Annotated in this window: 107 protein-coding genes, 1 tRNA gene, 1 pseudogene and 1 riboswitch (1 of these 110 cut by a window edge); of the genes and pseudogenes, 87 read left to right on the top strand and 22 right to left on the bottom strand. The window is 72.6% G+C overall.

The window, feature by feature from the left end:
* A pseudogene (locus tag B085_RS47945) lies at positions 1-243 on the top strand (carbohydrate ABC transporter permease); its annotated part reaches 487 nt to the left of the window's first position; the annotation flags it as partial.
* A gap of 498 nt (positions 244-741) precedes the next feature.
* Positions 742-1,476 (top strand): HAD family hydrolase, encoded by a 735-nt coding sequence (locus tag B085_RS46335; RefSeq protein ID WP_063741138.1) that lies wholly within the window; start codon positions 742-744, stop codon positions 1,474-1,476.
* A gap of 261 nt (positions 1,477-1,737) precedes the next feature.
* Here the strand turns inward: B085_RS46335 and B085_RS0140085 are convergent, their stop codons facing one another.
* Complete coding sequence (locus tag B085_RS0140085; protein WP_234018756.1) at positions 1,738-4,098, bottom strand: SCO7613 C-terminal domain-containing membrane protein; 2,361 nt, start codon at positions 4,096-4,098, stop codon at positions 1,738-1,740.
* Between the two features lie 80 nt (positions 4,099-4,178).
* On the opposite strand from B085_RS0140085, the gene B085_RS0140080 reads away from it, so the two are divergent.
* Both B085_RS0140080 and B085_RS0140075 read left to right on the top strand, forming a co-directional pair.
* The gene (locus tag B085_RS0140080; RefSeq protein WP_018564233.1) at positions 4,179-4,652 is read left to right on the top strand and encodes an SRPBCC family protein; all 474 of its coding nucleotides are present in this window, start codon (positions 4,179-4,181) and stop codon (positions 4,650-4,652) included.
* 38 nt (positions 4,653-4,690) lie between these two features.
* Positions 4,691-4,762: transfer RNA gene (locus B085_RS0140075), tRNA-Val, on the top strand.
* Between the two features lie 46 nt (positions 4,763-4,808).
* Here the strand turns inward: B085_RS0140075 and B085_RS0140070 are convergent.
* Positions 4,809-5,549, bottom strand: a complete 741-nt coding sequence (locus tag B085_RS0140070) for an exonuclease domain-containing protein (protein WP_018564232.1) — start codon at positions 5,547-5,549, stop codon at positions 4,809-4,811.
* Between the two features lie 172 nt (positions 5,550-5,721).
* Between B085_RS0140070 and B085_RS0140065 the strand changes: the two genes are divergently transcribed.
* From B085_RS0140065 to thrS, 3 genes are all read left to right on the top strand, one after another.
* Positions 5,722-6,288 (top strand): DUF4365 domain-containing protein, encoded by a 567-nt coding sequence (locus B085_RS0140065; protein ID WP_018564231.1) that lies wholly within the window; start codon positions 5,722-5,724, stop codon positions 6,286-6,288.
* Positions 6,288-7,475 (top strand): hypothetical protein, encoded by a 1,188-nt coding sequence (locus B085_RS0140060; protein WP_018564230.1) that lies wholly within the window; start codon positions 6,288-6,290, stop codon positions 7,473-7,475. The genes B085_RS0140065 and B085_RS0140060 overlap by 1 nt, the downstream gene beginning before the upstream one ends.
* A gap of 131 nt (positions 7,476-7,606) precedes the next feature.
* Entirely contained in the window at positions 7,607-9,589 is a 1,983-nt protein-coding gene (gene thrS / locus B085_RS0140055; protein WP_018564229.1) for a threonine--tRNA ligase, read from the top strand.
* Between the two features lie 37 nt (positions 9,590-9,626).
* Here the strand turns inward: thrS and B085_RS0140050 are convergent, their stop codons facing one another.
* Positions 9,627-10,301, bottom strand: a complete 675-nt coding sequence (locus B085_RS0140050) for a potassium channel family protein (protein ID WP_018564228.1) — start codon at positions 10,299-10,301, stop codon at positions 9,627-9,629.
* 66 nt (positions 10,302-10,367) lie between these two features.
* Between B085_RS0140050 and B085_RS0140045 the strand changes: the two genes are divergently transcribed.
* Positions 10,368-10,928 (top strand): HIT family protein, encoded by a 561-nt coding sequence (locus B085_RS0140045; protein ID WP_018564227.1) that lies wholly within the window; start codon positions 10,368-10,370, stop codon positions 10,926-10,928.
* An 89-nt stretch (positions 10,929-11,017) separates the two neighbouring features.
* Here the strand turns inward: B085_RS0140045 and B085_RS0140040 are convergent, their stop codons facing one another.
* Positions 11,018-12,661, bottom strand: coding sequence for a hypothetical protein (locus B085_RS0140040; RefSeq protein WP_018564226.1), 1,644 nt, complete (start codon positions 12,659-12,661; stop codon positions 11,018-11,020).
* 179 nt (positions 12,662-12,840) lie between these two features.
* A complete protein-coding gene (locus tag B085_RS0140035) occupies positions 12,841-15,045 on the bottom strand; it encodes an elongation factor G-like protein EF-G2 (RefSeq protein ID WP_026251929.1) in 2,205 nt (734 codons plus the stop codon).
* A gap of 249 nt (positions 15,046-15,294) precedes the next feature.
* Between B085_RS0140035 and pgsA the strand changes: the two genes are divergently transcribed.
* The 15 genes from pgsA (at position 15,295) to B085_RS0139960 (ending at position 30,662) form a co-directional block, all read left to right on the top strand.
* Entirely contained in the window at positions 15,295-15,954 is a 660-nt protein-coding gene (pgsA, locus tag B085_RS0140030; RefSeq protein ID WP_018564224.1) for a phosphatidylinositol phosphate synthase, read from the top strand.
* A complete protein-coding gene (locus tag B085_RS0140025) occupies positions 15,951-16,934 on the top strand; it encodes a phosphatidylinositol mannoside acyltransferase (protein ID WP_018564223.1) in 984 nt (327 codons plus the stop codon). Before pgsA ends, B085_RS0140025 begins: the two co-directional genes overlap by 4 nt.
* A complete protein-coding gene (locus B085_RS0140020; RefSeq protein ID WP_018564222.1) occupies positions 16,931-18,118 on the top strand; it encodes a glycosyltransferase family 4 protein in 1,188 nt (395 codons plus the stop codon). Before B085_RS0140025 ends, B085_RS0140020 begins: the two co-directional genes overlap by 4 nt.
* 157 nt (positions 18,119-18,275) lie before the next feature.
* Positions 18,276-18,833 (top strand): hypothetical protein, encoded by a 558-nt coding sequence (locus B085_RS0140015; RefSeq protein WP_051102285.1) that lies wholly within the window; start codon positions 18,276-18,278, stop codon positions 18,831-18,833.
* 148 nt (positions 18,834-18,981) lie between these two features.
* Positions 18,982-19,896 carry a pyridoxal 5'-phosphate synthase lyase subunit PdxS gene (gene pdxS, locus B085_RS0140010; RefSeq protein WP_018564220.1) on the top strand — a complete coding sequence of 305 codons (915 nt, stop codon included), beginning with the start codon at positions 18,982-18,984 and terminating at the stop codon, positions 19,894-19,896.
* A gap of 86 nt (positions 19,897-19,982) precedes the next feature.
* The gene (gene pdxT / locus B085_RS0140005; protein WP_018564219.1) at positions 19,983-20,582 is read left to right on the top strand and encodes a pyridoxal 5'-phosphate synthase glutaminase subunit PdxT; all 600 of its coding nucleotides are present in this window, start codon (positions 19,983-19,985) and stop codon (positions 20,580-20,582) included.
* A 61-nt stretch (positions 20,583-20,643) separates the two neighbouring features.
* On the top strand, positions 20,644-21,396 hold the full coding sequence (locus B085_RS0140000; protein ID WP_026251928.1) for a YebC/PmpR family DNA-binding transcriptional regulator: 753 nt from the start codon (positions 20,644-20,646) through the stop codon (positions 21,394-21,396).
* A gap of 134 nt (positions 21,397-21,530) precedes the next feature.
* Positions 21,531-22,061, top strand: a complete 531-nt coding sequence (gene ruvC, locus B085_RS0139995; RefSeq protein ID WP_018564217.1) for a crossover junction endodeoxyribonuclease RuvC — start codon at positions 21,531-21,533, stop codon at positions 22,059-22,061.
* Positions 22,058-22,672, top strand: coding sequence for a Holliday junction branch migration protein RuvA (gene ruvA / locus B085_RS0139990; RefSeq protein ID WP_018564216.1), 615 nt, complete (start codon positions 22,058-22,060; stop codon positions 22,670-22,672). Before ruvC ends, ruvA begins: the two co-directional genes overlap by 4 nt.
* 31 nt (positions 22,673-22,703) lie before the next feature.
* Positions 22,704-23,768, top strand: a complete 1,065-nt coding sequence (gene ruvB, locus B085_RS0139985; RefSeq protein ID WP_018564215.1) for a Holliday junction branch migration DNA helicase RuvB — start codon at positions 22,704-22,706, stop codon at positions 23,766-23,768.
* Positions 23,769-23,929: 161 nt separating this feature from the next.
* Positions 23,930-24,355, top strand: a complete 426-nt coding sequence (gene yajC / locus B085_RS0139980; RefSeq protein WP_026251927.1) for a preprotein translocase subunit YajC — start codon at positions 23,930-23,932, stop codon at positions 24,353-24,355.
* 104 nt (positions 24,356-24,459) lie between these two features.
* Positions 24,460-26,220 (top strand): protein translocase subunit SecD, encoded by a 1,761-nt coding sequence (gene secD / locus B085_RS0139975; protein WP_078620274.1) that lies wholly within the window; start codon positions 24,460-24,462, stop codon positions 26,218-26,220.
* Positions 26,220-27,362 carry a protein translocase subunit SecF gene (gene secF, locus B085_RS0139970; RefSeq protein ID WP_018564212.1) on the top strand — a complete coding sequence of 381 codons (1,143 nt, stop codon included), beginning with the start codon at positions 26,220-26,222 and terminating at the stop codon, positions 27,360-27,362. Before secD ends, secF begins: the two co-directional genes overlap by 1 nt.
* A 55-nt stretch (positions 27,363-27,417) precedes the next feature.
* Positions 27,418-27,978 (top strand): adenine phosphoribosyltransferase, encoded by a 561-nt coding sequence (locus B085_RS0139965; RefSeq protein ID WP_018564211.1) that lies wholly within the window; start codon positions 27,418-27,420, stop codon positions 27,976-27,978.
* A 212-nt stretch (positions 27,979-28,190) separates the two neighbouring features.
* Positions 28,191-30,662 carry a RelA/SpoT family protein gene (locus B085_RS0139960; RefSeq protein WP_018564210.1) on the top strand — a complete coding sequence of 824 codons (2,472 nt, stop codon included), beginning with the start codon at positions 28,191-28,193 and terminating at the stop codon, positions 30,660-30,662.
* Between the two features lie 79 nt (positions 30,663-30,741).
* Here B085_RS0139960 and B085_RS0139955 read toward each other — a convergent pair whose 3' ends face one another.
* A complete protein-coding gene (locus tag B085_RS0139955; RefSeq protein WP_018564209.1) occupies positions 30,742-31,971 on the bottom strand; it encodes a DUF349 domain-containing protein in 1,230 nt (409 codons plus the stop codon).
* Positions 31,972-32,191: 220 nt separating this feature from the next.
* The gene (locus B085_RS0139950) at positions 32,192-33,016 is read right to left on the bottom strand and encodes a peptidylprolyl isomerase (protein ID WP_018564208.1); all 825 of its coding nucleotides are present in this window, start codon (positions 33,014-33,016) and stop codon (positions 32,192-32,194) included.
* A 189-nt stretch (positions 33,017-33,205) separates the two neighbouring features.
* Between B085_RS0139950 and B085_RS0139945 the strand changes: the two genes are divergently transcribed.
* Together B085_RS0139945 and hisS are read left to right on the top strand one after the other, a co-directional pair.
* Positions 33,206-33,922, top strand: a complete 717-nt coding sequence (locus B085_RS0139945; protein WP_018564207.1) for an MBL fold metallo-hydrolase — start codon at positions 33,206-33,208, stop codon at positions 33,920-33,922.
* A gap of 14 nt (positions 33,923-33,936) precedes the next feature.
* A complete protein-coding gene (gene hisS, locus B085_RS0139940; RefSeq protein WP_018564206.1) occupies positions 33,937-35,199 on the top strand; it encodes a histidine--tRNA ligase in 1,263 nt (420 codons plus the stop codon).
* Between the two features lie 76 nt (positions 35,200-35,275).
* Here hisS and B085_RS0139935 read toward each other — a convergent pair whose 3' ends face one another.
* Positions 35,276-37,381, bottom strand: coding sequence for a putative bifunctional diguanylate cyclase/phosphodiesterase (locus B085_RS0139935; protein ID WP_018564205.1), 2,106 nt, complete (start codon positions 37,379-37,381; stop codon positions 35,276-35,278).
* A complete protein-coding gene (locus tag B085_RS0139930; protein ID WP_026251925.1) occupies positions 37,378-38,187 on the bottom strand; it encodes an SAM-dependent methyltransferase in 810 nt (269 codons plus the stop codon). The genes B085_RS0139935 and B085_RS0139930 overlap by 4 nt, the downstream gene beginning before the upstream one ends.
* Before the next feature lie 280 nt (positions 38,188-38,467).
* On the opposite strand from B085_RS0139930, the gene B085_RS0139925 reads away from it, so the two are divergent.
* Positions 38,468-39,112, top strand: a complete 645-nt coding sequence (locus tag B085_RS0139925; protein WP_018564203.1) for a vitamin K epoxide reductase family protein — start codon at positions 38,468-38,470, stop codon at positions 39,110-39,112.
* A gap of 44 nt (positions 39,113-39,156) precedes the next feature.
* Positions 39,157-40,506 (top strand): replication-associated recombination protein A, encoded by a 1,350-nt coding sequence (locus B085_RS0139920; RefSeq protein ID WP_018564202.1) that lies wholly within the window; start codon positions 39,157-39,159, stop codon positions 40,504-40,506.
* 20 nt (positions 40,507-40,526) lie between these two features.
* Here B085_RS0139920 and B085_RS0139915 read toward each other — a convergent pair whose 3' ends face one another.
* The gene (locus tag B085_RS0139915; protein ID WP_026251924.1) at positions 40,527-41,240 is read right to left on the bottom strand and encodes a DUF2470 domain-containing protein; all 714 of its coding nucleotides are present in this window, start codon (positions 41,238-41,240) and stop codon (positions 40,527-40,529) included.
* A 199-nt stretch (positions 41,241-41,439) separates the two neighbouring features.
* Here B085_RS0139915 and rpsD point away from each other — a divergent pair, with 199 nt between their 5' ends.
* A complete protein-coding gene (gene rpsD, locus B085_RS0139910) occupies positions 41,440-42,051 on the top strand; it encodes a 30S ribosomal protein S4 (RefSeq protein ID WP_018564200.1) in 612 nt (203 codons plus the stop codon).
* 91 nt (positions 42,052-42,142) lie between these two features.
* On the opposite strand, the gene B085_RS45260 is transcribed toward rpsD, so the two are convergent.
* On the bottom strand, positions 42,143-44,290 hold the full coding sequence (locus B085_RS45260) for an ATP-binding protein (protein WP_018564199.1): 2,148 nt from the start codon (positions 44,288-44,290) through the stop codon (positions 42,143-42,145).
* A gap of 173 nt (positions 44,291-44,463) precedes the next feature.
* On the opposite strand from B085_RS45260, the gene B085_RS0139900 reads away from it, so the two are divergent.
* From B085_RS0139900 to nusB, 13 genes are all read left to right on the top strand, one after another.
* Positions 44,464-44,886: a DUF948 domain-containing protein gene (locus B085_RS0139900; protein WP_018564198.1), complete on the top strand. Its 423-nt coding sequence runs from the start codon at positions 44,464-44,466 to the stop codon at positions 44,884-44,886.
* A 5-nt stretch (positions 44,887-44,891) separates the two neighbouring features.
* A complete protein-coding gene (locus tag B085_RS0139895) occupies positions 44,892-45,182 on the top strand; it encodes a DUF6167 family protein (RefSeq protein WP_018564197.1) in 291 nt (96 codons plus the stop codon).
* Complete coding sequence (alaS, locus tag B085_RS0139890; RefSeq protein ID WP_018564196.1) at positions 45,182-47,851, top strand: alanine--tRNA ligase; 2,670 nt, start codon at positions 45,182-45,184, stop codon at positions 47,849-47,851. Before B085_RS0139895 ends, alaS begins: the two co-directional genes overlap by 1 nt.
* A gap of 7 nt (positions 47,852-47,858) precedes the next feature.
* Entirely contained in the window at positions 47,859-48,323 is a 465-nt protein-coding gene (gene ruvX / locus B085_RS0139885) for a Holliday junction resolvase RuvX (protein WP_018564195.1), read from the top strand.
* A gap of 134 nt (positions 48,324-48,457) precedes the next feature.
* Positions 48,458-50,197: an endolytic transglycosylase MltG gene (mltG, locus tag B085_RS0139880; protein WP_018564194.1), complete on the top strand. Its 1,740-nt coding sequence runs from the start codon at positions 48,458-48,460 to the stop codon at positions 50,195-50,197.
* Between the two features lie 188 nt (positions 50,198-50,385).
* Complete coding sequence (locus B085_RS0139875) at positions 50,386-51,219, top strand: shikimate dehydrogenase (RefSeq protein ID WP_026251923.1); 834 nt, start codon at positions 50,386-50,388, stop codon at positions 51,217-51,219.
* 173 nt (positions 51,220-51,392) lie between these two features.
* Positions 51,393-52,577, top strand: coding sequence for a chorismate synthase (aroC, locus tag B085_RS0139870; RefSeq protein ID WP_026251922.1), 1,185 nt, complete (start codon positions 51,393-51,395; stop codon positions 52,575-52,577).
* Complete coding sequence (locus B085_RS0139865) at positions 52,574-53,089, top strand: shikimate kinase (RefSeq protein ID WP_018564191.1); 516 nt, start codon at positions 52,574-52,576, stop codon at positions 53,087-53,089. Before aroC ends, B085_RS0139865 begins: the two co-directional genes overlap by 4 nt.
* Positions 53,086-54,189 (top strand): 3-dehydroquinate synthase, encoded by a 1,104-nt coding sequence (gene aroB / locus B085_RS0139860; protein WP_018564190.1) that lies wholly within the window; start codon positions 53,086-53,088, stop codon positions 54,187-54,189. Before B085_RS0139865 ends, aroB begins: the two co-directional genes overlap by 4 nt.
* A 135-nt stretch (positions 54,190-54,324) precedes the next feature.
* Positions 54,325-55,074: an AAA family ATPase gene (locus B085_RS0139855; protein WP_018564189.1), complete on the top strand. Its 750-nt coding sequence runs from the start codon at positions 54,325-54,327 to the stop codon at positions 55,072-55,074.
* A 57-nt stretch (positions 55,075-55,131) separates the two neighbouring features.
* Positions 55,132-56,241: a M24 family metallopeptidase gene (locus tag B085_RS0139850; RefSeq protein WP_018564188.1), complete on the top strand. Its 1,110-nt coding sequence runs from the start codon at positions 55,132-55,134 to the stop codon at positions 56,239-56,241.
* Positions 56,242-56,296: 55 nt separating this feature from the next.
* Positions 56,297-56,863 carry an elongation factor P gene (efp, locus tag B085_RS0139845; protein ID WP_018564187.1) on the top strand — a complete coding sequence of 189 codons (567 nt, stop codon included), beginning with the start codon at positions 56,297-56,299 and terminating at the stop codon, positions 56,861-56,863.
* A 2-nt stretch (positions 56,864-56,865) separates the two neighbouring features.
* Entirely contained in the window at positions 56,866-57,294 is a 429-nt protein-coding gene (gene nusB, locus B085_RS0139840) for a transcription antitermination factor NusB (RefSeq protein WP_018564186.1), read from the top strand.
* A gap of 182 nt (positions 57,295-57,476) precedes the next feature.
* On the opposite strand, the gene B085_RS0139835 is transcribed toward nusB, so the two are convergent.
* Entirely contained in the window at positions 57,477-57,977 is a 501-nt protein-coding gene (locus B085_RS0139835) for a transcriptional regulator (RefSeq protein WP_018564185.1), read from the bottom strand.
* Positions 57,978-58,275: 298 nt separating this feature from the next.
* Between B085_RS0139835 and pyrR the strand changes: the two genes are divergently transcribed.
* From pyrR to B085_RS0139760, 15 genes are all read left to right on the top strand, one after another.
* Entirely contained in the window at positions 58,276-58,848 is a 573-nt protein-coding gene (pyrR, locus tag B085_RS0139830) for a bifunctional pyr operon transcriptional regulator/uracil phosphoribosyltransferase PyrR (protein ID WP_018564184.1), read from the top strand.
* Between the two features lie 122 nt (positions 58,849-58,970).
* Positions 58,971-59,954, top strand: a complete 984-nt coding sequence (locus B085_RS0139825; protein ID WP_018564183.1) for an aspartate carbamoyltransferase catalytic subunit — start codon at positions 58,971-58,973, stop codon at positions 59,952-59,954.
* A complete protein-coding gene (locus tag B085_RS0139820) occupies positions 59,951-61,249 on the top strand; it encodes a dihydroorotase (RefSeq protein WP_018564182.1) in 1,299 nt (432 codons plus the stop codon). Before B085_RS0139825 ends, B085_RS0139820 begins: the two co-directional genes overlap by 4 nt.
* On the top strand, positions 61,246-61,818 hold the full coding sequence (locus B085_RS0139815; RefSeq protein ID WP_018564181.1) for a hypothetical protein: 573 nt from the start codon (positions 61,246-61,248) through the stop codon (positions 61,816-61,818). The genes B085_RS0139820 and B085_RS0139815 overlap by 4 nt, the downstream gene beginning before the upstream one ends.
* Positions 61,815-62,954 (top strand): glutamine-hydrolyzing carbamoyl-phosphate synthase small subunit, encoded by a 1,140-nt coding sequence (gene carA, locus B085_RS0139810; RefSeq protein ID WP_018564180.1) that lies wholly within the window; start codon positions 61,815-61,817, stop codon positions 62,952-62,954. The genes B085_RS0139815 and carA overlap by 4 nt, the downstream gene beginning before the upstream one ends.
* Positions 62,947-66,258 carry a carbamoyl-phosphate synthase large subunit gene (gene carB, locus B085_RS0139805; RefSeq protein WP_018564179.1) on the top strand — a complete coding sequence of 1,104 codons (3,312 nt, stop codon included), beginning with the start codon at positions 62,947-62,949 and terminating at the stop codon, positions 66,256-66,258. The genes carA and carB overlap by 8 nt, the downstream gene beginning before the upstream one ends.
* Before the next feature lie 76 nt (positions 66,259-66,334).
* A complete protein-coding gene (locus B085_RS0139800; protein ID WP_018564178.1) occupies positions 66,335-67,450 on the top strand; it encodes a quinone-dependent dihydroorotate dehydrogenase in 1,116 nt (371 codons plus the stop codon).
* Complete coding sequence (gene pyrF / locus B085_RS0139795; protein WP_018564177.1) at positions 67,447-68,280, top strand: orotidine-5'-phosphate decarboxylase; 834 nt, start codon at positions 67,447-67,449, stop codon at positions 68,278-68,280. Before B085_RS0139800 ends, pyrF begins: the two co-directional genes overlap by 4 nt.
* Before the next feature lie 224 nt (positions 68,281-68,504).
* Positions 68,505-68,828: an integration host factor gene (locus B085_RS0139790; protein ID WP_018564176.1), complete on the top strand. Its 324-nt coding sequence runs from the start codon at positions 68,505-68,507 to the stop codon at positions 68,826-68,828.
* 38 nt (positions 68,829-68,866) lie between these two features.
* Entirely contained in the window at positions 68,867-69,424 is a 558-nt protein-coding gene (gene gmk / locus B085_RS0139785; RefSeq protein ID WP_018564175.1) for a guanylate kinase, read from the top strand.
* 29 nt (positions 69,425-69,453) lie between these two features.
* Positions 69,454-69,726 carry a DNA-directed RNA polymerase subunit omega gene (rpoZ, locus tag B085_RS0139780; protein ID WP_018564174.1) on the top strand — a complete coding sequence of 91 codons (273 nt, stop codon included), beginning with the start codon at positions 69,454-69,456 and terminating at the stop codon, positions 69,724-69,726.
* Between the two features lie 103 nt (positions 69,727-69,829).
* Complete coding sequence (gene coaBC, locus B085_RS0139775; protein ID WP_018564173.1) at positions 69,830-71,038, top strand: bifunctional phosphopantothenoylcysteine decarboxylase/phosphopantothenate--cysteine ligase CoaBC; 1,209 nt, start codon at positions 69,830-69,832, stop codon at positions 71,036-71,038.
* 204 nt (positions 71,039-71,242) lie between these two features.
* Complete coding sequence (gene metK, locus B085_RS0139770; RefSeq protein ID WP_018564172.1) at positions 71,243-72,451, top strand: methionine adenosyltransferase; 1,209 nt, start codon at positions 71,243-71,245, stop codon at positions 72,449-72,451.
* Between the two features lie 362 nt (positions 72,452-72,813).
* On the top strand, positions 72,814-74,961 hold the full coding sequence (locus B085_RS0139765) for a primosomal protein N' (protein ID WP_018564171.1): 2,148 nt from the start codon (positions 72,814-72,816) through the stop codon (positions 74,959-74,961).
* 86 nt (positions 74,962-75,047) lie between these two features.
* Entirely contained in the window at positions 75,048-75,551 is a 504-nt protein-coding gene (locus B085_RS0139760) for a GNAT family N-acetyltransferase (protein WP_018564170.1), read from the top strand.
* A gap of 93 nt (positions 75,552-75,644) precedes the next feature.
* On the opposite strand, the gene B085_RS0139755 is transcribed toward B085_RS0139760, so the two are convergent.
* Positions 75,645-76,151 (bottom strand): hypothetical protein, encoded by a 507-nt coding sequence (locus B085_RS0139755; RefSeq protein ID WP_026251921.1) that lies wholly within the window; start codon positions 76,149-76,151, stop codon positions 75,645-75,647.
* A 187-nt stretch (positions 76,152-76,338) separates the two neighbouring features.
* On the opposite strand from B085_RS0139755, the gene def reads away from it, so the two are divergent.
* From def to B085_RS0139740, 3 genes are all read left to right on the top strand, one after another.
* The gene (gene def / locus B085_RS0139750; protein ID WP_018564168.1) at positions 76,339-76,884 is read left to right on the top strand and encodes a peptide deformylase; all 546 of its coding nucleotides are present in this window, start codon (positions 76,339-76,341) and stop codon (positions 76,882-76,884) included.
* Between the two features lie 32 nt (positions 76,885-76,916).
* Complete coding sequence (gene fmt, locus B085_RS0139745) at positions 76,917-77,849, top strand: methionyl-tRNA formyltransferase (RefSeq protein WP_018564167.1); 933 nt, start codon at positions 76,917-76,919, stop codon at positions 77,847-77,849.
* A gap of 77 nt (positions 77,850-77,926) precedes the next feature.
* Positions 77,927-79,423 carry a transcription antitermination factor NusB gene (locus B085_RS0139740; RefSeq protein ID WP_078620272.1) on the top strand — a complete coding sequence of 499 codons (1,497 nt, stop codon included), beginning with the start codon at positions 77,927-77,929 and terminating at the stop codon, positions 79,421-79,423.
* A 59-nt stretch (positions 79,424-79,482) separates the two neighbouring features.
* On the opposite strand, the gene B085_RS0139735 is transcribed toward B085_RS0139740, so the two are convergent.
* Positions 79,483-80,634: a chitinase gene (locus B085_RS0139735; protein WP_078620271.1), complete on the bottom strand. Its 1,152-nt coding sequence runs from the start codon at positions 80,632-80,634 to the stop codon at positions 79,483-79,485.
* Between the two features lie 391 nt (positions 80,635-81,025).
* Between B085_RS0139735 and B085_RS0139730 the strand changes: the two genes are divergently transcribed.
* The 10 genes from B085_RS0139730 (at position 81,026) to B085_RS0139685 (ending at position 90,245) form a co-directional block, all read left to right on the top strand.
* On the top strand, positions 81,026-82,285 hold the full coding sequence (locus B085_RS0139730) for an FAD-binding protein (RefSeq protein WP_018564165.1): 1,260 nt from the start codon (positions 81,026-81,028) through the stop codon (positions 82,283-82,285).
* A gap of 107 nt (positions 82,286-82,392) precedes the next feature.
* Positions 82,393-82,467 (top strand): 50S ribosomal protein bL37, encoded by a 75-nt coding sequence (locus B085_RS52075; RefSeq protein ID WP_373297613.1) that lies wholly within the window; start codon positions 82,393-82,395, stop codon positions 82,465-82,467.
* Positions 82,468-82,806: 339 nt separating this feature from the next.
* Positions 82,807-83,472 (top strand): ribulose-phosphate 3-epimerase, encoded by a 666-nt coding sequence (gene rpe, locus B085_RS0139720; RefSeq protein WP_018564163.1) that lies wholly within the window; start codon positions 82,807-82,809, stop codon positions 83,470-83,472.
* 66 nt (positions 83,473-83,538) lie between these two features.
* On the top strand, positions 83,539-84,582 hold the full coding sequence (locus B085_RS0139715) for a sugar-binding transcriptional regulator (protein WP_037733358.1): 1,044 nt from the start codon (positions 83,539-83,541) through the stop codon (positions 84,580-84,582).
* A 78-nt stretch (positions 84,583-84,660) separates the two neighbouring features.
* Positions 84,661-85,047, top strand: coding sequence for a ribonuclease domain-containing protein (locus tag B085_RS0139710; RefSeq protein ID WP_018564161.1), 387 nt, complete (start codon positions 84,661-84,663; stop codon positions 85,045-85,047).
* The gene (locus tag B085_RS45255; protein WP_078620270.1) at positions 85,044-85,361 is read left to right on the top strand and encodes a barstar family protein; all 318 of its coding nucleotides are present in this window, start codon (positions 85,044-85,046) and stop codon (positions 85,359-85,361) included. Before B085_RS0139710 ends, B085_RS45255 begins: the two co-directional genes overlap by 4 nt.
* 46 nt (positions 85,362-85,407) lie before the next feature.
* Positions 85,408-86,856 (top strand): GuaB1 family IMP dehydrogenase-related protein, encoded by a 1,449-nt coding sequence (locus tag B085_RS0139700; protein ID WP_018564159.1) that lies wholly within the window; start codon positions 85,408-85,410, stop codon positions 86,854-86,856.
* Between the two features lie 195 nt (positions 86,857-87,051).
* Complete coding sequence (locus B085_RS0139695) at positions 87,052-87,516, top strand: Lrp/AsnC family transcriptional regulator (RefSeq protein ID WP_018564158.1); 465 nt, start codon at positions 87,052-87,054, stop codon at positions 87,514-87,516.
* A gap of 166 nt (positions 87,517-87,682) precedes the next feature.
* Positions 87,683-88,483 (top strand): carbon-nitrogen hydrolase family protein, encoded by an 801-nt coding sequence (locus B085_RS0139690; RefSeq protein WP_018564157.1) that lies wholly within the window; start codon positions 87,683-87,685, stop codon positions 88,481-88,483.
* A 55-nt stretch (positions 88,484-88,538) separates the two neighbouring features.
* The gene (locus B085_RS0139685) at positions 88,539-90,245 is read left to right on the top strand and encodes a flavin monoamine oxidase family protein (RefSeq protein WP_018564156.1); all 1,707 of its coding nucleotides are present in this window, start codon (positions 88,539-88,541) and stop codon (positions 90,243-90,245) included.
* An 11-nt stretch (positions 90,246-90,256) separates the two neighbouring features.
* On the opposite strand, the gene B085_RS0139680 is transcribed toward B085_RS0139685, so the two are convergent.
* Complete coding sequence (locus tag B085_RS0139680) at positions 90,257-90,946, bottom strand: DUF5995 family protein (protein WP_037733356.1); 690 nt, start codon at positions 90,944-90,946, stop codon at positions 90,257-90,259.
* Between the two features lie 475 nt (positions 90,947-91,421).
* On the opposite strand from B085_RS0139680, the gene B085_RS45250 reads away from it, so the two are divergent.
* A complete protein-coding gene (locus B085_RS45250; RefSeq protein WP_158689917.1) occupies positions 91,422-92,162 on the top strand; it encodes an MBL fold metallo-hydrolase in 741 nt (246 codons plus the stop codon).
* Between the two features lie 155 nt (positions 92,163-92,317).
* Here B085_RS45250 and B085_RS0139665 read toward each other — a convergent pair whose 3' ends face one another.
* Together B085_RS0139665 and B085_RS45245 are read right to left on the bottom strand one after the other, a co-directional pair.
* Positions 92,318-92,863 (bottom strand): GNAT family N-acetyltransferase, encoded by a 546-nt coding sequence (locus tag B085_RS0139665; RefSeq protein WP_018564153.1) that lies wholly within the window; start codon positions 92,861-92,863, stop codon positions 92,318-92,320.
* Between the two features lie 10 nt (positions 92,864-92,873).
* Complete coding sequence (locus tag B085_RS45245; RefSeq protein ID WP_018564152.1) at positions 92,874-94,091, bottom strand: MFS transporter; 1,218 nt, start codon at positions 94,089-94,091, stop codon at positions 92,874-92,876.
* Positions 94,092-94,245: 154 nt separating this feature from the next.
* On the opposite strand from B085_RS45245, the gene B085_RS0139655 reads away from it, so the two are divergent.
* The 11 genes from B085_RS0139655 to B085_RS0139605 all read left to right on the top strand — a co-directional run bounded on the left by B085_RS0139655 (position 94,246) and on the right by B085_RS0139605 (position 104,580).
* Positions 94,246-95,451, top strand: a complete 1,206-nt coding sequence (locus B085_RS0139655; RefSeq protein ID WP_018564151.1) for an ROK family transcriptional regulator — start codon at positions 94,246-94,248, stop codon at positions 95,449-95,451.
* 269 nt (positions 95,452-95,720) lie between these two features.
* Positions 95,721-95,851: riboswitch (FMN riboswitch) on the top strand.
* Positions 95,852-96,021: 170 nt separating this feature from the next.
* Positions 96,022-97,113, top strand: coding sequence for a bifunctional diaminohydroxyphosphoribosylaminopyrimidine deaminase/5-amino-6-(5-phosphoribosylamino)uracil reductase RibD (gene ribD, locus B085_RS0139650; RefSeq protein WP_026251915.1), 1,092 nt, complete (start codon positions 96,022-96,024; stop codon positions 97,111-97,113).
* 1 nt (position 97,114) lies between these two features.
* On the top strand, positions 97,115-97,735 hold the full coding sequence (locus B085_RS0139645; protein ID WP_018564149.1) for a riboflavin synthase: 621 nt from the start codon (positions 97,115-97,117) through the stop codon (positions 97,733-97,735).
* A complete protein-coding gene (locus B085_RS0139640) occupies positions 97,732-98,385 on the top strand; it encodes a nicotinamide mononucleotide transporter family protein (protein ID WP_018564148.1) in 654 nt (217 codons plus the stop codon). The genes B085_RS0139645 and B085_RS0139640 overlap by 4 nt, the downstream gene beginning before the upstream one ends.
* Positions 98,382-99,671, top strand: a complete 1,290-nt coding sequence (locus B085_RS0139635) for a bifunctional 3,4-dihydroxy-2-butanone-4-phosphate synthase/GTP cyclohydrolase II (RefSeq protein WP_018564147.1) — start codon at positions 98,382-98,384, stop codon at positions 99,669-99,671. Before B085_RS0139640 ends, B085_RS0139635 begins: the two co-directional genes overlap by 4 nt.
* Before the next feature lie 97 nt (positions 99,672-99,768).
* Complete coding sequence (gene ribH, locus B085_RS0139630; RefSeq protein ID WP_018564146.1) at positions 99,769-100,254, top strand: 6,7-dimethyl-8-ribityllumazine synthase; 486 nt, start codon at positions 99,769-99,771, stop codon at positions 100,252-100,254.
* Between the two features lie 34 nt (positions 100,255-100,288).
* Positions 100,289-100,561 carry a phosphoribosyl-ATP diphosphatase gene (locus tag B085_RS0139625; RefSeq protein WP_018564145.1) on the top strand — a complete coding sequence of 91 codons (273 nt, stop codon included), beginning with the start codon at positions 100,289-100,291 and terminating at the stop codon, positions 100,559-100,561.
* A gap of 84 nt (positions 100,562-100,645) precedes the next feature.
* Complete coding sequence (gene hisG, locus B085_RS0139620) at positions 100,646-101,506, top strand: ATP phosphoribosyltransferase (protein WP_018564144.1); 861 nt, start codon at positions 100,646-100,648, stop codon at positions 101,504-101,506.
* The gene (locus B085_RS0139615) at positions 101,503-102,000 is read left to right on the top strand and encodes a PH domain-containing protein (protein ID WP_018564143.1); all 498 of its coding nucleotides are present in this window, start codon (positions 101,503-101,505) and stop codon (positions 101,998-102,000) included. Before hisG ends, B085_RS0139615 begins: the two co-directional genes overlap by 4 nt.
* A gap of 130 nt (positions 102,001-102,130) precedes the next feature.
* On the top strand, positions 102,131-103,471 hold the full coding sequence (locus B085_RS0139610) for a hemolysin family protein (RefSeq protein ID WP_018564142.1): 1,341 nt from the start codon (positions 102,131-102,133) through the stop codon (positions 103,469-103,471).
* On the top strand, positions 103,468-104,580 hold the full coding sequence (locus B085_RS0139605; RefSeq protein WP_018564141.1) for a hemolysin family protein: 1,113 nt from the start codon (positions 103,468-103,470) through the stop codon (positions 104,578-104,580). Before B085_RS0139610 ends, B085_RS0139605 begins: the two co-directional genes overlap by 4 nt.
* Before the next feature lie 58 nt (positions 104,581-104,638).
* On the opposite strand, the gene B085_RS0139600 is transcribed toward B085_RS0139605, so the two are convergent.
* Both B085_RS0139600 and B085_RS0139595 read right to left on the bottom strand, forming a co-directional pair.
* Entirely contained in the window at positions 104,639-106,543 is a 1,905-nt protein-coding gene (locus tag B085_RS0139600) for an AAA family ATPase (protein WP_018564140.1), read from the bottom strand.
* A 394-nt stretch (positions 106,544-106,937) separates the two neighbouring features.
* Entirely contained in the window at positions 106,938-107,558 is a 621-nt protein-coding gene (locus B085_RS0139595) for a uridine kinase family protein (RefSeq protein WP_018564139.1), read from the bottom strand.
* A 71-nt stretch (positions 107,559-107,629) separates the two neighbouring features.
* Between B085_RS0139595 and B085_RS0139590 the strand changes: the two genes are divergently transcribed.
* Both B085_RS0139590 and B085_RS0139585 read left to right on the top strand, forming a co-directional pair.
* Positions 107,630-108,754 carry a M24 family metallopeptidase gene (locus tag B085_RS0139590; RefSeq protein ID WP_018564138.1) on the top strand — a complete coding sequence of 375 codons (1,125 nt, stop codon included), beginning with the start codon at positions 107,630-107,632 and terminating at the stop codon, positions 108,752-108,754.
* A gap of 129 nt (positions 108,755-108,883) precedes the next feature.
* On the top strand, positions 108,884-109,276 hold the full coding sequence (locus B085_RS0139585) for an STAS domain-containing protein (protein WP_018564137.1): 393 nt from the start codon (positions 108,884-108,886) through the stop codon (positions 109,274-109,276).
* 2 nt (positions 109,277-109,278) lie between these two features.
* Here B085_RS0139585 and B085_RS0139580 read toward each other — a convergent pair whose 3' ends face one another.
* Positions 109,279-110,259, bottom strand: coding sequence for a DUF3048 domain-containing protein (locus B085_RS0139580; protein ID WP_018564136.1), 981 nt, complete (start codon positions 110,257-110,259; stop codon positions 109,279-109,281).
* Positions 110,260-110,380: 121 nt separating this feature from the next.
* Here B085_RS0139580 and B085_RS0139575 point away from each other — a divergent pair, with 121 nt between their 5' ends.
* Positions 110,381-110,998: a transglutaminase-like domain-containing protein gene (locus tag B085_RS0139575; protein ID WP_018564135.1), complete on the top strand. Its 618-nt coding sequence runs from the start codon at positions 110,381-110,383 to the stop codon at positions 110,996-110,998.
* A gap of 32 nt (positions 110,999-111,030) precedes the next feature.
* Here B085_RS0139575 and B085_RS0139570 read toward each other — a convergent pair whose 3' ends face one another.
* Together B085_RS0139570 and B085_RS0139565 are read right to left on the bottom strand one after the other, a co-directional pair.
* On the bottom strand, positions 111,031-111,771 hold the full coding sequence (locus B085_RS0139570; RefSeq protein WP_018564134.1) for a lysophospholipid acyltransferase family protein: 741 nt from the start codon (positions 111,769-111,771) through the stop codon (positions 111,031-111,033).
* A gap of 140 nt (positions 111,772-111,911) precedes the next feature.
* Positions 111,912-112,328 (bottom strand): DUF4395 domain-containing protein, encoded by a 417-nt coding sequence (locus tag B085_RS0139565; RefSeq protein WP_026251912.1) that lies wholly within the window; start codon positions 112,326-112,328, stop codon positions 111,912-111,914.
* Between the two features lie 89 nt (positions 112,329-112,417).
* On the opposite strand from B085_RS0139565, the gene B085_RS0139560 reads away from it, so the two are divergent.
* The 3 genes from B085_RS0139560 to B085_RS0139550 all read left to right on the top strand — a co-directional run.
* On the top strand, positions 112,418-112,831 hold the full coding sequence (locus tag B085_RS0139560; RefSeq protein WP_018564132.1) for a TlpA family protein disulfide reductase: 414 nt from the start codon (positions 112,418-112,420) through the stop codon (positions 112,829-112,831).
* A gap of 214 nt (positions 112,832-113,045) precedes the next feature.
* Positions 113,046-113,636: a flavin reductase family protein gene (locus tag B085_RS0139555; RefSeq protein ID WP_018564131.1), complete on the top strand. Its 591-nt coding sequence runs from the start codon at positions 113,046-113,048 to the stop codon at positions 113,634-113,636.
* Positions 113,637-113,838: 202 nt separating this feature from the next.
* Positions 113,839-114,289, top strand: a 451-nt coding sequence (locus B085_RS0139550) for a hypothetical protein (RefSeq protein WP_018560928.1), incomplete at its 3' end; no start/stop codon positions are given.

Raw genomic sequence — 114,289 nt, 5'->3', positions numbered from 1 at the left:
CGTGCTCCCTTTGTGCGGCCCGCACGCATCACCAGCGCCATCCTCACGTTCATATGGTCCTGGAACGATTTCCGCGGGCCCCTGCTGCACCTGAACGAGCCCGACAGCTACACCGTCCCGCTCGGGCTGAAGATGTTCATCGACCAGGACAGCGTGGCCGACTACGGCGGCATGGTCGCCATGTCGCTGGTCGCCCCGCTGCCCGTCCTCATCCTCTTCTTCCTCGCCTTCCAGCGGCACCTCGGGGCTGAAGGGATGACGCCCCTGGCCGCGGCCGGGGGTGCACGTCGCCGCTCCGCGGCCCGGGTCGCGCTGTTCGCCGAGTGCCTGCTGACCGGTGTGGCGGGTGGTGGCGGCGCTGCCGCTCGTCACCGCGCCGCCGGCGTTCGCCGCCGCCTGCGGACCCCTGCGTCGGCATCTGCACGGGAAGCGGTCCACCTGGCACGACTTCGCGGCGGCCGGGGGCCGGACGCTGGTGCGGTGGGGCGGCCTCGCGCTGCTCGGGCCCGACCTGGCCGTCGCCCGCTCCGGGGTCAGCGTGCTTGCCGCTGTCGCCCTCGTGGTGACGGGGCTTCGCACTGCCGTGCTCTGGCCGTCCGGGGCGGGCGGCCGGGGTGGTCGCGCAGCGGCGTGCGGGTGGGATGTGGCTGCGGTCCGTATCGTTCGGCGACCGACGCCCGGAGGGGAGTGATGGGGGGAGTGCCCTTCCGTCGCGCGAAGCGGCACCGGTATACCGGCGAGGTGACACAACTTCCGCCCGGTCGGCACTCGCCCACCTTCAAGGCCGCCCTTCTCGACTGGGTCGGAACGCTCATCGTCCCCAAGTGGGGGCCGGACCAGGCCGGTCCCAAGGGCGGGGCGTGGATCGAGTGGGCCTTGCGGCGCCTTGGCCGGGACGCCTCGCTGTCCGAGGCGAGCCGGATCAGCGGGGCTCTCAACGCGGCGATCGGGCAGCCGGACGTGGCGCAGGCGATGAGGGGTGCGGACGCGTCCGTGGAGTCGTACCGTGCGGGGTTCGCCCGGTGGGTCTCGGCCGCCGGCATCGACGAGGCGCTGAGGGACGCCCTGTACGACGAACTGGCCCAGCCGGATGTCGATCTCTTCGCGGTGGACGTGGAGCGGACACTCGCGACGCTGAAGGCCGCCGGGGTACGGGTGGCCGTTGTCAGTGACGTCCACTTCGACATCCGCCCCTGGTTCGTGAAGGCGGGCCTCGACGGTTACGTCGATCGGTTCGTGCTCTCCTTCGAGCACGGTGTCTGCAAGCCCGACCCCGCCATCTTCCGCCTGGCGCTGGACGGGCTCAAGGTGGGCCCGGGCGAGGCGCTTATGGTGGGCGACCGTTCCGCCTATGACGGTGCGGCGGTCGAGGCGGGCATCGCGACACTGCTGCTCCCGCCACTCGCCCAGGCCACCGTGGAACGACTGCACCTCGTGCTCGCCTCCTGCGGACTGCGTGACCACGTACGCCCTTGAGACTGCCTCTCGTCGTTGCCGGGCGACAGAGCGGGCCGGAGACGGGTGGACGCTGACCTGCGTTCGTGGGGCGCGTGACGGCTGTGGGGGCGCAGTAGGGCACGTGCGGCCCCTCCGGACCGCCTCCTCACCCCCACCGGCGGCGGGGGAGGTGGGGGCACCCCTGGCCGAAGGCTGGGGGCAGGGCGGGGGATGCCCGCCGCGGGCGCAGACAACCCGCACACGACAACGCGCCGCAACCACAACCCACCCGCACAGGAACTACCGCAGGCGCCCCAGCGCCTCCCGCACGCGCCGCACATCCCGCAGGCGGCGCTCGTACGTCGCCCCCACCCCCAGCAGAAGGGCCCCGGCCAGGGCGAGCGGCACCCAGCGGGGGACCGTGCCGAGGGCCTGGGCGATGTAGGGGGCCAACTCGTGCAGCGCGTCGAGCGCGAGCACGCCCGCCCCCAGCAGGAGCGGCGCCGCCAGGCGGTGGTGGGCGCCGAGGAGCATGACGGCCAGGGAGGCCGCGCCCAGGCACAGGGGGCGGACCCAGCCGGGGTCGCCCCAGGCCGCGGTGAGGCTCGGCAGGAGGGTCGCGGCGAGCCCGGGGGCGTAGGCGGCCCAGGAGGAGAACGCGGGGTCGCGGCGCCGCCGCAGCGCACCGACGGCCAGGGCGGCGACCGTGACGGGGAGCGTGTACGCCTCCGGTGTGTCGACGCCGGACGCCGCGAGGCGCACCCAACTGGCCGCGATCATCAGGCAGGTCGCGACGTACCCGAGGCGGCGCCGGTCGGTGCGCAGCGCGGCGACGGCCGCGGCGAGGACACCGGCGAGGGCCAGTGCCAGGGCGAGCAGCGCCGGGTCGTCGGCCGCGAGGCCGATCCCGAGGAGGGCGGCGGCGTGGCCGGGGTGCTCGAAGGGGCGTCCCGGGGCGCGGAGCGCGGCGGCCTGGGCGGCCGCGGCGATCGCGAGGAGGGTGAACGCCGCCGCGTGGGCGGGCAGTCCGGTCCAGGCGAGGCCCGCAGCGCAGGCGACGACGGCGGAGGCGGTCACCGGGCGGGTGCGCGACGCGGCGGCGTACAGCGCGCCGAAGCAGGCCAGCAGCACGGCGAGCACGGTGAGCGTCGTCGTGCGCTCCGGGTGGGCCCAGGCGACGGCGGTCGCGGCGAGCCCGCACGCGCTCACCAGGGCGGTCCAGGTGAGCGCCCTGGCCGACAGCGCGAGCAGGGCGGCCACGGCGACGAGCCGTACGGGCAGCGGACCGGGGGCGCAGACGGCGACCGCGGCCGACACCAGGGCGCCGGAGGCGGCGGGCGGGGCGTACGGGGTGCCGCGGTGCAGCCGTGCCGCCGCGGCCAGTTCGGCGGCGAGCAGGCCGGCCACCGCGACTGCGCTGTACGGGCCCTCCCACGCGTCGGGCGTGACCACGCCCACGGCCAGCGGGGGCAGCGCCCACAGCAGTGCCAGGGCGTGCACCGCGGCCGCGCCGGCCGCGAGACCGGCGGCCACCGGGCGCAGCCGGCTCGGGACGGCGAAGGCCGCGGTGCCCAGCACGACGACCGCGCACACCAGGTACCCCGGCACGATCCAGTCGACGCTCACGCCGGTCCGGACGACCCCGCCCGCGGCGCCCACGGCCGCGAGCGCCGCGACCCCGGCCAGGATCCCGGACACCGCGGCGGGCACCGGCCGCCGCAGTGCGACGGCGAGGGCCACCGCCGCGGCGCCCAGCAGCAGCGCGCCGGCGCGCAGTGCCGCGCCGCCGTCGCCCGCCGAGACGGAGAGCCCGCCCGCGGTGAGCAGCCCGGCCGCCCCGACGGCCGTGCCGGCGACGGCGGCGGTGACACGCGTCCCGCGCCCGCCGGTGAGGAGGGCGGCCGCCGCGTCCAGTGAGGCGGTGGCGAGCAGGGCGGCCGCGATGCCGTACGCCGATTCCTCCGCCGACGCCCACAGCACCAGGGGGAGTTGACCGATCGCCACGGCGAAGGGCACCGGCAGCACGAGCGGCCCGAATGCCTTCCCGTACCCGGCCCAGAGCGCGGCGACGGCGGCCAGCGACAGGGCCGCGTAGCGCAGCCCGTCGGCTTCGGCGAAGGCCACGCGGTGCAGCGCGTACGCGTCGAGCAGCAGCAGGACGAGGCCGAGGCAGGCGACCACCTCGGCCGTCGCCTTCAGCGTGCGCCGCAGCAGCAGCACGGGGACGCCCGTCGCGGCGAGCGTCAGGACGCCCAGGACGGCGGCCCGGCCGCCGATGCCGAGCCTCCCCCAGCTGATGACGGTGAACGCGATCGCGGCGACAGCCAACAGCACGCCGCCCAGGGCGAGCAGCAGGTTCTGCACCGCGCGCGGCGACGTCTCGCGCCGCGGCGGGGCGCCCCACGGCGTGCCCGGGGCCGCGCCCCACGGCGCCCGCGGGTACGGCGGCCGCAATTGCGCCAGCAACTGCCCCCGGCGCACGAGGAGGCGGCCGCGCTCGGCGTCCAGCCGCAGGAGCGCGCGGTCGGTCTCGCGCAGTTCCACGGCGACCGGCCCGACCAGGGGCAGCGCGCAACGCGGGCACGCGGCCGGCGGCGGCGCCGCGGGCAGAGGGGTGCCGCATGCGGGGCAGCGGTCGTGCGGCGGGGGCATCGTCTCCATGGCTCGGAGTGTGGCGCGGCCCACGTGCCCGGGCATGCGCTCCGGTACTCAGATCCCCGCTGAGTACGCACACTGGCCTCATGGACTGGAGCCGTTACCGCTTCCGCAGTCTGTGGCGGATCGCCGCCCCGCCCGAGGCCGTGTACGGCCTGCTGGAGCGTCCGCACGAGTACCCGGCCTGGTGGCCCCAGGTCCGCGAGGTGCGGCGGACCGGCGAGACGGCCGGCACCCTGCGCTTCCGTTCGGTCCTGCCGTACGACCTGCTCGTCACCGCGCACGAGACCCGCCGCGACCCGCTGGCGCGGGTCCTGGAAGTGGCGATGTACGGAGATCTGGAGGGGTGGGTGCGGTGGACGGCCGGTGCGGACGGCGGCGGCGGCACCCGGCTCCTCTTCGAGGAGGACGTGATCGTCAACAAGCCGCTGATGCGGCGGCTGGCCGTGCCGTGCCGGCCGCTGTTCCGGGCGAACCACGCCCTGATGATGCGGCAGGGGAGGCGCGGCCTCGAGGCCCGGCTGCGCGCGCGGGACGCACCCGGCGGGGAAGCCGTTTGAACGCAGCCGCCCGTGCCCTGTATTGTTCAGCTCGTCCCGGGCGATTAGCTCAGCGGGAGAGCACTTCGTTCACACCGAAGGGGTCACTGGTTCGATCCCAGTATCGCCCACCCTCACGAAGGGCCGGTCCATACGGACCGGCCCTTCGTCGTGCGGCTAGGCCGCCGGCTCCTCGGGGGCCCGCAGCGGCGACGGCCGCAGCGGCCAGGCGGGGTCGACCCGGTCGTCCGTGCCGCTGCGGGCGAACCACACCTGCAGGCCGCGGGCCTGGGCGGCGTGCCAGAGGGCCTGCCGGGCGTGCAGTTCGGCGGGCGGCACCCCGCCGATCCGCGCGGTGAAGCGGTGCCCCAGCACTCGTACGAGGGTGAGCGCGGCGAGGGCGTCCGCCGCGGCGTCATGGGCGTCGCTCAGCACGACGCCGTAGTGCGCGCACAGGTCGGTCAGGGTGCGGCGGCCCTTGCGGTAGCGGTCGAGGTGCTTGTCCAGGACCCGGGGGTCCAGGACGCGCAGCGGACCGCGGATCAGGTAGGTGTCGAGGGCCATGCCGCGGTGGCGCCTCAACTCCCGGTCGAGCAGCGTCAGGTCGAAGGGCGCGTTCATCACCACCAGCGGCACGCCGGCCGCGGCCTGGTCCGCCAGCGCGCGTGCCAGTTCCTCCACCACCGGTCCGGGACGGCGTCCGTTGGCGCGGAGGTAGTCGTCGTCCAGCCCGTGTACCGCGCGGGCCCCTTCGGGCACCGGGACCCCCGGGTCCACCAGCCAGCGTGTCGTCCTGGCGGGTATGCCGGGGGCGTCTTCGACCACCAACGCGGCCGAGACGACCCGGTCGTGCTCCACGTCGACCCCCGTGGTCTCCGTGTCGAAGGCGGCCAGCGGGCCGTCGTACCAGTGCGGCATGGCGCACCTCCCGTGCGGATCGCAGGTAGTGGGCGGCCGTGCGCCGCCCTTACGGTACGTACCCGTGACCGCACGTCACCGAACCGCAACGGTTTGCGACTTGTCGCTGGTGGGGATGATGACGACAACGGGGATCGCCAGGATTCCCGGGCCCGGAAAGGCACGGAGAGCGATGGCGCTCGAGCAGCCCGGCCCGGGTGGGCTGCTGTCCGAGCGGAACACTTCGCTGCGCGGCGGACTCGCCACCACCAGCTGCATGGAAACCCTCCAAGTGGGATATCTGCACGCGGTGGCGGCCGCCGCCGGCTGTTCGCTCGCCCAGCCCTTCCCGGACAACGGCATCGACTGGCACATAAGCCACAGTTCGCACGGCCACAGCGTGGACGACGAGGTCACGATCAAGGTGCAGCTCAAGTGCACCTACCAGGTGGCCCCGAGGCCTCCCGGTCCCACCTTCGCCTTCACGCTCGAGAACGAGCACCTGGTGAAGCTGGCCCGGAACCCGGTCTCGGTGCACAAGATCCTGGTGGTGATGCTCGTGCCCCGCACCCAGGAGGAGTGGCTGCGCGCCAGCCACGACCGGCTGGAGCTGCGGCACTGCTGCTACTGGACGAACCTGGCCGGCCACGCGGTGACCGGCAGGCGCAAGACCACCGTGCGGATACCCACCGCGCGGATCTTCGACGACCGGGCCCTGTGCGAGATCATGACGCGGGTCGGGGCGGGAGGGAGGCCCTGATGAGCCGCACGGCCGAGGACGCACTCGTCCCGCCCGACCCCGAGCGGGTCGACCCCGGCGTCCTCGTCGCGCTGCTCGCCCGCCACGGCTGGCGGCGGCGCGGCGGCGCCCCGGGCCGCTACACACGCTGGACGCCCCCCGGCGAGCCGGAGTCCGCCGCCCGGACCAGCCTCCTGGTGCCCGAGCGGCGTACCGCGGGTGCCCGCTACGCAGACCACACCGAGCTGCTGGGCGAGGCCCTGGACGCTCTCGCCCGCTGCGGCGAGCCATCGGCGCGTGAGGTGCTGACCGCGCTCGCCGTCCCGGGCGACGAGATCCGCTGGCACCGCGAGCGGCCGCCGGCCGCGGGCGCGGCCGTGCCGTGGACGGCGGCGGAGCAACTGCGCGGCGCCGCCCGCGCCATGCTCATGTCCGCCGCCCGCGCCGAGCGCGACCGCTTCGGCTACTTCGGCGCGCGCCACACCGGGCACGCCGACGCCTTCCTGGAGCAGGTGCTGGTCGGTCACGCGCCGGGGCACCAGCTCACCGCGTACGTGCCGGTCCCGGAGGGCCGCCGTACCGTGACCACGCTGCTGCGCGCTCTGCAGGCCACCCGGGACGCCGTGGACTACCAGCGGACCACCGGGGGCATGGAAGCCTTCGACGCGGCCGTGGGCCTCGGCGTCTGCCACGAACTGGCCGATTCCCTGATCCGGATGGTGCGCGGCACCGAGGGCGTGGTGGTCGCCCTCGCCTGGGCGCCGGCGGCCGGGCCACCCGCCGGGTTCGCGACCGTGCCGGAGCCGGTGGAGTTCTCCCCTGGCGACCTCCCCGCGCTGGAGGCCGCCAGCGACCGTTACGTGCGCGAGGAACCGTCGGTGGACGTGCGCGTCACGGGCACCGTCACCCGGCTGCGCCGGCCGCGTCCCTCGGGAGGCGGCACCATCCGGCTGCGCGTCCTGGCCGGCGCGGACGTCCGCCACGTACGTGTCCGCCTGCCCGAGGAGGGGTACCGCATCGCCGCCCAGGCGCACCTGGTGGGCCTGCCCGTACGCCTTTCCGGGCGCCTGGAGCGGCGAACCGGGTTCCGGCATCTGACCCACCCGTCCGCGCCGGCCCCCGTCCACGTCGACGAGGCCGACCGCGACCGGCTGATGAAGGCCCTGCACGGCGGCGTCGACACCTTCGAGGACTCCTTCGGGGGCTGACCGGGTACCCGCCGCCCGGCGGCCGCGCCGCCCGGCACTATCGCTTCGCGGCGCACCGGCGCGGCTCGGTAGGATTCAGCGGTGCAGCATTCCGCTGCCGGACCCAGTGGGACATACGTCAGGAGAGACCGGTGTCAGACGTCCGTGTGATCATCAAACGCGATTCCGAGGAGCAGGAAGAGCGGCTGGTCACCACGGGCACGACGGCGGCCGAGCTCTTCGACGGCGACCGCACCGTCGTTGCCGCGCGTGTCGGTGGACAGCTGAAGGACCTCGCGTACGAGGTCTCCGACGGCGACGAGGTCGAGCCCGTAGGGATCGCCAGCGAGGACGGCCTCAACATCCTGCGCCACTCCACGGCGCACGTGATGGCCCAGGCCGTGCAGGAGCTCTTCCCCGAGGCCAAGCTCGGCATCGGTCCGCCGATCAAGGACGGCTTCTACTACGACTTCGACGTCGAGAAGCCCTTCCACCCCGACGACCTCAAGCGCATCGAGAAGAAGATGCAGGAGATCGTCAAGCGCGGCCAGCGCTTCTCGCGCCGTGCCGTCAGCGACGACGCCGCCCGCGAGGAACTCGCGGACGAGCCCTACAAGCTCGAGCTGATCGGCCTCAAGGGCTCCGCCGCCGAGGCCGCCGAGGGCGCCTCCGCTGAGGTCGGCGCGGGCGAGCTGACCATCTACGACAACCTGGACCCCAAGACCGGCGAGCTGTGCTGGAAGGACCTCTGCCGCGGTCCCCACCTGCCCTCCACCCGGATCGTCCCGGCGTTCAAGCTGATGCGTTCGGCCGCCGCCTACTGGCGCGGCAGCGAGAAGAACAAGCAGCTGCAGCGCATCTACGGCACCGCCTGGCCGTCCAGGGACGAGCTCAAGGAGTACCTGGACTTCCTCGTCGAGGCCGAGAAGCGCGACCACCGCAAGCTCGGCGCCGAACTCGACCTGTTCTCCATCCCGGAGCAGATCGGCTCGGGCCTGGCGGTCTTCCACCCCAAGGGCGGCATCGTCCGCCGGGTCATGGAGGACTACTCGCGCCGCCGGCACGAGGAGGAGGGCTACGAGTTCGTCTACACCCCGCACGCCACCAAGGGGAAGCTCTTCGAGACCTCGGGCCACCTGGACTGGTACGCCGACGGCATGTACCCGCCCATGCAGCTCGACGAGGGCGTGGACTACTACCTCAAGCCCATGAACTGCCCGATGCACAACCTGATCTTCGACGCGCGCGGCCGCTCCTACCGCGAACTGCCCCTGCGCCTGTTCGAGTTCGGCACCGTGTACCGGTACGAGAAGTCGGGTGTCGTGCACGGACTCACCCGTGCCCGCGGCTTCACGCAGGACGACGCGCACATCTACTGCACCAAGGAGCAGATGGCGGACGAGCTCGACAAGACGCTCACCTTCGTCCTCAACCTGCTGCGCGACTACGGTCTGACCGACTTCTACCTGGAGCTGTCCACCAAGGACCCGGAGAAGTTCGTCGGCTCCGACGAGATCTGGGAGGAGGCCACCGAGACGCTGCGGCAGGTGGCCGAGAAGCAGGGCCTCCCGCTCGTTCCCGACCCGGGCGGCGCCGCGTTCTACGGCCCGAAGATCTCCGTCCAGGCCAAGGACGCCATCGGCCGCACCTGGCAGATGTCGACCGTGCAGCTCGACTTCAACCTGCCCGAGCGCTTCGACCTGGAGTACACGGCTGCCGACGGCACCAAGCAGCGCCCCGTCATGATCCACCGGGCGCTCTTCGGTTCCATCGAGCGCTTCTTCGCGGTGCTGCTGGAGCACTACGCGGGCGTCTTCCCGGCGTGGCTGGCCCCCGTCCAGGCGGTCGGCATCCCGATCGGCGACGCGCACGTGTCCTACCTGCAGGAGTTCGCCGCCGAGGCGAGGAAGAAGGGCCTGCGGGTCGAGGTGGACGCCTCCGCCGACCGGATGCAGAAGAAGATCCGCAACGCGCAGCGGAGCAAGGTGCCGTTCATGGTCATCGTCGGCGACGAGGACATGGCGGCGGGCTCGGTCTCCTTCCGCTACCGGGACGGCTCGCAGAAGAACGGCATCCCGCGCGACGAGGCGCTCGCCGAGATCGCCAAGGCCGTCGAGGACCGCGTCCAGGTCTGAGCCGCCGGCACGACGTACGGCGACGGGCCCCCGGAGGTCAGCCCTCCGGGGGCCCGCCCGCGTCCGGCCGCTCGTCGGCGCGGCGGAAGCTCTGCGTGAGCCAGGCCGAGAACGACCCGACGACCGCGCCGATCAGGACGACGCCCAGGAACATCACGCCCACCGCGATGACCCGCCCGCGCGCCGTCACCGGCACCAGGTCGCCGTAGCCGGTCGTGGTGATCGTGGAGCACAGCCACCACACCGACTCGCCGTAGGTGCGGATCTGCCCGCCGGGGGCGTCGTGCTCGTCCGCGTACACCTGCAGGCTCGCCGCGAAGCCGAGGAGCATCGCGCTGAGTCCCGCGTACGCCATCACCCGGGCCTCCAGGGACAGCCGGGGCTGCTTGTGGCGGTTCTGCATCTTCCCGTAGAGCTGCAGCAGGCGCAGCGGGCGCAGCAGCGGCAGGATCACCACGACCAGGTCGAGCCAGCGCCGGCGCACGTACGTCCAGCGGTGCGGTGCGACGGCCACCCGGACCAGGTAGTCCACCACGAAGATCCCCCAGGTCACGACGGTGATCGTGAACAGCAGGTCGGACCAGTCGGGTGGCAGGTCGGGGGCGAGCACGCGCACCGCGTACGTGACGAGGAACACCAGGGACGCGATGGACAGCGGCACGCTGCCTCGCCGTTCCCACTCGTGCAGCCGCCGCTCGTCATCCTTGGGCATGGGGCCAGCATCGTGCCCCACGGCCGGGAGCGCCCCCGGCGACACGCAGGGCCGGGACGACGCCATATGCTGCAAGGCATGACGAGTGAGCCGGAACTGCAGAACGGAGTGGGGACGCAGGACGCGTTCCAGCGCCTGTGGACGCCGCACCGCATGGCGTACATCCAGGGCGAGAACAAGCCGACCGGCCCCGGGGCCGGGGACGGCTGCCCCTTCTGCGTGATTCCGGAGATGAGCGACGAGGACGGGCTGGTCATCGCGCGCGGCGACGCCGTGTACGCGGTCCTCAACCTCTACCCGTACAACGGCGGCCACCTGATGGTGGTGCCCTACCGTCATGTCGCGGACTACACCGACCTCGACGCGGCGGAGACCACCGAGCTGGCCGAGTTCACCAAGCGCGCCATGATCGCGCTGCGTTCGGCCTCGGGCGCGCACGGCTTCAACATCGGCATGAACCAGGGCACCGTGGCGGGCGCCGGGATCGCCGCGCACCTGCACCAGCACGTGGTGCCGCGCTGGGGCGGGGACACCAACTTCATGCCGGTGGTCGGCCACACCAAGGTGCTGCCGCAGCTCCTCGCCGACACCCGCAAGATGCTCGCCGACGCCTGGCCGGCCGCCTGATCCGGCCCGCTTCCGCCGACCGCCCTCTGCCGGTTTCCGCTTCCCGGACCGGACCGGACCGGCGAGGACGCCGTGCGGACCGGGGCCCGTCAGTAGACGTCGGCCTCGGTGGGCGAGGCGTCCTGCACCACGTTGCTGAGTATGTCCGAGCGGTTCTTGAACTTCGAGACGTCCACCCCGTTCTCCTCCATGACCGATATGGCCGCAGCGTGCACCGCGCGCAGCACCGGGGTGGCGGCGCGCAGCGCGTCGTCGGCCATGAACCGGTGCGTCCACGGCGTCGAGACCCAGGTGTGCCGGAGACCGAAGGGCTCGGGCAGGGCGATCTTTCCGCCGAGGTGGTCGAGTATCTGGGGGAAGCGGGTCAGGGGGGCGCGGGCGGCCAGCCGGACCACCTCGTCGCTCGCGACGAGCGGCAGCTGCACCTTCCTGGTCTCCCAGAACTTGTAGGGGTGGACCACCTCCTTCTCCTTGGCCTCCGGAGCCGTGGTGAACAGGGAGTGCACGGGTCCGAGGACGTGACCGGTCACCTCGACGCGCAGGGTGCTCGCCAGCACGGTCACGGTGACCATCATGGTGATCACCAACTGGCCGTCCCAGACCACGAACTGCACGCCCAGGTAGTGCCGGTCGCCCTTGTCGAACTGCTGCTCGTTGCAGATGCGCTGGACCTCGAAGTCCCGGACGGTGTAGCCGTCGACGTTCGCGCCCGTGGGTCGGGCGATCTTCTTGGCGCCCGCGCCGACGTGGGAGACGACCCAGTGCTGCACCAGGGGTTTGGGGAAGCCGCCGGTGTGCAGCGGGCCGCGTTGCAGGTCGCGGAGCTTGCCCTGGATCACCTTGATCACGTCCCAGCTGCGGAACGGGTGGATCTCGCTCAGGCCCTCGCGCGGGACGAGCTCCTCGGCCATCCGCCACGCGCCCCAGCGGGCCCCCATGCCGAGCACGCCCTTGGGGCCGGCGTAGAACACCACGTTGCTCCGCTGTTCGGCGGAGAGCTTGGCGAGGTTCTGGCGCAGGGTCTCGGCGCGGGTCTGGTTGGGGTTGCGCGGCACGGCCTCGGGGATCTTGGCGCCTACGCCGCTGCCGGAGACCAGGCCCGCCCACCGGTCGCGGAGGTCCTTGGCGGTCTGCTCGCAGATCCGCTTCGCCCAGAACCAGCCGAGGATCGGCGCCACCATCATCACCCGCAGATACTGCGACCAGAAGCCGGTGAGCGGCGGGTTGAGGACGAACAGGACGGCGAAGAAGCCGACCACGACCAGCACCACCGAGCCGAGCAGTCCCGCCCGGGATCCCTCGGACTTCCTCACGACGGCGCGGAGTTGAAAGGCGCCCAGCCAGATCAGCATGCCGGGCAGGAAGAGCAGGCCGAACACGGCCATGACCGCCGTCAGTTTGTTGTCGCGCTCCTGGCGGATCCGGTTGGCGGCCAGGCAGTGCTCGACGACGGTCTGCGGCTCCGCGCCGAAGGACTGCACCAGCTCGTTGCGCCCGGCGCCGAGCATCCGGTTCTGCACGGCGCGGGCGAAGGCCTCGCCCAGGTTCGCCCGCAGCAGCTTGACCTTGGGCTCCTTGACCGACGACATACCCTCGTCGGCCGCCGACAGGGCCTCCAGGGCGCTGTCCCGGTACGCGGCCGACGCGAGCGCCTGGGTGGCGCCGGTCTGGCCGTCGACACCGCTCAGCGGTATCTGTGCGCCCGGGCTCAGGAAGTCGAAACCGTCGGTCACTGCCGCCCCCTTCTGGTCCCCGCCCGCGCGGAAGTGAACCCGCCCGGCCCTTTCCCCGGCCGCGGCACCGGCACACCTGCGACGCCGCCCACCCAGCGTATACGGGGCATGTGACATGCGTCATCGGCCCGGCGGAAGAAGATCGTTCCGCCGGGCCGCCGACCTCCCTCGTGAGGGGGTTACCTGCCGGACTCCTGGGCGTGCTGCTCCCTCAGCTTCTGCGCCAGCTGAGGCGGCATCGGCTCGTGCCGGGCGTAACTGCGGCCGTACCGTCCGGTGCCGTGCGACAGCGACCGCAGATCGACCGCGTAGCGCCCGATCTCGATCTCCGGTACCTCGGCCCGCACCAATGTGCGTCCCAGGCCGACCGGTTCGGTGCCCAGCACCCGGCCGCGGCGCCCGGACAGATCGCTCATGACCGGCCCGACGTACTCGTCGGGCACCATCACCCGGATCTCGCTGACCGGTTCCAGCAGGTGGATCCGGCACTGCGACGCGGCCTCGCGCAGGGCGAGCGCCCCCGCGGTCTGGAAGGCGGCGTCGGAGGAGTCCACCGAGTGCGCCTTGCCGTCGACCAGGACGATGCGGATGTCCTCGACCGGGAAGCCGAGGGCCACGCCCTTGGCGGCCTGGGCGCGCACGCCCTTCTCCACCGAGGGGATGAACTGCCGCGGTACCGCGCCGCCGACGACCTTGTCGACGAACTCGATGCCGGAGCCGACCGGCAGCGGTTCGACCTCGATGTCGCAGATGGCGTACTGGCCGTGCCCGCCGGACTGCTTGACGTGCCGTCCGCGCGCCGTCGACCTCTCGCCGAAGGTCTCGCGCAGCGCCACCTTGTGCGGCACCGCGTCGACCTGCACGCCGTAGCGCGTGCGCAGCCGCTCCAGCGCCACGTCCATGTGGGCCTCACCCAGGCACCACAGCACGACCTGCCGGGTGTCGGGGTTCTGCTCCAGCCGCATCGTGGGGTCCTCGGCGACGAGCCGGGACAGGCCGACGGACAGCTTGTCCTCGTCGGCCTTGCTGTGCGCCTGGATCGCGACCGGCAGCAAGGGGTCCGGCATCAGCCAGGGCTCCATGAGCAGCGGGTCGTCCTTGGCGGAGAGGGTGTCCCCGGTCTCCGCGCGGGTGAGCTTGGCGACGCAGGCGAGGTCGCCGGCGATGCAGTGCGGCACCGTCCGCTGGTGCTTGCCGAACGGCGAGGACAGCGCGCCGACGCGTTCGTCGACGTCGTGGTCCTCGTGGCCGCGGTCCTCCAGGCCGTGCCCGGAGACGTGGACCGTCTCGTCGGGGCGCAGGGTGCCGGAGAAGACCCGTACGAGGCTGATCCGCCCCACGTACGGGTCGGAGGAGGTCTTCACGACCTCGGCGGCCAGCGGCCCGCCGGGATCGCAGGTGAGCTGCGCGTGCGAGGTGCCCTGGGGCGTGGTGACCTGCGGGACCTCGCGCTCCAGCGGCGTCGGGAAGCCGCCGGTGATCAGTTCCAGCAGTTCCACCGTGCCGATGCCCTGCTTGCAGCCCTCGGCGGCCGGCGCGGCGGCCAGCACGGGGTGGAAGGAGCCGCGCGCCACGGCGCGCTCCAGGTCCTGGATCAGCGTCTTGAGGTCGAGTTCCTCGCCGCCCAGGTAGCGGTCCATGAGGGTCTCGTCCTCGCTCTCGGCGATGATGCCCTCGATGAGCCGGGCGCGCGCGTCGTCCAGCTCCGGCAACTGCCCCTCGTCCGGCGGGCGTTCCTCGCGCTTGCCGGAGGAGTAGTCGTAGACCCGCTGCGACAGCAGGCCGATGAGCCCGGTCACGGGAGCGTGGCCGTCCGCGGTCGCCTCGCCGTGCAGCGGGAGGTACAGCGGCAGCACCGTGTCGGGGGAGTCGCCCCCGAAGGCCTCACGGCAGGTCTCGGTCATCTCGTCGAAGTCGGCCCGTGCCGCCTCCAGGTGCGTGACGACGACCGCGCGCGGCATGCCGACCGCCGCGCACTCCTCCCAGACCATCCGGGTCGCGCCGTCGACGCCGTCGGCCGCCGAGACGACGAAGAGGGCCGCGTCCGCCGCTCGCAGACCGGCCCTGAGTTCCCCCACGAAGTCGGCGTACCCGGGGGTGTCCAGCAGATTGACCTTGATCCCGTCCCACTCCACCGGTACGAGCGAGAGCTGTACCGAGCGTTGCTGACGGTGCTCGATCTCGTCGTGGTCGGAGACGGTCCCGCCGTCGGCCACGTGCCCGGCGCGGTTCACCGCCCCTGTCGCCAGGGCGAGAGCCTCGACCAGTGTCGTCTTTCCGGAGCCACTGTGGCCGACCAGCACCACGTTGCGCACGTCCTCGGGCCGGCCGGCCGCCAATGCCCTTCCGGCGGCTCCCGGACCTGCATCTCTCCTGTCGCCCATGTGCCTCGCCTCCCGGTCCGTCACGGCATGGGGACTGGCGCCACGGGAGACCACCCGCCCAGGCGGTCTGCAGTGACGCCCGCGGTAATTCGACCTTCCCACGCCCGTCACGGTGCGTCCATACGTCGTACGTGCTGCGACAGGACGGGAGCCACGGACCTGCCCCGGAACGCGCCTGGCTACGATGGGCCAGCCGGGCGGCCGAAAGGGGCCGCGCCGGGGCACCCACACCGAACCTCCGGGAAGGCCATGCTGAACAAGTACGCGCGTGCTTTCTTCACGCGTGTCCTCACACCGTTCGCCGCGTTCCTGCTGCGCCGGGGCGTCAGCCCCGACACGGTCACGCTGATCGGCACGGGAGGCGTGGTCGCGGGAGCGCTGGTCTTCTACCCCAGGGGCGAGTTCTTCTGGGGCACGGTCGTCATCACCCTGTTCGTCTTCTCCGACCTCGTCGACGGGAACATGGCCCGCCAGGCGGGCGTCTCCAGCCGCTGGGGCGCCTTCCTGGACTCCACCCTGGACCGGGTCGCCGACGCGGCGATCTTCGGCGGGCTGGCGCTCTGGTACGCCGGGGGCGGGAACGACCTGGCGCTGTGCGCGGTGACGATCTTCTGCCTCGCCAGCGGCCAGGTGGTCTCGTACACCAAGGCGCGCGGTGAGAGCATCGGGCTGCCGGTCGCGGTGAACGGCCTGGTCGAGCGGGCCGAGCGACTGGTGATCTCGCTGGTGGCCTGCGGTTTCGCCGGGCTCCACAAGTTCGGCGTCCCCGGGATCCAGTGGCTGCTGCCGATCGCCCTGTGGATCGTGGCCGTCGGCAGCCTGGTGACGCTGGTGCAGCGGGTGATCACCGTGCGCCGCGAGGCCTTCGAGGCCGACGCGGCGGCGCACGACGGGAGCGGGCGGGCGTGAAGGACGGGCTGACCGACGCGCTCTACGGACTGGGCTGGAGCGCGGTCAAACGGCTGCCGGAACCCGTCGCGGCACGGCTCGGCCGGTCCGTCGCCGACCTGGCCTGGAACCGCCGCGGCAAGGGCGTGCGGCGCCTGGAGGCCAATCTGGCCAGGGTGGTGCCCGACGCCGGCGAGGCGCGGCTGCGCGAGCTGTCGAAGGCCGGCATGCGCTCGTACCTGCGCTACTGGATGGAGTCCTTCCGGCTGCCGGCCTGGAGCAAGGAACGCATCCGCTCCTCGTTCGACTGCAGGGACCTGCACCACCTCGAGGAGGGCCTGGCCTCCGGCCGCGGCGTCGTCCTCGCCCTGCCGCACATGGCCAACTGGGACCTCGCGGGCGCCTGGGTCACCACCAGGCTCGGGGTGCCCTTCGCCACCGTCGCCGAGCGGCTGAAGCCCGAGACCCTGTACGACCGCTTCGTCGCCTACCGCGAGGGTCTGGGCATGGAGGTGCTGCCGCACACCGGTGGCGCCGCCTTCGGCGCGCTGGCCCGGCGGCTGCGCGGCGGCGGCCTGGTGTGCCTGGTCGCCGACCGGGACCTGTCCTCCTCCGGCGTGCGGGTCGACTTCTTCGGCGAGGCCACCCGCATGCCCGCGGGTCCGGCCCTCCTCGCCCAGCAGACCGGGGCGCTGCTGCTGCCGGTCACCCTCTGGTACGACCAGTCGCCCAACCTCCAGGGCCAGGTGCACGCCCCGATCGAGGTGCCGGAGGGAGGCACGCGGGCGGAGCGGACCGCGGTCATGACGCAGCGCCTGGCGGATGTCTTCGCCGCCGGCATCGCCGAGCACCCCGAGGACTGGCACATGCTGCAGCGCCTGTGGCTCGCCGACCTCGAACCCCGGGAGGACGCGCCGGCCGGGCAACCCGCAGGGGGCGGCGCGGCGTCCTCCCCGGTGTCCGGCGACCCCACCGAACGCTCCGGAACGGAGAAGCCTTGAGGATCGGGATCGTCAGCCCGTACTCGTGGGACGTCCCAGGCGGCGTCCAGTTCCACATCCGCGACCTCGCCGAGCACCTCATCGCGCTCGGCCACGAGGTCTCCGTCCTGGCGCCGGCCGACGACGACACCCCGCTGCCCCCGTACGTCGTCTCCTCCGGGCGCGCCGTGCCCGTGCCGTACAACGGCTCGGTCGCGCGACTGAACTTCGGGTTCCTGTCGGCCGCGCGGGTGCGTCGCTGGCTCCACGAGGGGGCCTTCGACGTCATCCACGTCCACGAGCCCTCCTCGCCCTCGCTCGGCCTGCTGACCTGCTGGGCGGCGCAGGGGCCGATCGTGGCCACCTTCCACACGTCCAACCCGCGCTCCCGGGCGATGATCGCCGCCTACCCGATCCTGCAGGCGGCGCTGGAGAAGATCAGCGCCCGGATCGCGGTCAGCGAGTACGCCCGGCGCACCCTGGTCGAGCACCTGGGCGGGGACGCCGTGGTCATCCCCAACGGCGTCGACGTGCGCTTCTTCGCCGACGCCGAGCCCAAGTCGGAGTGGCAGGGCGCGGGTCGCGCCGGCGAGGAGCGGGGGCAGACCATCGGCTTCATCGGGCGGATCGACGAACCCCGCAAGGGCCTGCCCGTGCTGATGAAGGCCCTGCCGAAGATCCTCGCCGAGCGGCCGGGCACACGGCTGCTGGTCGCCGGGCGCGGCGACGAGGCCGAGGCCGTGGAGGATCTGCCCAAGGAGATGCGCGAGCGGGTCGAGTTCCTCGGCATGGTCAGCGACGAGGACAAGGCGCGGCTGCTGCGCAGTGTCGACCTCTACGTGGCGCCCAACACCGGCGGGGAGAGCTTCGGGATCATCCTCGTCGAGGCCATGTCGGCCGGGGCGCCGGTGCTCGCCAGCGACCTGGACGCCTTCCGCCAGGTGCTCGACGGGGGCGCGGCCGGCGAGCTGTTCCCCAACGAGGACCCGGACGCGCTGGCGGCCTCCGCGCTGCGGCTGCTGGGCGACGCCGAGCGGCGCGCGCAACTGCGCGAGCTCGGTTCGCGCCACGTGCGGCGCTTCGACTGGTCGGTCGTGGCCGCCGACATCCTCGCGGTGTACGAGACGGTCACCGCGGGCGCCGCGTCGGTCGCCGCCGACGAGCGGGTGGGCCTGCGCGCCCGCTTCGGCTTCGCGCGCGACTGACACCCGCGACCGGCACCCCCGACCGAAATCCCTGTCCGGCACCCCCGACCGAAATCCCTGTCCGGCACCCCCGACCGGCACCCGCCACCCCGCCCGGGCCCGGGACGGGGGCCCGGGACCGGCGGCCCGCCGGCCCGTACCGGGCGCACCGGTAGCCTTGCGGCCCGTGACCACCTTCATCTGGGTCGCCGTGGCGCTGGTCGCCGTCGGCCTCTACCTGAGCTGGACCGCGGGGCGGCTGGACCGCCTGCACGCCCGTATCGACGCCGCCCGGGCCGCGCTGGACGCGCAGCTGCTGCGCAGGGCCTCCGTGGCGCAGGAGCTGGCCACCGCGGGGGTGCTGGACCCGGCGGCGAGCATCGTGCTCTACGAGGCGGCGCACTCCGCCCGGCAGGCCGAGGACGAGCAGCGCGAGGTGGCCGAGAGCGAACTGAGCCAGGCGCTTCGGGCCGTCTTCGCCGAGGCCGACGCCGTCGACGCCGTACGGGCCGCCCCAGGCGGCGACGAGGCCGCCCACGAGCTCATCCAGGCGGTGCGCCGGGTGCCGATGGCGCGGCGCTTCCACAACGACGCCGTGCGCGCCGCCAGGGCGCTGCGCGCGCACCGCAAGGTGCGCTGGTTCCGCCTCGCCGGGCACGCGCCGCGGCCGGTGACCTTCGAGATGGACGACGAGCCCCCGGTCGTCCTGACCGTGGAGGGCGTGGCAGGCCACTGAGGAGCGATTGGCCCTTTTGTGGTCCACTTCGTGCGGTCCACGATGAGACACAGAGCAACCATCGGTGTTCCGCCGGACGACCCTGACCGGGCCGGCAGGCGCCGGGGGCTGCCACCACCCTGCAGTTGAGTCCCCGAGTGAGGTCCCCGTGTCCACCACGCTTCCCAGCACCCCCGAGTCCCCCGAGACCGGCACCGCCCGCGTCAAGCGCGGCATGGCCGAGCAGCTCAAGGGCGGCGTGATCATGGACGTCGTCACCCCCGAGCAGGCCAAGATCGCCGAGGACGCGGGCGCCGTCGCCGTCATGGCGCTGGAGCGGGTCCCGGCCGACATCCGCAAGGACGGCGGCGTGGCCCGCATGTCCGACCCGGACATGATCGAGGGCATCATCGGCGCCGTCTCGATCCCGGTCATGGCCAAGTCCCGCATCGGCCACTTCGTCGAGGCCCAGGTCCTGCAGTCGCTCGGCGTCGACTACATCGACGAGTCCGAGGTCCTCACCCCGGCCGACGAGGTCAACCACTCCGACAAGTGGTCCTTCACCACCCCCTTCGTCTGCGGCGCCACCAACCTGGGCGAGGCCCTGCGCCGCATCGCCGAGGGCGCGGCCATGATCCGCTCCAAGGGCGAGGCCGGCACCGGCAACGTGGTCGAGGCCGTCCGCCACCTGCGCCAGATCAAGAACGAGATCGCCCGTCTGCGCGGCTACGACAACCACGAGCTGTACGCCGCCGCCAAGGAGCTGCGCGCCCCGTACGAGCTGGTCAAGGAGGTCGCCGAGCTCGGCAAGCTGCCGGTCGTGCTCTTCTCCGCAGGCGGTGTGGCCACCCCGGCCGACGCCGCGCTGATGCGCCAGCTCGGCGCCGAGGGCGTCTTCGTCGGCTCCGGCATCTTCAAGTCCGGCGACCCGGCCAAGCGCGCCGCCGCCATCGTGAAGGCCACCACCTTCTACGACGACCCCAAGATCATCGCGGACGCCTCCCGCAACCTGGGCGAGGCCATGGTCGGCATCAACTGCGACACCCTTCCCGAGGCCGAGCGCTACGCCAACCGCGGCTGGTAGGCGCCCCAGCGCCCCGCGACGGGCAGGCCGGCGGCGGCCTGCCCATCGTCCTTGCCCCACCCCACGTCCCGGAAGGTCCCGCCCCCGTGTCCAGCAGCCCCCCGACCATCGGAGTCCTCGCCCTGCAGGGCGACGTCCGCGAGCACCTGGTCGCGCTCGCCGAGGCCGACGCCCTGGCGCGTCCCGTGCGGCGGCCGGAGGAACTGGCCGAGGTGGACGGCCTGGTGCTCCCGGGCGGCGAGTCGACCACGATCTCCAAGCTCGCGACGCTCTTCGGCGTGATGGAGCCGCTGCGCGACCGCATCCGGGACGGGCTCCCCGTCTACGGCACCTGCGCCGGCATGATCATGCTCGCCGACAAGATCCTGGACGGCAGGGACGACCAGGACACCTTCGGCGGGATCGACATGATCGTGCGCCGCAACGCCTTCGGCCGGCAGAACGAGTCCTTCGAGACCGCGGTCGAGGTCGAGGGCGTGGAAGGCGGTCCGGTCGAGGGCGTCTTCATCCGTGCTCCCTGGGTCGAGTCCACCGGCAGCGGCGTCGCCACGCTGGCGCGACTCGACGACGGCACGGTCGTCGCCGTCCGCCAGGGCAACCTGCTGGCCACCTCGTTCCACCCCGAACTGACCGGGGACCACCGGGTGCACCGGTACTTCGTCGACATGGTGCGCGCCGCCGGGTGACGCGATCCCGGTAGGATCGCAATGTTCGTGAAGCAATCGGTGACGTGAAGGAGACAGGCTGATGTCCGGCCACTCTAAATGGGCTACGACGAAGCACAAGAAGGCCGTGATTGACGCCAAGCGCGGCAAGCTCTTCGCGAAGCTGATCAAGAACATCGAGGTCGCCGCCCGTGCGGGCGGTGCCGACGTGTCCGGCAACCCGACCCTCTTCGACGCCATCCAGAAGGCCAAGAAGAGCTCGGTGCCCAACAAGAACATCGACAGCGCGGTCAAGCGCGGTGCCGGTCTCGAGGCGGGCGGCGCCGACTACGAGACGATCATGTACGAGGGCTACGGCCCCAACGGTGTCGCGGTGCTCATCGAGTGCCTCACCGACAACCGCAACCGCGCCGCCTCCGATGTGCGCGTCGCCATGACCCGCAACGGCGGCTCCATGGCGGACCCGGGCTCGGTCTCCTACCTGTTCAACCGCAAGGGCGTCGTGATCGTCCCCAAGGGCGAGCTGGCCGAGGACGACGTGCTCGGCGCGGTGCTGGACGCCGGCGCGGAGGAGGTCAACGACCTCGGCGAGTCCTTCGAGGTGCTCAGCGAGGCCACCGACCTCGTCGCGGTGCGCTCGGCGCTGCAGGACGCCGGCATCGACTACGACTCCGCGGAGGCCAACTTCGTCCCCACCATGCAGGTGGAGCTCGACGAGGAGGGCGCCCGCAAGATCTTCAAGCTCATCGACGCGCTCGAGGACAGCGACGACGTGCAGAACGTCTTCGCCAACTTCGACGTCTCCGACGAGGTCATGGAGAAGGTCGACGCCTGATCCGTCCGCAGGACGCACGGCAGGACGGCGGCCCGTGGGGATGACACACCCCCACCGGGCCGCCGTCGTTGTCGGTGGCACCCGATAGCCTCCAGGAACCCGCTGAACGGCTGTCCGAGGGAGGGAGGGGCGCGGTGCGTGTGCTGGGCGTGGACCCGGGGCTGACCCGGTGCGGCGTCGGCGTGGTGGACGGGGTCCCGGGCAGGCCGCTGCGCATGGCGGGGGTCGGTGTGGTCCGCACCCCGGCGGACGCCGACATCGGCCACCGCCTCGTGCTGATCGAGCGCGGCATAGAGGTCTGGCTGGACGAGTACGCGCCCCAGGCGGTCGCCGTGGAACGGGTGTTCAGCCAGCACAACGTGCGCACCGTGATGGGCACCGCCCAGGCCAGCGCGGTCGCCATGCTGTGCGCCGCCCGCCGCGGGCTGCCGGTCCACCTGCACACCCCCAGCGAGGTCAAGGCGGCCGTCACCGGCAGCGGACGGGCCGACAAGGCCCAGGTCGGCGCCATGGTCACCCGGCTGCTGCGGCTCGACGCACCGCCCAAGCCCGCCGACGCCGCCGACGCACTCGCGCTCGCCATCTGTCACATCTGGCGCGGCACCGCGACCAACCGCCTCCAGCAGGCCGTCGCCCGAGCACGAACCCAGGAGCCCAGCACATGATCGCCTTCGTCAGCGGGCCGGTGGCCGCCCTCGCCCCCGACACGGCCGTGATCGAGGTCGGCGGTGTCGGGATGGCCGTCCAGTGCTCCCCGGGCACCCTCGCCACCCTGCGCCTGGGGGAACCGGCCCGGCTCGCCACCTCCCTCGTGGTCCGCGAGGACTCCCTCACCCTGTACGGCTTCGCCGACGACGACGAGCGCCAGGTCTTCGAACTGCTCCAGACCGCCAGCGGCGTCGGCCCCCGCCTCGCCCAGGCCATGCTCGCCGTGCACAGCCCGGACACGCTGCGCACGGCCGTCGCCACCGGCGACGAGAAGGCCCTCACCGCCGTCCCGGGGATCGGGAAGAAGGGCGCCCAGCGGCTGCTGCTGGAGCTCAAGGACCGCCTCGGCGCCCCCGTCGGCGGAGCGGGCGCCCCACGTCCCGCGGTGGCCGCCGGGCCCGCCTCGTGGCGGGAGCAGCTGCACGCCGCGCTGATCGGCCTGGGCTACCAGCCGCGCGAGGCGGAGGAGGCCGTCGCCGCCGTGGCGCCGCAGGCGGAGGCGAGCGCCGAGCCGCAGGTCGGGGCCCTGCTGCGGGCCGCGCTGCAGACCCTGAACCGAGCCCGCTGACCGTAGCCCGCCGAGCGTAAGGCGCACCGAAGTGAACTGGGACGACGAGTCCGTACCGACCACCGCCGACCGCCTCGTCGGCGCCGCCGCCGACGGCGAGGACCAGGCCGTCGAGGCGGCGCTGCGGCCCAAGGCGCTGGAGGAGTTCGTCGGCCAGGAGCGGGTCCGTGAGCAGCTCGACCTGGTGCTGCAGGCCGCGCGCCGGCGCGGCGGCACCGCGGACCACGTGCTGCTCTCCGGCGCTCCCGGGCTCGGCAAGACGACCCTGTCGATGATCATCGCGGCCGAGATGGGCGCCCCGATCCGCATCACCTCCGGCCCCGCCATCCAGCACGCCGGGGACCTCGCGGCGATCCTGTCCTCACTCGCCGAGGGCGAGGTGCTCTTCCTCGACGAGATCCACCGGATGTCCCGGCCGGCCGAGGAGATGCTCTACATGGCGATGGAGGACTTCCGGGTCGACGTCATCGTCGGCAAGGGCCCCGGCGCCACCGCCATCCCCCTGGAACTGCCGCCGTTCACCCTGGTCGGCGCCACCACCCGGGCGGGACTGCTGCCGCCGCCGCTGCGCGACCGCTTCGGCTTCACCGGCCACATGGAGTTCTACGCCCCGGCCGAGTTGGAGCGGGTCATCCACCGTTCCGCGAGTCTGCTCGACGTCGACATCGAGGCCGAGGGCGCCGCCGAGATCGCCGGCCGCTCCCGGGGCACCCCGCGTATCGCCAACCGACTCCTGCGCCGCGTAAGGGACTTCGCGCAGGTGAAGGCCGACGGCGTGATCACACGCGAGGTCGCCGAGCAGGCGCTGGAGGTGTACGAGGTCGACGGGCGCGGCCTGGACCGGCTGGACCGCGCCGTGTTGCGCGCGCTGCTGGGGCTCTTCGGCGGTGGTCCCGTGGGGCTGTCGACACTGGCGGTGTCCGTGGGGGAGGAGCGGGAGACGGTGGAGGAGGTGGCCGAACCGTTCCTGGTGCGCGAGGGCCTGCTGGCACGCACCCCCCGTGGCCGGGTCGCCACTCCCGCCGCGTGGGCGCACCTCGGCCTCGTGCCGCCACAGGGCGGCGGACCCGGGCAAGACGGGCTGTTCGGCCCTTGACGGCGGGGAGACTCGCCGCCGCAGGAACCTCGGTGTAATGCTTGGCGTTGTTCCACCGGCGAACGAACGCTTAGACTCCGCCGACGTCGTCCCTCCGGGACCGACGCCACAATCCCGTAGACCAGGCCCCCAGCGGCCGTGCGAAGGATCGTCAAGACACCATGAAATTGGTTCAAATCCTGCCTTTCGTCCTGATCATCGGTGTCATGCTGCTGATGACCCGCTCCGCGAAGAACAAGCAGCGTCAGGCCACGCAGATGCGTGACCAGATGGGCCCCGGTTCTGGCATCCGGACGATCGGCGGCATGTACGCCGTCGTCAAGGAGGTCAACGAGGACACGGTCCTGCTGGAGCTGGCCGACGGCGTCCACGCGCACTTCGCGAAGAACGCCATCGCCGCGGTCCTCGACCAGGCCGAGTACGACCGCATCGTGCACGGCATCGAACCGGAGCTCGAGGCGCACGGCGCCGAGGACGTCGAGGACGTCGAGAAGGCCGACGCCGCCGACGAGGCCGTCGACCTGAGCAAGTCCGCCGACGAGGCCGCGACCGAGAACGCCAAGACGGACGGCACCGACAAGAAGTAACGGCCCGCCCGGTACTTTTCCAGGGGTCGGCAAGTCCGTACTACTCATCGTGCCGCTCCGCTGCGCGCAGGTCGCAGGGCGGTTGGACAGGGAGAATCGAGAAGGTGGCAGCACCGAAGAGGGGCCGTAGGCCCTCGGGGAGCCAGGGATACCCCGGGCGGGCGCTGGCAGTGATCCTGCTGGCCATCGTGGCGCTCACCGGAGGGATGTTCCTCTCCGGCCACACCACCCCCCGGCTGGGCATCGACCTCGCCGGCGGTACGAGCATCACGTTGACGGCCAAGAGCGACCAGGTCGGCGCGATCAACAAGACCAACATGGAGACCGCCAAGTCGATCATCGACCGGCGTGTCAACGGTCTGGGTGTCTCGGAAGCCGAAAGCCAGATCCAGGGCGACCGGAACATCATCGTCAACATCCCCAAGGGCACCAACGCCGCGCAGGCCGAGCAGCAGGTCGGCACCACCGCCCAGCTCTACTTCCGGCCCGTGCTCGCCGAGGTGGCCAACACCCCGGCGACCCCGGCCTCGCCGAGCGGCAGCCCCTCGGGCTCGCCCTCCTCCCCGGCGTCGCCGTCAGCGACCGCCTCGACCGGCGCGAAGGTCTCCGGCTCCCCGTCCGCGAGCGCCTCGACGCAGGGCCGCGCCGTCACCGACGCGCTGAAGGCCTCGTCGACGCCGTCCGCCACCGCCTCGGGCGCGCCCTCGCCGAACCCGTCGCCCTCGGCGAGCACGGCGGCCCCGGGCAGCGCCCTGGACACCTCCGTCCCCGAGGACCTGCAGGCGAAGCTCGCCGCGCTGGACTGCTCCGACGCCAAGACGCGCGCCAACCTGAACCTCAAGGCCAAGCCGACGGACAAGATCGTCGCGTGCAACCAGGACGGCACCGCCAAGTACGCCCTCGGCCCCGCCGCGGTGGACGGCAAGAACGTCAGCAAGGCCGCCGCGCAGTTCGACACCCAGGGCGGCAACGGCTGGGTCGTCACCCTGAACTTCGACGGCGCCGGTTCCAAGGCCTTCTCGAAGATCACCTCGCAGCTCTCCCAGCAGCAGCCGCCGAACAATCAGTTCGCGATCGTGCTGGACAACGAGGTCGTCTCCGCCCCCTCGGTGAACCAGACCCTGAGCGGCAGCGCCGAGATCTACGGCAGCTTCACCCAGGAGAGCTCGGAGGAGCTCGCGAACGTCCTGTCCTACGGCTCGCTTCCGCTGACCTTCGACAAGTCGGACGTCACCAAGGTGTCGGCGGCGGTCGGCGGCGAGCAGCTGCACGGCGGTCTGATCGCCGGCGGCGTCGGCCTCGCCCTGGTCGTGCTCTACCTGGTCGCCTACTACCGCGGCCTGAGCTTCGTGGCGATCCTGAGCCTCATCGTCTCGGCGATCCTCACCTACGAGATCATGACGCTGCTCGGCCCGGCCATCGGCTTCGCGCTGAACCTGCCAGCGGTCTGCGGCGCCATCGTCGCCATCGGCATCACCGCCGACTCGTTCATCGTCTTCTTCGAACGCATCCGTGACGAGCTGCGCGAGGGCCGCTCCCTGCAGCCGGCCGTCGCCCGCGGCTGGCCCCGCGCCCGCCGCACGATCCTCGTCTCGGACTTCGTGTCGTTCCTGTCCGCCGCCGTGCTCTTCGTGGTCTCGGTCGGCAAGGTGCAGGGCTTCGCGTTCACCCTCGGCCTGACGACGCTGCTCGACGTGGCCGTGGTGTTCCTCTTCACCAAGCCGCTGATGACGATCCTGGCCCGCAAGAAGTTCTACGCCGGCGGACACCCCTGGTCCGGGCTCGACCCGCGCGCCCTGGGCGTCAACCCCCCGCTGCGCCGCACCCGCCGCCCCGCGGCCCGTACCGACGTCAAGGAGGCCTGATGTCCCGGCTCGGTAACCTCGGGCACCGCCTGCACCGAGGCGAGATCGCCTACGACTTCGTCGGCCACCGCAAGCTCTGGTACGGCGTCTCGGTCCTCATCACCATCGCGGCGATCGTCGGCCTCGCCGTGAACGGCCTCAAGCTCGGCATCGAGTTCTCCGGCGGCGCGGTCTTCACCACCCCGAAGACCGAGATGTCGGTCAGCCAGATCCAGGAGAAGGTCGCCGACAACACCGGCGGGCACCAGGCCATCGTGCAGAAGCTCGGTTCCGGTGCCGTCCGCATCCAGATCAGCGACATCTCGCTCAACGAGGCGAAGGAGATCCAGGGCGAGATCGCCACGGACCTCAACGTCAAGGCGAACGACATCGACCCGCAGATCATCGGTCCGAGCTGGGGCGACGAGATCTCCAAGAAGGCCTTCCAGGGCCTGGTGATCTTCATGGTCCTGGTGACGATCTACCTGGCGATCGCCTTCGAGTGGCGCAAGGCCGTGGCGGCCCTGATCGCCCTCATCCACGACCTCACGATCACCATCGGCGTGTACGCGATCGTGGGCTTCGAGGTCACCCCCGGCACGGTGATCGGTCTGCTGACCGTCCTCGGCTACTCCCTCTACGACACCGTCGTCGTCTTCGACGGTCTGAAGGAGTCCACCAAGGACATCACCAAGCAGAACCGCTACACGTACAGCGAGCTGGCCAACCGCAGCCTCAACCAGACCCTGGTGCGTTCGATCAACACCACGGTCGTGGCGCTGCTGCCGGTGGCGGGCCTGCTCTTCGTCGGCGGCGGCCTGCTCGGCGCCGGCATGCTCAACGACATCGCACTGTCGCTCTTCGTCGGCCTCACCGCCGGTGCGTACTCCTCGATCTTCATCGCGACCCCGCTGGTCGCGGACCTCAAGGAGCGCGACCCGCAGATGAAGGCGCTGCGCAAGCGCGTGCTCGCCAAGCGTGCCGCCGACGCCCGCCGTGGCGGCGACGCCGAGGACGGGCCGCAGGACGCCTCCCCCGCGGACGGGGACGCGGACGGGGAGTCGGACGAGGACGCCCACGCGGGCGCCGGCGTCGGCAGCCAGCGCACCCAGCCGGCCCGCAACAACCGCGGCCGCAACCGTCCCTCCGGCAAGCGCCACTGAGGACGGGGCGGACGACGGACGGGACACAGCGGACGAGCACCGAGGAACACAGCCGATGACCACGACGGACGCCACCCCGGAGGGGCTGCGCAGCCTGCTGCTCAGCCGTATCCGGGACGTGCCCGACCACCCGAGGCCGGGCGTGATGTTCAAGGACATCACCCCGCTGCTGGCCGACCCCGAGGCGTTCAACGCGCTGATCGACGCCCTGGCCGGGCTCTGCGCCCGGCACGGCGCCGACAAGGTCGTCGGTCTGGAGGCGCGCGGGTTCATCCTCGCCGCCCCGGCGGCCGCCCGCGCCGGGCTCGGGTTCGTGCCCGTGCGCAAGGCGGGCAAGCTGCCCGGGGCGACGCTGGGCCAGGCGTACGAGCTGGAGTACGGCACCGCCGAGATCGAGGTCCACCAGGACGCCTTCTCGGCCGGTGACCGGGTCCTGGTCATCGACGACGTGCTCGCCACCGGCGGCACGGCCCAGGCGTCGCTGGAGCTGATCCGCCGCACCGGCGCCGAGGTCGCGGGCGTCGCGGTCCTCCTGGAGCTGGGCTTCCTCGGCGGCCGGGCCCGCCTCGCCCCGTCGCTCGCCGGCGCCCCCCTGGAGGCGCTGATCGCCGTCTGAGCCCCTGGCTCGCCGGAGGCGGGCTCCCGGCCGCGGAAGCGGCACGGGAGCCCGCCTCCGGTCGTTGCGGGGGTCCACGGGGCGTACGGGACGCGGTTCACCCGATCAGATCGCTACCATGGTGTCTCGGAACTTCCCTCCTCGCCCGTCTTCCGGCCGGGAGGGGACCAGAAGGAGTGCCCTTGCAAGAAGAGGCCAGGCAGGCTCAGCCGATGACCGCCGCAGACGGGAAGAAGCAGGCGGCTTCCCTCTCCGCGGCTCCTCCCGTCGCGCCCGCCGCACCGGCCGCACCCGCGGAGGGCAAGGCCGCCAAGCCCGCTCCCGCCGCCCCGGCGACCCCTGCCGCCCGGCCTGTACGTACTCCCGGGAGCGCGGCCCCGAACCGGCCCGCCACCTCCTCCAACCGCGTCCGTGCCCGCCTCGCCCGGCTCGGTGTGCAGCGGTCCAGCCCGTACAACCCGGTCCTGGAGCCCCTGCTGCGCATAGTGCGCAGCAACGACCCCAAGGGCGACACGTCGCAGCTGCGCCAGATCGAGCGCGCCTACCAGGTCGCCGAGCGGTGGCACCGGGGGCAGAAGCGCAAGAGCGGCGACCCGTACATCACGCACCCGCTCGCGGTCACCACGATCCTGGCCGAGCTCGGCATGGACCCGGCGACGCTGATGGCCGGGCTGCTGCACGACACGGTGGAGGACACCGAGTACGGCCTCGACGCCCTGCGCCGCGACTTCGGCGACTCCGTCGCCCTGCTGGTGGACGGCGTCACCAAGCTGGACAAGGTCAAGTTCGGCGAGGCCGCGCAGGCCGAGACGGTGCGCAAGATGGTCGTCGCCATGGCGAAGGACCCGCGCGTGCTGGTCATCAAGCTCGCCGACCGCCTGCACAACATGCGCACCATGCGTTACCTCAAGCGGGAGAAGCAGGAGAAGAAGGCCCGCGAGACGCTGGAGATCTACGCCCCGCTGGCGCACCGGCTGGGCATGAACACCATCAAGTGGGAGCTGGAGGACCTCGCCTTCGCGATCCTCTACCCCAAGATGTACGACGAGATCGTCCGGCTGGTCGCCGAGCGCGCCCCCAAGCGGGACGAGTACCTGGCGGTCGTCACGGACCAGGTGCAGCAGGACCTGCGCGCCGCCCGCATCAAGGCGACCGTCACCGGCCGCCCCAAGCACTACTACAGCGTCTACCAGAAGATGATCGTGCGGGGCCGGGACTTCGCCGAGATCTACGACCTGGTGGGCATCCGCGTCCTCGTCGACACCGTCCGCGACTGCTATGCGGCGCTGGGCACCATCCACGCGCGGTGGAACCCGGTGCCGGGGCGGTTCAAGGACTACATCGCGATGCCCAAGTTCAACATGTACCAGTCGCTCCACACGACGGTCATCGGGCCCAGCGGCAAGCCGGTCGAGATCCAGATCCGCACCTTCGACATGCACCGCCGCGCCGAGTACGGCATCGCGGCGCACTGGAAGTACAAGCAGGAAGCCGTCGCAGGCGCCTCCAAGGTGCGCACCGACAGCCCGAAGTCCGCCAAGAAGGACGACGCCGTCAACGACATGGCGTGGCTGAGGCAGTTGCTCGACTGGCAGAAGGAGACGGAGGACCCGGGCGAGTTCCTGGAGTCGCTGCGCTTCGACCTGTCCCGCAACGAGGTCTTCGTCTTCACCCCCAAGGGTGATGTCATCGCGCTGCCCGCCGGCGCGACCCCCGTCGACTTCGCGTACGCCGTCCACACCGAGGTCGGGCACCGCACGATAGGGGCGCGGGTCAACGGCCGCCTGGTGCCGCTGGAGTCGACCCTCGACAACGGCGACACGGTGGAGGTCTTCACCTCCAAGGCGGCGGGCGCCGGTCCGTCCCGCGACTGGCTCGGCTTCGTCAAGTCCCCACGCGCCCGCAACAAGATCCGCGCCTGGTTCTCCAAGGAGCGCCGCGAGGAGGCCGTCGAGCAGGGCAAGGAAGCCATCGCCCGCGCGATGCGCAAGCAGAACCTGCCGATCCAGCGGGTGCTCACCGGCGACTCCCTGGTCACGCTCGCCCACGAGATGCGCTACCCCGACATCTCCGCGCTCTATGCGGCGATCGGCGAGGGGCACATCACCGCGCAGTCCGTCGTGCACAAGCTCGTCGAGGCACTGGGCGGCGAGGAGGGCGCGACCGAGGACATCGCCGAGATCACGACCCCCTCGCGCAGCCGCACCAAGCGGCGCTCGGCCGCGGACCCGGGTGTGATCGTCAAGGGCGAGAAGGACGTCTGGGTCAAGCTGTCCCGCTGCTGCACCCCGGTGCCGGGCGACCCGATCATCGGCTTCGTCACCCGCGGCAACGGTGTCTCCGTGCACCGGGCCGACTGCGTGAACGTGGAGTCGCTGTCGCAGCAGCCCGAGCGGATCATCGACGTCGAATGGGCACCGACCCAGTCCTCGGTCTTCCTGGTCGCCATCCAGGTCGAGGCGCTGGACCGGTCGAGGCTGCTGTCGGACGTCACACGCGTCCTGTCCGACCAGCACGTCAACATCCTGTCCGCCGCCGTGCAGACCTCCCGCGACCGGGTGGCCACCTCGCGCTTCACCTTCGAGATGGGCGACCCCAAGCACCTCGGGCACGTCCTGAAGGCCGTCCGCGGCGTCGAGGGCGTCTACGACGTCTACCGCGTGACGTCGGCGCGCCAGCGCTGACGCAGACACGGCGAAGGGCCCGTACGCCTCGCGTACGGGCCCTTCGCCGTGGTCCGGGGTGACGCCCGGGCGGGACGACTCAGCCGCCGAACTCGTCCAGCGACTTGAGGGCCTGGTCGAGCAGTGCCTGGCGCCCGTCCAGCTCCCGCTGCAGCTTCTCGGCCCTGGAGGTGTTCCCGGCCGCCCGCGCCGCCTCGATCTGCTCACGCAGCTTGTCGACGGCCGCCTGCAGCTGCCCCGTCAGGCCCGCGGCACGAGCCCTCGCCTCGGGGTTGGTGCGCCGCCACTCGGACTCCTCGGCCTCCTGGAGCGCGCGCTCCACCGCGTGCATGCGGCCCTCGATGCGCGGCCGGGCGTCGCGCGGCACGTGTCCGATCGCCTCCCAGCGCTCGTTGATGCCGCGGAAGGCCGCCCGCGCCGCCTTCAGGTCGGTGACCGGGAGCAGCTTCTCGGCCTCGATGGCCAGCTCCTCCTTCAGCGTGAGGTTCTCGCGCTGCTCGGTGTCGCGCTCGGCGAAGACCTCGGAGCGGGCCGCGAAGAAGACGTCCTGGGCGCCGCGGAAGCGGTTCCACAGGTCGTCCTCCGCCTCGCGCTGGGCGCGGCCGGCGGCCTTCCAATCGGTCATCAGCTCGCGGTAGCGCGCCGCCGTCGGGCCCCAGTCGGTGGAGCCGGAGAGCGCCTGCGCCTCCTCCACCAGCTTCTCCTTGCGGCGGCGGGCGTCCTCGCGCTGCGCGTCGAGCGCCGCGAAGTGGGCCTTGCGCCGCTTGGAGAAGACCGAACGGGCGTGGCTGAAGCGGTGCCACAGCTCGTCGTCGGTCTTGCGGTCCAGCCGGGGCAGGCCCTTCCAGATGTCGACCAGGGCGCGCAGCCGCTCGCCGGCGGCCCGCCACTGCTCGCTCTGCGCCAGCTGCTCGGCCTCGGTGACCAGGTCGTCCTTGGCGGTCCTGGCCTCCTCGGAGGCCTTGGCCTTGGCGACCTTGCGCTCCTCGCGGCGCGCGTCGACCTGCTCGGTCAGCGCGTCCAGCCGCTTGGCCAGCGCGGCCAGGTCGCCCACGGCGTGCGCCTCGGTCACCGCGGCGCGCAGGTGCTCGATGGCGGTCAACGCGTCCTTGGGGGCCAGGTCGGTGGTCTTCACCCGGCGTTCGAGGAGGCCGATCTCGACGACGAGACCCTCGTATTTCCGCTCGAAGTAGGCCAGCGCCTCCTCGGGGGAGCCTGCCTGCCACGAGCCGACTTCGCGCTCGCCATCGGCCGTACGCACGTACACGGTCCCCGTCTCGTCGACGCGGCCCCACGGGTCGCTGCTCACAGCGCCTCCTCAACGTGATGCCCGGCCGTCGCGCGGCTCGCGGGCATCGTCCACAGTTCCATTCGGCCGGGCCGTGCCCAGGCCGGTCCGACGGTCCGCTCACATCCATGGTGCAGCCGTCGGAGCAGGCACCCTACACAACGCCAACATAGGCGACCGGTGCCCCGGCTGTCCGCATCCCGCACCCGCGAAATTGACCCGCGGGTGCGGGACGCGGCGGTCAGGACTTCCCGACCGTCGCCTTGTTGATCACCACGGTGGCGTTCGGGGCGCCGTCACCGCCGCCGGTCGACTCGCCCGCGGCGGAGATCTTGTCCAGCACCTTCATGCCGGCCGCGCTGATCGTCCCGAACGGGGTGTAGTTCGGCGGCAGCGGGCTGTCCTTGTAGACGAGGAAGAACTGGCTTCCGCCGGTGTGCGCCTGCCCGGTGTTGGCCATGGCCACCGTGCCCGCCGGGTACGTACCGCCGGCGATCTCCTTCGCCTTCAGGTTCTCGTCCGGGATGGTGTAGCCGGGACCGCCCGTGCCCTGGCCCGTCGGGTCGCCGCACTGGAGCACGTAGATGCCGGTGGTGGTGAGCCGGTGGCACTTGGTGTGGTCGAAGTAGCCCTTGCCGGCCAGGAACGCGAAGGAGTTGACCGTGTGCGGGGCGTTCTTCGCGTCGAGGTCCAGCGCGATGTCGCCGCAGGTCGTCTGCAGCGCGAGGGTGTACTTCGCCGCGGTGTCGACGGTGACCGCGGGCTCCTTCTTCCACTGCTCCGTGCCGGGGCTGCCCTCCGCCGGCTTGGCGCAGGGGTCGGGCGCCTTGCTCGGCTCCGCGGGGGTGGGGGAGGCGTCCGCGGAAGCGGCGTCGTCCTTCTTGGCGTCCGGGCCGAAGGCGCCGGCCGCCCAGGCTGTGGCGCCCGCCGCCAGCACGACCGCGAGCACGGCGGCGACCACCGCGTTGCGCCGCACGGTCTTGCGATGGGCCTGCACACGGCGCTCGTGCTGCCGCTCGAACTTGTCCCGGGCGAGCTGGCGCCGCCGCTGATCCTTGGTGACCACTGAGCCGTCTCCCGATGCCTTCTGCTCGTCGCGTCCGAATGTGAGTACGCCGCCGATCTTCGCGCCCGGCGCGCCCCACAGTCCAGCGACGTTACTGGTTCGCGATGGCCGCGTTCGCGCCGGTAGGCTCGTGGGGCCGCCATCGTGCGGTACGACCTGCCGAGAACGACAGCCGACAGAAGGACGAACGTGCTCATTGCCGGGTTCCCCGCCGGGGCCTGGGGCACCAACTGCTATGTGGTCGCCCCCGCCGCCGGTGAGGAGTGCGTGATCATCGACCCGGGCCACGAAGCGGCCCAGGGCGTCGAGGACACGCTCGCCAAACACCGTCTCAAGCCCGTCGCCGTCATCCTCACCCACGGCCATCTCGACCACACGGCATCGGTCGTCCCGGTCTGCGGCGCCCATGGCGTCCCGGCCTGGATCCACCCCCGGGACCGCTACATGCTGAACGATCCGGAGAAGGCCCTCGGCCGCTCGATCGGCGCGCAGCTGCTCGGTGAACTCACCATCGGCGAGCCCGACGAGCTGAAGGAGCTCACCGACGGCAGCACACTGGCGCTCGCCGGTCTCGAGCTGTCCGTGGCGCACGCGCCCGGCCATACCGAGGGGTCGGTGACGTTCAGGCTCCCGGAGACGACCGAGATCCCCTCGGTGTTCTTCTCGGGCGACCTGCTGTTCGCCGGCTCCGTAGGCCGCACCGATCTGCCCGGCGGTTCCATGGACGAGCTGTATATGTCGCTGGCCCGTGTGTGCCTGCCGCTCGACGACTCGACCGTGGTGCTGTCCGGCCACGGACCCCAGACGACCATCGGCCGTGAGCGCGCCACCAATCCGTATCTGGCGGAGGTGGCCCGCGGCCTCGGAGGCGACGACCACCCGTCCCCTCCGCGACGAGGAATGTGACGAGAGACCTCCCAGTGAGCACCTTCCAGGCCCCCAAGGGCACCTATGACCTCCTGCCGCCCGATTCCGCCGTTTTCCTGGCGGTCCGCGAGGCGCTCTCCGCGCCGCTGCGGCGGGCCGGCTACGGCTACGTCGAGACCCCCGGTTTCGAGCAGGTCGAGCTCTTCTCCCGCGGCGTCGGCGAGTCCACCGACATCGTGACCAAGGAGATGTACACCCTCACCACCAAGGGCGGTACGGAGCTGGCGCTGCGCCCCGAGGGCACCGCCTCCGTGCTGCGCGCCGCGCTGGAGGCCAACCTGCACAAGGCGGGCAACCTGCCGGTCAAGCTCTGGTACTCCGGCTCGTACTACCGCTACGAGCGGCCGCAGGCCGGGCGTTACCGGCACTTCTCCCAGGTCGGCGCGGAGGCGATCGGCGCTGAGGACCCTGCGCTGGACGCCGAGTTGATCATCCTGGCCGTGGACGCCTACCGCTCGCTCGGGCTGCGCACCTTCCGCCTGCTGCTCAACTCGCTGGGCGACCGCGAGTGCCGTCCGGTCTACCGGGCCGCCCTGCAGGACTTCCTGCGCGGCCTCGACCTCGACGAGGACACCCGCCGGCGGATCGAGATCAACCCGCTGCGCGTCCTGGACGACAAGCGCGAGAGCGTGCAGAAGCAGCTCGTCGGCGCGCCCATGATGCGCGACCACCTGTGCGAGGGGTGCAAGGCGTACCACGAGCAGGTGCGCGAGCTGCTCACGGCGGCCGGCGTGGAGTTCGAGGACGACCCCAAGCTGGTGCGCGGTCTGGACTACTACACCCGCACCACCTTCGAGTTCGTCCACGACGGCCTCGGCTCGCAGTCCGCGGTCGGCGGCGGCGGCCGCTACGACGGTCTGTCCGAGATGATCGGCGGCCCCGAGCTGCCGTCGGTGGGCTGGGCGCTGGGTGTGGACCGTACGGTGCTGGCCCTCAAGGCCGAGGGCATCGAGCTCGAACTGCCCGCGCCCACCCAGGTGTTCGCGGTGCCGATGGGCGAGGAGGCGCGCCGGGTGCTGTTCGGCGCAGTCACCGAGCTGCGCCGGGCGGGTGTCGCCACGGACTTCGCCTTCGGCGGCAAGGGTCTGAAGAACGCGATGAAGTCCGCCAACCGTTCGGGCGCGCGTCTGGCGATCGTCGCCGGCGAGCGCGACCTCGCCGAGGGCGTCGTGCAGGTCAAGGACCTGGAGAGCGGCGAGCAGAGCGCCGTTCCGCTCGACGGCGTCGTCGCGGCCGTGCGCGAGCGGCTCGCCTGAACCGTACGCGGTGACGCGGCCGGCCGGTGCTTTCACCGGCCGGCCGCGCCGTCGGCGCATGGGCCGCGGCCACGGGTCAGTCGGGGCGGCCCCGCTCGATCCACCGCGCGATCCGCTCGGGCCGCATCGGCCGGCCGAAGTACCAGCCCTGGCCCCAGTCGCAGCCCAGTGAGCGCAGCCGCCGGGCGTGCTGCGAACTCTCCACGCCCTCGGCGGTGACCGTGAGCCCGAGCGCGTGCGCCAGGGACACCAGTCCGCCGACGATGCGCCAGCCGACCGGGTCGTCCGTCCCGGCGCGGTGGGGGTCCGTGACGAACGCTCCGGCGATCTTCAGTCCGGACACCGGGAGATCCCTCAGATAGGCGAGGTTCGACCAGCCGGTGCCGAAGTCGTCCACGGCCAGCGAGACCCCGGCGTCGGCGATCGCCTGCAGGGCGCGCAGCGACTCGTCCTCGGGTCCGATCACCGCGCTCTCGGTGATCTCCAGTTCCAGCCGCCCGGGTTCGAGACCGGTGCTGTCCAGGATCGACGTGACGTCGTGCACCAGGCCGGGGTTGCGGATCTGGCGGACCGCCAGGTTGACGTTGATCTGCGGGGCCGCCTCCCCGTAGAGCCGCACCCACGCGGCCGCCTGCCCGACCGCGCGCTCCAGGATCCAGCGGCCCAGCGGCATGATCAGCCCGGTCTCCTCCGCCGTCCCCACGAACTCGTCGGGGCCCAGCACCCCGAACTCGGGGTGACGCCAGCGCACCAGGGCCTCCACCGCCACCAGGGAGCCGTCGGACAGCGAGCAGAGCGGCTGGTAGTCGACGAAGAACTCCCCGCGGTCCAGCGCCACCGGCAGCCGTACGGAGATGGCGTAGCGGCTGACGGCGCGCGCGTTGTGCGTGGGGTCGAAGAGCGTCCATCGGCCCCGTCCGGCCTCCTTGGAGCGGTACAGCGTCAGATCCGCCGCCCGCACCGCCGCGCCGGGCGTCGTGGCGGCGATCCGCTGCGCCAGCACCCCGACGCTCGCGCCGATCGTCAGCTGCTGGCCGCCCACGAGGAAGGGCCGCGAGAGCGTGGTCAGGACGAGCTTGGCGACCGCCACGGCCTCCTGGTCGCCCCGGCACTCCTCCAGCAGCACCACGAACTCGTCCCCGCCGAGCCGTGCCACCAGGTGCCCGAGCGGGGCGAGCGCGGCGTCCAGCCGCTCCGCTACCGCCGTCAGCAACTGGTCCCCGGTCTCGTGGCCGAGGCTGTCGTTGACGACCTTGAAGCCGTCGAGGTCGACGTAGCACAGGCCGAAGCGCGCGTCGGGGGGCGGCTGCTCGAACAGGCCCTCCAGCCGGTCGAAGAACGCGGTGCGGTTGGGCAGCCCGGTCAGGGGGTCGTGGGTGGCCTGGTGGCGCAGCCGCTCCTGGAGCCGGTAGCGGTCGGTGATGTCCTCGACCATCGCCACCTGGTAGCGGGGTTCGCCGTGCTCGTCGCGGATCAGCGAGACGGTCAGGTGCGTCCACACCACCTCGCCGTCGCGCCGGTAGTAGGGCTTGTCGCACTGGAACCGCTCGCGGCGCCCTTTGACCAGGTCCTCGTACGCCTCCCACACGCCGGCGGCGTCCTCGGGGTGCACCAGCTCGGTGACCCGGCGTCCCCACAGGTCCTCGGGGCGGGCCCCGAGCAGCTCCCGCAGTGCCTGGTTGAACTGCACGATCGTCCCGTCCACGTCGGCGATGCCGATGCCGATGGCGGCGTGCTCGAACAGCGCGCGGAAGCGGGCCTCCGAGGCGTTCCTGGCCCGCTCGGCGTCCTCACGGGCGCGGAACGCGGCACGCTGGATCGCCTCCTGCTCGCGCAGGGTCCGCTCGCGCAGCGCGGCCGCCCAGCCGGAGGCGAAGGCTCCGGCGACGGCCGGTACCCGCTCGGGACCGGCCGGCTGGATCTGCAGCAGCGCCACGGCGGCCGCGAGGATCTCCGGATCGGTGAAGTGGGCCTCCACCAGCAGGGTGCCGGCCTGTTCCGCGAGCCCGGTGTCGCACGTGCGGTCGCCGAGCGCCCGGCGGAGCAGGTCCGCGGTCGTGGCCGCGACCTGGCGCAGGGTCTGCGGGGGCAGCGCCATCCCCGGTCCGGAGCGCAGCAGCTGCGACCAGGCGTCCGCGAAGTCCGGGGCGGGGCCGGCGACGGCCGACGGCGACTCCCTCACGGCCGCCGCCCCACGCCGGCCAGACCCGACATCTGCTCGGGGTGGGGCCCCACGGACTCCGGGTCCTCGGGTCGCCACTCGGACAGCCAGACCAGCCCCGGCGGCAGGAGTTCCCAGCCGTCGAAGAAGGCCTCCACGTCCGTCCTGGTCCGCATGACCAGCGGTGTCGTGGTGCGCCGGGCGTACAGCTCCGCCAGCGAGTCCGCCTGCCGGGGACGGATCTCACGGGAGGCGTGGGTGAGCACCAGGTGGCTGCCGCGCGGTACGGCGTCGCGCAGCGCGCCCACGATCTTGCCGGGGTCCTCGGCGTCGGTGACGAAGTGGAGCATCGCCACCAGCAGCACGGCGACCGGCTCCCCGGGCGCGAGCAGTTCGGTGATCTCGGGCCGGGAGAGCAGGTCGCCGGTGTCGGTCATGTCGGCCATCACCATGGCGCTGCGCGGGTCGTCCTGGAGCAGCAGACGGCTGTGCGCCACCGCGATCGGGTCCATGTCCACGTACACCACGCGCGCCTGCGGGTGGACGGCCCGCGCGACCTCGTGCACGGCCCCGAAGGTCGGGATCCCGGAGCCGATGTCGAGGAAGCGGGTGATGCCCAGGGCGGCGAGGTGCTGGACCGCGCGGCGCAGGAAGGCGCGGTTGGCGCGCATGATCACCGGCAGGTCGGGCCAGAGCGCCATGGCCTGGCGCGCCATGTCGCGATCGGCCTCGAAGTTGTGGGACCCGCCCAGGTAGTAGTCGTAGACCCGGGCGGCGTTGGGCGTCTCCACGTCCGTTCCTGCGGGCACCCACTCGGGTCGACGCATGGCGCACCTCTCCCCGTCGGGACGAGTCCTCGGATCCACGGGTCCACTCAGAATCCTATATGTCATTTATCGACGCATTTTTGGAGAAGGCGGTTCTCGCCGAACGTGGCGCAGCTCGATAGCACAGCGTGATGGAGTGTGTGCGTACGGCATGCGAATTCACTCTTCCCGCCCGGCCGTTGTCGCTCGCGCGGGTGACACGGCACCATGGGACCCGGCACTTCCGGCGGTCCGACCCGTTGGGCAGTGCGGCACATCCCCCACCCACGGAAACGGCGACATGGTGACTACGGCGGTTGACACGGCTCGCACCGACAGCGGGAGCCAGGAGTCCGCGGACGGACTCATCGGCGCGGGCAGGGCCTTCACCTGGCTGCTCGTGGTCTGCGGTGCGCTCGGCCTGCTCGCCTCGTGGGTCATCACGATCGACAAGTTCAAGCTGCTGGAGGACCCGAACTTCGTCCCCGGCTGCAGCCTGAACCCGATCATCTCCTGCGGCAACATCATGAAGAGCGAGCAGGCGCACGCCTTCGGCTTCCCCAACCCGATGATCGGCATGGTCGCCTACCCCGTCGTCATCGCCCTCGCCGTGGGGATGCTCGCCGGTGCCCGCTACCGCCGCTGGTTCTGGCTCGGACTGCAGGGCGGCACGCTCTTCGGCGTCGGCTTCGTGACGTGGCTGCAGTACCAGTCTCTGTACAGCATCGGCTCGCTGTGCCTGTGGTGCTCGCTGGCCTGGGTCGTCACCATCGCGCTGTTCTGGTACACCCTCGTCCACAACCTCAAGCACGGGATCATCCCGGCGCCGGCCCGGGTCCGGGGCCTGGTCCTGGAGTTCCACTGGGTCGTCCCCGTCCTCTGGTACGGCGTGATCGCGGTGGCGATCCTGACCCGCTGGTGGACGTACTGGAGCACCCTGATCTGACGGCGGCGCCGCGCTGTCGGTGCGGTGACATAGGCTTTCTTGCCGTGGAGCCCGACCTGTTCACCGCCGCCGCAGAGGAACGCCAGTCGAGGGAGCCCGGAGGCAGCCCCCTGGCCGTACGGATGCGCCCCCGTACCCTCGACGAGGTCGTGGGGCAGGGCCATCTGCTCCGCCCGGGGTCGCCGCTGCGGCGCCTGGTCGGCGAGGGCGGCGGCGGACCGGCGGGACCGTCCTCGGTGATCCTGTGGGGCCCGCCGGGCATCGGCAAGACGACCCTCGCGTACGTCGTCAGCCACGCCACCAACAAGCGCTTCGTCGAGCTGTCGGCGATCACCGCGGGCGTCAAGGAGGTCCGCGCGGTCATCGAGAGCGCCAAGCGCGAGTCCGGGGGCTACGGACGCGACACCGTGCTCTTCCTGGACGAGATCCACCGGTTCAGCAAGGCCCAGCAGGACTCCCTGCTCCCCGCGGTCGAGAACCGCTGGGTCACCCTGATCGCCGCCACCACCGAGAACCCGTACTTCTCGATCATCTCCCCGCTGCTGTCCCGGTCCCTGCTGCTCACCCTGGAGTCGCTGACCGACGACGACCTGCGGGGCCTGCTGCGCCGGGCGCTCACGGACGAGCGCGGCCTGAAGGGCGCGGTCACGCTGCCCGAGGACACCGAGGAGCACCTGCTGCGGATCGCGGGCGGGGACGCCCGCCGGGCGCTGACGGCCCTGGAGGCGGGGGCGGGCGCGGCCCTGGCGAAAGGTGAGCCGGAGATCTCCCTGAGCACCCTCGAGGAGACCGTCGACCGTGCCGCCGTGAAGTACGACCGCGACGGCGACCAGCACTACGACGTGGCCAGCGCGCTGATCAAGTCCATCCGCGGCTCGGACGTCGACGCCGCCCTGCACTACCTGGCCCGCATGATCGAGGCCGGGGAGGACCCGCGGTTCATCGCCCGGCGGCTGATGATCTCCGCCAGCGAGGACATCGGCCTTGCCGATCCGACCGCGCTGCCCACGGCGGTCGCCGCGGCCCAGGCGGTGGCGATGATCGGCTTCCCGGAGGCCGCGCTGACCCTCAGCCACGCCACGATCGCGCTCGCCCTGGCCCCCAAGTCCAACGCGGCAACGACGGCCATCGGGGCCGCCCTGGCCGACGTACGGGCGGGCAAGGCCGGTCCGGTCCCGTCCCATCTGCGCGACAGCCACTACAAGGGCGCCGCCAAGCTCGGCCACGGCACGGGCTACCAGTACCCGCACGATCTGCCCGGCGCCATCGCCGCCCAGCAGTACGCACCCGACGAGATCCACGGCCGGCGCTACTACGAGCCGACCCGCTACGGGGCCGAGGCCCGCTACGCCGACGTGCTGGAGCGCGTCAGGGAGCGTCTGGCGGGGGAGTAGCGCGGAGCCCGCCCGCGAGCTCAGCGGTTCCGCGCCGCCGCCTCCCGCGCGGCGTCGAAGAGCGCGTGGATGGCCCGGTGCAGGTCGGTGTGGCCCCGTACCGGCTCTGGGAACTCGAAGCGGGCGTCGAAGACGCCGTCCTCGCCGGTGAAGCGCACCCGCAGCCCGAAGCGGTCCAGGGCGAGCGGCACCGCGGCGGCCGGGACGCCGCGGCAGGCGCCGGCCCCGCCGGCGAGGGCGCACAGCCGGCCCATCTGGTCGGCGTGGGCGGCCGCTAGGTGCTGGAGCAGTTCCGCCTCGTGGTCGACGAGCGGGTCGGGACGGGCGGCGGCGAAGTCGTCCGGCTCCACCTGCTCCGCGCCCCACAGGTCGTCCACCGACGCCTCGCCGACCTCCAGCCGCAGCCGCACCTTCCCTGCCGGGGCCGGCAGGTCGTGCGCGACGGTGACCCAGCCCGCGATCCAGGCGCGGCCGCGGATGCGCCCGGGCACCGCGACCGGGGCGACGTCAGTGATGTCGAGCACAGCCGTGAGGTCGTCGTCCTCGGCGTGGGTCGCGGCCCGGACGGCGGGCGATTCCGCGGGGAACAGCAGGAACAGGTCGCCGTCGGTGCCCACGATCCGCTCCTCTGGGACCATGAGCTCGGGGAGGTCGGGCACCAGGCCGGGAATCACCAGGATGGCGGAGGCGGTACTCTGTACGAGAGTTCGTGTGCGCTCGGCTGCTGACGGCAGTCGGGCGATTTCATGCCCGCTGGGACGCGGCTGACCATGAGCTGATCGGACCCCCGTCAAGTCGGCGCCCTCGTTGGTGTCGGCGGCGCCCTGTGCGGCGTCCGTTACGTCCGTGATGCGTGTGGTGTTCCCTGGGCGCGACATACGATCTCCTTCGCTAAGGTAAGCCTTACCTAACTTACATGGAGGTCTGGGAAACGTGAACCAGTCGCGTCCCAAGGTCAAGAAGTCGCGTGCCCTCGGCATCGCCCTGACGCCGAAGGCCGTCAAGTACTTCGAGGCCCGTCCCTACCCGCCGGGCGAGCACGGCCGTGGCCGCAAGCAGAACAGTGACTACAAGGTCCGACTGCTGGAGAAGCAGCGCCTGCGCGCGCAGTACGACATCTCCGAGCGCCAGATGGCCCGCGCCTACGACCGCGCCCGCAAGGTCAGCGGCAAGACCGGCGAGGCCCTGATCGTCGAGCTCGAGCGCCGCCTGGACGCCCTCGTCCTGCGCGCCGGCCTGGCCCGCACCATCTACCAGGCCCGCCAGATGGTCGTCCACGGCCACATCGAGGTCAACGGCCACAAGGTCGACAAGCCGTCGTTCCGCGTCACCCCCGACGACGTCGTGATGGTCCGCGAGCGCTCCCGCGCCAAGACCCCGTTCCAGGTCGCCCGCGAGGGCGGCTGGGCCGGCGAGGGCGAGACCCCGAAGTACCTGCAGGTCAACCTGCAGGCGCTGGCCTTCCGCCTGGACCGTCTGCCGAACCGTCGTGAGGTCCCCGTGATCTGCGACGAGCAGCTCGTCGTCGAGTACTACGCTCGCTGACGCCTGCCGCACCCGGCACGCACGTCAGCCCCGGCGCCCCGCCCCTCCGGCGGGTCGCCGGGGCTTTCGCGTCCCCGGCAATCCCGGCCGGTCAGTCCTGGGCCGACCGGCCGAGCGGCGCGCCGGCGGGCAGCGGGCCGGCCGGCGGGACGGGACCGGGGGGCCGACGCGGGCCGGGCCGCGTCGGGGGCAGCCCGGTCAGGGCCCTGGCGACGGCGGCGTCCAGGTCGAGCACGAGGCCCTCGGCGTAGGCGCCCTCGTAGCCGGGCCGGCCCAACTCGGCGCGGGCCAGCGCCTCGCAGCGCTGATGGGGGATGCCGAAGTGGCGCGAGCCGAACACCGGCAGCCCGACGAGCCGCCAGATGCCGCCCGCCGCGCCCTGCAGCACCGCCGCCTCCCGGGCGTCCCCCGGGGCGCGCAGCAGCGCGAGCAGTTCGATGCCGAGCACGATGCCCACCATGTCGCGGAAGGCGTGGTTGATCCGCACGCACTCGGCAGCGAGTTCGGCGGCGAGCACCGGGTCGTCCTGCCACCAGGCGATGACCGCCCGCGTGTAGAGCGCGTACGCCAGCGCCCACCGCTCCCCGTGGTCCTCGCAGACCTCGCGGATGCGGTCGCACAGCTCGATCCCGCCCTCCAGGTCGCCGTCGAAGGCCACCGCCATCGCCAGCTCGACCTCGGCCATGATCACGTTGCTGTTCAGCTCGCCCAGCGTCCGGTAGTGGCCCAGTGCCTCCTCGAACAGCGCCCTGGCGCGCGGCAGGTCGCCGCCGAGCAGGGCCCCGCACCCCATGCGGTGCACCGCGTACGCCAACGCCGTCGCGTCGCCGGTGGCCAGTGCCTGCTCCCGGCACTCGTAGAGCATGCCGAGCGCCGCGGTGCCGTCGCCCTGGAGGATCGAGACGTAACCGCACACCCACAGCGCCTTGGCACGCTGCCCCGTGGGCTCGTGATCGGCCGCCAGCGCGCGCTCCAGCCAGTAGCGGCCCTCGGCGAGCCGGCCGCAGCCGACCCAGAAGAACCACAGGCTCGCCGCCAGGTACTGCCCGGTCCGCAACTCCTCGGGGGCCTCCAGGGAGAACTCCAGCGCGGCCCGCAGATTGTCCAGCTCCCGCTCGGTGCCGACCGAGATCTCCTCCTGCCGCGCGCCGAACCACTCCATCTCGCCCCAGGTGGCGAAGCCCAGGTACCAGTCCCGGTGCCGGGTCCGCAGCCGGCGCTCCTCGCCCAGCTCGCGCAGCCACCCCAGCCCGTACTCGCGCACGGTGTCCAGCAGCAGGTAGCGCACCACGCCCGCGTCCTCGCGGCGCAGCACCACCGACTTGTCCACCAGGTCCGCCAGCAGGTCCACCATCGTCTCGGCCGCCACCTCGCCGCCCGCGCACACGTACTCGGCGGCGTCGAGGTCGAAGTCCGCGGCGAACACCGACAGCCGTGCCCACAGCAGCCGTTCGCGCGGGGTGCACAGCTCATGGCTCCACCCGATCGTGGTGCGCAGCGCGCGGTGCCGTTCGGGGCCGCCGGTGCCGCCGCGGCGGGTGAGCAGCCGGAAGCGGTCGTCCAGGCGCCCGGTGATCTGCCGCACCGACAGCGCCCGCACCCGGCCCGCAGCCAGCTCCAGCGCCAGCGGGATCCCGTCCAGGCGGCGGCACAGCTCCTCCACCTCGGCCCGGTTGCCCGCGTCCACGGTGAAGCCGGGCAGCACCGCGGCCGCCCGGTCGGCGAACAGCTCCACCGCCTCGCCGGCGTCGCTCAGCGGTTCCAGGGCCACGATGTGCTCGCCCGCCACCCCCAGCGGCTGCCTGCTGGTGGCCAGCACCCGCAGGCCCGGTGCCCGCCGCAGCATCGCGTCGGCCAGTTCCGCCGCCGCCTCCACCTGGGGCTCGCAGCAGTCCAGCACGAGGAGCAGTTCGCGGTGGGCCAGGAAAGCGCCGAGCGCGGCCCGGGGGCCGCGCGCGGTGTGGTCGGTGAGGCCGAGCGCGTCCGCCACGGCGTGGTCCACCAATCCCGGGTCCCGTACGGCCGCGAGTTCGGCCAGCCAGACCCCGTCGGTGAAGCCGGTGCGCAGGCCGGCCGCCGCGCGCAGCGCGAGCCGGCTCTTGCCGACCCCGCCCACGCCGGTCACCGTCACCATCCGGGCCCGTTCCAGCAGGCGGGCCACGTCGTCGAGCTCGCGCCGCCGGCCGACGAAGTGGTTCAGCTCGCACGGCAGGTTGCCCGGCGTCGTCTCATGGCGCATGGGTCACGGAGGGTATCGTCGAATAAGCGGAACGTACAATCCGGGCCTGTCGCCCGGGGGCGGTCGGGGGCGGCACCGGCCCGCAATGCGGTACGGAGCGTGCTGCCCGTCGCGATAAGGTCGGTATCTGATCGGTACCTGGTTCGCGCGGTGGAATCCGAGGGAGTGGCAACGTGTCCGGTGGAGAGGTGGCCGGCCTCATCGTGGCCGTCTTCTGGGCGATCCTCGTGTCGTTCCTCGCCGTGGCACTCGTACGGCTCGCCCAGGCGCTCCGTCAGGCGACCCGCCTCGTGGCGGAGGTGACCGACCAGGCCGTGCCGCTGCTCGGCGAGGCCTCCGACGCGGTTCGCGCGGCCCACGCCCAGCTGGCCCGCGTGGACACCATCACCTCCGACGTCGCCGAGGTGACCGCCAACGCCTCCGCCCTGTCCACGACCGTCGCCTCCACCTTCGGAGGCCCCCTCGTGAAGGTCGCGGCCTTCGGCTACGGCGTGCGGCGCGCGGTCACCCTGCAGGCAAAGGGCGCCGCCAAGAAGCGCACCGTGGTCGTCGGCCGGACGCTCCCGTCCGCCCGCCGCCGTAAGTCAAGGGGCTGACCTGCATGTTCCGCCGTGCCTTCTGGTTCACCGCCGGTGCCGCCGCCGGAGTGTGGGCCACCAACAAGGTCCATCGCAAGATCCGCAGCCTGACGCCCGAGAGCCTCGCGGCGAAGGCGGCCGACAAGGCCCTCGAGGCCGGGGACCGGCTGCGCACCTTCGCGCAGGACGTCCGCGCCGGCATGTCGGAGCGCGAGGGACAGCTCAACGACGCACTGGGCCGTACGGCCCCCGACCTCGACATGCCGGCCCCGCGGCCGGCGATCTCGTACCACCACCGGAAGGACGAACACTGATGGAGTCGGCAGAAATCCGCCGCCGCTGGCTGCGTTTCTTCGAGGAGCGCGGGCACACCGTAGTGCCGTCGGCGTCGCTCATCGCCGACGACCCGACGCTCCTTCTGGTGCCCGCGGGCATGGTCCCGTTCAAGCCCTACTTCCTGGGTGAGGTCAAGCCGCCCTTCCCGCGCGCCACCAGCGTGCAGAAGTGCGTCCGCACGCCCGACATCGAAGAGGTCGGCAAGACCACGCGCCACGGCACGTTCTTCCAGATGTGCGGCAACTTCTCCTTCGGCGACTACTTCAAGGAAGGCGCCATCAAGTTCGCCTGGGAGCTGCTCACCAGTTCCGTGGCGGACGGCGGTTACGGCCTCGACCCCGAGCGGCTGTGGATCACGGTCTACAAGGACGACGACGAGGCCGAGCAGATCTGGCGCGACGTCGTGGGCGTGCCCGCCGAGCGCATCCAGCGCCTGGGCATGAAGGACAACTTCTGGTCCATGGGCGTCCCGGGCCCCTGCGGCCCGTGCTCCGAGATCAACTACGACCGCGGCCCCGAGTTCGGTGTCGAGGGCGGCCCCGCCGTCAACGACGAGCGGTACGTGGAGATCTGGAACCTGGTCTTCATGCAGTACGAGCGCGGGGAGGGCAGCGGCAAGGAGGAGTTCCCGATCCTCGGCGACCTGCCCGCCAAGAACATCGACACCGGTCTCGGTCTCGAGCGTCTCGCCATGATCCTGCAGGACGTGCAGAACATGTACGAGACCGACACCCTGCGTGCCGTCATCGACAAGGCCACCGAGCTCACCGGCGTCGCCTACGGCTCCGCGCACGAGTCCGACGTCTCGCTGCGCGTCGTCGCCGACCACATGCGCACCTCCGTCATGCTCATCGGCGACGGCGTCACCCCCGGCAACGAGGGCCGCGGTTATGTGCTGCGCCGCATCATGCGCCGCGCCATCCGCAACATGCGGCTGCTCGGTGCCACGGACGCCGTGGTCGGCGACCTCGTGGACACCGTCATCAAGACGATGGGGCAGCAGTACCCGGAGCTCGTCGAGGACCGCAAGCGCATCGAGACGGTGGCCCTCGCCGAGGAGTCCCGCTTCCTCAAGACGCTCAAGGCCGGCACCAATGTGCTGGACACCGCCGTCACCGAGGCCAAGTCCACCGGTTCCGGCGTCCTCTCCGGCGACAAGGCCTTCCTGCTCCACGACACCTGGGGCTTCCCGATCGACCTCACCCTTGAAATGGCCGCGGAGCAGGGCCTGTCGGTGGACCAGGACGGCTTCCGCCGCCTGATGAAGGAGCAGCGGGACCGCGCCAAGGCGGACGCCCTGGTGAAGAAGAGCGGGCATGTCGACATGTCCGCGTACCGGGCCGTCGCCGACACCGCCGGCAGTACCGTCTTCACCGGCTACACCGACAACGAGGGCGAGGCCAGCGTGGTCGGCCTGCTCGTCGACGGTGTGCCGTCGCCCGCCGCCAACGAGGGCGACGAGGTCGAGGTCATCCTGGACCGCACCCCCTTCTACGCCGAGGGTGGCGGCCAGCTCGCCGACACCGGCCGGATCCGCACCGACTCGGGCGCCGTCATCGAGGTCCGCGACGTACAGCAGCCCGTGCCGGGCGTCACCGTGCACAAGGGCAGCGTCCAGGTCGGCGAGGTGACGGTCGGCGCCGGCGTCCTCGCCAAGATCGACCTCGGCCGCCGCCGGGCCATCGCCCGCGCCCACAGTGCCACCCACCTCACCCACCAGGCGCTGCGCGACGCCCTCGGCCCCACGGCCGCCCAGGCCGGTTCGGAGAACTCCCCGGGCCGCTTCCGCTTCGACTTCGGCTCGCCGGCCGCCGTGCCGGGCAGCGTGCTGTCGGACGTCGAGCAGAAGATCAACGCCGTGCTCGCCCGCGAGCTCGACGTCAGCGCCGAGATCATGAGCATCGACGAGGCCAAGAAGCAGGGCGCCATCGCCGAGTTCGGCGAGAAGTACGGCGAGCGGGTGCGCGTCGTGACGATCGGCGACTACTCCAAGGAGCTCTGCGGCGGCACGCACGTGCACAACACCGCCCAGCTGGGCCTGGTGAAGCTGCTCGGCGAGTCCTCGATCGGCTCCGGCGTGCGCCGGGTCGAGGCCCTGGTGGGCGTGGACGCGTACAACTTCCTCGCCCGCGAGCACACGGTCGTCGCCCAGCTCCAGCAGCTGGTCAAGGGCCGCCCGGAGGAGCTCCCGGAGAAGATCTCCGGAATGCTCGCCAAGCTCAAGGAGGCCGAGAAGGAGATCGAGCGCTTCCGCGCCGAGAAGGTCCTGCAGGCCGCCGCCGGGCTCGCCGACTCCGCCCAGGACGTCAAGGGCGTGGCCCTGGTCACCGGACAGGTCCCGGACGGCACCGGCGCCGACGACCTGCGCAAGCTCGTCCTGGACGTGCGCCAGCGGATCGGCGGCGGCCGTGCGGCCGTCGTGGCCCTGTTCGCCGTGGCGGGCGACCGCCCGCTGACCGTCATCGCCACCAACGAGGCGGCCCGTGAGCGCGGCCTGAAGGCCGGCGAGCTGGTCCGTACCGCCGCCAAGACCCTCGGCGGCGGCGGTGGCGGCAAGCCGGACGTCGCCCAGGGCGGAGGCCAGAACGCGGACGCGGTCGGCGAGGCCATCGCCGCCGTGCAGCGTCTGGTCGCAGAGACGGCCTGAGGCCTCGATGCGCAGGGGTCGCAGGATCGCGATCGACGTCGGGGACGCCCGCATCGGGGTCGCCTCGTGCGACCCCGACGGGCTGATCGCCACACCCGTCGAGACGGTGCCCGGCCGGGACGCCCCGGCCGCGCGCCGTCGCATCGCACAGATCGTCGAGGAGTACGAGCCGATCGAGGTTCTGGTCGGCCTGCCCCGCTCGCTCAACGGGCGGGAGGGGCAGGCCGCGGCCAAGGCCCGCGGCTTCGCCCAGGATGTGGCGAAGATCATCTCCCCCGTACCGGTGCGCCTGGTGGACGAGCGGATGACGACCGTGACAGCGACGCAGGGGCTGCGCGCATCGGGCGTCAAGGCGAAGAAGGGACGCTCCGTCGTGGACCAGGCGGCGGCCGTGGTCATCCTGCAGAGCGCCCTCGAGACCGAACGGGTGTCCGGTAAAGAGCCGGGCGAGAGCGTCGAACCGTTTATCTGATCGCGGTACGGTAACGTTCCGCGCAGCACGGCGGCCACAGCTGGATCCGTGGGTGCCGACGGGCCGGGACCCGTCCCGCCCGCGCCACAAGCGCCGGCCTGCTGCCGCCTCGCGAACCGAACCGTAGGGGATCGATGACTGACTATGGCCGGAGCCCGGGCTCCGAAGCATGGCACCCCGAAGACCCTCTCTTCGGTGATCAATGGGGGCAGCAGCAACACCCCGGGCAACAACAGCACCAGCAGCATCAGCAGTATTCCCAGTACCAGCAGCAACCCCAGCAGCAGCACCCTCAGCACGGACAGAACCAGCAGCACCCGCAGTACCAGCAGCAGGGCGGCTGGGACCCCTACGGCAACACCGGCCAGCAGCAGTACCCGTACGACCCCCAGCAGCAGTACGACTCCTGGGGCGCCCCGGCGGGCTACGGCCAGGACGGCTACGGCGGCCAGCAGCAGCCGGACTACTACGGGCAGGGCGGTTACCCGCCCCCGCAGCGGCCCGACCAGCGCTACCCGGAAGGCCAGCCCCAGTACCAGCAGCAGCCGCAGCAACAACAGCCGCAGCAGTTGCAGCAACCGCAACCGCAACCGCAGCAGCAGCCGCAACGGCAGCAGCGCTCCCGGCCGGCCGAGCAGGACGCCCCGCTCTGGGACGAGGAGGAGGGTGCCGCCGACGACCACTCCTTCTTCTCCGGCTCGGACGACGACGAGGACGACGAGCCGCAGCAGGGCCGCAACGACCGGCGCGGCCGCGCGGGCAAGGGCGGCAAGACCGGGAAGGCTGGGAAGGGCGGCAAGAAGCGGCGCTCCGGCATGGCGTGCCTGGTCGTGCTGGTCGTCCTCGGCGGCGGCATCGCCGGTGTCGGCTGGTTCGGCTACCGCTACTACCAGAGCAACTTCGGCCCGCCGCCGGACTTCGCGGGGAAGGGCAGCGGCGAGGTCCAGGTCGAGATCCCGCAGGGCGCGAGCGGCATCCAGATCGGCAACATCCTCAAGAAGGCCGGCGTGGTCAAGAGCGTCGACGCCTTCACGGCCGCCGTCAGCAAGGACCCGGAAGGCAACTCCATCCAGGCGGGCGTCTACGTCCTGCACAAGGAGATGGCCGCGTCCAGCGCCGTCACGATGATGCTCGACCCGAAGTCGCAGAACGTCCTTGTCATCGCCGAGGGCCTGCGCGACGTGCAGATCTACGAGATCGTCGACGCCAAGCTGGGGCTCGACAAGGGCACCACCGCCAAGGTCGCCGAGGACGAGGTCGGCAAGCTCGGACTGCCCGAGTGGGCGGACGACGACAAGGAGATCAAGGACCCGCTGGAGGGCTTCCTCTGGCCGAGCCGCTACAGCGTCGGCAAGGACACCAAGCCCGTCGACCTGCTGCGCAGCATGGTCACCAACGCCAAGAGGCAGTACACCAAGTACGACGTCGAGGCGAAGGCCGAGAAGCTGGGGCTGGAGTCGCCGCTGCAGGTCGTCACCCTGGCCAGCCTGGTGCAGGCCGAGGGCAAGTCGGACGAGGACTTCCGGAAGATGTCGCGCGTCGTCTACAACCGCCTCAAGCCGACCAACACCGAGACCAACGGCAAGCTCGAGTTCGACTCGACGTACAACTACCTGAAGAACCAGAGCGAGATCAATCTCTCGCTCAAGGAGCTCCGCACCTTCGACGACCCTTACAACACGTACTACTACCGGGGTCTCCCGCCGGGACCGATCGGCAACCCCGGCGCGAAGGCGCTGGCCGCGGCCATGGATCCCGAACCGGGCAAGTGGTACTACTTCATCTCCCTGGACGGGCACACCACCGAGTTCACGGAGACACTCGCCGAGCACGACAAGCTGGCCGACGAGTTCGACAAGAAGCACAACGGCTGAGCCGCCGCCTCTTGGGCGCCGCGCGGGGAACGTCCCCCGCGCGGCGCCCTGGTGCTGCCCGGCCCCGCCGGACCACCGGGCCCTAGACTCGACCGGGCCGTCCCCGGCCTGAGGAGGGCGGCCCGAACCGCCGGACATCACGCACCGAGGGGACCAGCCCATGACGAAGAGCCCTCGGGAGGCCGCGCGTGCCTAGGGCAGCCGTCCTCGGATCGCCGATCGCGCACTCCCTCTCCCCGGTGCTGCACCGCGCCGCCTACACGGAACTGGGTCTGGCCGACTGGACGTACGACCGCTACGAGGTCGACGAGGCCGCGCTGCCCGGTTTCCTGGCCGGGCTGGACGACCTGCCGGGCGGCGGACGCTGGGCGGGGCTGTCGCTCACGATGCCGCTCAAGCGGGCGGTCATCCCGCTGCTGGACGAGGTCAGCGACACCGCCTCCGCCGTCGAGGCCGTCAACACACTCGTCCTCACCGAGGACGGACGCCGCCTCGGCGACAACACCGACATCCCCGGGATGGTGGCGGCCCTGCGCGAGCGCGGCGTCGAACGCGTCGACTCCGCCGCCGTCCTCGGCGCCGGGGCGACCGCCTCGTCCGCGCTGGCCGCGCTGGCGCAGATCTGCGACGGCGAGGTCACCGCGTACGTGCGCAGCGGCACCCGCGCCGACGAGATGCGGGGGTGGGGCGAGCGGCTCGGCGTGGCCGTACGGACGGCCGCATGGGAGGACGCCGCCGGGGCGCTTTCCGCGCCCCTGGTGATCTCCACGACACCGGCCGGCACCGCGGACGCGCTCGCCGCCGCCGTGCCGGAGCGGCCCGGCACCCTCTTCGACGTGCTGTACGACCCGTGGCCCACCGCGCTCGCGTCCGTCTGGGCGCGGCGCGGCGGAGCCGTCGTCGGGGGACTCGACCTGCTGGTGCACCAGGCGGTGCTGCAGGTGGAGCTGATGACCGGCCGCAAACCGGCCCCCCTGGCGGCCATGCGGGCGGCGGGGGAGGCGGCGCTGCACCGCTCCTGACCCCTTCTGACCGCTCCTGAGCGGCCTGCGGCGGTCCACGGAGGTGTCCACGGGGCTGTCCGCCCAGCGGACCGCGCGCCGGCTTCGCCGCCGGACGTGAAAGGATCGGTTTACGCACGGATGGTCCGGTCCGCCTCGCCGCGGTCCGGGCGATGATGAAGGAGCGAGCACCGTTGAGCAGGTTGCGCTGGCTGACCGCGGGGGAGTCGCACGGCCCCGCACTCGTCGCGACGCTGGAGGGCCTGCCCTCCGGTGTGCCGATCACCACCGAGATGGTGGCGGACCACCTCGCACGGCGGCGGCTCGGCTATGGCCGCGGTGCCCGGATGAAGTTCGAGCAGGACCAGGTCACCTTCCTCGGCGGTGTGCGCCACGGGCTCACCATGGGCTCCCCGGTCGCGATCATGGTGGGGAACACCGAGTGGCCGAAGTGGGAGCAGGTCATGGCGGCCGATCCGGTGGACCCCGAGGTCCTCGCCGGGCTCGCGCGCAACGCCCCGCTGACCCGGCCGCGCCCCGGCCACGCCGACCTCGCGGGCATGCAGAAGTACGGCTTCGACGAGGCCCGGCCGATCCTGGAGCGCGCCTCCGCCCGTGAGACGGCCGCCCGGGTCGCGCTCGGCGCCGTGGCCCGCTCCTACCTCAAGGAGACGGCCGGCATCGAGATCGTCTCCCACGTGGTGGAACTCGCCGCGGCCAAGGCCCCGTACGGCGTCCTCCCCACCCCCGCCGACGTCGAGAAGCTCGACGCCGATCCCGTGCGCTGCCTCGACGCCGACGCGAGCAAGCGGATGGTCGCCGAGATCGACCAGGCCCACAAGGACGGCGACACCCTCGGCGGCGTCGTCGAGGTGCTCGCCTACGGCGTGCCCGTCGGCCTCGGCAGCCATGTGCACTGGGACCGCCGGCTGGACGCGCGGCTGGCCGGCGCCCTCATGGGCATCCAGGCCATCAAGGGCGTCGAGGTCGGCGACGGCTTCGAGCTCGCCCGGGTACCCGGTTCCAAGGCGCACGACGAGATCGTCTCCACCGAGGACGGCATCCGCCGCTCCACCGGCCGTTCCGGCGGCACCGAGGGCGGCCTGAGCACCGGCGAGCTCCTGCGGGTGCGGGCCGCGATGAAGCCCATCGCCACCGTACCGCGCGCCCTGGCCACCGTGGACGTGACCACCGGCGAGGCCACCCAGGCCCACCACCAGCGTTCCGACGTCTGCGCCGTCCCGGCCGCGGCCATCGTCGCCGAGGCGATGGTCGCCCTGGTCCTGGCCGACGCGGTCGCGGAGAAGTTCGGCGGCGACAGCGTCGCCGAGACCCGCCGCAACGTGCGCGGCTACCTCGAGAACCTGGCGATCCGATGAGCGCCCCGGTCGTCGTCCTGGTGGGCCCCATGGGGGTCGGCAAGACCACCGTCGGCGAGCTGCTCGCCCAGCGGCTCGGCACCACCTGCCGCGACACCGACGCCGACATCGTCGAGGCCGAGGGCCGGCCGATCGCTGACATCTTCGTCGAGGACGGCGAGGAGCACTTCCGCGCGCTGGAGGCGGCGGCCGTCCGTGCGGCGCTCGCCGAGCACCGCGGCGTGCTGGCGCTCGGCGGCGGCTCGATCCTGGACGAGGACACCCGCAAGCTGCTCTCCGGCCTGCCGGTGGTCTTCCTCGACATGGACGTCGCCGAGGCGGTCAAGCGGGTCGGCCTCGACACCGCCCGCCCGCTGCTCGCCGTCAACCCGCGGCGGCAGTGGCGCGAGCTGATGGAGGCCCGCCGCCCGCTGTACACCGAGGTCGCCCGCGCCGTGGTCGGCACGGAGGGCCGGACCCCCGAGGACGTCGCGGACGCCGTCCTGGACGCACTGGAGCTGAAGAACGCATGACGGAGCACGCCGTACACGCCCCCATCCGCATCCGGGTCGGGGGCGGTGAGGGCACCGAGCCGTACGAGGTGCTGGTCGGCCGGCAGCTGCTCGGCGAGCTGCCGGGCCTGATCGGCGACAGGGCGGCGCGGGTCGCCGTCATCCACCCCGAGGCCCTGGAGGCCACCGGCCAGGCGCTGCGCGAGGACCTGGCGGAGCAGGGGTACGAGGCCGTCGCCATCCAGGTGCCCAACGCCGAGGAGGCCAAGACCACGGAGGTCGCGGCGTACTGCTGGCGGGCGCTCGGCCAGTCGGGATTCACCCGTACGGATGTCATCGTGGGCGTCGGCGGTGGTGCCACCACCGACCTCGCCGGGTTCGTCGCGGCGACCTGGCTGCGCGGGGTCCGCTGGGTCGCCGTGCCGACCACCGTGCTCGGCATGGTGGACGCCGCCGTCGGCGGCAAGACCGGCATCAACACGGCCGAGGGCAAGAACCTCGTCGGGGCCTTCCACCCGCCCGCCGGGGTGCTCTGCGACCTCGCCGCGCTGGAGTCGCTGCCGGTCAACGACTACGTCAGCGGTCTCGCCGAGATCATCAAGGCGGGCTTCATCGCCGACCCCGTGATCCTGGACCTGATCGAACGGGACCCGGCCGCCGCCCGCGGCCCCGGGGGCCCGCACACCGCCGAGCTCCTTGAGCGCGCCATCCGCGTCAAGGCCGAGGTGGTCTCCGCGGACCTCAGGGAGTCGGGCCTGCGCGAGATCCTCAACTACGGCCACACGCTCGGCCACGCCATCGAGAAGAACGAGCGCTACAACTGGCGCCACGGCGCGGCCGTCTCCATCGGCATGGTCTTCGCCGCCGAGCTCGGCCGCCTCGCCGGCCGCCTCGACGACGCCACCGCCGACCGCCACCGCTCCGTCCTGGAGTCCGTCGGCCTGCCGCTGGCCTACCGCGGCGACCAGTGGCCGAGGCTGCTGGAGACGATGAAGGTCGACAAGAAGTCCCGCGGCGACCGGCTGCGCTTCATCGTCCTGGACGGCCTCGCCAAGCCGACCGTCCTGGAGGCCCCCGACCCCGGGGTGCTCCTCGCCGCCTACGCGGAGATCTCCAAGTAGGCGCGCACGCGCACGGGACGACGGGTCCCGAACGGCCGGGCACCCCGTGGGCTGCCCGGCCGTTCACACAACTGCGGCCGCCCACGGTACCGTTCGGTCGAACCTGAAAGCTCTCGTACGGACGGAGTGGCCTCGATGCAGCATGCCGTGGGTGCGCCGCTGCCACCGCCGCCCGGTGGGCAGCAGGCCGGGCAGCCAGGGCCGCCGCCGCAGCCCCCGGGCACCACCGGCCACTTCCCGATGGCCCAGGGGTCCCCCGTACAGCATCCGGTCCAGCCGCCCGCGCAGTCCGCCGGCGGAGCCGGCGCTCCGCTCCCGCGCGCCACGCACGGCCCCGTCGCGGTCCTGCTGATCGGCGCGGCCGGGGCGGGCAAGACGACCATCGCCCGGCACTGGGCCGACCACCGCGGCGTACCGACCGCCCACGTCAGCCTGGACGACGTCCGCGAGTGGGTCCGCTCCGGCTTCGCCGACCCGCAGTCCGGCTGGAACGACAACTCCGAGGCGCAGTACCGCCTCGCCCGCCGCACCTGCGGTTTCGCGGCCCGCAACTTCCTGGCGAACGGCATCTCCTGCATCATCGACGACGCGGTCTTCCCCGACCGCCCGGTCGTCGGCCTCGGCGGCTGGAAGCGCCACGTCGGGCCCGGCCTGCTGCCCGTCGTCCTCCTGCCCGGCCTCGACATCGTGCTGGCCCGCAACGCCCAGCGCAGCGGCAACCGGCGGCTCTCGGACGAGGAGGTCGCCCGTATCCACGGCCGCATGGCCGGCTGGTACGGCTCCGGGCTGCCCATCATCGACAACTCCCACCTCGACGTCGCCGCGGCCGCCGCCGCGCTCGACGGCGTCGTCACCCGCAGCCTGCAGGGCCCGCCCGCCTGGTAGCCGCCACCCGGCGGCTCTCGACAGGCCGACCGGCGGCACGCGACGTACGCTCGCCACATGTCCGAGGTGCACGCTGGCCGCAGGGAACGCCTTCGGGACCGCTGCGCGGCGGCCGGATCGGCGGCGGCGCTCGTCTCCCGACCCGCCAACGTCCGCTATCTGACGGGCTGCGCCCCGCCGGGGACCGTGCTGCTGGTCGGTCCGGGTCCCGAGGACGTGCTCGTCCATCACCGTCATCCGTCCGGCGACCTGGCCGAGGGCCGGCTGCCGGACGACGTGCGCGGCGTCGTCCTGTCCGGCCCCGAGGGCGACCCGGCGGTCACCGCCGCCGCGCTGGCCGCGGACCGCAAGGCCGAGGCCCTGGCGGTGGAGGAGCACCACCTCACCGTCGCACGCCACCGCGCCGTCGGCGGCGCGGCCCCCGGCGTACGCCTCTCCGACCTCGGCTCCGCCGTGGAGCAGCTCCGCCTGGTCAAGGACGAGCAGGAGATCTCGGCGCTGCGGATCGCCGCGGAGATCGCCGACCAGGCGCTGAGCGAGCTCCTGGAGTCGATCCTGGTGGGACGGACCGAACGCCACCTCGCCCTGGAGTTGGAGCGCCGTCTCATCGACCACGGGGCCGACGGCCCCGCCTTCCCCACCTGTGTGGGCACGGGCCCGCACTCGGGGGCCGCGCGCCACCTGCCCACCGACCGGCGCGTCGAGGAGGGCGACTTCCTCACCGTCTGCCTGGGCGCCTGCTACCGCGGCTACCGCTGCGAGGTGGGCCGGACCTTCGTCATCGGCACCACCCCGGCGGACTGGCAGATCGAGCTGTACGACCTGGTCTTCGCGGCCCAGCGGGCCGGCCGGGAGGCCCTCGCGCCCGGGGCCGCCTGCCGCGACGTGGACCACGCGGCGCGCCATGTGCTGGAGTCAGGGGGACACGGCGAGGCGCTGGGGGAGACCACCGGACACGGTGTCGGACTGGAGATCGGTGAGGACCCTCGGTTGTCCCCCTCGGCCATGGGTAAACTGGACGCTTGCGTGCCGGTCACCGTCGAACCGGGAGTCCACATCCCGGGCCGCGGCGGTGTCCGCATCGACGACACACTCGTCGTGCGTCCACCGACGGACGGCGGGCCCGAGCTACTCACCATCACGACCAAGGAGCTGCTCGCCCTGTAGAGGGCGGCTGCGGCTCCCGGGTCCCCGAAGCAGCAGTGCAGGAGATTCCGCAACCGTGGCCACCACGAACGACCTCAAGAACGGCCTCGTGCTCAAGCTCGACGGCGGCCAGCTCTGGTCCGTCGTCGAGTTCCAGCACGTCAAGCCCGGCAAGGGCCCCGCCTTCGTCCGTACGAAGCTCAAGAACGTGCTCTCCGGAAAGGTCGTCGACAAGACCTTCAACGCCGGCGTGAAGGTCGAGACGGCCAACGTCGACAAGCGCGGGATGCAGTTCTCCTACAAGGACGGCGAGAGCTTCGTGTTCATGGACATGGACACGTTCGACCAGATCTACATCACCCCCGAGGTCGTCGGCGACGCCGCCCACTTCCTCCTGGAGGGCTTCGAGGCCGTCGTCGCCATGTACGAGGGCTCCCCGCTCTACATCGAGCTCCCGGCCGCCGTCGAGCTGGTCATCGAGTACACCGAGCCCGGCGTCCAGGGCGACCGCTCCACCGGCGGCACCAAGCCCGCCAAGCTGGAGACCGGCTACGAGATCGGCGTCCCGCTCTTCATCACCACCGGTGAGAAGATCAAGGTCGACACCCGCTCGGGTGAGTACCTCGGCCGGGTGACCAGCTAACCGTGGCCGCACGTAACAAGGCCCGCAAGCGCGCCTTCCAGATCCTCTTCGAGGCGGAGCAGCGGGGTGTCGACCCCAAGACCGCCATGGCGGACTGGATCAGGCTCGCCCGGACCGACGACCGGCAGCCGCCGGTCAGCGAATACACGATGCAGCTCGTCGAGGGCTACGCCGGACGGGCGAGGCGCATCGACGAACTGCTGTCGAAGCACGCCGTGGGCTGGACCCTCGACCGGATGCCGGTGACCGACCGGAACATCCTGCGGCTCGGCGCCTACGAGCTGATCTGGGAGGACGACGTCCCCGACGCCGTCGTCCTGGACGAGGCGGTGCAGCTGGCCAAGGAGTTCTCCACGGACGAGTCCCCCTCGTTCGTGAACGGCCTGCTCGCCCGCCTCAAGGAGCTGAAGCCGGGCCTGCGGGACGACTAGTCCCGCGCGTGCCCGCCGGGCCCGGAACGCATCGCGTTCCGGGCCCGTGGCATGTCCGGCCGGGGCCGGCGCGTCGGCCGGGGGCGGTGCGCCGGGGCGCTAGAGGCGGCAAACACAACCGCCCCTCAGACGCGGCCTGGCGGCCGCGCCCAAGGGGCGGGACGTTTCTGCTTCCCGAGGGCTCAGCCCTCCTCGTGCTGCACCGCTCGCCGTGCGTCCGCGTCGAGGACGCCCCAGCTGATGAGCTGCTCGGTCAGGACCGAGGGCGACTGGTCGTAGATGACGGCGAGGGTGCGCAGGTCGTCCTGGCGGATCGACAGCACCTTGCCGTTGTAGTCGCCGCGCTGGCTCTGGATGGTCGCGGCGTAGCGCTGCAGCGGACCGGCCTTGTCGGAGGGCACCTGGCTCAGCCGCTCGAGGTCGAGGACGAGCTTCGGCGGCGGCTCGGCGGCACCGCCGGGCGCGGAACCGGGCAGCAGCTCCTGGACAGGAACGCCGTAGAAGTCGGCGAGCTCGGCGAGGCGCTGCACGGTCACGGCGCGGTCGCCGCGCTCGTAGGAACCGACCACCACGGCCTTCCAGCGGCCCTGGGACTTCTCCTCGACGCCGTGGAGGGAGAGTCCCTGCTGCGTGCGGATGGCGCGGAGCTTTGCTCCGAGCTGCTTGGCGTAATCGCTGGACATATGGCTCCCCGGACGGAAACTCAGTAACTCACTGTGAGGTTACGCAGCGTAATTGGAATCCGTCAAGCCGAATGGTCCACACCGGTCCCCCGGAAGAGCGAGGAATGGCCGGTCACCGGCCTTTCGGCCGGGGTCCGCGGTCGATCGTGGTACGTGCGGCGGACCCGCCCCGAGAGCCGCGCCAGGCCGCCGCCAGGCCCCGCCAGGGAGCACGCCAGGGTGCCTGATACGGTGGAACCGTAAGTTTTGGCGTCCTTTAAGGCCCGTCCCGTGAGGCGGGGAAGGAGGTCCCTTTTTCATGGGCACCATCGGTTCCGATCCGTCCCGGCCCGTGCTCGAGGCCCCGGACATCGCGCGGGTACTGACCCGCATCGCCCACGAGATCGTCGAGCGCGCCAAGGGCGCCGACGACGTGGTGCTGCTCGGCGTCCCGACCCGCGGTGTCCATCTGGCCCGCAGGCTCGCCGACAAACTCGACGAGATCACCGGCGGCAAGGTCCCGGTCGGTTCGCTCGACATCACCATGTACCGCGACGACCTGCGGCTCCGCCCGGCGCGCGCGCTCGCCCGCACCGACATCCCGGCCGACGGGGTGGACGGGCGGCTGGTCGTCCTCGTCGACGACGTGCTCTTCTCCGGCCGCACGATCCGCGCCGCCCTCGACGCGCTCAACGACATCGGCCGCCCCCGGGCCGTCCAGCTGGCGGTCCTGGTCGACCGCGGCCACCGTGAGCTGCCCATCAGGGCCGACTACGTCGGCAAGAACATCCCCACCTCGCTGCGCGAGACCGTCAAGGTCCACCTGACCGAGGAGGACGGGCGCGACTGCGTCCTGCTCGGCGTACGCGACGGCTCCCCGGCGGACGAGTAGCGCGAGCGCCGCCCCGGCCTCCCGGGGCAGCGCCCTGCCCGCCCGTCCCCACCCGGCCCGCCCGGGAGACGTGGCGTGCCGCCACCCGGCCCGCCCCCGCACGCATCCTCCGGAGTGACCCGATGAAGCGCCACCTGATCTCGGCCGCCGACCTCACCCGCGACGACGCCCTCCTCGTGCTCGACACGGCGGAGGAGATGGCCCGCGTCGCCGACCGGCCCATCAAGAAACTGCCGACCCTGCGCGGCCGCACGGTCGTCAACCTCTTCTTCGAGGACTCGACCCGCACCCGCATCTCCTTCGAGGCCGCCGCCAAGCGCCTGTCGGCCGACGTCATCAACTTCTCCGCCAAGGGCTCCTCGGTGTCCAAGGGCGAGTCCCTCAAGGACACCGCCCTCACCCTGGAGGCCATGGGCGCCGACGCCGTCGTCATCCGCCACCACATGTCGGGCGCCCCGCACCGGCTGGCGTACTCCGACTGGATCGGCGGCAGCGTGGTCAACGCCGGCGACGGCACCCACGAGCACCCCACACAGGCGCTGCTGGACGCCTTCACGATGCGCCGCCACCTGTCCGGCCCCGGCCGCGACCTGGCCGGCCGCCGGATCACGATCGTCGGCGACGTGCTGCACAGCCGGGTGGCCCGCTCCAATGTGCTGCTGCTGGGCACCCTGGGCGCCGAGGTGACCCTGGTGGCGCCGCCCACCCTGCTGCCGATCGGCGTCGAGGACTGGCCCTGCGAGGTCTCCTACGACCTGGACGCGGTGCTCGCCAAGTCCGACGCCGTGATGATGCTGCGCGTCCAGCGCGAGCGCATGAACGCCGCCTTCTTCCCCACCGAGCGCGAGTACTCCCGCCGCTACGGCCTCGACGGCCTCCGCATGGCCGCGCTGCCCGAGCACGCCGTCGTGATGCACCCCGGCCCGATGAACCGCGGGATGGAGATCACGGCCGAGGTCGCCGACTCGCCGCGCTGCACCGCCGTCGAGCAGGTGAAGAACGGCGTCAGCATCCGCATGGCCGTGCTGTACCTGCTGCTCGGCGGCGCCGAGCCCGCCGTCTCCGCCCCCGCCCCCGCCCGCACCGAGGAGAACAACCAAGCATGAGCGCGACCCCGAAGACCCTGATCCGCGGCGCGAGGATCCTCGGCGGAGAGCCGCAGGACGTCCTGATCGACGGCGAGACCATCGCCGAGGTCGGCCCGGGCCTGACCGCCCCCGAGGGCGCCACCGTGGTCGAGGCCGACGGCAAGGTCCTCCTGCCGGGCCTGGTCGACCTCCACACCCACCTGCGCGAGCCCGGCCGCGAGGACTCCGAGACCGTCCTCACCGGTACGCGGTCCGCCGCCGCGGGCGGCTACACCGCCGTCCACGCGATGGCCAACACCTTCCCCGTCGCCGACACCGCGGGTGTCGTCGAGCAGGTCTGGCGCCTCGGCCGCGAGCACGGCTACTGCGACGTCCAGCCGGTGGGCGCCGTCACCGTGGGCCTGGAGGGCAGGAAGCTCGCCGAGCTCGGCGCGATGGCGGACTCCGCCGCCGGTGTGCGGGTCTTCTCCGACGACGGCAAGTGCGTCGACGACGCGGTCATCATGCGCCGCGCCCTGGAGTACGTGAAGGCCTTCGACGGCGTCGTCGCCCAGCACGCCCAGGAGCCCCGCCTGACCGAGGGCGCCCAGATGAACGAGGGCGTCGTCTCCGGCGAGCTGGGGCTGACCGGCTGGCCGGCCGTCGCCGAGGAGTCGATCATCGCCCGGGACGTGCTGCTCGCCGCGCACGTCGGCTCCCGCGTGCACATCTGCCACCTCTCCACGGCCGGCTCGGTCGAGATCGTCCGCTGGGCCAAGTCCAAGGGCTGGGACGTCACCGCCGAGGTCACCCCGCACCACCTGCTCCTCACCGACGAACTGGTGCGCACCTACAACCCCGTCTACAAGGTCAACCCGCCGCTGCGCACCGAGGCCGACGTCATGGCGCTGCGCGAGGCGCTCGCCGACGGCACGATCGACTGCGTCGCCACCGACCACGCCCCGCACCCGCACGAGGACAAGGACTGCGAGTGGGGCGCGGCGGCCATGGGCATGATCGGCCTGGAGACCGCGCTGTCGGTCGTCCAGCACGCCATGGTGGACACCGGCCTGCTCGACTGGGCCGGCGTCGCCGACCGGATGTCGTTCCGGCCCGCGGTGATCGGCCGCCTGTCCGGCCACGGACGTCCCGTCTCGGCCGGTGAGCCCGCGAACCTCACCCTGGTCGATCCGGCATACCGTGGTGAGGTGAATCCCGCGGGCTTCGCCTCCCGCAGCCGCAACACCCCCTACGAGGGTCTGGAGCTGCCGGGTCAGGTGTTCGCCACGTTCCTGCGGGGCAAGGCGACGGTCATGGACGGGAAGCTCTCGTGACACCCCTGGTACTCATCGCGGCGGAGGGGAAGCACTCCGCCGAGGTCACCGACTGGTCGGCCCGCATCGGCTGGGTCGTGGGACTGCTGCTGTTCATCGCCCTCGTCTACTGGCTGATGCGCCAGGGCTGGAAGTGGCGCGGCACCCTCCAGGGCGACCTGCCCGCCCTCCCCACCGCCCCCGAGGAGACCGGCGAGCCCCGGCCGGTCCTGCTCACGACGAGCGGCCGCTACCACGGCAGCACCACGGCGGGGCAGTGGCTGGACCGGATCGTCGCCCACGGACTGGGCGTGCGCAGCCGGGTCGAGCTCACCCTCACCGACCGGGGACTGGACGTCGAGCGCACCGGCGCGCCGAGCTTCTTCGTCCCGGCCGCGGATCTGCGCGGCGCACGCCTCGACAAGGGCATCGCCGGCAAGGTCCTCACCGAGGGCGGCCTGCTGGTGGTCACCTGGGCGCACGGCGACCGGCTGATCGACTCCGGCTTCCGCTCGGACCACGCCGCCGAACACGCCGCGTGGGTCGAGGCCCTGAACACTCTCACGCACGACCAGGAAGGCGCACGATGACCACCTCCACCCAGCGGCCCGCGAGGGTCCCTGCCGTACTCGTCCTGGAGGACGGCCGCACCTTCCGCGGCCGCGCCTACGGGGCCGTGGGGGAGACCTTCGGCGAGGCCGTCTTCTCCACCGGCATGACCGGCTACCAGGAGACCCTGACGGACCCGTCGTACCACCGGCAGGTCGTCGTCATGACCGCCCCCCACGTCGGCAACACCGGCGTCAACGACGAGGACCAGGAGTCCTCCCGCATCTGGGTGGCCGGTTACGTCGTCCGCGACCCCGCCCGCATGCCGTCCAACTGGCGCTCCCGCCGCACCCTGGACGAGGAGCTGACCCGCCAGGGCGTCGTCGGCATCAGCGGCATCGACACCCGGGCGCTCACCCGCCACCTGCGCGAGCGCGGCGCCATGCGGGTCGGCATCTTCTCCGGCGACAGGGCGCTCACCGACGGGGCCGCGCTGCTGGCCGCGGTTCAGGCCAGTCCCCACATGAAGGGCGCCGACCTGTCCGCCGAGGTCGCCACCAAGGAGCCGTACGTCGTCCCGGCGATCGGCGAGAAGAAGTTCACCGTCGCCGCGATCGACCTCGGCATCAAGGGGATGACCCCGCAGCGCATGGCCGAGCGCGGTATCGAGGTGCACGTGCTGCCCGCGGGCGCCACCCTGGACGAGGTCTACGCGGTCGACCCCGACGGCGTCTTCCTCTCCAACGGCCCCGGCGACCCGGCCACCGCGGACCTGACCGTCATCCAGGGCGTCCTGGAGCGCAGGACCCCGCTGTTCGGCATCTGCTTCGGCAACCAGCTGCTCGGCCGCGCCGTCGGCTTCGGCACCTACAAGCTGAAGTACGGCCATCGCGGCATCAATCAGCCGGTGCAGGACCGTTCCACCGGCAAGGTCGAGGTCACCGCGCACAACCACGGCTTCGCCGTGGACGCGCCGCTCGACCAGGTCGCCGACACCCCGTACGGGCGGGTCGAGGTCTCCCACGTGTGTCTCAACGACGACGTGGTCGAGGGCCTGCGGCTGCTCGACACCCCCGCCTTCAGTGTCCAGTACCACCCCGAGGCCGCCGCAGGTCCGCACGATGCCGCGTACCTGTTCGACCGCTTCGTGAAGCTCATGGAGGGCCAGCGTGCCTAAGCGCACCGATATCCAGTCCGTCCTGGTCATCGGCTCCGGCCCGATCGTCATCGGCCAGGCCGCGGAGTTCGACTACTCCGGCACCCAGGCCTGCCGCGTCCTGCGCGCCGAGGGCCTGCGGGTGATCCTCGTCAACTCCAACCCGGCCACGATCATGACCGACCCGGAGATCGCGGACGCCACCTATGTGGAGCCGATCACCCCGGAGTTCGTCGAGAAGATCATCGCCAAGGAGCGCCCCGACGCGCTCCTGCCCACCCTGGGCGGGCAGACCGCGCTCAACACCGCGATCTCGCTCAGCAAGGCCGGGGTCCTCGACAAGTACGGCGTCGAGCTGATCGGCGCCAATGTCGAGGCCATCAACAAGGGCGAGGACCGCGAACTGTTCAAGGAGGTCGTCGCGGCCGTCAACGCCAAGATCGGCCACGGCGAGTCCGCCCGCTCGGTCATCTGCCACACCATGGACGAGGTGATCGCGGGCGTCGACACCCTCGGCGGCTACCCCGTCGTCGTCCGTCCCTCCTTCACCATGGGCGGCGCCGGCTCCGGCTTCGCCCACGACGAGGAGGAGCTGCGCCGCATCGCCGGCCAGGGCCTGACGCTCTCCCCGACCACCGAGGTGCTCCTGGAGGAGTCCATCCTCGGCTGGAAGGAGTACGAGCTGGAGCTGATGCGCGACAAGCACGACAACGTCGTGGTCGTCTGCTCCATCGAGAACTTCGACCCCATGGGCGTGCACACCGGTGACTCCATCACCGTCGCGCCCGCCATGACGCTGACCGACCGCGAGTACCAGATCCTGCGCGACATCGGCATCGCCGTCATCCGAGAGGTCGGCGTCGACACCGGCGGCTGCAACATCCAGTTCGCCGTCGACCCCGAGGACGGCCGGGTCATCGTCATCGAGATGAACCCGCGCGTCTCCCGCTCCTCGGCGCTCGCCTCCAAGGCGACGGGCTTCCCGATCGCCAAGATCGCCGCCAAGCTCGCCGTCGGCTATACCCTCGACGAGATCCCCAACGACATCACCGAGCAGACCCCGGCCTCCTTCGAGCCGACGCTCGACTACGTCGTCGTGAAGGTGCCGCGCTTCGCCTTCGAGAAGTTCCCGGTCGCCGACGCCACCCTCACCACGACCATGAAGTCGGTCGGCGAGGCCATGGCCATCGGCCGCAACTTCCCCGAGGCGCTGCAGAAGGCGCTGCGCTCCCTGGAGAAGAAGGGCAGCCAGTTCGCCTTCACCGGCGACCCGGGCGACAAGGGCGAGCTGCTGCTCGCCGCCGTGCGTCCCACGGACGGCCGGATCAACACCGTCATGCAGGCGATCCGGGCCGGCGCCACCCCGCAGGAGGTCTTCGACGCCACGAAGATCGACCCCTGGTTCGTCGACCAGCTCTTCCTGATCAAGGAGATCGCCGACGATCTCGCCGCCGCCGACAAGCTCGATCCCGAGCTGCTGGCCGAGGCCAAGCGCTACGGCTTCTCCGACGCCCAGCTCGCCGCCATCCGCGGCCTGCGCGAGGACGTCGTCCGCGAGGTCCGGCACGCGCTGGGCGTCCGGCCGGTCTACAAGACGGTCGACACCTGTGCCGCCGAGTTCGCCGCCCGCACCCCGTACTTCTACTCGTCCTACGACGAGGAGAGCGAGGTCGCGCCGCGCGAGAAGCCCGCGGTCATCATCCTGGGCTCGGGCCCGAACCGCATCGGCCAGGGCATCGAGTTCGACTACTCGTGCGTGCACGCATCCTTCGCGCTGAGCGACGCGGGCTACGAGACCGTCATGGTCAACTGCAACCCCGAGACCGTCTCCACCGACTACGACACCTCCGACCGGCTGTACTTCGAGCCGCTCACCCTGGAGGACGTCCTGGAGATCGTCCACGCCGAGCAGCAGGCCGGCCCCGTCGCGGGCGTCGTCGTCCAGCTCGGCGGCCAGACCCCGCTCGGCCTCGCCCAGGCGCTGAAGGACAACGGCGTGCCGGTCGTCGGCACCTCGCCGGAGGCCATCCACCTCGCGGAGGACCGCGGTGCCTTCGGCCGCGTCCTGGACCGGGCGGGCCTGCCCGCCCCCAAGCACGGCACGGCCACCACCTTCGAGGAGGCCAAGGCGATCGCCGACGAGATCGGCTACCCGGTCCTGGTCCGGCCCTCGTACGTGCTCGGCGGCCGCGGCATGGAGATCGTCTACGACGAGACCCGCCTCGCCTCCTACATCGCCGAGTCCACCGAGATCGGCCCGGACCGCCCCGTCCTGGTCGACCGCTTCCTCGACGACGCCATCGAGATCGACGTCGACGCGCTCTACGACGGCCACGAGCTCTACCTCGGCGGTGTCATGGAGCACATCGAGGAGGCCGGCATCCACTCGGGCGACTCCGCGTGCGCCCTGCCCCCGATCACCCTCGGCGGCCACGACATCAAGCGGCTGCGCGCCTCCACCGAGGCCATCGCCAAGGGCGTCGGCGTCCAGGGTCTGATCAACATCCAGTTCGCCCTGGCCGGTGACATCCTCTACGTGCTGGAGGCCAACCCGCGCGCCTCCCGCACCGTCCCCTTCACCTCCAAGGCGACGGCGGTCCCGCTGGCCAAGGCGGCCGCCCGCATCTCGCTCGGCGCCACCATCGCCGAGCTGCGCGCCGAGGGCCTGCTCCCGGCCCACGGCGACGGCGGCACCCTGCCGCTGGACGCGCCGATCTCCGTCAAGGAGGCCGTGCTGCCCTGGAGCCGCTTCCGCGACGTGCACGGCCGGGGCGTCGACACCGTCCTCGGCCCGGAGATGCGCTCCACCGGCGAGGTCATGGGTATCGACTCGGTCTTCGGCACCGCGTACGCCAAGTCGCAGGCCGCCGCCTACGGCGCGCTGCCGACCAAGGGCCGCGCCTTCGTCTCGGTCGCCAACCGCGACAAGCGCGCGCTGATCTTCCCGGCCCGGGCGCTGGTCGAGCACGGCTTCGAGCTGCTGGCCACCTCCGGCACCGCCGAGGTGCTCAAGCGCAACGGCATCGAGGCCACCGTGGTGCGCAAGAAGAGCGAGGGCACCGGCCCCAACGGCGAGCCGACCGTCATCGAGCTCATCCACGACGGCGCCATCGACCTCATCGTCAACACCCCGTTCGGCACCGGCGGCCGCCTCGACGGCTACGACATCCGTACCGCCGCCGTCGCGCGCGGCGTGCCGTGCCTGACGACGGTGCAGGCGCTCGCCGCCGCCGTCCAGGGCGTCGACGCGCTGAACCGGGGCGACGTGGGGGTCCGCTCACTCCAGGAACACGCGGAACACCTGACCGCCGCCCGCGAGGCGTAGGCCGAAGAGGGGGACACCGATCCGGTGTCCCCCTCTTCACGAGCCCCCTCCGTTCGCCCGCCGTGGAAGGCCCCGCATGTACTCCCTGCTGTTCAGTCTGTTCTTCAAGCGCCTCGACCCGGAGCAGGCCCACCACCTCGCCTTCGGCTGGATCCGGCTCGCCGCCCGGGTTCCCGTCCTGCGCACCTTCGCGGCCGCGCTGCTCGCCCCGCGGCACCCCGCGCTGCGCACGGAGGCGCTGGGCCGCCGGATGCACGGCCCCTTCGGGCTCGCCGCGGGCTTCGACAAGAACGCCGTCGGCATCGACGGGCTCACCATGCTCGGCTTCGACCACGTCGAGATCGGCACCGTCACCGCCCAGCCGCAGCCGGGCAACCCCAGGCAGCGGCTCTTCCGCCTGGTCGCCGACCGCGCCCTGATCAATCGCATGGGCTTCAACAACGAGGGCTCGGCCGCGGTCGCCGCGCGCCTGGCCGCGCGCAGGGCGGTCTTCCCGACCACGGTCGGCGTCAACATCGGCAAGACCAAGGTCGTCCCGGAGGAGGAGGCGGTCGCCGACTACGTCACCTCCACCGAGCGGCTCGCCGCGCACGCCGACTACCTCGTCGTCAACGTCTCCTCGCCGAACACCCCCGGACTGCGCAACCTGCAGGCCGTCGACCACCTGCGTCCCCTGCTCAGCGCCGTGCGCGAGGCCGCGGACCGCGTCGTCACGGGCCGCCGCGTCCCCCTGCTCGTCAAGATCGCCCCCGACCTCGCCGACGAGGACGTGGACGCCGTCGCCGACCTCGCCCTCGAACTCGGCCTGGACGGCATCATCGCCACCAACACCACCATCGCCCGCGACGGCCTCGGCCTGCGCTCGGACGCCTCGCTGGTCAAGGAGACCGGCGGCCTGTCCGGCGCGCCCCTCAAGGAACGCTCCCTGGAGGTGCTGCGCCGCCTGTACGCCCGCGTCGGCGACCGCATCACCCTCGTGGGGGTGGGCGGGGTCGAGACCGCCGAGGACGTCTGGCAGCGCATCCTGGCCGGCGCCACCCTTGTGCAGGGCTACAGCGCCTTCGTCTACCGGGGTCCCTTCTGGTGCCGCACGATCCACCGGGACCTCGCCGCGCTGCTCCAGGCCAGCCCGTACGCCACCCTCGCCGACGCCGTCGGCGCCGAAACCCGGAAGGCAGCCACCCCGCGATGAACCCCGAGCCCTTCGGCGCCAGGCTGCGCCGCGCCATGGACACCCGTGGGCCGCTCTGCGTCGGCATCGACCCGCACTCCTCCCTGCTCTCCGCCTGGGGCCTGCAGGACGACGTCGCCGGCCTGGAGCGCTTCACCCGCACCGTGGTGGAGGCGCTGGCCGACCGGGTCGCCGTCCTCAAGCCGCAGAGCGCCTTCTTCGAGCGCTTCGGCTCCCGCGGCATCGCCGTCCTGGAGACGGCCGTCGCCGAGGCCCGCGCGGCCGGCGCCCTGGTGCTGATGGACGCCAAGCGCGGCGACATCGGCTCCACCATGGCCGCGTACGCCGCCACCTATCTCGATCCCGCCTCGTCGCTGTTCTCGGACGCGGTCACCGTCAGCCCGTACCTGGGGTTCGGCTCGCTGCGCCCCGCCCTGGACGCCGCCCGGGCGAGCGGCAGCGGCGTCTTCGTGCTCGCCCTGACCTCCAATCCGGAGGGCGCGGAGGTGCAGCGGTCAACCGCAGCGGGCGGCGCGTCCCTCGCCCAGGTGATGCTGAACCACATCGCGGCCGAGAACGAGGGTGACGTGCCGCTCGGATCGGTCGGCGCCGTCGTCGGCGCCACACTCGGGGAGGCGGGTGTGGACCTGGCCGTGAACGGGCCCCTCCTCGCCCCCGGGATCGGCGCCCAGGGGGCCACCGCGGCCGACCTCCCCAGGGTGTTCGGGGAGGCCGTGCGCAATGTCGTGCCGAGCGTCAGCAGGGGGGTCCTCAAGCTCGGACCGTCCGTCGCGGCGCTCCGCGAGGCGGCCGAAAGGGAGGCCGCGGAACTGGCCTCGGTCGTCAAGTAGCGGTCAAGACGTCCGGAAACCTGCGCAGATTTGTCCCAAAAGTCCTGGTCGGTTGACGCTGACCAGGACTTTTCTTCTTGTTTGCGCTGACTCCGGCCGCTGGGGCCGCTAGTCTCCGACGAGAGCGCGCAAGGTGCGCGTTTCACGTTGCCCCTGCAGGTGGGGGGCGACTAGGTTCCACACCGGTCCGTATCCGACAGTTCTACTTCCGAGGTGACGTAGGCGTGGCTCTTCCGCCCCTTACCCCTGAACAGCGCGCTGCCGCGCTCGAGAAGGCCGCCGCGGCTCGCCGGGAGCGCGCCGAGGTCAAGAATCGGCTCAAGCACTCCGGCGCCTCGCTGCACGAGGTCATCAAGCAGGGCCAGGAGAACGACGTCATCGGCAAGATGAAGGTCTCCGCCCTCCTGGAGTCCCTGCCCGGCGTGGGCAAGGTCCGCGCCAAGCAGATCATGGAGCGGCTCGGCATCTCCGAGAGCCGCCGGGTCCGCGGGCTCGGCTCCAACCAGATCGCATCCCTGGAGCGCGAGTTCGGCAGCCCCGCTGCCTGACGTTCCCAGCACCCTCCGGGAACCGGGATAATCGCTCCATGAGTGAACGTCCGCGGCTGACCGTGCTCTCCGGCCCCTCGGGTGTCGGCAAGAGCACGGTCGTCGCTCATATGCGCACAGTCCACCCCGAGGTGTGGCTCTCCGTCTCGGCCACCACCCGCAAGCCCCGCCCCGGTGAGGAACACGGGGTGCAGTACTACTTCGTCGAGAACGACGAGTTCGACAAGCTCGTCGCCAACGGCGAACTGCTGGAGTGGGCCGAATTCGCGGGGAACCGGTACGGCACGCCGCGCCAGGCGGTGCTGGAGCGCCTCGAGGCAGGCGAGCCGGTCCTGCTGGAGATCGATCTGCAGGGCGCCCGCCAGGTCCGGGAGTCGATGCCCGAGGCGCAGCTGATCTTCCTCGCTCCGCCGAGCTGGGACGAGTTGGTCCGCCGGCTCACCGGCCGGGGCACCGAGGCCCCCGAGGTCATCGAGCGCCGGCTGGAGGCCGCGCGGGTCGAGCTGGCGGCCGAGCCGGAGTTCGACACCACCCTGGTGAACACCTCCGTCGAGGACGTCGCGCGCGAGCTGCTAGCCTTGATGGCTGTAGTCTGATCTTTTTGCACCCAATCGGAAGGTAGAGCGTGTCCTCTTCCATCACCACGCCCGAGGGCATCATCAACCCGCCGATCGACGAGCTGCTCGAGGCCACCGACTCGAAGTACAGCCTCGTGATCTACGCGGCCAAGCGTGCCCGTCAGATCAACGCCTACTACTCGCAGCTCGGCGAGGGCCTGCTCGAGTACGTCGGCCCGCTCGTGGACACCCACGTGCACGAGAAGCCGCTGTCGATCGCGCTGCGTGAGATCAACGCGGGTCTGCTGACCTCCGAGGCCGTCGAGGGCCCGGTCCAGTAACCGCGCCCAGGCGTCACACCACGGGCCCGGCGGTACGACCGCCGGGCCCGTGGTGTGTCATGGGGTAGTACGCACCACGGTCCAACACAGCGCGGGAGAGACGATGGGGAAGCCACAGGTCGTCCTGGGCGTGAGCGGCGGGATCGCCGCCTACAAGGCGTGCGAGCTGCTGCGCCGGTTCACCGAGTCGGGGCACGACGTACGCGTCGTGCCCACCGCCTCGGCGCTGCACTTCGTCGGTGAGGCCACCTGGTCGGCGCTGTCGGGCAACCCCGTCTCGACCGAGGTGTGGGCGAGCGTCCACGAGGTGCCGCACGTGCGCATCGGGCAGGGCGCGGACCTCGTCGTGGTCGCCCCGGCCACCGCGGACGTGCTCGCCAAGGCGGCCCACGGGCTCGCCGACGACCTGCTCACCAACACCCTGCTCACCGCGCGCTGTCCCGTGGTGTTCGTGCCCGCCATGCACACCGAGATGTGGGAGCACGCCGCCACCCAGGAGAACGTGGCGACGCTGCGCCGCCGCGGCGCCCTCGTGCTGGAGCCCGCGGTCGGCCGCCTCACCGGCGTCGACACCGGCAAGGGCCGGCTGCCCGAGCCCGCCGAGATCTTCGAGGCCTGCCGCCGGGTGCTGCTGCGCGGTCCGCGCGCACTGGAGACCGACCTGGCCGGACGCCACGTCGTCATCAGCGCCGGAGGCACCCGCGAGCCCCTCGACCCGGTCCGCTACCTGGGGAACCGCTCCTCCGGCAAGCAGGGCTACGCGCTCGCCCGTACGGCCCTGGCCCGGGGCGCCAGGGTCACCCTGGTGTCCGCCAACACCGGCCTCGCCGACCCGGCGGGGGCGGACGTGGTACGGGTCGGCACGGCGGTGCAGCTGCGCGAGGCCGTGCTGAAGGCCGCGTCCGACGCCGACGTGGTGGTGATGGCGGCCGCCGTCGCGGACTTCCGTCCGGCGCGGTATGCCGAGGGCAAGATCAAGAAGAAGGACGGCGAGGAGCCCGCGCCCGTGGAGCTGGTGCGCAACCCCGACGTGCTCGCCGAGCTCTCAGCCGAACGGCCGCACCCCGCGCAGATCGTCGTGGGATTCGCCGCCGAGACCGACGACGTGTTGGCCAACGGCCGCGCCAAGCTCGCCCGCAAGGGCTGCGACCTGCTGGTCGTCAACGAGGTGGGGGACCACAAGGCTTTCGGGTCGGAGGAGAACGAGGCCGTCGTGCTCGGCGCCGACGGCACCGAGACCGCGGTGCCGTACGGGCCGAAGGAGGCCCTCGCGGAGCAGGTCTGGGACCTGGTCGCCGCCCGGCTGAGCTGACGACACTTCGGGTCGGTGCGTGTGAGCTACTGGCGTTCCGTCCCGAGGTGATGCACAGTGTCGCAGGTCACGGCATATCCAAGGTGCGAGATGCCGTGTCCTTGCGCATGCGTCGGACGATAAACTGACCCATGGCCCGCCGGGCGCAGCCCCGCGCGAGCCGCAAACGATCAGCCAGCAGCCGCTGCAACCCCAGGGAGCGATGTGTCCCGCCGCCTGTTCACCTCGGAGTCCGTGACCGAGGGTCACCCCGACAAGATCGCTGACCAGATCAGCGACACGATCCTCGACGCCCTGCTCAAGGAGGACCCCTCCTCGCGCGTCGCCGTCGAGACGTTGATCACCACCGGTCTGGTGCACGTCGCCGGAGAGGTCACCACCAAGGGATACGCGGACATCGCGACCCTGGTGCGGAACAAGATCCTCGACATCGGCTACGACTCGTCGAAGAAGGGCTTCGACGGCGCGTCCTGCGGTGTCTCGGTCTCCATCGGCGCGCAGTCCCCGGACATCGCGCAGGGTGTCGACACGGCCTACGAGAGCCGCGTCGAGGGCGACGAGGACGAGCTCGACCGGCAGGGCGCGGGCGACCAGGGTCTGATGTTCGGCTACGCCTGCGACGAGACCCCCGAGCTGATGCCGCTCCCGATCACGCTGGCGCACCGGCTCTCCCGGCGGCTCACCGAGGTCCGCAAGAACGGGACGATCCCCTACCTGCGGCCCGACGGCAAGACCCAGGTCACCATCGAGTACAACGACGACAAGGCCGTGCGCCTCGACACCGTCGTCGTCTCCTCGCAGCACGCCAGCGACATCGACCTCGAGTCGCTGCTCGCCCCCGACATCCGCGAGTTCGTCGTGGAGCCGGAGCTGAAGGCGCTCCTCGACGACGGCATCAAGATCGACACCGAGGGCTACCGGCTGCTGGTGAACCCCACCGGGCGCTTCGAGATCGGTGGCCCGATGGGCGACGCCGGCCTCACCGGCCGCAAGATCATCATCGACACCTACGGCGGCATGGCCCGCCACGGTGGCGGCGCCTTCTCCGGCAAGGACCCGTCCAAGGTCGACCGCTCCGCCGCCTACGCCATGCGCTGGGTCGCCAAGAACGTCGTCGCCGCGGGCCTCGCCTCGCGCTGCGAGGTCCAGGTCGCCTACGCGATCGGCAAGGCCGAGCCCGTGGGCCTGTTCGTGGAGACCTTCGGCACCCACACCGTGGACCACGAGAAGATCGAGCAGGCCATCGGCCGGGTCTTCGACCTCCGCCCGGCCGCGATCATCCGCGACCTCGACCTGCTCCGCCCGATCTACGCCCAGACCGCGGCGTACGGCCACTTCGGCCGTGAGCTGCCGGACTTCACCTGGGAGCGCACCGACCGCGTCGAGGCGCTGCGCCAGGCGGCCGGCCTCTAGGCCACGTCTAGGCCTGCCGCATCCACGGCCCGACGACGGCCCCCGACCCCGGCGGTCCGGGGCCGTCGGCGTGCGCGGGGAGCGGGGCCGGAGCCGCAGTACCTGCGCCAGCAGCGGGCGCCCGGCACCGGAGGCCGCGACGGGGCTGCGCGCGAGGTCCGCGGCGGGCGGCGCCATCCGCGGTGCCTGCGCCGCGCTCCGGTCGTGACCGTGTCGGCCGCCGGTGACGAACTCCCCTCGCGTTCCGTCGCCTTGCCGCACAGGGCCGCCCGCGCGCTCCCCGTCCGGTGGGGCATGGGGCAGGAGCCCCGGGTGGCCGGGCGCGGGGCCGGGTGTCCGACGCGTCTGGTAACACTGAGGCTGTGAGCAGCGAGGACGACCGGCAGGTGTCCCCGGCGGCGGAGCCGCACGGGGGAGAGCAGCTCGCGCTCATCCGGGAGACGGTGCGCAAGGCCAAGGAGCCCCGCGCCAAGCCGCGCACCTGGCGGGGCGCGGCGCTGGCCGAAGGGCTGCCGGTGGCGCGCGTGCTGGTCGACAAGGGCCTGCTCCACCTGGACCAGTACTTCGACTACGCGGTCCCGGCGGCCATGGACGCCGAGGCGAGGCCAGGCGTGCGCGTCCGCGTGCGGTTCGGCGGCCGGGTGGGCAAGGGCGGCCGGCGCGAGGGCGGCGAACTGCACGACGGCTTCATCGTCGACCGGCTGACCGAGAGCGACTACCGGGGCCCGCTGGCCCCGCTCGCCCAGGTCCTGTCGCCCGAGGAGGTGCTGACCCCCGGGCTGCTCAGGCTGTGCCGGGCCGTCGCCGACCGCTACGCGGGCGCCCTCGCCGACATCGTGCAGCTCGCGGTGCCCCCGCGCCGGGCCAAGGCCGAGGCCGAGCCGGTACGCGATCCGCTGCCGGCGCCCCGCCCGCCGGAGCCGGGGCCGTGGCGGCGCTATCCGACGGGGCCCGCCTTCCTGCAGGCGCTGGCCCGCGGGGACACCCCGCGGGCGGTGTGGACGGCGCTGCCCGGGCCGCACTGGCCCGAGGAGATCGCCCGTGCCATGGCGGCGGCGCTGGCCTCGGGGCGCGGAGCGCTGGCCGTCGTGCCGGACGGCCGCGCCGCCGCCCGCGTCGACGAGGCGCTGACCGCGATCGTCGGCGAGGGCCGCCATGTGCTGCTGACCGCCGACGCCGGGCCGGAGGAGCGGTACCGCCGCTGGCTCGCCGTGAGCCGGGGCAGCGTACGCGCCGTCGTGGGCACCAGGGCCGCGATGTTCGCGCCGGTGGCGGACCTGGGGCTCGCCGTGCTCTGGGACGACGGCGACTCCAGCCACGCCGAGCAGCACGCACCGCAGCCGCACGCCCGGGACGTCCTGCTGCTGCGGGCCGCCGAGGAGCGGGCGGGCTTCCTGCTCGGCGGTCTCACCTGCACCGTGGAGGGCGCCCAGCTGGTCGACACCCAGTGGGCGCTGCCGCTGACCGCGCCGCGCGAGCGGGTACGGGCCGCCGCACCCATGGTCCGTACGATCGGCGAGGGCGACGAGGCGCGGGACGCCGCCGCGCGGGCCGCACGGCTGCCGTCGGTGGCCTGGCAGGTGACCCGGGACGCGCTGCAGCAGGGCCCGGTGCTGGTGCAGGTGCCCCGGCGCGGCTACGTCCCGAGGCTGGCCTGCGAGCGCTGCCGAGAGCCCGCCCGGTGCGCCCACTGCGCGGGGCCGCTGCAGCTCGGCGACGGCGAGAGCGCGCCGCACTGCGGCTGGTGCGGGCGCCCCGAGGCGGGCTGGCACTGCAAGGAGTGCGGCGGTTTCCGGCTGCGCGCCCAGGTGGTCGGCGCCCGGCGCACCGCCGACGAACTCGGCAGGGCCTTCCCCAAGGTGCCGGTGCGGACCTCAGGGCGGGACGGCGTGCTGGCGTCCGTGCCGGGCACGCCCGCGCTGGTGATCTCGACCCCGGGCGCGGAACCGGTCGCCGAGGGCGGTTACGCGGCGGCGCTGCTGCTGGACGGCTGGGCCCTGCTCAACCGTCCGGACCTGCGGGCGGGGGAGGAGACCCTGCGCCGCTGGGCCGCGGCGGCGGCGCTGGTGCGCCCGGCCGGCGAGGGCGGCATGGTCGTCGTCCTCGCGGAGCCCACGCTGCGGCCGGTGCAGGCCCTCGTCCGCTGGGACCCGGTCGGCCACGCCGTGCGCGAGCTGGCCGAACGCGCGGAGCTGGGCTTCCCCCCGGTCTCCCGGATGGCCGCGGTCAGCGGCCGCCCCGCCGCCGTCGCCGATCTTCTGGCCACGGTGCGGCTGCCCGAGGGCACCGATGTCCTCGGCCCGGTGCCGCTGCCCATCACCGACCCCGCGCGGCCCCGCCGTTCCGGGGACACCCCGCCGGGCGAGCGCTGGGAGCGTGTGCTGCTGCGTGTGCCGCCGGGTAACGGCGCGGCCCTGGCGACCGCCCTGAAAGCCGCGCAGACGGCCCGCATCGCCCGCAAGGAGCCCGACCCGGTCCGGGTCCGCATCGACCCGCCCGACATCGGCTAGGAGCGGCCGGGCGCGGTCTCGGCCGACGAGGCGGACTGACGAAGCGTTGGGGAAAGCATGTGACGCCCCGGCCTAGGGTTTCCGGTATGACCAGCACACTGCGACTCGAGAAGATCACCCCGGACAACGTCGACGCCGCGATCGCCCTGAAGATCCGCCCCGACCAGGAGCATCTCGTGGCCCCGGTCGTGAAGTCCCTCGCGGAGGCCTACGCGTACGGGGACACGGCATGGCCCCGGCTGATCGTCGACGGTGACCGGACCGTCGGATTCCTCATGGCCTTCTTCGACATCGACTGCGCGGGCGACGGAAGCGGCGTCGACCTGCGTTCCGGCCTGTGGCGCCTCGCCATCGCCGCGGGCGAGCAGGGCCGCGGCTACGGAAGGTACGCCGTCGAGTCCGTCGTGGAGGAGGTCCGCCGCCGGGGAGGCACCCGGGTCACGACCACCTGGCATCCCGGCGCCGACGGCCCGGAAGGCTTCTACCTGGGGCTGGGTTTCCGGCCGACGGGGGAGTCCAGCGGCGGCCAGACCGTGGGGGAGCTGGAGCTCGGTCCGGCACTGCCGCCCGCGGCGCACCGGCGGCCCTGACCGCGGTGCGTCCGTGCCCGTACGCGCCCGCCCCGGCGGCCGTCCTGTCGGCGTGGCGGGCGGCGGGGCGGGCGTGCCCGGGGAACCGCCGGATCAGCCCGTGCGCGGAGAGGGGACCGCACCGGGGACGGCCTCGTCGCGGGTGGCGGGGGCGGAGTGCGCGGGCATGGTGCGGGCCGCGGGCACCGAGGGCACCACTGCCGGCGCCGGAGGCTCGCCGTGCACCTCCGTCACGGCCGCTCCGGCCGGCACCGAGCGCCGGTTGCCGTACCGCCGGTGGACGGCCTGCTTGGTGACGCCCAGGGCGGAGCCGACGGCGTCCCAGCTGAAGCCCAGCGAGCGGTCGAACTCCACGGCCGCCGTCACCAGGGTCTCGACGCTGTCCCGCAGCTCCTGGGCGAGCCGGACGGTGGGGGCGGGGGCGCGGCCGTAGACCACGAATCCCGCGGACGGCCCGCCGCGGCGGGGACGGTAGACATTGCCCAGCTGCGTGGTGAGGGTGCGCAGCGCGTCGACCTGTCGGCGGACCCGCTCGATGTCCCGCACCAGCAGGTGAAGGCTCGCCCTGGCCTGGGCGTCATGAGTTGCGTGTTCGGGCATCAACTGGCCTCTCGAACCGGCTCTTGTGGGTCAAACTCCATTGACCAACGCGCCAGACTCCCGTGGAGTCACGCCCAAGGGGCGCATCGCACCCTCCAGGGGGCGTGCACAGAGGTGCGCGCCCCTACCCCGGCGGCCCCTAGACTGGTGCGGTTGCCCTGTCACCGTCCGACCACGGAGCCACCGCGTGTCCATCCAGCCGATCCGCCTCTTCGGCGACCCCGTGCTGCGCATGAAGGCGCAGCCCGTGACCGTCTTCGACAAAGAGTTGCGCACCCTGGTCAAAGACCTCGAGGAGACCATGAAGGACGCCCCGGGCGCAGGCCTGGCGGCTCCTCAGATCGGCGTCTCACTGCGGGTGTTCACCTACCACGTCGACGGTGAGCTGGGCCATCTGATCAACCCGGACCTCAGCCTGAGCGACGAGGAGCAGGACGGCCCCGAGGGCTGCCTGTCCCTGCCGGGGCTGCGCTTCGACACCAAGCGCGCCCACGGTGTCGTCGCCAGGGGCTTCACCATGCACGGTGACCCGGTGACCGTCGAGGGCACCCGGCTGCTCGCCCGCTGCATCCAGCACGAGACCGACCACCTCGACGGCATCATCTTCATCGACCGCCTCGACCGCGAGCAGCGCAAGGCCGCGATGAAGGCGATACGCGACGCCGAGTGGGCCGGTCAGCCCGCGCCCCAGGTCCGCGTCTCCCCGCACAGCACATTCGGCCGCGCGCTGTAGGGCCGCGCACCGCAGAAAGGCATCCCGCACGCATGAGGCTCGTCTTCGCCGGCACCCCCGAGGTCGCCGTTCCCGCCCTCGACGCCCTGCTCGCCTCCGGGCGGCACGAGGTCGTCGCAGTGGTCACCCGGCCGGACGCCACGGCGGGGCGCGGCCGCAAGCTCGTCGCCAGCCCGGTGGCCCAGCGCGCGGAGGAGGCCGGCATCGAGGTGCTCAAGCCCGCCAGGCCCCGCGACGCGGACTTCCTGGCCCGGCTGCGAGAGATCGGCCCCGACTGCTGCCCGGTCGTCGCCTACGGTGCGCTGCTGCCGCGCGTCGCCCTCGACGTGCCCGCCCGCGGCTGGGTCAACCTGCACTTCTCCCTGCTGCCCGCCTGGCGCGGCGCCGCCCCCGTGCAGCACGCCGTCATGGCGGGCGACGAGGTCACCGGGGCCGCGACCTTCCTCATCGAGGAGGGCCTGGACTCCGGACCGGTGTACGGCGTCGTCACCGAGGACGTCCGCCCCCGCGACACCAGCGGCGACCTGCTGACCCGGCTCTCGCACAGCGGTGCGAAGCTGCTGGCCGCCACCATGGACGGCATCGAGGACGGAGCGCTGGTCGCCCGCCCGCAGCCCGCCGAGGGCGTCAGCCTGGCCCCCAAGATCACCGTCGACGACGCCCGCGTCGACTGGAACGCCCCCGCCCTGCGGGTGGACCGGGTGATCCGCGGCTGCACACCGGCTCCCGGCGCCTGGACGCTGTTCGGCGGTGAACGCCTCAAGGTCGGCCCCGTCACCCTGCTGCCCGAGCGCACCGACCTGGCGCCCGGAGAGCTGGAGGTCACCAAGCGCGCCGTGTACGCGGGCACGGGAAGCCACGCCGTGGAGCTCGGCGAGGTGCGCCCGCAGGGCAAGAAGCCGATGCCCGCCGCCGACTGGGCGCGCGGCGTCCGCGTCCCCTCCGGGGAGCGGCTCGGCGCCTGACCGCGCCCCCCACGTACGCTCGAAGCGGGCCGCACCGCGTCCCGCCGTACCACCGAGACTCCCGGAGCACCTTCCACGTGAGCGAACCGTCACGCCGCCGACCGCGTCCCTCCGCCCGTCAGGGCCGCAGCCAGGGAGGGCCCCCGCAGGGCGGCCGGCCCTACCGCAAGCCCCAGCGCGACCCCGTGCGCGTCCTGGCGTTCGAGGCCCTGCGGGCGGTCGACGAGCGCGACGCGTACGCCAACCTCGTCCTGCCGGCGCTGCTGCGCGAGGCCGAGGCCGAGGCGGCGCGCAAGGGCCGGGAGTTCGACCGGCGCGACGCCGCGCTCGCCACCGAGCTGGTGTACGGCACCCTGCGCCGCCGGGGCACGTACGACGCGGTGATCGCGGCCTGCGTCGACCGGCCCCTGCGCGAGGTCGACCCTCCGGTGCTGGACGTGCTGTCGCTCGGCACGCACCAGCTGCTGGGCACCCGCATTCCCTCGCACGCGGCCGTCTCCGCCACCGTCGAGCTCGCCCGCGTGGTCCTCGGCGACGGGCGGGCGAAGTTCGTCAACGCGGTGCTGCGCCGGATCGCCGCCCGGGACCTGGACGCATGGCTGGACGAGGTGGCACCGCCCTACGACGAGGATGCCGAGGACCACCTCGCCGTCGTCCACTCGCACCCGCGCTGGATCGTCTCGGCCCTGTGGGACGCCCTCGGCGGGGGCCGCGCGGGCATGGAGGAACTGCTCGCGGCCGACAACGAGCGCCCCGAGGTCACCCTCGTCGCGCGCCCCGGCCGCGCGACCACGCAGGAACTCGCCGACGCCCTTCCCGCGGACACCACCCTTCCCGGCCGCTGGTCCCCCTGGGCGGTCCGGCTCGCCGAGGGCGGTGACCCCGCCGCGATCGAGGCGGTGCGCGAGGGCCGCGCCGGTGTCCAGGACGAGGGCAGCCAGCTCGTCGCCGCCGCCCTGGCAGCGGCCCCGCTCGGCGACGGCCCCGACCGGCTCTGGCTGGACGGCTGTGCGGGCCCCGGCGGCAAGGCGGCCCTGCTCGCCGCGCTCGCCGCGGAGCGCGGGGCGGCCCTGGTCGCCTCCGAGAAGCAGCCGCACCGGGCCCGGCTCGTCGCCCGCGCCCTGGCGGGCAACCCCGGCCCGTACGGGGTGATCGTCGCCGACGGCACCCGCCCCGCCTGGCGTCCCGGCGCCTTCGACCGCGTCCTGGTCGACGTGCCCTGCACGGGCCTCGGCGCCCTGCGCCGCCGTCCCGAGGCGCGCTGGCGGCGACGGGCCGAGGACGTCCCGGGCTTCGCGCCCCTGCAGCGCGGCCTGCTGGAGTCCGCCCTGAGCGCGGTGCGCGTGGGCGGGGTCGTCGGCTACGCGACCTGCTCCCCGCACCCGGCCGAGACCCGCGCCGTCGTGGAGGACGTCCTGGGCCGCCCGGGCGCCGTCCCCGCCGAATGGGTCGACGCCCGCCCGCTCATGCCCGGGGTCCCCGACCTCGGCGACGGCCCGGACGTCCAGCTCTGGCCCCACCTGCACGGCACCGACGCGATGTACCTCGCCCTGCTGCGCCGCACCGGGGAGTGAGCGCGCACGGGTGCGGTCCGGACGTCCGGACCGCACCCGCGCGGCGGCGGCTCAGCGGCTCAGCAGTAGAGGTTGGCGCCGGGGCTGACCCCGAGGATCGCCGTGAACTGCTGGTACTTGGTCACCCGGCTCTGCACCTGCGCCGGGTTGCGGCCGTCGCATTCCAGGGAGCCGTTGATGGAGCGGATGGTCTGGCCGAAGCCGGCCTGGTTCACCATGGCGTTGTGCGGGGTCATGCTTCCGGGGCCGCTCTGGGTGTTCCAGTACCAAAGACCCGTGCGCCAGGCCACGGCCGCGTCCTGCTCCACGCGCCAGGGGTTGCCCAGCAGGTCGATGCCGAGGGCGTCGCCGGCGGCCTTGTAGTTGAAGTTCCAGCTGAGCTGGATCGGTCCGCGGCCGTAGTAGGCGGCCTGGCCGGCCGGGCAGCCGTAGGGCTGGCCCCAGTCGCAGTAGTGCGGGTAGTTGGCGGTGTTCTGCTCGACCACGTACACCAGCCCGCCCGTCTCGTGGCTGACGTTGGCGAGGAAGGCGGCGGCCTCCTGCTTCTTGACCGTGTCGCCACCGGAGTTGGCGAAGCCCGGGTAGGAGCTCAGCGCCGCGACCAGGCCGCTGTAGGTGTAGAAGCCGTTGCGGCCCGGGAACATCTGGTTGAACTGGGACTCGCTGACGACGAATCCGGACGGGTTCGTGCCGCCGCCACCGCCGCTCGCGGGGGCGTTCCACTTCTGGTTCGCCCCGCCCGTGCAGGTCCAGATCTGCAGCCGGGTGGCGTTGGCGGAGCTGTTGTCCCGGACGTCCAGGCACTTGTCGGCGGCGGGGTTGACGATGTCGCGCGCCGCGGTGACGACCCACTGCTGGTTGGCGCTGCCGGAGCAGTCCCACAGCTGTACCGCGGCCCCGTCGGCGGTGCTGCGGTCGACGACGTCGAGGCACTTGCCGAGGGCGCGCAGTGTGCCGTCGCCGGGGTTGGACCAGCGCTGGGCGCCGGTCCCGTTGCAGTCGTAGAGCTGTACGGCGGTGCCGTTGGCGTTGTTCGCCCCGGCGACGTCGACGCACTTGCCCGCCAGGCCGCTGATCTGGCCGTCCGCCGCGCGGGCGGTCGGCGTCGCGACGAACAGGGTGGCCAGGAGCGCCGCGAGGACGGCGAACACCGCGGACGGGCCGAGGACGGTACGTCCTGTGGGAAGCCGTCCGGCGAGGGACGTGGACATGGGGGAGTCGCTCCTTACCCGGCCCGGGGCCGTGGTCGTGGGGGAGGGAGCTTCGCGGGGGTGCTCCGCACGGCAGGCGCGGGTGGTTCCGTGGAGGTCGCGCGCGGGCGCGGCGCGTGTGCGTCGTGTCCAGGGCGGCGTGAACTTCCCTGGTGCACCGTCCCGTTGAGCCCAGCTAGGTCTAGACCATGCCAGGGTGACGGGGGCACGTCAATACTGGAAGGAGTGGTGGGACCCGGCTCGCCCGGCCCCGTGGCGCACCCCTGTCCCGCGCCCGCCGTCCGCAGCGGCGAGAATCGTCCTGGAACGGCAGGCCCGGAACCGCCGGTCCGGCAGGTCGCGCACCGCGCGGCGGCCGGCGGTGAGGGCCGGACAGGAAGGAACGACCGCGATGCCCGCGGAGAGCAACTGGGGCGGCAATGTCGCCTTCACCGCACGAAGGCTCCACCACCCCGAGTCCGTCGCCGAGCTGCAGGAGATCGTGGCCCGGGCGCCAAGGGTGCGCGCCCTCGGGACCCGGCACTCCTTCAGCACCGTCGCCGACACCGACGGCGAGCACGTCTCGACCTCCCGGCTGCCCGCCGTGATCGAGGTGGACCGCGCCGAGCGCACCGCCACGGTCGGTTCGGGGCTGCGCTTCGGCGAGATCGTCCACGCGATCGACGAGGCGGGCCTGGCGCTGCACAACCTCGGCTCGCTGCCGCACATCTCCGTGGCCGGGGCGTGCGCCACCGGCACCCACGGCTCCGGCACCGGACGGCGCAGCCTTGCCGGCGCGGTCAGCGCGCTGACCATGGTCACCGCCGACGGCGCGATCGCCGAGGTCCGGCGGGGCGAGGCCGACTTCGACGGCTCGGTCGTCGCCCTGGGCGCGCTGGGCGTCGTGACCCGGCTGACCCTCGACCTCGTCCCGGCCTTCGCCGTGCGCCAGACCGTCTACGAGGACATGCCGCGGGAGGAGTTCCGGGAGAACTTCGACGCGGTGATGTCCGCCGGGTACAGCGTCTCGGGCTTCACCCGCTGGCGGGACCGCGCCCTCGACCAGGTCTGGCTCAAGGAGCGGGTGGAGGCCGACGGGGCGGAGCCCGCACCGCCGACGTGGTTCGGTGCCACCGCGGCCGACGGGCCGCGGCACCCCATCCCGGGCATGCCCGGTACGCACTGCACGCCGCAGCAGGGACTCGTCGGCCCGTGGTACGCGCGGCTGCCGCACTTCCGCCTGGAGTTCACCCCGAGCAGCGGCGAGGAGATCCAGTCGGAGTTCTTCGTGGACCGGCGCGACGCCGTGGCGGCGTTCGACGCCCTGTGGCAGGTGCGGGAGCGGTTCTCGGCCGAGGTGCTCATCGGCGAGATCCGCACCGTGGCGGCCGACCCCCTGTGGCTCAGCCCGGCATACGAACGGGACAGCGTCGCCTTCCACTTCACGTGGGCCCCGGACGCCGAGGCGGTGGCGCGGGCGGTCCGGGTCGTGGAGGAGGCGCTGCGCCCCTTCTCCGCCCGTCCGCACTGGGGCAAGCTCTTCACCACCCCCTCCCCCGGCGCGCTGCGCGAGCTCTACCCGCGCTACGACGACTTCCGGACGCTCGCCGCCCGGCTCGACCCGTCCGGGGTCTTCCGGAACACCTTCATGCGTGAGCACTTCCCGGACTGACCCGGCGCGCGCGCCCGGCGCGCCCCGGCGCCACCGATGTGCCGCCCGCCGGGGCCGGTCATAGACTGACCGCGGTCGAAATGTCCCGTACGAGGGAGTTGGGCATCATGTCCAAGCGAGGCAACAAGCGGCGCGCCCGGAAGAAGAAGGGCGCCAACCACGGCAAGCGTCCCAACGCGTGACACGCGCCGTCGGTGACCGCCCGCGCCAGGCGCGGGCGGTCACCGCTGTCCGGGGCTCGTGTATTGCGCGTCCGTGAGCTTGTGGGCCGGCGGCGCGACCGCGACCAGCAGGACAAGCCAGAGCGCGATAACGATCCATCCCGCGCCCGGCCGCAGACCAGGACCGCCCAGCGACGTGGAGCCTCCACACCCGCCGTCTCCGCCTCGTCCAAGGCGTCCCCCGAGGAGTGCTCTCCGATCCGCACGGCATCCCACGCCCGCAAGGGCCGTGCGGAGAGGTTTTCCACAGCCGGACGCCCGGGTGCGCGGGGAGGGGGCGGGCACCGCCATACTGGACACATGGCCGTGCAGATCAACCCCAGTATCCTCTCCGCCGACTTCGCGCGCCTCGCCGACGAGGCGCGGGCCGTGGAGGGCGCGGACTGGCTCCACGTCGACGTGATGGACAATCACTTCGTCCCCAACCTGACGCTCGGTGTGCCGGTCGTGGAGTCCCTCCACAAGGCGACCGAGACCCCGCTCGACTGCCATCTGATGATCGCCGAACCGGACCGCTGGGCCCCGGCGTACGTCGAGGCGGGCGCGGGCTCCGTCACCTTCCACGTGGAGGCGGCCGCCGCACCCGTGCGGCTGGCCCGGGAGATCCGCGCCAAGGGCGCGCGGGCCTCGATGGCGCTCAGGCCGGCCACGCCCGTCGAGCCCTACGAGGACCTGCTCCCCGAGCTCGACATGCTGCTGATCATGACCGTGGAGCCGGGCTTCGGCGGTCAGGCGTTCCTCGACATCATGCTGCCCAAGATCCGCCGGGCCCGGAAGCTGATCGACAAGCACGGTCTGGATCTGTGGCTGCAGGTCGACGGGGGAGTCTCGGCCTCCACCATCGAGCGCTGCGCCGAGGCCGGGGCGGACGTCTTCGTGGCCGGCTCCGCCGTCTACGGAGCCGAGGACCCGGCCGAGGCGGTACGGCGTCTGCGCAAGCAGGCGGCGGCGGCCTGCGCGCACTGACCACTCCGTGGGCACCGTGCCCCGGTACCCCGGAGTACGTGCGAGGATGAGCGCGGAGCCGATCAGATGCGCAACTGGGGAGAGAACGTGACCACAGGCCGCACAGGGGTGCGCATGGGCCCCGGCGAGATGGTCCAGGCGGCGGCGATGGCACGCCGCTTCTACTTGGAGGGAAAGTCCAAGATCCAGATCGCCGAGGAGTTCGGCGTGAGCCGCTTCAAGGTGGCGCGGGTCCTGGAGACCGCCCTCGAACGTGACCTCGTGCGCATCGAGATCAGGGTCCCGGCGGAACTCGACGCCGAACGCTCCGACGCCCTTCGGGCCCGCTACGGGCTGCGGCACGCCGTCGTCGTCGAGTCGCCCGCCGACGAGACCGACGGCCCCGACCCGGAGAACCTGGGCGCGGTCGCCGCCCAGCTGCTCGGCGAACTGGTCAGCGAGGGCGACGTGCTCGGCCTCGCCTGGGGGCGCTCCATCATCACCATGGCCAACGCCCTGGACCGGCTGCCGCCGTGCACGGTCGTCCAGCTCACCGGCGTGTACGACGCCGGCACCGCCGACCGCGGCTCGGTCGAGGCGGTCCGCACCGCCGCGGCCGTCTCCGGTGGCGAGGCCCACCCCATGTACGCCCCCATGGTGCTGCCCGACCCGGCGACCGCGGCGGCGCTGCGTGCCCAGAGCGGTATCGCGGCGGCCATGAGCTACTTCGACAAGGTCACCGTGGCCGTGGTGTCGATCGGCTCCTGGGCGGCCGGCATCTCCACCGTCCACGACGCCCTGACCGAGGCCGAGCGCGAGCACTACGCCTCCCTCGGCGTCGCCGCGGAGATGTCCTCGCACCTCTTCGACGCCGAGGGCCTGCTGGTCGGCCGCGACCTGGGCGAACGCTGCATCACCATCGAGGCGGACCGGCTGCGCCGCATCCCCGAGGTGCTCGCCATCGCCGGCGGCCTGCGCAAGGCCGCCGCGGTCGACGCCGTGCTGCGGTCCGGTCTGGTGACCAGCATCGTGACGGACACCGCCGCCGCCGACTACCTGCTCGACTCCACCGCGCCCATGCCGCGCCCCGCCCTCGACCGCGCCGACCCCGAGGTGCTGCGCCGGGCCTAGGCTCCGGCCGCGCAACGCTTCGCCCTCCGCTCGCGTGCCCTGCGAAGCGGGGGGCGCGGGGTGTGGCAGCATCGCCGCATGCCGACCGGCCCCGTCCGCCGTGCCACCGCGATCGCCGTCGCCCTGCTGGGCTGCCTCGCGCTGCTGCTCACCGGCTGCTCCCGGCCCGCCGCCGAACCCGTGGCGGCGGTGCCCACGGTGTCCGCCGCGAGCCTTCCTCCCGAGGCCCGCGAGACACTCCGGCTGATCGACGCCGGGGGGCCCTTCCCGTACGCGAAGGACGGCACCGTCTTCCACAACTTCGAGGGCATCCTGCCGAAACGCCCGAGCGACTACTACCGCGAGTACACCGTGCCGACCCCGGGGGCACCGGACCGCGGCGCCCGGCGCATCGTCACCGGCGCCGGCGGGGAGGCCTACTACACCGACGACCACTACAAGACCTTCAGGGCGGTCCGCAGATGACGGCAACGACGGTGCTGGACCTGCAGGGGGTCACCACCAAGAGCGCGTTCATGGAGCGCTGCGCCGAGCAGCTGCGGCTGCCCGGCTGGTTCGGCCGCAACTGGGACGCCCTCTACGACTGCCTCACCGACCTGCCCGACCCCGAGCGGGGCGGACTGCGCCTGGTCGTCCGCGGCTGGCGCGACTTCGCGGCGGCCGAACCGGGGGAGTGGCGGACCGCGCGCCGGGTGCTCGCGGAGGCGGAGGCCTTCCACGACCCCGCCGTGCTCCCCCTGCGGGTCGTCCTGGAGGAACCTACGAACGACCCTTCGTGATCACCGGAGTTTTCTCCGTGTTCAATGCGGCTCCGCTCGTGCAAAAATGAAGTACGTGCGTTTCCTCAATGATGCAAAGCCTCCGTACGACCTGACGTACGACGACGTGTTCATGGTCCCCAGCCGCTCGGCGGTGGGATCCCGCCAGGCGGTCGACCTCTCCGCCCCCGACGGCACCGGCACCACCATCCCCCTCGTGGTGTCCAACATGACGGCCATCGCCGGACGCCGTATGGCCGAGACCGTCGCCCGGCGCGGAGGTCTCGTGGTCATCCCGCAGGACATCCCGATCGAGGTGGTCACCGAGGTGATCACCTGGGTGAAGCAGCGGCACCACGTGCTCGACACCCCGATCGTGCTCGGCCCCCACGCCACCGTCGCCGACGCGCTGGCGCTGCTCCCCAAGCGCGCGCACGGCGCCGCCGTCGTGGTCGAGGACGGCCGTCCGGTCGGCATCGTCACCGAGCACGACCTCACCGGCGTGGACCGCTTCACCCAGGTCTCCGTGGTGATGTCCAAGGACCTCGTCCTGCTGCCCGCGGACATCGACCCGCGCGAGGCCTTCAACCGCCTGGAGGACGCCAACCGCAAGCTGGCCCCCGCTGTGGACGCCGACGGCAGGCTGGCCGGCATCCTCACGCGCAAGGCGGCGCTGCGCGCCACCCTGTACACCCCGGCCACCGACGCCGGGGGAAGGCTGCGCATCGCCGCGGCCGTGGGCATCAACGGCGACGTCGCTGGCAAGGCCAAGCAGCTGCTCGACGCCGGTGTGGACACCCTCGTCGTCGACACCGCCCACGGCCACCAGGAGAGCATGATCCAGGCCGTGAGGGCCGTCCGCGCGCTGGACCCGCAGGTGCCGGTCGTGGCCGGCAACGTCGTCTCCGCCGAGGGCGTCCGCGACCTGATCGAGGCCGGCGCCGACATCGTCAAGGTCGGCGTGGGCCCGGGCGCGATGTGCACCACCCGCATGATGACCGGCGTGGGCCGCCCCCAGTTCTCCGCCGTCATGGAGTGCGCCGCCGAGGCCGCCCGGCACGGCAAGCACGTCTGGGCCGACGGTGGCGTCCGGCACCCTCGCGACGTCGCCATGGCGCTCGCCGCCGGTGCGTCCAACGTCATGATCGGCTCCTGGTTCGCGGGCACCTACGAGTCGCCCGGAGACCTGCAGCAGACCGCCGACGGCCGGCCGTACAAGGAGAGCTTCGGCATGGCCTCCGCCCGCGCCGTGGCCAATCGCACCAGCGAGGAGTCCGCCTACGACCGCGCCCGCAAGGGGCTGTTCGAGGAGGGCATCTCCACCTCGCGGATGTTCCTCGACCCGGCCCGCCCGGGTGTCGAGGACCTGATCGACTCGATCATCGCGGGCGTCCGCAGCTCCTGCACCTACGCCGGTGCCGCCAACCTCTCCGAGTTCGCCGACAAGGCCGTCGTCGGCATCCAGAGCGCGGCCGGCTACGCCGAGGGCAAGCCGCTGCACGCCAGCTGGCAGTAGCCGCCACCTCCGGCGGGCGCCCCGTTCACACAGGCGGACGGGGCGCCCGCGCGGCCAGGGCGAAGCCGGTGCCCCGCTGCGACGCGATCACCCCGGAGCGCTGCGCCGGGCGGAGGGCGATCGGCCTCGTAGGCTGGTGCGCGAACGGCAAGCGCCGTTTCCGGCTCGCCCGCGAAGAGAAGTGACCCACCCCCAGTGCGACTGAACGAACTCGACGAACGCATCGTCCACGCCCTCGCCGAGGACGCCCGCCGCTCCTTCGCCGACATCGGCGGCCTCGTCGGGCTCTCCGCCCCGGCCGTCAAACGCCGGGTCGACCGGCTGCGGGCGGAGGGCGCCATCACCGGCTTCACCGTCCGCGTCGAGCCCTCCGCGCTGGGCTGGGAGACCGAGGCGTTCGTCGAGCTCTACTGCCGGCACAACACCTCGCCCGAGGACATCCGGCGCGGCCTGTCGCGCTACCCGGAGGTCGCGTCCGCCTCGACCGTCACCGGCGAGGCGGACGCCGTCGTCCAGATCTACGCCGCCGACGTGCGCCACTTCGAGCGCGTCCTGGAGCGGATCGCCGGAGAGCCCTTCGTCGAGCGCACCAAGTCCGTCCTGGTCCTGTCGCCGCTGCTGCGGCGCTACTCGGGAGCGCCCGACCGGCCGGAGGGGTGACCGAGGCCGTCCGACGGCCCCCGCGCAACGAATCGCCGCCGCCGGGCCCCGGCGCGCAACGAATCGGCGGTCGGTACGCAACGGACGCGTCTTGTCGCCGCGAGGCCCGGAATCGTACCGTCGAGGCAGACCCGGAACACGCTTCCCACCAGGCGAAAGAGGCTCCATGGCGCCGCTGCGCACCGCGCTGTACCAAGGCCCGAGCGGCGTCCCCTCCTCCGTCGACGACAGCCTGGCCGCGCTGGACGCCGCCGCGCGCCGGGCCTCCGCCGCGGGAGCGCGGCTGCTCGTGACGTCCGAGATGTACCTGACCGGCTACGCCCTCGGTGACGCGGTCCCGGACCTCGCCGAGGCGGCCGACGGGCCCGCCGCCGCCCGGGTCGCCCGCATCGCCGCCGAGCACGGCCTCGGCATCGTCTACGGCTACCCCGAGCGCGACGGCTGCGGCGTGTTCAACTCCGCCCAGCTGATCGGCCCGGACGGCGAGCGCCTCGCCAACTACCGCAAGACCCACCTCTTCGGCGACTTCGAGCGCACCTGGTTCACCCCCGGCGACGACGCCGTCGTCCAGGCCGAACTCGACGGCGTCCGGATCGGCCTCCTCATCTGCTACGACGTCGAGTTCCCGGAGACCGTGCGGGCCCACGCCCTCGCCGGCACCCAGCTGCTCGCCGTTCCCACCGCGCTCATGCGGCCGTACGAGTTCGTCCCGCGGACGCTCGTACCGGCCCGCGCGTACGAGAGCCAGCTGCACCTCGCCTACGCCAACCGCTGCGGGGCCGAGGGCGACTTCGACTTCGCGGGGCAGAGCTGCCTCGCCGGACCCGACGGCGCCGTGCGCGCCCGGGCCGGAGCCACCGAGGAGCTGGTCGTCGCCGACGCCGACCCGGAGCTTCTGCGCGCGGTCCGCGAGGAGACCCCCTACCTCGAGGACCGACGCCCCGAGCTGTACCGCTCGCTGGGCTGAGCCCGCCCCCACGCCACCGCCCGCTTCACCGCTTCACAGCCAGGAGAACCACGCCATGACGTCCACGGTGCCCACCGCGGTCCACGACGAGCAGCACCCCGAGGTGCGGTCGGCGCCGCCGATCACCATGTTCGGCCCGGACTTCCCGTTCGCGTACGACGACTTCCTGGCGAGCCCCGCGGGCCTCGGCTCCATACCGGCGACCGAGCACGGCGCCGAGGTCGCGGTCATCGGCGGCGGCCTGTCCGGCATCGTCGCCGCGTACGAGCTGATGAAGATGGGCCTGAAGCCCGTCGTCTACGAGGCCGACCGGATCGGCGGCCGGCTGCGTACCGTCGGCTTCGAGGGCTGCGACGAGAACCTGACCGCCGAGATGGGCGCGATGCGCTTCCCGCCGTCCTCCACCGCACTGCAGCACTACATCGACCTGGCGGGCCTGGAGACCAGGCCCTTCCCCAACCCGCTCGCCCCCGAGACCCCGTCGACCGTCGTCGACCTCAAGGGCGAGTCCCACTACGCGCGGACCATCGACGACCTGCCCCAGGTCTACCGCGACGTCGCGCACGCCTGGAACTCCTGTCTGGAGGAGGGCGCGGACTTCTCCGAGATGAACCGGGCCATGCGCGAGCGCGACGTCCCGCGCATCCGCGAGATCTGGTCGAAGCTCGTCGAGAAGCTCGACAACCAGACCTTCTACGGCTTCCTCTGCGACTCCGAGGCGTTCAGGTCCTTCCGGCACCGCGAGATCTTCGGCCAGGTGGGCTTCGGCACCGGCGGCTGGGACACCGACTTCCCCAACTCCATCCTGGAGATCCTGCGCGTCGTCTACACCGAGGCCGACGACCACCACCGCGGCATCGTCGGCGGCAGCCAGCAACTGCCGCTGAGGCTGTGGGAGCGCGAGCCGGGCAAGATCGTCCACTGGCCGCACGGCACCTCGCTGAGGTCCCTGCACGACGGCGACCCCCGCCCGGCCGTGACCCGGCTGCACCGCACCGCGGGCAACCGGATCACCGTCACCGACGCCGCCGGCGACATCCGCACCTACCGCGCCGCGATCTTCACCGCGCAGAGCTGGATGCTGCTCAGCAAGATCGACTGCGACGACTCGCTCTTCCCGATCGACCACTGGACGGCGATCGAGCGCACCCACTACATGGAGTCCAGCAAGCTCTTCGTCCCGGTCGACCGGCCGTTCTGGCTGGACAAGGACGAGGAGACGGGCCGTGACGTGATGAGCATGACGCTCACCGACCGCATGACCCGCGGCACCTACCTGCTGGACAACGGGCCCGACGAGCCGGCCGTGATCTGCCTGTCGTACACGTGGTGCGACGACAGCCTCAAGTGGCTGCCGCTGAGCGCCGCCGAGCGTATGGAGGTCATGCTCAAGTCGCTCGGCGAGATCTACCCGAAGGTCGACATCCGGCGGCACATCATCGGCAACCCGGTGACGGTGTCCTGGGAGAACGAGCCCTACTTCATGGGCGCCTTCAAGGCGAACCTGCCCGGCCACTACCGCTACCAGCGGCGCCTGTTCACCCACTTCATGCAGGACACCCTGCCCGAGGACAAGCGCGGCATCTACCTGGCCGGCGACGACATCTCCTGGACGGCGGGCTGGGCCGAGGGCGCCGTCCAGACCGCGCTCAACGCCGTGTGGGGCGTCATGCACCAGTTCGGCGGAACCACGGACCCGACCAACCCGGGCCCGGGCGACCGCTACGACGAGATCGCTCCGGTCATGCTCGACGAGGACTGACGCGCCGGACCTCAGCGGCCCAGCGGGGTCAGCAGGAAGCGCCCGACCAGCCCGACGCCCGCGTCGAGCTTCTCGGCGAACTCCTCGTACACCTCAGGCAGTCCGCGCAGGGACCACAGCACGCGGGACGCGGCCCACGCCGCGTCCCGTGCGCGTTCCAGGCTCCAGGAACCGGCGAGATGCGTCAGCGGATCGGCGAGGTCCAGCAGGTCGGGGCCGGGCATCAGCTCCTCCCTGACGTGTTCCTCCACCGACGTCAGCAGCTCCCCCACACGGTCGAAGTCCCGCTCCAGGGAAGGTGGTTCGCACCCCAGCGCCGCGCAGGTGTCCACCACCGCGAGCGCCAGGTCGTGACCCACGTGCGCGTTGATCCCGGCCAGCGCGAACTGCACGGGGCGGATGCCGCGATGGCCGCGCAACTGCAGCAGCGGCCGCCAGCAGGATGGGACGGTACGGCGGTCGGCCGCCGCGTCGACCGCCCGCAGGTAACGGGCGGCGAAGCGGGCGGCCAGCACCGCGGCGGCGGCGGGATCACCGAAGCCGCCCGCCGCCAGGCGGCCGTCCAGCTCCTCCGTCACGGACAGGTAGACGCGGTTGAACACCGCCACCCCGTCCCGCGGCGGGAGCGTCGTCCCGAGCGCGCGCATGCGCGCCACCACCTGGCCCACCCCCACCGGGGCCGGCCGCCGTGCCGTCGTCATGCGCACAGCGTCCCAGCAGGCCGGGCGGGGTGCGCGGCACGGCGGCCGTGCCGTCCCCGGATCGGGTGAGTCGGAGCGCGCCCGCGTCGCGGGCCGTCCACACCGACGGATACTGCGGGCGGAACCCCAGCTCACCCCGTCCCACGGATCGGCCACGACGCGCTCCGCCATTCCGCCGGGGACCGCGGCCCCGTTCAGCCGGTGCGGCTCCACCGCCGACACCGGGGCGTCGTCGGCGATGGTGCAGACCCGGCCCCCCCCCCGCGACGCCCGGTGCCCGCAGCGGCCGCAGCAGGCCCCGGGCCACCCCCAGCAGGGCGTCCAGGGTCGCCCCGGACTGCTTCACCCCCACTGGCCGTCGGTCAGGATCCCGCGGTGCGGGGTCCCCCTGATCCGTACCGATTCCGACCGCGGCACCCACGAGATCGTCGCCTGACTCGCCCCGCCGGGACGGTGGATGTCGTACTCGGTCGGCATGACCGTCGCCGACCACCATCCACCAGGCGGCTCTCAAGGCGCCCCCTCGGCCCGGACACCGGCCGTCGAACCGGGCGACGGGGTCGACGAGGTGCTGGTGACGCACGAGCACCCCGACCACCTCGACATCGCCAAGCTCGTGGCGGCGAGTCAGCGCAACTCCGCATTCCGGGTGTACCTGCCGCCGGCAGCGATCGAGTCGGTCCCCGAGCTGGGCGGCACGGCGGTCGCCGTCGAAGCGGGGCAGCGGTTCACGGCGGCCGGGTTCGCCGTCGACGTCGTGGGCGGGGCACACGCCGAGATCTACGACGGCCTGCCCGGCTGCGCCAACGTCGGGTTCGTCGTCGACGGCACGGTCTACCACCGGGGCGACTCGCTGTTCGTCCCGCCGTCGCCGGTGGAGACGCTGTTCGTGCCGGCTGCCGCACCCTGGCTCAAGCTCTCCGAGGCGCTGGACTTCGTGCGGGCGGTGCCGCCCGAAGCGCGCGTTCCCGATCCACGACGCCGCGCTCAACGAGATCGGCCAGGAGTACTTCGACGGCTGGTTGGACCTCAAGGGCGGCACCGAGTACGCGCGCATCCCGGTCGGGGAGTCCGTGGCAATCCGCTGAGCGGATTCCATATGCCTGATGGCGCGGACCAAGCGGCCTTGGCCGTGAGCTACGTATCGGGCACGGCGTCGAAGCGGCCCGCCACCGTTGGAGGGCTCTTCAGCCGGACCGCCCCGCCATGCGCATGAATACGCGGTACGGAATCCCCACCCCGCAGCCTCCGCTCCGGCCCACCCGCGAAACCGGGCGCACCCACACGAACCGTCCCCGGGGCACCGGTCGGGCGGGGAGATACCCCAACCACAACGGACCCTCACACCAACAGGCGGCCTCACCGAAATCGCTACGGCGTCCACTCGTCGCGGGTCAGGGCGTACTCGACCTCCCCGTGCTCCGCCCCCGGCAACGCCTCGTCCCACTCCTCGTGGAAGACCCGGACGAACGACAGCCCCGCCTTCTCCATCACCCGCCGCGACCGGGTGTTGACGAACATCGTCTCCGCGTACACGCGCCGCGCGCCCAGGTCGGTGAAGGCCTTGCGGACCAGGGCGCGAGAGCCCTCCGTGGCGTAGCCGCGGCCCCAAGCGGCGCGCCGCAGGCGGTACCCGAGTTCGAGGTCGTCGGCGGGGCCGCCGGCACGGGGGGTGAGGGCGAACCAGCCGACGAAGTGCCCGGTGGAGCGTTCCTCCGCGGCCCAGACCTGGGAGCGCGCGAAGCGCGGCAGCACCTCGTGCCGGATGACGTCCGAGGGCGTGGGGCGGCCGTTGCCGAGGTAGCGCATGACCTCGGGGTCGCTGTCGAGCGCGACGAGCAGCTCGGCGTCCGCGTCCGTGTCGGTGAAGTGCCGCAGCCGCAGCCGCCCGGTCTCCAGGAAGATCCGCAAGTCCATGGGCGGCACGCTAGGCCTGCGTGGTCGTCGCCGCCACGGGTTCGGGGCCGTGCTCCACGGAGACCGTGCCCGCGCTGCGGAGCACGCCCGCGCCCACGGCGAGCCCCGCGGCCAGCACGGTGACGAGGCCGAAGGAGATCTGCAGGGAGCTGGCCTGCGCTATGGAGCCGATGGCGGCGGGTGCCACCAGCCCGGAGGTGTAGGTGACCGTGGCGACGCCCGCGATGGCCTGGCTCGGGTTGGGCCCGCTGCGCCCGGCCGCCGCGAAGCACAGCGGGACGACGACGGCGATGCCCACGCCGATGAGGGCGAAGCCCGCGATGGCGGTGGTCTGGTTGGCCGCCGTGGCGACGAGGACGCCGCCCACCGTGGCGAGCAGGCCGCCGGCGCGTACGGTGCGGACGGGGCCGAAGCGGCGGACGACGATGTCGCCGACGAGGCGGGACACGGCCATGGTGCAGGCGAAGGCGGTGTAGGAGGCCGCGGCGACCCCGGGGGAGGCGCCGGCGACGTCGCGGAGGTAGACCGCGCTCCAGTCCATGGAGGCACCCTCGGCGAAGACGGCGCAGAAGCCGATGGCGCCGATGACCAGAGCGGCGCGCGGCGGCAGGGCGAAGCGCGCCGGGGCCTCCTCGGACGCGGAGGGCCGCAGGTCGAGCACACCGCCGCAGGCCACCAGTCCCAGCACGACGAGCAGCACGGCACCGGTGGTGAGGTGGATGCGCGCGTCGAGTTCGGCATGGGCCGCGAGCACGCCGAAGAGGGAGCCGAGCAGCGTGCCGGCGCTCCACATGCCGTGCAGCCCGGACATGATCGACCGGCCGAGGCGTTCCTCCACCTCGACGCCCTGGGCGTTCATGACGACGTCGGCCATGCCGGCCGAGGCCCCGAAGACGAACATCGCCCCGCACAGCCAGCCCAGCCCGGGTGCGAGGGCGGGCAGCGCGAGCGAGGCGCACCACAGGCCCAGCAGGAGGCGCAACGCGTTGCGCATGCCCATCCGGTGGGCGATGCGGGCGGCGAGTGGCATGGCGACGGAGGCGCCGAGGGCCGCGAAGACCAGGGCGAAACCGAGCTGTCCGGCGCTCAGCCCGGCGTGCTCCTGGATCCAGGGCACCCGGGTGGCGAAGCTGCCGGTCACCGCGCCGTGCACGGCGAACACGGCGGCGACGGCGAGATGGGCGCGCCGCGGTCGTGGCTCGGTCTTCCCCGTCGGGGTCGTCGGCATCGTCGGCATGTTCCCTCCCAGTCTGGTCCCGCCCCGGCTCTGGGCATAAATTATCAGGCAGGCTTCCTGAAAGATAGACTGCCCCCGGCCAACGGGCCACGGCCGGTACCGCCCGCCCTCGCTCCCGTGCGGCGGCTTCTGGAAGGATCCGTCCATGACCGCCATCAGCTCCCATGCCGGGCGCACCGCGTCACCCCGTACGGCCCGGGCGATCAACGACCGGCTGGCACTGGAACTGCTGCAGCGCGAGGGACCGTTGACGGCGGCCCAGCTCAAGTCCCTCACGGGGCTGTCCCGTCCGAGCGTCGCCGACCTCGTCGAGCGGCTGCAGGAGTCCGGCCTGATCGCGGTCGTGGGCGAGACGGGAGCCGACCGGCGCGGCCCCAACGCGCGGGTGTACGGGATCGTCGCCGACCGGGCGCACCTGGCCGCCTTCGACGTCCGCACCCACAGTGTGGCCATCGAGGTGGCCGACCTGCTCGGGAACGCCGTCGGCAGCGCCGTCCTGCCGGTCGACCCGTTCGGCGATCCTCAGCGTACGGTGCGGCGCTCGGTGGCCCTGCTGGAGCGGACGGCACGCACCGCGGGCGCCGGCGCGCTGCACACGATCGCGGTGGGCGCGCCCGGCCTGGTCGACCCGGCCACCGGCGAACTGCGGGCCACGGGGCAGCTCCCGGCCTGGCACTCGGCGCTGGTCGCCGAGTTGCGCAGACGGCTCTCCCTGCCGGTGCTGCTGGAGAACGAGGTCAACCTCGCGGCCGTCGCCGAGCGCCGGCTGGGTTCGGTGCGCGACCGCGAGGACTTCGTCCTGCTGTGGCTGGGCCACGGGGTGGGCGCCGCGGTGGTGCTGGGCGGGGTCCTGCGGCGGGGGGCCTCGGGCGGCACGGGGGAGATCGGCTTCCTGCCCGTGCCGGGGACCTTCCAACTGCCGAAGGCGAGCGGGTGCGAGGGCGGTTTCCACTCGCTGGCGGGCAGCGCGGCGGTGTGCGCGCTGGCGCGCTCGCACGGGATGCCGGTGTCCGGCGAGGACGACGCCGCGGCGGCGGAGGGGGTGGTGACCGCCGCCAGGGCGGGCGGCAAGCAGGGTGAACTCTTCCTCGACGCGCTGGCGGACCGGGTGGTGATCGGAGTCGCGGCCGTCACCGCCGTGCTCGACCCCGGCTGCGTGGTGCTGGGCGGCGAGGTGGGCCGGGCGGGCGGCACGGAGCTGGCGGCGAGGGTCGGGGAACGGCTCGGGCGGATGTCCCCGCTGCCGACCGAGGTGCGGGCGGGAACCGTCGCGGGCAGCGCGGTGCTGCGCGGCGCGGTGCTCCTGGCGATGGACGCCGCGCAGGACGCACTGTTCACCCCCGAGGTGTGACCCGCGGCGCGCGCGGGCAACCGCCCTTACGCCGCCGGACGTTCGAGGGCGCCGACACGCGCTCCGGGCCACCCGGGTGACGCCGCGTCGCGCACGGAGTCCGCGAAGGCGTCAACGGCGGCCGGTGCGGGCGGTGTTGGCCGCAATCTAGTGCGACATGCCGGGGGATCCACAGGGGCTGACCGATCCCGTGTGAGGCAATCCACACCAATCCCTTGCGCCCGCAAGGAACCTTCATGGCAGACTGGTGGAGCAGTACCAGTGACGTTCAGCGCACTCCGGGGTCGGTGAAAATCCGAACCGGCGGTTACAGTCCGCGACCCGTCCGCATCCAGCGGCCGGTTGACCAGGTGAAATTCCTGGACCGACGGTTAAAGTCCGGATGGGAGGCAGTGCGCGGCGGACGGGCATCGGTACACCGCCGTCGGCGGCAGCGCGGGTGCGTGTCCCCCGGAAACGGGTGACGCGGACGGGCGCGGCCCCGCACCGGCCGTGGTGGTCCCGAGGCTCACGTCCGCTCTGTGTTCCGCACAGCCCCGGAGTCCGTGCCCGATGAGGCAGGAGGACCCGGTGGCAACACCCGGTGAAGCCGACGCGATGCGCCGGGCCATTGAGCTCGCCGCCCGCGGCATGGGCTCCACGAGCCCCAACCCCGTCGTGGGCGCCGTGATCCTCGACGCACACGGCGAGATCGCCGGCGAGGGCTGGCATCAGCAGGCCGGCGGCCCCCACGCGGAGGTCCACGCCCTGCGCGCGGCCGGCGACGCGGCCCGCGGCGGCACCGCCGTCGTCACTCTCGAACCCTGCAACCACACCGGTCGCACCGGCCCCTGCGCCCAGGCCCTCATCGCGGCCGGCGTCTCCCGCGTCGTCTACGCCGTCGCGGACCCCACCCCCGCGGCGACCGGAGGCGGCGCCACGCTGGCGGCCGCGGGGATCGACGTGGAGAGCGGTCTGCTGGAGGCCGAGGCCGCCCGCGGCAACGAGGTCTGGCTCACCGCCTCCCGCGAGCAGCGGCCCTTCGTGGTGTGGAAGTACGCGAGCACCCTCGACGGCCGCATCGCCGCCGCCGACGGCACCAGCCGCTGGATCAGCTCCGCCGCGTCCCGGGCCGACGTGCACCGGCTGCGCGCCGAGTCCGACGCCGTCGTCGTCGGTTCCGGCACCCTGCGCGCCGACGACCCCCATCTCGCCGTGCGGGGCGTGGCGGGCACCTTCACGCAGCCCCTGCGGGTGGTCGTCGACACCAACGCCAAGATCACCCCCGGCGCCCGGGTGCTGGACGGCACCGCCCCGACCCTGGTCGCCGTCGCCGAGGACACCGACACCGCGCACCTGCCGGGCGTGGACGTGGCCCGCCTGCCCCGCACCGGCAGCGGTGTCGCGGTCCCCGGGCTGCTCGCCGAGCTGTACGGCCGCGGCGTCCGCTCCGTGCTGCTGGAGGGCGGCCCGACCCTGGCCGGCGCCTTCGTCGCCGCGGGGGCCGTCGACAAGGTCGTCGGCTACCTCGCACCTGCCCTCCTGGGGGCCGGGCCCGCGGCCCTGGGGGACGCGGGAATCACCACCGTCGGGCACGCGTTGCGGCTCGACGTCGCCGAGATCGAACGCATCGGCCCCGACCTGCGTATTACTGCCTACCCGAGCCGCACTGAGGAGAACTGACGTGTTCACCGGAATCGTCGAAGAGCTGGGCGACCTCGTCGCCGTCGAGGACCTGGGCGACGCCTCCCGCTTCCGTCTGCGCGGTCCGGTCGTCACCGAGGGCGCCAAACACGGCGACTCGATCGCGGTCAACGGGGTGTGCCTCACCGTCGTCGACACCGCGGACGGCGAGTTCACCGCCGACGTGATGGCCGAGACCCTCAAGCGCTCCAGCCTCGGAGCGCTGCAGCCCGGCAGCCGGGTCAACCTGGAGCGGCCCATGACGCTCGGCGGCCGCCTCGGCGGCCACCTCGTCCAGGGCCACGTGGACGGCACCGGCGCGGTCATCTCCCGCACCCCCGCCGAGCACTGGGAGATCGTGAAGGTCTCGCTCCCGGCGGAGCTGTCCCGCTACGTCGTCGAGAAGGGCTCGATCACCGTCGACGGCATCAGCCTCACCGTCGTCGAGGCCGGCCCCGACTTCTTCTCCGTCAGCCTGATCCCGACCACCCTCGCCCTCACCACGCTCGGCTTCAAGCAGCCCGGCGACCCGGTGAACCTGGAGGTCGACGTGATCGCCAAGTACGTCGAGCGGCTGTACGGGGAGCGGGCGGGCGCGCCGAAGGGGGCTCCGGCGGAATGAGCGCCCTCGACACCCTGAACAGTGTCGCCTTCTCCGCCTTCGGTGAGCACTTCAAGTGGACCGACGTCGTGGGCAACGGCCTCGGCCTCGCCGGGCTCGCGCTCGGCTGGCGCCGCTCGGTGTGGGCCTGGCCGGTCCAGCTGCTCTCCGGCGTGGTGCTCGTCGCCGCGTACTGGTCGGCGCAGCTCACCGGCGGCGTCGGCAAGCAGCTGCTGGTGATCGGCGTCGCGGTGTGGGGCTGGTTCCAGTGGCGGCGCGGCGTCCGCGACGGCGGCGAGATCCGGGTCCGCTTCGCCACCTGGCGCGAGCGGGGCGTGCTGGTCGCCGGTACGGCGGCCGGACTGTTCGCGGTCGTCGGCCTCTTCACCCTCTACCCGTCGCTGTCCTGGAACCCCTGGCCCGACGCCTACATCTTCGTGGGCACCGTCGCCGCGATGGTGGCCATGGCCAGGGGCTGGGTCGAGTTCTGGTTCGCCTGGCTCGCCGTCGACGCGGTCGGCGTCCCCCTCGCCTGGAACAGCGACCTGAAGTTCTCCGCGCTCGTGTACGTCATCTACTTCGTTCTCGTGATCGCCGGCATGTACGCCTGGTGGCAGCAGACCCGGGTCCCGCGGCACGGCGGGCCCGTCCTGGAAGGAGCGGCCGCATGACCACCGCACTGCACTCCCTCTACGTGGCGGAGGACGCCCCGATCGTCCTCGACCCCGTCGAGCGGGCGATCGCCGACATAGCGGCCGGCCGGCCCGTCGTCGTCGTGGACGACGAGAACCGCGAGAACGAGGGCGACCTCATCATCGCGGCGGAGAAGGCCACCCCGGAGATCGTCGCCTTCATGATGACCGAGTGCCGCGGTCTGATCTGCGTGCCCATGGAGGAGCCCGACCTGGACCGGCTCGACCTGCCGCAGATGGTGGACTCCAACACCGAGTCCATGCAGACCGCGTTCACCGTCTCGGTCGACGCGAGCGGTGCCCACGGGGTCACCACCGGCATCTCCGCCGCCGACCGGGCGACCACCATCCGGCTGCTGGCCTCCGGCGGTTCCACCGCCGGCGACTTCGTCCGGCCCGGCCACGTCTTCCCGCTGCGCGCCAAGTCCGGAGGCGTCCTGACCCGCAACGGGCACACCGAGGCGGGCGTCGACCTGGCCCGGCTCGCCGGGCTGCGCCCGGCCGCGGCCATCGTGGAGATCGCCAACGAGGACGGGACGATGGCCCGCCTCCCCGAGCTCGTCCACTTCGCCCGCAAGCACGGCCTGGCCATCATCTCCATCGAGGACCTGGTCGCCTACCGCCGCACCTCGGAGCCGACCGTGCGCCGGGAGGCCGAGACCCGGCTGCCCACCGCCTTCGGGGACTTCCGCGCCTACGGCTACCGCAGCACCGTCGACGGCATCGAGCACATCGCCCTCGCGGCCGGCGAGATCGGCGACGGCGAGGACGTCCTCGTCCGCGTCCACTCCGAGTGCCTCACCGGCGACGTCTTCCACTCGCTGCGCTGCGACTGCGGACCGCAGCTCCAGGCCTCACTCGAAAAGGTGGCGGCCGAGGGCCGGGGCGTCGTGGTCTACCTCCGCGGCCACGAGGGCCGGGGCATCGGCCTGATGTCCAAGCTGCGCGCGTACGAACTGCAGGAGCGCGGCCGTGACACGCTCGACGCCAACCTCGAACTCGGACTCCCCGCCGACGCCCGCGACTACGGGGCGGCCGCCCAGATGCTCGACGACCTCGGCGTGCGCTCCCTGCGCCTGATGACCAACAATCCCGAGAAGACCGACGCCCTCGAACGGCACGGCCTGAAGGTCGTCGAACGCGTCGCCATGCCGATCGCGGCCGGCGAGCACAACCTGCGGTACCTGCGCACCAAGCGGGACCGCATGGGCCACGACCTGCCCTGGCTGGACCCGGCCCCCACCGGCGCCTGCGGCAACCAGTAGCCCGCGGGCGGCACCACGAGAACCCGTACGACCAGCACGACCAGCACGACCAGCACCAGAACAAGAACGAGCAAGAACGAGCAAGGAGAAGACGGACGTGAGCGGTAAGGGCGCCCCCGAGCTGACCGTGAAGAACTGTGGTGACCTGCGCGTGGCCGTGATCGCGGCGCAGTGGCACGTGCAGGTGATGGACGGCCTGGTCGACGGCGCCCTGCGCGCCCTGAGCGACCTGGGCATCGACGAGCCGACCCTGCTGCGCGTGCCGGGCAGCTTCGAACTGCCGGTCGCCGCCAAGGTGCTGGCGAGCCGGGGCTACGACGCCGTCGTCGCCCTCGGCGTCGTCATCCGCGGCGGCACACCGCACTTCGAGTACGTCTGCCAGGGCGTGACCCAGGGCCTGACCCAGGTCTCGGTCGACACCGGCGTGCCGATCGGCTTCGGCGTGCTCACCTGTGACACCGAGGAACAGGCCCTGGACCGCGCCGGACTGCCCGGCTCGAACGAGGACAAGGGGCACGAGGCGGTCACCGCCGCGATCGCCACCGCGACCGTCCTGCGTTCAGTATCCGAGCCGTGGCGGTGAGGTAGGGGCGCTTCCGCGTAGGGTGGGGACCACCATGGCCAACAAGACATTCGAGGAGCTCTTCGCCGAGCTCCAGCGCAAGGCCGCCACCGGCGACCCCAGCACCTCCCGGACCGCCGAACTGGTGGGCAAGGGAGTGCACGCGATCGGCAAGAAGGTGGTCGAGGAGGCCGCCGAGGTGTGGATGGCAGCCGAGTACGAAGGCGCCGACCGCACCGCGGAGGAGATCTCCCAGTTGCTGTACCACCTGCAGGTGATGATGGTCGCCCGGGGCATCGCCCTCGACGACGTATACGCTCATCTCTGAGCGGATCATCACCGGCCGGCCCCACCCCGCGCGCCGCCCCACGCCCCCCTCCCACCCACATCCGAGATACGAAGGAACGTCTCCATGCTGCGCATCGCCGTCCCCAACAAGGGTTCACTGTCCGGACCTGCGTCGGCGATGCTGCATGAGGCCGGCTACCGCCAGCGCAAGGACTCCAAGGAACTCGTCCTCGTCGACGGCGAGAACGACGTCGAGTTCTTCTACCTGCGCCCGCGCGACATCGCCATCTACGTCGGCTCGGGCCGCCTCGACATCGGCATCACCGGCCGCGACCTGCTGCTGGACTCCGGTGCCAACGCCGAGGAGATCCTGCAGCTCGGTTTCGCCCGCTCCACCTTCCGCTACGCCACCACCCCCGGCGGCGTGACGGACGTGAAGGAGTTCGGCGGCAAGACGGTCGCCACCTCCTATCCGGAGATCGTCAGGAGGCACCTCGCCGACAACGCGGTGGACGCCTCCGTGGTCCGCCTCGACGGCGCCGTCGAGACCTCCATCCACCTCGGTGTGGCGGACGTCATCGCCGACGTCGTCGAGACGGGCACCTCGCTGCGCAACGCCGGCCTGGAGGTCATCGGGAAGCCGATCCTCGACTCCGAGGCCGTGGTCATCCGCCGGGCCGGCGCCGGCGGCGAGGACGCGGCGGCCGAGCCGAAGGTGCAGCAGTTCCTGCGCCGCCTCCAGGGCGTCCTGGTGGCCCGGCGCTACGTGATGATGGACTACGACATCCGTGTCGAGCACGTCGAACGGGCCATCGCCCTCACACCGGGCCTCGAGTCGCCGACCGTCTCCCCGCTGCACCACGAGGGCTGGGTCGCCGTCCGCGCCATGGTCCCCAGCCGCGAGGCCCAGCGGATCATGGACGAGCTGTACGAGCTCGGCGCACGGGCCATCCTCACCACCGGGATCCACGCGTGCCGCCTGTGACCCCGCCCACCCCGCCCACCGTGCCCGCGGAACTCCCCGGGCTGCCCGTCACCTTCCGGCCCACCCGCACCCGCGCGGTGCTGCTGGGCCTGGGTGCCGGGCTGCTCGCGGCCTTCGGCGCGATCGCCGTCCTGCTTCCCTCGGACGGCGCACGCCCCTGGCACACCTCGGACCGGATCTATCTCGTGCTCACCGGGCTGCTGGTCGCCGGGGTGCTCGCACTGCTCAGCCGCCCCAGGGTGGCCGCCGACCGCGACGGTGTGACCGTCGTCAACCTGACGACCCGCCGCCGCCTGGAATGGGCGCAGGTCCTCCGGGTGAACCTGCGCACCGGCGACCCGTGGGTGTACCTCGACCTGGCGGACGGCACCAGCCTGGCCGCCATGGGGATCCAGCCCGGGATCGGACGCGCCCGCGCGTTGCGCGACGCGCGCGCCCTGCGGGCCCTCGCGGAGGCGTACGGTACCGGCAAGCCGACGGCGCACCAGATCTGACGCCACGGCCCGCTTCTTCATTACTCTGGAACCTTCGCAACGACCCGAGGAGTGACACCCAATCCACGATGGACGGATCGTCCGGTAGTACCCGCGCCGCCTCTCCCACTCGACATACGGGAGCGGCGGCATGAGCGCCTCGTTGCTGCTGCTCGCGGCAGCCTTCCTCCTGATCCTCGCGAACGGCTTCTTCGTCGCCGCCGAATTCGGCCTGGTGACCGTCGAGCGGCCGGCCGCGGAACGTGCCGCCGCCGAGGGTGACCGCAGGGCCCGCAGCGTCGTGGAGGCGCTGCGCAAGCTGTCCTTCCAGCTGTCCGGCACCCAGCTCGGCATCACGATCACCTCGCTGGTGGTCGGCATGCTGGCCGAGCCGGCCCTCGCCGACCTGTTCTCCGGACCGCTCACCTCGGTGGGCGTACCCGAGGGCGCCGCGCCCGCCGTGGCCGTGGTGATCGGCATGATCCTCGCCTCGGCCGTCCAGATGGTCATCGGCGAGCTCGTCCCGAAGAACTGGGCGGTGTCCCGTCCGCTGGAGGTGGCCCGTTTCGTGGCCGGGCCGCAGCGGGCCTTCTCCGCCCTGTTCCGCCCGGTGATCGAGGCCCTCAACGCCGCCGCGAACCGCCTGGTGCGGGCGCTGGGCGTGGAGCCCGCCGAAGAGCTGGCCTCCGCGCGCACCCCCACCGAGCTGGTCTCGCTGGCCCGCCACTCCGCCCGTGCCGGGGCCCTCGAGCAGGACACCGCGGACCTCTTCGTCCGCACCATCTCCCTCGGCGACCTCACGGCGGAGAACGTGATGACCCCGCGGGTCCGGGTCAGCGCCCTGCAGGACACCGCCACCGCCGCGGACGTCCTCAACCTGACCCGGGCCACCGGGCTGTCCCGCTTCCCCGTCTACCGGGAGCGGCTGGACGACATCGTCGGCATGGCGAGCCTGAAGGACGCCCTCGCCGTCCCGGCCCACCTGCGCGACCGCACACCGGTGGGCCGGGTCACGGTCGCCCCGCTGCTCGTCCCCGAGACGCTGCCGGTGCAGCCGCTCCTCGAGCAGCTGCGCCGCGAGCAGCCGATCGCCGTCGTCGTCGACGAGTACGGCGGCACCGCGGGCGTCGTCACCCTGGAGGACATCGTCGAGGAGCTCGTCGGCGAGGTGCGCGACGAGCACGACAGCGCCGACCTGCCGGAGCTGGCGACCGCCCCCGCGGAGAACGGCAACCCCGTATGGGACGCCGACGGCGGCTGCCGGATCGACCTGCTGGAACGCATAGGGCTCGAGGCCCCCGAGGGCCCGTACGAGACGGTGGCCGGCCTCGTCGCCGACCTCCTCGAACGCATCCCCGAGCCGGGGGACACCGCGGTGCTGCCCGGCTGGGAGCTGCGGGTGCGCGAGGTCACGCACCACCGCGCGGAAAGGGTTCGCCTGGTACGCGTCGGGTTCGAGGAGCCCGAGGACGGGCAGGAGGGCGAGCGATGAGCTTCCTGCAACTGTTCTTCGCCGCTGTGCTGGTGCTCGGCAACGGCTTCTTCGTCGGCGCCGAGTTCGCCCTGGTCTCCGTACGGCGCAGCCAGATCGAGCCGCTCGCCGGCACGCAGCGGCGGGCCCGTACGGTTCTGCAGGGGCTGGAGAACCTGCCGCAGATGATGGCGGCGGCGCAGTTCGGCATCACGGTCTGCTCCCTGACGCTGGGCGCGGTCGCCGAGCCGACCGTCGCCCACCTCCTGGAGCCGGTCTTCGAGGCGATCCACCTGCCCGAGGGGCTGATCCATCCGCTCGGCTACGTCATCGCTCTCGCCATCGTGGTCTTCCTGCACCTCGTCATCGGCGAGATGGTCCCCAAGAACCTGGCGATGGCCGCGCCCGAGAAGACCGCGCTGTGGCTCAGCCCCGGCCTGGTCGGCTTCGCACGTCTGTTCCGGCCGGTCATCGCGGTGCTCGGCTGGTGCGCCAAGATCGTGCTGCGGCTGTTCCGGGTGGAACCCAAGGACGAGATCGACGCGGTCTTCACCAGCGAGGAGCTGACGGTGCTCGTCGAGGACGCCCGGCAGGCCGGACTCCTCGACGACGACGCCCAGGAGCGCCTGGAGGACGCGCTGGAGCTGGGCACCCGCCCGGTCACGGACGTGCTGCTGCCGCCGGAGGAGCTGGTGACGGTCGACGCCTCCGTCACTCCCGCCGAGGTCGAGGAGCTGACCGTGCGCACCGGCTACTCGCGCTTCCCGGTGGCCGGACCGGAGGGCGCCTACCTCGGCTACCTCCACGTGAAGGACGTCCTCGACCTGGAGGACACCGGCCGGCCCGTCCCGGCGCGGCTGTGGCGGCCGATGGCCACCCTCCGCGCGGAGCTGCCGCTGGACGACGCGCTCACCCAGATGCGGCGAGCCGCGTCGCACCTGGCGGCGGTCGCGGACTCCGGCGGTCGCGTGCTGGGGCTGGTCGCGCTGGAGGACGTGCTGGAGATGCTGGTCGGCGAGGTCCGCGACCCGGCGCACCGGGAGGCCCCGGAGCCCGCGGAGAGCGGCGCCGCCCCGGCCGCCGAGGAGCCCGGCGAAGTCGCCCGGTCCCCGCGCGTGATGGCGGGCTGACGGGGGAACCCACGCGGGAGGGGCCCGGGCGCACGCGCCCGGGCCCCTCCCGCGTCGTTCACTCCATGGGCTCGGGCGGCGGCAGCCCGGGGCCGCGGCCCGAGAGTACCTCGCCGTAGGCCTGCATGAGGTCGGGCAGGCGCAGCGTGGACAGGTCGTCCCGGGACAGCTGTCCCGCGTAGCCGGACAGCCGCAGGTCGCGGTACGCGCAGCTCTTCTCGTACAGGGTCCGCAGGAAGCGGCCGTTGCCCAGCTCGTCGATCCAGCCCTGATCGACGACATGGCCGCTGATGGCGAGCAACTCCTCCAGGGCCTCGTCGTCCCAGCGGTCGCCGTTGTCGGCGGCGAGGACCTCGCCGATGCTGGTCAGCTCGTGCGGACGGTAGCTGGGGAAGTCGACCCGGGTGGTGAAGCGCGAACCGAGGCCGGGGTTGGCCGCCAGCAGGCGGTCCATGCCCTCGGGGTATCCGGCGAGGATGACGACCAGGCGGTCGCGGTTGTCCTCCGCGCGCTTGAGCAGGACCTGCAGCGCCTCGTCGCCGTAGGCGTCGCCCTTGCTGTACCCGGAGTTGGACAGCGCGTACGCCTCGTCGACGAAGAGCACCCCGCCGAGCGCGGAGTCGATCAGCTCGTTGGCCTTGACGGCCGTCTGCCCCAGGAACTCGCCCACGAGGTCGGCGCGCTGCGCCTCGACCAGATGGTCGCCGCCCAGCAGGCCGAGAGCGTAGAAGACCCGGCCGAGGATGCGTGCCACGGTGGTCTTGCCGGTGCCGGAGGGCCCGGAGAAGACGAAGTGCCGCTTGGGCGGCTGCACCGGCAGACCCTGCCCCGACCGCAGCCGCGCCATCCGCAACTGGGCCGACAGTGCCCGCACTTGGCGCTTGACGGGATCCAGGCCGACCATCCGGTCGAGTTCGGCCAGCGCCTGGGAGAGCAGCACCGGGTCCGGGGCCGTGACGGGGACCTGCGGCACGACGGGGGAGACCGGCAGGATCGCCTTCTCCCGGATGTCGTCGTCGATCGGGCCCACCGCGCCCAGCGGATCGTCCAGGACCGAGCCCGACCCCAGGCCGCCCGGCATGGCCGCGGCCCCGGCCCGGGCGTCGAGCGGATCGGGCTCGGGCGGCAGAGCCTCGGGCCCGGTCTGGCCGTAGCCCTGCAGGGTGACCGGGGCCAGGTCGGCCGTACCGTCGGTGAGGCCGTCGGACTCGTCGATCGCGGCGAGCCGCGCGGCGGTGTCCATGAACGCCGGGTCGACGCGCTGCACCGCCTGGTACAGGGGGAGCGCGGCGGCGGTGCGGCCGGTGCCCTCGTACGCGCGGGCCAGCCAGTAGCGGAGTTCCTTGCGCTGCGGCTGCTCGCTGCGGCAGCGCATCAGCGCCGTCGTCAGCAACGGTTCGGCCTGCCCGTAGAGCTCCAGCCGGACCCTGGCCATCCCCCCGAAAAGGCCGGCCTCGATGCCCAGCACCTGGTCGCCGAGGAGCGGTTCGGTGTGGCGCACCAACTGGTCCCAGTCCTTGACCAGATAGGCCCGGCAGGCGTGCAGGAAGCGGACGTGCGGATCGGTGTCGATCGGCGGGCACTCGGCCAGGGCCCGGTCCAGCTCCGCGATGTGGCGGCCGTCGAGCCAGTGGGAGGCGTGCGCGAGCAGCAGGTCGCGGCGGGTCTCCAGCACCGGCTGCACCCACCAGCCCAGCCAGTACCAGGAGTTCATCGACCGGCGGTAGGCGCTGCGCTGCTCGCCGAAGCGGTCGCGGTGCCGGTACATCTGCAGCAGCGCGGTGGAGGTGTCCGCGCGCAGCGCGTGCAGCCCGAGCCAGGCGTCCGCCATGCCGGGGTCGAGGCGGACCGCGGCGCGGAACTCCTCCTCGGCCTGGGTGTAGGCGCCCATGGTGTAGGCCTCGACGGCCCGTACCCAGGCGAGATCGGCGGGGGCGCCCGAATGCTCTGTGCCGAAGTCCATCAGGTCCCCACCAGCCGTTCCCCCCGGTGCCGCCCGCCTAACGCCGCTCCAACCAGGTTACGCGAAGCGGTAGTTGGTGCCAGGTGGACGCCACCTTCCCGGGGCGGCGCACCCGTTGGCATGGTACCCGCGCAGGCCCTGCGGGCCGTAGAGCGACGCGGGCGGTGACGTTGGGTGAGCAAATGGCTGCCGTACGGGGCCGGATCACCCGCGGAGGGCAGAACGAAGCCCCCGGTCACGGGGGAACAACCGGGGGCTTCGCGTCTGAGGCGCGATCGATGATGGCCGCGCATTCAGAACGTAAGTCCTGTACGGCTCCCGGGTCAAGCGGCCTTGAGGCACCGCTGCGGCGGCCTCCCGGCGGCCCCGGCGCACCGGCTGCGGGCCGTCACGGTCAGTGACGGAGGGTGTCCGCGAGCGGCGTGCCCGCGGGCTGCTCCCGTAGTTCGTAGCCCTCCGGACGCTGGTGGACCAGCAGATCCGCGAACGGCCTGGAGGGGTCGGCGGCGAAGTGCGCGTCCTGGGCGCGCATCCAGCCGGCCCAGAACCCGGCAAGCGCGGGGCCGTCCCGCCGCTCGCCGCGCTCGCGTGCCGTCTCCCGCGCCACCTCCAGCCAGAGCAGGCCGGCCAGCCAGGGGCGCACCTCGCGGCGGCCGGCCCCCACGCCCTCCAGCAGGACCACGGGGGCCGGCGGCACCTCCAGCGTCATGGCGAACCGCCGCGCCACCCAGTCGTACTTCTCGGGCCGGGCGGTGTCACCGCGGCGCAGCGGCTCCAGCACCTGCTCGCGCAGCCGCCCGGTCCACTCGAACAGCTCCTCGTGCGTGGCCAGATCGTCGAGGTGGACGACGGGAGCGCCGTCCAGCGCGGACGCCAGCGCGGCGGCGAAGGTCGTCTTGCCGGATCCGGCGTGGCCGTCCACGGCGACGAGCCGCACGGGCCCGCAGGACGGCGCAAGGGCGCGCAGCCGGGCGGCGAGCGCCCGAAGCGCCCCGGGAGTGGCGTGGTGGTCCATCGGGGCCAGCCTACGACCTGCGCCGACGCAAGCGACTGCGGAGGGTGCCAGGGGCGTCTACGGTAAGAGTCGTGACCGACTCCGCAGCATCCCTGTACCCCCCGGAGCGACTCGAACTCGCCCGCAAGGCCGCCGCCGACGCGGGACTCGACGCGCTGCTCGTCTCTCCGGGCCCCGACCTGCGCTACCTCACCGGCTACCACGCCCATCTCACCGAGCGCCTGGTGTGCCTGGCCCTTCCGGTGCTCGGCGACCCCTTTCTCGTCGTGCCCCACCTGGAGAAGCCCGGCGCCGAGACCTCCCCGCTCGGCGCGCTCGGCGTCGACGTCGTCGGCTGGGGCGAGACCGAGGACCCGTACGCCCTCGTCGCCGGGCGGCTGCCGCGGGGGACGGTACGGGTGGCCGTCGACAACCACATGTGGGCCGAGAAGGTGCTCGCCTTCCGCGCGGCCCTCCCCGGTACCGAGCAGAGCCTGGCCGGCGACGTGCTGCGCGAACTGCGGATGCGCAAGTCGGCCGCGGAGACCGAGGCGCTGCGCCGGGCCGCCGGCGCCATCGACCGGGTGCACCGCCGCATGGGGGAGTGGCTCAGGGCCGGGCGTACCGAGCGCGAGGTCGCCCGCGACGTCGCCGACGCCGTCATCGAGGCGGGGCACACCACCGTCGACTTCGTCATCGTGGCCTCGGGACCGAACGGTGCCAGCCCCCACCACGAGGTCTCCGACCGGGTGATCCGGGCCGGCGACCCGGTGGTCGTCGACATCGGCGGCACCACGCAGGACGGCTACTGCTCCGACTCCACCCGCACCTACGCGGTCGGAGAACCGCCCGCGGAGTTCCGCGAGATGTACGAGGTGCTGCGGCGTGCCCAGCACGCCCAGACCGACGCCGTCCGCCCCGGGATCACCGCCGAGGGACTCGACGCGGTCGGGCGGGACATCATCGCCGCGGCCGGCTACGGCGAGCACTTCATCCACCGCACCGGGCACGGCATCGGGCTGGAGACGCACGAGGAGCCGTACATCGTCGCGGGCAGCCATCGGCCGCTGGAGCCGGGCATGGCCTTCTCCGTGGAACCCGGGATCTACCTCCCGGACCGCTTCGGCGCCCGGATCGAGGACATCGCCGTCTGCACGCCCGAGGGCGGAGAGCGGCTCAACCAGACCTCGCGCGACCTGGTCGTCCTGTCTGTTTAGTCCCATGTGTTGACTCCCGGTACGGCAGGGGGTATTCCGTACACGCGACGGTGTGCGCGGCGCGTTCGCCGGGCGCGGCGCACACCCCGCGTCAAGGGCCCAGCAGGAAGCGGCAGTCGGGGGGCCGGCGTGTTCGACGACGAGCATGACTTCGGGGTGCGGCAGTGGACGGTCGGCGGCACGACCGTGGTGGAACTGACCGGGGAGCTCGACCTGTGCGCCGGCGCGCCGGCGGCCGCGCGCCTGGACGCGGTCACCGGCGGAGCGCGGCCCGACGTCGTGGTGGACCTGCGCGGGGTGAGCTTCATCGACTGCAGCGGCCTGTCGGTGCTGATCCGGGCGCGCAAGCGGACCCTCGACCGCGGTGGCCGGTTCGGCATCGTCGGCGGCAGCCCCTGCGTGCTGCGGCTGTTGCGGCTGACCCGGACGATCCGGGTCTTCACCGTCCACGACGACCTGGCCTCCGCGCTGGGCGGGGCAGGTGCCCCCGACCCGCCCGCGGCGGACGGCGCCATAGCGTGAGCTCAGCGGGGCAGCGGCGCCAGCACGATCCAGACCTGGCCGCGGTCGAAGTTCACCGGCTGCCCGCCGGGCGTGGTGAACCGCGTACCCGCCGCCGCGTCGGGCCGTGACCATGTGGCGTCGTACGCCTTGCCGTCCCGCAGCACCTCCGCCCGCCCGGTGCCCACGGTCTCGCTGTACGGGGAGGTGTTCCCCCAGCGGTCGTGGAAGTCGGAGGGGCGCACTGTGACGTACTGGACGACCACCGTGGGCGCGCCGAGCCTGCCGCCGTCGGTCGTGGTGGCCGGGTCGCCGTCGAACGAGACCAGCCAGCGGTCGCCCTCGGCCGACCAGTGCAGGCCCACCGAGCCGTTCGGGTAGCGCACGGTGCGGTCGCGCTCGGGGGTGCCGCCGGGCGGCGCGTCGCCGAAGCGGAAGCCTATGTCGCGGGCGGCTGCGGCGTCCGGAGCCGCGGCGAGGAGCCGGTCCGGAGCCGCGTACAGGTTGTGCGGGGCGGGGCGCGAACCGTCGCGCGCGTAGGCTCCGGGCGCGCGGGCCGGGGAGACGTCGTACACCGGCGCCGCCGCGACCACCGGCAGCAGCCTGGACTGCGCCCCGGAGAAGGCGAGGGCCGGGCTGCCGAACTGGCGCAGCAGTTCCAGATCCGACTCGCGGGCGCTGCGCACCGGACCCACCCGGTCGGGCAGTTGGGAGGAGAAGACGGCGAGCAGACGGGTGAGGCCGGACTCCACCTGCTCCACATAGACCAGGTCGGCCCGCTCCAGCCCGGTGTGCGGCCGCGCGGTCCCCACGTTGTCGATCTTCACCGCGAGGACGGGCCCGCCGGTGCGCCCGGGCAGCCCGGTGAAGGGCGACCTGGCGACCGCGCTGGTGCCGGGCACCGACCCCGTCGAGGTGGAGGCGGGCCCGCCGGGCGTCCGCTCGGGACCGCCGCAGCCCCGGCTGACCAGGAACACCGCGAACACCGCCAGCACGACCAGCATCGCCGCTCTCGCGGGACGTCCGGGTGCTCGGGCCACGACGGCCACCCCCGTGCTGCATGGTCATGCTGCCAACGGAAAAGTCAATTGCCGAGTCGCTGCGCGTCCTCCTAGTATCCGCCACATGGAGCCGGTACCCCAGACGGAGGACGCGACCGCCTTCCTCGCGGCGGACGAGGCGGTCGACCACGAGCACCCGCTGGTCCGGGCGACCGCCGCGCGCCTGCGGGCGGAGGCGCCGGATCCGTATGGCTATGCCGAGGCGGCGTACACCTTCGTCCGCGACACCATCCCGCACTCCGCCGACTCGGGGGACCCGCGCGTCACCTGGCGTGCCTCCGACGTCCTGGAACAGCGCACCGGAATCTGCCACGCCAAGGCCCACGCCCTGACGGCGCTGCTGCGCGCCGAGGGCATCCCCGCGGGGCTGTGCTACCAGCGGCTCACCGAGGACGACGGCACGGATCCCGTCCTCCACGGGCTCGTCGCCGTCAAGCCGCCCGGTCACGACCGCTGGGCCCGGCAGGACCCGCGCGGCAACAAGCCCGGTGTCGACGCCCGCTTCTCCCTCCGGGAGGAACGACTGGCCTGGGTGCCCCGCCCCGCACTCGGCGAACGCGACTATCCCGGTCTGTACGCCGCACCGCCGGCCGTCGTCCTCACCGCCCTGCGTCAGGCGGCCGACCGGGCGCACCTGTGGCGGCTGCTGCCCACCGACCTGCCGGAGCGGGAGGACCGCTGACCTCGCTCACCGCCCCGGCCGTCACCGCGCGGTCACTCCGCGGCGGCCGCACGCTCCCGGGCGGCGACGTCCTCCGCGGTGGGGGCGGTGCCGCCCAGGTGCGCGGGGAGCCACCAGTGGTCGTTCGGGCCCGACGGACGGCCGGTGTACGCGCGCTGCGCGTCCTCCAGCAGTTCCTGGACACGCAGCCGCAGTCGACGGGTCAGCGCGCCCGGCTTCTCGTCCTGGTGCGGTGTCATCTGCTCGCCCACCCGGATGGAGATGGGGAAGCCGTTGCGGCCCAGCTGGCGCGGCTGGTCCTTGGTCCACAGCCGCTGGGTGCCCCACAGGGCTACCGGCAGCAGCGGCACGCCGGCCTCCATCGCCAGGCGCGCGGCACCGGACTTGAAGGACTTGAGGGTGAAGGACTGCGAGATGGTCGCCTCGGGGAACACACCGATGATCTCGCCCGAGCGCAGCGCCGTCAGCGCGTGCTTGTACGCGTGCATGCCCTCGGAGCGGTCCACCGGGATGTGCTTCATGGCCCGCATGAGCGGACCAGACACCTTGTGCCGGAACACCGACTCCTTGGCCATGAAACGCACCAGCCGCTTCGCCGGGAGCGCGGTCAGTCCGGCGAACACGAAGTCCAGGTAGCCGATGTGGTTGCTCACCAGCAACGCGCCGCCCTTGCGGGGCACATGCTCGGTGCCGGAGATGTCGAAGCGCAGCCCCTGCACCTTGAACATGGTGCGGGCGAAGCCGATGACGGGTGGGTAGACGAGTTCGGCCACGGCTGGGCCCCCTTCTTCGTAGGGGGTGGCCCCCGGCGGAAGTTACGCGGCCGTAGGTTTCCGGCCGCGGGCTGATCGTGCCCCGTAAACGGGTGCCGTGTCATCCCGCGTGCCCGTCGGGCGGCGAGATTCTCGTCACGTCACCCGGTCGTACGACGTACCAGCAGGTACATCTCGCATCCGAGGCAGTAGCCGAACACCGCGTTGAGGAAGGCCGCCGCGAGCGCGCAGGCCGTCGCCGCCAGGCCCAGCCAGGCGAGGCCCGCGGCGTAGCCGGCGAGCCCGACGAGCGCGAACGCCAGGCCCACCGCCTGCGCGAAGCGCGGCGGGGCCGGGTCCTCGGTCTCCGCCGGCGGCCCCAGCCGGGGCCGTACCGCCACCCGGTACAGCAGTCCGTACGGTGAGTTCTGCACCCCCGCGGCGGCGCCCACCGCGAAGACCAGTGCCTGGACGGCCAGCAGCCAGGCGCTGCCGGTCACGAGGACGACGGCCAGCACCACACTGGTAAGGCTTGCGCCGAAGCGCGGTCCACGGGCATCAATGGCGTGAGGGCTCATGGGGCCATGATTCCGGAACGGACGCCGTCCGGACCCCCTGGAATCATGGCGGTCCTGTGAACGCTGCTATGGCAGGGAGGAGGCCGGAATTGACGGGACTGGTGGTGTGCGTCGCCGTGCTCGCGGTGGCGGGGATCCTCGGCATGCTCCACAAGCGCAGGGACGGAAGGGTGAGAGTGCGGGACAAGGACGCGGCGCAGCAGCTGACGGCGGGTGAGATCGGCGCGGAACTCGGTGAGCGGGCCACGCTCCTCCAGTTCTCCACCACCTTCTGCGCGCCCTGCCGGGCCACCCGCCGCACCCTCGGCGAGGTGGCGGGCATGGTCGACGGGGTGCGGCACGTGGAGATCGACGCGGAGGCCCACCTCGACCTGGTCCGCCGGCTGGGCATCCTCAGGACGCCGACCGTGCTCGTGCTCGACGCCCGCGGCACCGTCGTGCGGCGTGCGTCGGGCCAGCCGCGCAAGGCCGACGTCATCGCGGCGCTCGGCGCGGCCGTGTGACCGGCGCCCGGTGTATGACCCCGGTCCCACCTGCCGGGGCGCCCTTGACGTGGCCCCGCTCCGATCGTCAGCCTGACGCCATGTCGCGGGACCTCCTTCTGTACTCCCGCTTCGACGTCGACCTCGGCCGGCACGCGAGCGCGCGCTGTCACGACCGTTGAGTGCCCCAGACCCCGCACCCATCCGGCTCGACAGCACGACGAAGGACAACTCCATGACCGTCTCGCCCGACCTCGGCACGCCGGCCGCCACCTCCTCGGGCATCGTGCCCACCTCGATCCCCGCACCCGCGCCGGTCCCGCTGCCCGCGCCGCCCGCGGTGACCGCACCCTTCGAATCGACCGCCTTCCGTGCCGTCTTCCGCCGGCACGCCGCCGGGGTCGCGGTCATCACCGCGGCCGGTGCCCGGCCCGCGGGCTTCACCGCCACCTCCCTCACCTCCGTCTCCGCCGATCCGCCGCTGCTCTCCTTCGGGATCAGCAGCACCGGCTCCGCCTGGCCCACCATCGCGGACGCCGCCCACGTGGGCGTCCACATCCTCGGCGAGCATCAGGAGGACGTGGCCGCCACCTTCGCGCGCAGCGGCGCCGACCGCTTCGCGCCGCCCACCGCGTGGGGACCCGGCCCGTACGGAGTACCGCTCCTGGAGGACGTCCACGTGTGGCTGGTCGCCCGCGTGCTCGCCCGCATACCCGCCGGCGACCACCGCATCGTCGTCGCCCAGGCCGTGGCGGGTGCCCCAGGGGGCGACGCGGACCGCCCGCTGCTCTACCACCACGGCCGGTACAACGCGCTGCGCCACTGAGCCGCACACCGGTCTCCCGACCGGGCTCCGGGTCGTCAAGGTCACAACGCGCCGCCCTTGCCCGGGGGCGACCCGGGGGCTCTACTGGTGAGTAATATTTCTGCCGGGGCGCCGTGCGTCCCGACGGGGAGCCGCCGTCGAAGGCGCCTATGCTGCCTTCACAAGGCCAGTTGACGTACCCATGCAGCAGTAGGAGACAGGCGTGAGCTTGAGGATCGTTGTCGCGGTGAAGTACGTGCCGGATGCGACGGGGGATCGTCATTTCGCGGGGGATCTGACGACGGATCGGGATGCGGTGGATGGTCTGTTGTCGGAGCTGGACGAGTATGCGGTGGAGCAGGCGTTGCAGGTCGCGGAGGCGTCGGGTGATGCCGAGGTGACGGTGGTGACGGTGGGTCCGGAGGATGCGAAGGACGCGTTGCGCAAGGCGTTGTCGATGGGGGCGGACAGGGCGGTNCATGTCGAGGACGAGGGGCTGCACGGTAGTGATGTGATGGGTACGTCGCTGGTGCTGGCCAAGGCGGTCGAGCGTGTGGGGTTCGATCTGGTGGTGACGGGGATGGCGTCGACGGATGGCACGGCGGGTGTGGTGCCGGCGTTGCTGGCGGAGCGGTTGGGTGTGCCGCAGGTGACGTTGTTGTCGCAGGTGACGG

It is taken from the genome of Streptomyces sp. BoleA5, assembly GCF_000373665.1.
GTDB lineage: Bacteria > Actinomycetota > Actinomycetes > Streptomycetales > Streptomycetaceae > Actinacidiphila.
This window is presented reverse-complemented; position numbering and strand designations above follow the sequence as displayed.

Coding starts and splice junctions, on each gene's coding strand:
- B085_RS0140085 (WP_234018756.1), bottom strand. CDS start 4,098: ATGGAGACGATGCCCCCGCCGCACGACCGCTGCCCCGCATGCGGCACC.
- B085_RS0140080 (WP_018564233.1), top strand. CDS start 4,179: ATGGACTGGAGCCGTTACCGCTTCCGCAGTCTGTGGCGGATCGCCGCC.
- B085_RS0140070 (WP_018564232.1), bottom strand. CDS start 5,549: ATGCCGCACTGGTACGACGGCCCGCTGGCCGCCTTCGACACGGAGACC.
- B085_RS0140065 (WP_018564231.1), top strand. CDS start 5,722: ATGGCGCTCGAGCAGCCCGGCCCGGGTGGGCTGCTGTCCGAGCGGAAC.
- B085_RS0140060 (WP_018564230.1), top strand. CDS start 6,288: ATGAGCCGCACGGCCGAGGACGCACTCGTCCCGCCCGACCCCGAGCGG.
- B085_RS0140050 (WP_018564228.1), bottom strand. CDS start 10,301: ATGCCCAAGGATGACGAGCGGCGGCTGCACGAGTGGGAACGGCGAGGC.
- B085_RS0140045 (WP_018564227.1), top strand. CDS start 10,368: ATGCTGCAAGGCATGACGAGTGAGCCGGAACTGCAGAACGGAGTGGGG.
- B085_RS0140035 (WP_026251929.1), bottom strand. CDS start 15,045: ATGGGCGACAGGAGAGATGCAGGTCCGGGAGCCGCCGGAAGGGCATTG.
- pgsA (WP_018564224.1), top strand. CDS start 15,295: ATGCTGAACAAGTACGCGCGTGCTTTCTTCACGCGTGTCCTCACACCG.
- B085_RS0140000 (WP_026251928.1), top strand. CDS start 20,644: ATGTCCGGCCACTCTAAATGGGCTACGACGAAGCACAAGAAGGCCGTG.
- ruvA (WP_018564216.1), top strand. CDS start 22,058: ATGATCGCCTTCGTCAGCGGGCCGGTGGCCGCCCTCGCCCCCGACACG.
- yajC (WP_026251927.1), top strand. CDS start 23,930: ATGAAATTGGTTCAAATCCTGCCTTTCGTCCTGATCATCGGTGTCATG.
- secF (WP_018564212.1), top strand. CDS start 26,220: ATGTCCCGGCTCGGTAACCTCGGGCACCGCCTGCACCGAGGCGAGATC.
- B085_RS0139965 (WP_018564211.1), top strand. CDS start 27,418: ATGACCACGACGGACGCCACCCCGGAGGGGCTGCGCAGCCTGCTGCTC.
- B085_RS0139960 (WP_018564210.1), top strand. CDS start 28,191: ATGACCGCCGCAGACGGGAAGAAGCAGGCGGCTTCCCTCTCCGCGGCT.
- B085_RS0139930 (WP_026251925.1), bottom strand. CDS start 38,187: ATGCGTCGACCCGAGTGGGTGCCCGCAGGAACGGACGTGGAGACGCCC.
- B085_RS0139925 (WP_018564203.1), top strand. CDS start 38,468: ATGGTGACTACGGCGGTTGACACGGCTCGCACCGACAGCGGGAGCCAG.
- B085_RS45260 (WP_018564199.1), bottom strand. CDS start 44,290: ATGCGCCATGAGACGACGCCGGGCAACCTGCCGTGCGAGCTGAACCAC.
- B085_RS0139895 (WP_018564197.1), top strand. CDS start 44,892: ATGTTCCGCCGTGCCTTCTGGTTCACCGCCGGTGCCGCCGCCGGAGTG.
- alaS (WP_018564196.1), top strand. CDS start 45,182: ATGGAGTCGGCAGAAATCCGCCGCCGCTGGCTGCGTTTCTTCGAGGAG.
- ruvX (WP_018564195.1), top strand. CDS start 47,859: ATGCGCAGGGGTCGCAGGATCGCGATCGACGTCGGGGACGCCCGCATC.
- mltG (WP_018564194.1), top strand. CDS start 48,458: ATGACTGACTATGGCCGGAGCCCGGGCTCCGAAGCATGGCACCCCGAA.
- B085_RS0139865 (WP_018564191.1), top strand. CDS start 52,574: ATGAGCGCCCCGGTCGTCGTCCTGGTGGGCCCCATGGGGGTCGGCAAG.
- aroB (WP_018564190.1), top strand. CDS start 53,086: ATGACGGAGCACGCCGTACACGCCCCCATCCGCATCCGGGTCGGGGGC.
- B085_RS0139855 (WP_018564189.1), top strand. CDS start 54,325: ATGCAGCATGCCGTGGGTGCGCCGCTGCCACCGCCGCCCGGTGGGCAG.
- B085_RS0139850 (WP_018564188.1), top strand. CDS start 55,132: ATGTCCGAGGTGCACGCTGGCCGCAGGGAACGCCTTCGGGACCGCTGC.
- B085_RS0139835 (WP_018564185.1), bottom strand. CDS start 57,977: ATGTCCAGCGATTACGCCAAGCAGCTCGGAGCAAAGCTCCGCGCCATC.
- pyrR (WP_018564184.1), top strand. CDS start 58,276: ATGGGCACCATCGGTTCCGATCCGTCCCGGCCCGTGCTCGAGGCCCCG.
- B085_RS0139825 (WP_018564183.1), top strand. CDS start 58,971: ATGAAGCGCCACCTGATCTCGGCCGCCGACCTCACCCGCGACGACGCC.
- B085_RS0139820 (WP_018564182.1), top strand. CDS start 59,951: ATGAGCGCGACCCCGAAGACCCTGATCCGCGGCGCGAGGATCCTCGGC.
- carA (WP_018564180.1), top strand. CDS start 61,815: ATGACCACCTCCACCCAGCGGCCCGCGAGGGTCCCTGCCGTACTCGTC.
- B085_RS0139800 (WP_018564178.1), top strand. CDS start 66,335: ATGTACTCCCTGCTGTTCAGTCTGTTCTTCAAGCGCCTCGACCCGGAG.
- pyrF (WP_018564177.1), top strand. CDS start 67,447: ATGAACCCCGAGCCCTTCGGCGCCAGGCTGCGCCGCGCCATGGACACC.
- gmk (WP_018564175.1), top strand. CDS start 68,867: ATGAGTGAACGTCCGCGGCTGACCGTGCTCTCCGGCCCCTCGGGTGTC.
- coaBC (WP_018564173.1), top strand. CDS start 69,830: ATGGGGAAGCCACAGGTCGTCCTGGGCGTGAGCGGCGGGATCGCCGCC.
- B085_RS0139760 (WP_018564170.1), top strand. CDS start 75,048: ATGACCAGCACACTGCGACTCGAGAAGATCACCCCGGACAACGTCGAC.
- B085_RS0139755 (WP_026251921.1), bottom strand. CDS start 76,151: ATGCCCGAACACGCAACTCATGACGCCCAGGCCAGGGCGAGCCTTCAC.
- fmt (WP_018564167.1), top strand. CDS start 76,917: ATGAGGCTCGTCTTCGCCGGCACCCCCGAGGTCGCCGTTCCCGCCCTC.
- B085_RS0139735 (WP_078620271.1), bottom strand. CDS start 80,634: ATGTCCACGTCCCTCGCCGGACGGCTTCCCACAGGACGTACCGTCCTC.
- B085_RS0139730 (WP_018564165.1), top strand. CDS start 81,026: ATGCCCGCGGAGAGCAACTGGGGCGGCAATGTCGCCTTCACCGCACGA.
- rpe (WP_018564163.1), top strand. CDS start 82,807: ATGGCCGTGCAGATCAACCCCAGTATCCTCTCCGCCGACTTCGCGCGC.
- B085_RS0139715 (WP_037733358.1), top strand. CDS start 83,539: ATGCGCAACTGGGGAGAGAACGTGACCACAGGCCGCACAGGGGTGCGC.
- B085_RS0139710 (WP_018564161.1), top strand. CDS start 84,661: ATGCCGACCGGCCCCGTCCGCCGTGCCACCGCGATCGCCGTCGCCCTG.
- B085_RS45255 (WP_078620270.1), top strand. CDS start 85,044: ATGACGGCAACGACGGTGCTGGACCTGCAGGGGGTCACCACCAAGAGC.
- B085_RS0139700 (WP_018564159.1), top strand. CDS start 85,408: ATGAAGTACGTGCGTTTCCTCAATGATGCAAAGCCTCCGTACGACCTG.
- B085_RS0139690 (WP_018564157.1), top strand. CDS start 87,683: ATGGCGCCGCTGCGCACCGCGCTGTACCAAGGCCCGAGCGGCGTCCCC.
- B085_RS0139685 (WP_018564156.1), top strand. CDS start 88,539: ATGACGTCCACGGTGCCCACCGCGGTCCACGACGAGCAGCACCCCGAG.
- B085_RS0139680 (WP_037733356.1), bottom strand. CDS start 90,946: ATGACGACGGCACGGCGGCCGGCCCCGGTGGGGGTGGGCCAGGTGGTG.
- B085_RS45250 (WP_158689917.1), top strand. CDS start 91,422: ATGACCGTCGCCGACCACCATCCACCAGGCGGCTCTCAAGGCGCCCCC.
- B085_RS0139665 (WP_018564153.1), bottom strand. CDS start 92,863: ATGGACTTGCGGATCTTCCTGGAGACCGGGCGGCTGCGGCTGCGGCAC.
- B085_RS45245 (WP_018564152.1), bottom strand. CDS start 94,091: ATGCCGACGACCCCGACGGGGAAGACCGAGCCACGACCGCGGCGCGCC.
- B085_RS0139655 (WP_018564151.1), top strand. CDS start 94,246: ATGACCGCCATCAGCTCCCATGCCGGGCGCACCGCGTCACCCCGTACG.
- B085_RS0139640 (WP_018564148.1), top strand. CDS start 97,732: ATGAGCGCCCTCGACACCCTGAACAGTGTCGCCTTCTCCGCCTTCGGT.
- B085_RS0139635 (WP_018564147.1), top strand. CDS start 98,382: ATGACCACCGCACTGCACTCCCTCTACGTGGCGGAGGACGCCCCGATC.
- B085_RS0139625 (WP_018564145.1), top strand. CDS start 100,289: ATGGCCAACAAGACATTCGAGGAGCTCTTCGCCGAGCTCCAGCGCAAG.
- hisG (WP_018564144.1), top strand. CDS start 100,646: ATGCTGCGCATCGCCGTCCCCAACAAGGGTTCACTGTCCGGACCTGCG.
- B085_RS0139610 (WP_018564142.1), top strand. CDS start 102,131: ATGAGCGCCTCGTTGCTGCTGCTCGCGGCAGCCTTCCTCCTGATCCTC.
- B085_RS0139605 (WP_018564141.1), top strand. CDS start 103,468: ATGAGCTTCCTGCAACTGTTCTTCGCCGCTGTGCTGGTGCTCGGCAAC.
- B085_RS0139600 (WP_018564140.1), bottom strand. CDS start 106,543: ATGGACTTCGGCACAGAGCATTCGGGCGCCCCCGCCGATCTCGCCTGG.
- B085_RS0139595 (WP_018564139.1), bottom strand. CDS start 107,558: ATGGACCACCACGCCACTCCCGGGGCGCTTCGGGCGCTCGCCGCCCGG.
- B085_RS0139580 (WP_018564136.1), bottom strand. CDS start 110,259: ATGCTGGTCGTGCTGGCGGTGTTCGCGGTGTTCCTGGTCAGCCGGGGC.
- B085_RS0139575 (WP_018564135.1), top strand. CDS start 110,381: ATGGAGCCGGTACCCCAGACGGAGGACGCGACCGCCTTCCTCGCGGCG.
- B085_RS0139565 (WP_026251912.1), bottom strand. CDS start 112,328: ATGAGCCCTCACGCCATTGATGCCCGTGGACCGCGCTTCGGCGCAAGC.
- B085_RS0139555 (WP_018564131.1), top strand. CDS start 113,046: ATGACCGTCTCGCCCGACCTCGGCACGCCGGCCGCCACCTCCTCGGGC.